Origin of the sequence: Pseudomonas costantinii (assembly GCF_001870435.1) — a bacterium.
GTDB classification, from domain to species: domain Bacteria; phylum Pseudomonadota; class Gammaproteobacteria; order Pseudomonadales; family Pseudomonadaceae; genus Aquipseudomonas; species Aquipseudomonas costantinii.
Genome location: NZ_MDDR01000034.1, coordinates 509,511 through 624,478 on the forward strand (window position 1 = coordinate 509,511; position 114,968 = coordinate 624,478).

The window sequence follows — 114,968 nt, forward strand, 5'->3', positions numbered from 1 at the left end:
TTCCTTGATGCGCACCAAACCGATAGCAGCGTAATCACTGATGCCATCCTGAGCCGTCAGCAAGCGCAAAGCCCGGGAGCCCACGGCAACCGGCGCGCGGTTTTCGAACGGTGCGTTATCGTCGCGCACTTCGCGCACCTGGCTCACATAACGCGCAGCGCCGAGGTCTTCGCCATCGTCAACGGTGTCACGCGCCCCCGCACGCTTGAGCGGCAACGCCAGGTACACCAGGCCGTCGCGCAGGTTGTCGTCGATATTCAGCGGGCTTGGCGCCAGATCGTCCTGGGGGATATTAAATGGCGTGCCATCGGGCAACAGGCCGCGCGCCGAAACGATCGCCAGCTTGCCCTGGGCCAGCAGGCCCTGGTCGATCAGCAACTCGGAAAAGCCCCAGGCACCGGCGGACAACGGGCGGCTGCGGGCGTCGATCAGGTTTTCCAGGTAACGGTCATGCTGCTGAAAGTGCTGCGTTCCGATGAACATGCCTTCCGACCAGACCACGCGATTGTTCCAGGACATGGGAGCTCCGATTGCTTCTTATTGGGCAGGGCTGGATGGGGGAACCACGACGTCGGCGCGCACGGCACGTACATCGAGGCTGATCTGGTATTCGGTGTATTGGCGCGCGGGCACATTGATCACCGTGCGCCATTGCGCGCGGTCGAGTTCGCGATAGCCCACCAACAACCCGATCTGGCGCGTGGACGGGTCGAGGTCGCGTTGGATGCTCAATTGCTGGCCGGGTTGGACCATCACTTCGTCCTGGTCCAGCAGGTCCAGGCCCAGGGTGGATTGCGCGCGGTCAGCCAAGGCAAAGTAATCGGAGCGGCCAAAGGTGGCGGCGTTTTTCAGCTCAAAAATGCGCACCCGTACCGGGGCGGCCTGGCCGTTGGCGCCGGGGTTGAGCCCGGCAATGGCGTGGAAGTGCAACTCGACGGCAGCCGTGTCCGCTTCAGCATCGGCGGGCGCCTCGGGCTTGACGGCATCCTTGGCACACGCCGTCAGCAGCAGCGCGGTGGCAACTGCGAGTAAAAACCTGGGAATCATCCTGCGTCCTCAATGACGTACTTAGCTATCCGTTTTATCCATGGTTGCGTCGCGACTTAGCGTCGCTGTCGTGCGCTGTGTTCTTCGTAGGCTCGACTGAATTCGCGGCCGAACAGGTCCTGGAAATCTTCCTGGGCCTCGCGGGAAATATTGCTGTAGAGCTCGGTGAACTGCTGCCAATACTGGGCCTGACGCGAGCCATTGAAAATGCTCGACAGCCCGCCAGGCTTGCCCATGCGCTCTTCCAACTGCGCCGGTTCAAAGCGTGCCAGCAGGTGTTTGATCGCCGCTTCCACGCCGGCCATCACCGCCAACTGGTGGGCGCGCAGGTCGTCGAAACTGGCGCGCACCGCAACGTCTGGCGCCATAAACGCCTGGTTGCCGTGGCGAAGCAGCAGCAACAAGGCTTCGTCGGCATTCGGGGCGAATTTCAACGGGTTGTTTTCGGCGGGCCGGATCATCGTCTGCTGCATGCGAAATTCACCCTTGAGACTGGCGCGGGCACGCAAGACGTCAATCAGGCCTTCGACCATCAGCCGGTAACTGCGGCCGATACTTTCCATTTGGGCGCAGGCATCGGCCTTGTCCAGGCGCAGTTGATCCAGGCCGGCGCCGCGCAGGAAGGCTTGCAAAAGATCGGGCTGCTGGGTGTCGGCGACCGGTGGTTGGATGGCGGGCGACGCAGGAGGCACTTCAGGCGGCGCGACGGGCGCAGGGGCTGTAACGACCGGCGCTGGCGTGTCGCCAAACAGGTCCCAGTCTTCAGGAATGACCGAGTCCGACACCACCGGTTTTCCGACCGCCGGTACAGCCACCGGGGTTGGCGGACGAAAATCGTGTTGCTCGGACGGCACATGATCCGCCACGGTCGGCGGCGGCACAGCCGTCGGGCTGAGGAAGTCGAACAGGTCCGGCAGGGTGTCCATCGACGAAGCGCCCTGGAACTGCGGCGCGATCACAGGCGTCGGCGCGGGCGTGCTGCCCACCGCCCCCATCAAGGCCTCAAAACTGTTCGGCGAATCACCGGCAAAGGGCTGGTTATCAACGGCTTGCACGTTGAAGTCGATGCGCGCCTGGATTTCGTAATCGCCGATGCGGATCAACTCGCCATCTTGCAGAGGCTCGCTGTTACCCCGGCGCAAACGAATACCGGCGTTAACCAACTCCACGCCGTTTGTGCTGTTATCGGTTAAATAATAACGGCCATCTTTGTATTGAATAACGCAATGTTGTGAGGAGACAAGGCGCTCTGGATCAGGTAATACCCAGTCATTATCCAAACTGCGGCCAATAGCCATCACCCCCTGATTTATGGACTTTTCAGAGCATTGTCCAGGGGTAATTTTGTGATAACTAGTAATAGTCAAACACAGCGACATCTTGCCTCCTTGCTGATAATCGCGCGCGGTCGACTCCCGGGACAATGTTTCCCGAGAGGCCCTCGCAAGGTCGTGCAAACGACCGTAAAAACCTGCTTTTACCAGCGTGATCGCTGATCTTAACCGGCTTCTATGACAAAAATCCTGCCTTGGGGCGCCATTCGACCCGCCAGTCGCACAGGTTGTTAAACACCGCACATCTGTCACAGAGGACGAATAGCTTACCTTGACAAGGCATAACTACTACACCAAAAATGCACAACTTCTTGAACATCAGTGATGGCACAGTAGTGGCATTGCGTATATATGACCAAGAAAACATGCAAAGTTCATCGCGTAACTAATGCATGAATTGCCCGGCATCTAACGGGCTGATAGGGAGATCGAATTTAGTGGATGTGCCGTTGCTGCTCACCGCCGTTTCCGCGACTTCGCCGTGTGGTGAAGACATGGAATATGACGCGGACTTTCTCCACCTGGAGCGTGCCGCCAAGGGCCAACCCGAGCGCAGCATGGGCGACTCGATCCTGCCCGCTGAACCGCCGGAATGGCGCGGCATCCAGCAGCAAAGCCTCGACTTGCTGCAACGCAGCAAAGACCTGCGCATTACCCATTTTCTACTGCAAAGCGCCCTCGCCCTCCAGGGTGTTGCCGGGCTGGCCAACGCCCTCACGCTGATCAACGCGTTGCTGCGCGAGTACTGGGCCGACCTGCACCCACGCCTGGATGCCGACGACGATAACGACCCCACCGTGCGCATCAACGCCCTGTCCGGCCTGACGAGTGACACCACCATTCGTCTGCTGCGTGAAAGCATTCTCACGCGCTCGCGCACCTTCGGGCCCGTGAGCCTGCGCGCTGCGCTCAACGCCAGCGGCCTGCTGAGTTTCCCCGATGAACAACTCGGCGCCCAGCAACTGAACGCCGCCTTCCTCGACAGCGACCCCGAACAACTGCAAGCCACCCGCGACGCCTTGAAAGCAGCGCGTGCGGCGTGCGAAGCCATCGAACAACAGGTCAACGATCAAGTCGGTTCCGCCCAGGGCGTGGACCTCAGCCTCTTGAAACAACCGCTCAAGCAGGCACTGCACATACTCAATCAATCGGTGCCAGGCACCGAAAGCAGCGGCGAACCCGAGGCCGTCAGTGAAGACAATGCCCCCTCGGTCGATTACGCCGCCCCCGCTGCACCTCGTCCCGCTGGCGATATCGCCACCCGCGATGACGTGCTGCGCAGCCTCGACAAGATCCTTGCGTACTACACCCGACACGAGCCTTCGAGCCCGCTGCCGGTGCTGTTGAACCGGGCGAAGAATCTGGTGCACGCCGACTTCGCGGCCATCGTGCGCAATCTGATTCCCGACGGCATGTCCCAATTTGAAAACCTGCGCGGCCCGGACAGCGAGTAAGCCGCCGGATTGTGCAGTAACAACACCGTCGCTCAAGCGACCAGGAGCAGCATCGTGGCGAAGCAAAGTTCTCAGAAATTCATCGCGCGCAACCGCGCGCCTCGAGTGCAGATCGAGTACGACGTCGAGCTCTACGGCGCCGAGAAAAAGGTCCAACTGCCCTTCGTGATGGGTGTGATGGCCGACCTTGCCGGCAAGCCTGCCGAGCCGCTCGCAGCTGTGGCCGACCGCAAGTTCCTTGAAGTGGACGTCGATAATTTCGACTCGCGCCTCAAGGCCATGCAGCCACGCGTAGCCTTCCACGTACCGAATGAGCTGACCGGTGAAGGCAACCTGAGCCTGGACATCACCTTCGAAAGCATGGACGACTTCAGCCCGGCCGCCGTGGCCCGCAAAGTCGACTCGCTGAACCAGTTGCTCGAAGCCCGCACCCAGTTGGCCAACCTGCTGACCTACATGGACGGCAAGACCGGCGCTGAAGAAATCATCATGAAAGCGATCAAGGACCCGGCATTGCTGCAGGCCCTTGCGAGCGCGCCGAAGCCTGCTGGGGATCAATAATCATGACTGACAATACCGCCCGCGAAGGCGCACAAAACCTGGGCGCCACCCAAGAAGCCAGCGAGTTCGCGAACCTGCTGCTGCAAGAATTCAAACCCAAGACCGAACGTGCCCGCGAAGCCGTGGAAACGGCTGTGCGTACCTTGGCCGAACAGGCTTTGGCGCAAACCGACCTGGTGTCCAATGACGCGATCAAGTCGATTGAATCGATCATTGCCGCCATCGACGCCAAGCTCACCGCCCAGGTCAACCAGATCATCCACCATCCGGATTTCCAGCAGTTGGAAAGCGCCTGGCGTGGCCTGCACTACCTGGTCAACAACACCGAGAGCGATGAGCAACTGAAGATCCGCGTGCTCAACATCTCCAAGCCGGACCTGCACAAGACCCTGAAAAAATTCAAGGGCACCGCGTGGGACCAGAGCCCAATCTTCAAGAAGATGTACGAAGAAGAATACGGCCAGTTCGGCGGCGAACCGTACGGCTGCCTGGTGGGCGACTACTACTTCGACCAGTCGCCACCTGACGTGGAACTGCTGGGCGAGCTGTCGAAAGTCTGCGCCGCCATGCACTCACCGTTCATCGCAGCCGCCTCGCCGACCGTGATGGGCATGGGCTCGTGGCAAGAACTGTCGAACCCGCGCGACCTGACCAAAATCTTCACCACCCCGGAATACGCCGGCTGGCGTTCGCTGCGTGAATCGGAAGATTCGCGCTACATCGGCCTGACCATGCCGCGCTTCCTGGCGCGCCTGCCGTACGGCGCCAAGACTGACCCGGTGGAAGCCTTCGCTTTCGAAGAAAACACCGACGGTGCCGACAGCTCCAAGTACACCTGGGCCAACGCCGCCTACGCGATGGCAGTGAACATCAACCGTTCGTTCAAGCACTACGGCTGGTGCTCGCGCATCCGTGGCATTGAGTCCGGCGGCGAAGTGGAAAACCTGCCGGCCCACACGTTCCCTACCGATGACGGTGGCGTGGACATGAAGTGCCCGACCGAAATCGCCATCAGCGACCGCCGTGAAGCGGAACTGGCGAAGAATGGTTTCATGCCACTGCTGCACAAGAAAAACACCGACTTCGCCGCGTTCATTGGCGCGCAGTCGTTGCAGAAACCGGCCGAATACGACGACCCGGATGCCACCGCCAACGCCAACCTGGCCGCGCGCTTGCCGTACCTGTTCGCCACCTGCCGTTTCGCCCATTACTTGAAGTGCATCGTGCGCGACAAGATCGGCTCCTTCAAAGAGAAGGACGAGATGCAGCGCTGGTTGCAGGACTGGATCCTCAACTACGTCGACGGCGACCCAGCCCACTCCACTGAGACCACCAAGGCCCAGCACCCATTGGCGGCTGCCGAAGTGATCGTGGAAGAAGTCGAAGGCAACCCGGGTTACTACAACTCCAAGTTCTACCTGCGCCCGCACTACCAGCTCGAAGGGCTGACCGTGTCGTTGCGTCTGGTATCGAAACTGCCTTCGGCCAAAAGCGCCTAACCCACCAACGCTCGTTCCCACGCTCCGCGTGGGAATGCATGTTGTGACGCTCTGCGTCACTGGGACGCAGAGCGTCCCGGGCGGCATTCCCACGCAGAGCGTGGGAACGATCAACAAATATCGTGGCTGAGTCCACACAGGGAGAAAACATGGCTGTTGATATTTTCATCAAGATCGGCGACATCAAGGGCGAGTCCATGGACAAGGCCCACAAGGACGAAATCGATGTATTGAACTGGAGCTGGGGCATGGCCCAGTCCGGCAACATGCACGTCGGCGGTGGTGGCGGCGCGGGCAAGGTGAATATCCAGGACCTGTCGCTGACCAAGTACGTCGACAAAGCCTCGCCCAACCTGATGATGCACTGCGCCAGCGGCAAGCACATCGACAAGGTCAAGCTGACCGTGCGCAAGGCCGGTGGCGAGAGCCAGGTCGAGTACATGGTGATCAACCTGGAAGAAGTGCTGGTGACCTCGCTGAGCACTGGCGGTTCGGGCAGCGATGACCGCCTGACCGAAAACGTGACCCTGAACTTCGCCCAAGTGATGGTCGACTACCAGCCGCAGAAAGCCGACGGCACCAAAGACGGCGGCGCGATCAAGTTTGGCTGGAATATCCGTTCCAACACCAAGCGCTGATAGCCCTGGCGGCCGTGGCTCTACGCCACGGCCCCAGGCATTTTGTTCCTCTCGCAACCCGTCCGTGGAGCTGCTTTGGTGGTAACTGAAATCGCTTCCCGCGACCGTCTGCAACCGTCCCTGCTGGACCGGTTGACTGACGACGACCCGACCAACCCCAAGGAAAGCGCCGACAAACGCGTGCTGTCCCTGACCCAATTGAAAGCCTCGGTTCTTCGTGACCTGGCGTGGCTGCTCAACACCACGTCGTTGCTGGATGCCGATGCCACGCTGCACACCCCGGCCGGAACCTCGGTGGTCAATTACGGCCTGCCGGCACTCGCAGGCAACAGCGTTTCCAGTGTCGATATCAAGGCTCTGGAAGCCCTGATCTACCAGGCGATCGCCACGTTTGAGCCACGTATTTTGCGCCACACCTTGCGCGTCAAAGCCCGCGTCGACCATGGCGAGATGAACCACAACGCCCTGAGTTTTGAGATCGAAGGCGACCTGTGGGCGCAGCCGGTGCCGTTACGCCTGCTGCTGCAAACCGATTTGGACCTGGAGTCCGGTCATGTGCGCGTGGTCAACGCTGACCAACGGAGACGCCCATGAACCCGCGCCTGCTGGAGTTGTACAACCAGGAACTGCACCACGTGCGCGAAAGCGCCGCGGAGTTCGCCAAGGAATACCCGAAGATCGCCAGTCGGCTGACCCTGTCCGGTATGGACTGCGCCGACCCGTACGTCGAACGTTTGCTCGAAGGTTTTGCCTACCTGACGGCTCGCGTGCAACTCAAGCTCGACGCCGAGTACCCAACCTTCACCCATAACCTGCTGGAAATCGCCTACCCGCATTACCTAGCGCCGACGCCCTCGATGACCGTGGTGCAATTGCAGACCGATCCGGATGAAGGCTCCCTGGCCAGCGGTTTCCCGCTGCCCCGCGACACGGTGTTGCGGGCTGCCTTGGGCCGTGAAACCCAGACCTGCTGTGAGTACCGCACCGCGCACCCGGTGACGTTGTGGCCGCTGCAGGTCAGTGGCGCCGAATATTTCGGCAATCCCGCCGCCGTGCTCGGCCGCCTGGCTGCCAGCGAGCCCAAAGCCAAAGCCGGTTTGCGCCTGACCTTGCGTACCGGCGCCGAGTTGCCGTTCAACAGCCTCGACCTGGACAACCTGCCGCTGTACCTCAGCGGCGCCGATGAGCAGCCGTTTCGCCTTTACGAACAACTGTTGGGCAACGCTTGCGCAGTGTTCGCGCGCAAGCCCGGTGGTGACTGGGTTGAACGCCTGCCGCAAGACGCGCTGCGCTCCCGAGGCTTCGACGACGCCGACGCCGCCATGCCCGTTGTGGCACGCGCCTTCCAGGGCTATCGGCTATTGCAGGAATACTTCGCCCTGCCCCATCGTTTCCTGTTCGTCGAATTCGCCGAGCTGAGCCGTGCGGTCAAACGTTGCGACGGCCAGGAGCTGGAACTGATCGTGCTGTTCGACCGTCATGAACCAAGCCTGGAAGGCAGCGTCGGCGCGGCGCAGTTCATGCCGTTCTGCACGCCAGCCATCAACCTGTTCCCGAAACGCGTGGACCGTATTCACCTGTCCGACCGGGTCAACGAACACCATGTGATCGCCGACCGCACGCGGCCGATGGATTTCGAGATTCACTCGTTAAGCGGTATCACCGGCCATGGCACCGGGCCGGAACAACCGTTCCTGCCGTTCTATGCCGTGCGCGATCCGTCGCGCTACGGTCGTGACCAGGCGTATTACACCCTGCGCCGCGAGCCACGCGTATTGTCCAGCGACCAGCGCCGCAACGGCCCGCGCTCCACCTATGTGGGCAGCGAAACGTTTGTCAGCCTGGTCGACAGCCAACAAGCGCCTTACCGCCACGACCTGCGCCAACTCGGTGTGACCGCGCTGTGCACCAACCGCGATTTGCCCTTGTTCATGAGCGTGGGCAATGGCAAGACCGACTTCACCCTGGCCGATAGTGCCCCGGTGTTGGCCGTGCGGTGCGTCGCGGGGCCAAGCCGCCCGCGCGCCAGCCATGCCCATGACGCCAAAGCGTGGCGCCTGATCAGCCAGTTGTCGCTCAACTACTTGTCGTTGAGCGAGCAAGGCCAGGGCGCGGGCGCCTTGCGTGAACTGCTGCGTCTGTATGGCGACAGCAACGACGCCGCCCTGCAATTGCAGATCGAAGGCCTGCGCGAAGTCAGCAGCAAAGCCGTGACCCGGCGCCTGCCGATGCCTGGCCCGATCGTGTTCGGGCGCGGCTTGGAGATCACCCTGGAATTCGATGAAAACGCGTTTCGCGGCACCGGCGTGTTCCTGCTCGGTGCAGTGCTGGAACGCTTCCTGGCACGCTACGTGTCGATCAACAGTTTTACCGAGACGGTGATCCGTACCACCGAACGCGGCGAGATCATGCGATGGAAAGCCAAGCCCGGACGTCGTCCGACCCTGTGAGTACTCTGGATGCGATGCATCAGGAGCCCTGGGAATACGATTTCTTCCAGGCGCTGCGGCGTATCGAGTGCGAATCGCCGGACCTGCCGCGCCTGGGCCATTCCCTGCGCCTGGCAGATGACCCGCTGCGTCTCGGGCAACAGGCCGATTGCACCTTCGCCCCGGCCACATTGGCCTCGGTCGATCCCGGTGGTGACGGTAAACCCGCACGGCTTGAGCAGTTCTTCTTCGGCCTCGGCGGCCCCAACGGCCCGTTGCCGCTGCATATCACCGAGTACGTGCGCGAGCGCCAGCGCAACAACGCCGACAGCACCAGCAAACAGTTTTTGGATGTGTTCCACCATCGCCTATTGAGCCTGTTTTATCGCGCGTGGGCCGAGGCGCGGCCAACGGTCAGCCACGACCGCCCGGGCGATGATTACTGGTCCGCACGCCTCGCCGCCCTGAGTGGCCGGGGCATGCCGAGCCTGCTGAATCAGGGGCTGATTCCCGACACCGCGAAGCTGCATTACAGCGGCCATCTATCAGCGCAAACCCGCTACCCGGATGGTTTGAAGGCGATCCTTGGCGAGTATTTCGGCCTGCCGGTGGAGATCGAAGAGTATGTCGGCCAATGGCTGGAACTGCCCGAACGCAGCCGCGTGGGTGTCAGCGCCAACAGGTTGGGCGTGGACTTTTGCCTGGGCAGCCATGTGTGGGACCGCCAGCATAAATTCCGCATTCGCTTGGGCCCCCTCAAGCTGGATGACTACATGGGCATGCTCCCCGGCCATCAGCCGTTCAACGAGCTGGTGGCCTGGGTGGCCGAGTACCTGGGCCATGAATTGGACTGGGACTTGAACCTGGTTTTGCAACAACCCGAAGTACCTGCGCTGCAACTCAACGGCCAGTTTCGCCTGGGCTTCAACACCTGGCTCGGTCAACCCGAGCGAGACGCCAACGACCTAATCCTGGCCCGGCACTACGCCGACCACGCCACCACCTCAAGGAATCCAGAGCATGGGTGAAATCAGTCGCGCCGCACTGTTCGGCAAACTCAACAGCGTGGCCTACAAGGCCATCGAAGCCGCCACCGTGTTCTGCAAACTGCGGGGCAACCCCTATGTAGAACTCGCCCACTGGTTTCATCAATTGCTGCAACTGCAGGACTCGGACCTGCACCGCATCATCCGCCAGTTCAATGTGGAACCGGCGCGTCTGGCTCGCGATCTCACCGAAGCCCTGGACCGCCTGCCCCGTGGCTCGACCTCGATCACTGACCTGTCGTCCCATGTGGAAGAAGCCGTGGAGCGCGGTTGGGTCTACGGCAGCCTGATGTTCGGTGAAAGCCAGGTGCGCACCGGCTACCTGGTGCTGGGCATTTTGAAGACGCCGAGCCTGCGCCATGCGCTGCTGGGGTTGTCGTCGGAGTTCGACAAAATCAAGGCCGAAGCCCTGAGTGAGCGTTTTGACGAGTACGTCGGTGACTCGCCGGAAAATGCCCTCAGCGCCAGCGATGGTTTCAACGCCGGTGCCGTTCCGGGCGAAGCCAGTGGCGCCATGGCGCCGAGTGCGATGGGCAAGCAGGAAGCCCTCAAACGCTTCACTGTCGACCTGACCGAACAGGCGCGCAGCGGCAAACTCGACCCGATCGTTGGGCGTGATGAAGAGATCCGCCAACTGGTGGACATCCTGATGCGCCGCCGCCAGAACAACCCGATCCTCACGGGTGAAGCCGGTGTCGGCAAAACCGCCGTGGTCGAAGGTTTCGCCCTGCGCATCGTCGCCGGCGACGTGCCACCCGCACTGAAAGACGTGGAATTGCGCAGCCTCGACGTGGGCCTGCTGCAAGCCGGCGCCAGCATGAAAGGCGAGTTCGAACAGCGCCTGCGCCAGGTCATCGAAGACGTCCAGGCCTCGCCCAAGCCGATCATTTTGTTTATCGACGAGGCCCATACGCTGGTGGGTGCCGGTGGCGCTGCCGGTACCGGCGACGCGGCCAACCTGCTCAAGCCAGCCTTGGCGCGCGGCACCTTGCGTACTGTGGCCGCCACTACGTGGGCCGAGTACAAGAAACACATCGAGAAAGACCCGGCCCTGACCCGCCGCTTCCAAGTGGTACAGGTTGCCGAGCCGTCGGAAGACAAGGCGCTGCTGATGATGCGCGGCGTGGCCTCGACCATGGAAAAACACCATCAGGTGCAGATCCTCGACGAAGCCCTGGAAGCCTCGGTGAAGCTGTCGCACCGCTACATCCCGGCGCGCCAATTGCCGGACAAATCCGTGAGCCTGCTGGACACCGCCTGCGCGCGCGTCGCCATCAGCCTGCACGCGGTACCGGCGGAAGTGGACGACAGCCGTCGTCGCATCGAAGCCCTGGAAACCGAGCTGCAAATCATCGCCCGCGAACATGCCATCGGTATTGCGATTGGCACACGCCAGAGCAACAGCGAAGCCTTGCTGAGTGCCGAGCGCGAACGCCTGGCTACCTTGGAGAGCCGCTGGGCCGAAGAGAAAACGCTGGTAGACGAGTTGCTCGCCACACGTGCGACGTTGCGCGAAAAGGCTGGGGCCGTAGACAGTGGTGACGACGCCTTGCGCGAGCAATTGGTCGACCTGCAACAACGCCTCAGCGCCCTGCAAGGCGAAGCCCCTCTAATCCTGCCGACCGTGGATTATCAGGCCGTCGCTTCGGTGGTCGCCGACTGGACTGGCATCCCGGTAGGCCGCATGGCCCGCAACGAACTGGAAACGGTGCTCAACCTCGACCAGCACCTGAAAAAACGCATCATCGGCCAAGACCACGCGTTGCAGATGATCGCCAAGCGCATCCAGACTTCCCGCGCGGGCCTCGATAACCCGAGCAAGCCGATTGGCGTATTTATGCTGGCCGGCACCTCCGGCGTGGGCAAGACCGAAACCGCCCTGGCCCTGGCCGAAGCCATGTACGGCGGTGAGCAGAATGTCATCACCATCAACATGAGCGAGTTCCAGGAAGCCCACACCGTGTCGACCCTCAAGGGCGCGCCACCGGGCTATATCGGCTACGGCGAAGGCGGTGTGCTGACCGAAGCGGTGCGGCGCAAACCCTACAGCGTGGTGTTGTTGGACGAAGTGGAAAAAGCCCACCCGGACGTGCACGAGATCTTCTTCCAGGTGTTCGACAAGGGCGTGATGGAGGACGGCGAAGGTCGGGTGATCGACTTCAAGAACACCCTGATCCTGCTGACCACCAACGCCGGTACCGAGCTGATTTCCCGCGTCTGCAAAGACCCGGCAAACATCCCCGAACCCGAGGAAATCGCCAAGGCCCTGCGTCAGCCGTTGCTGGAGATTTTCCCGCCGGCCTTGCTCGGCCGCCTGGTGACAATCCCTTACTACCCGCTGAGCGATGAGATGCTCAAGGCGATCACTCGCCTGCAACTCAACCGCATCAAGAAGCGTGTGGAGAATACGCACAAAGTCGCCTTCGACTACGACGACACAGTGGTCGACTTGATCGTCTCGCGCTGCACCGAAACCGAAAGCGGTGGCCGCATGATCGACACCATCCTCACCAACAGCCTGCTGCCGGACATGAGCCGTGAATTCCTCACACGCATGCTCGAAGGCAAGGCGCTGGCGGGCGTGCGGATCAGCAGCCGGGATAACGAATTGCACTACCAGTTCAGCGACGCGGCATAACGACAGATGGAATACGGTCAGTGTGGGAGCTGGCTTGCCTGCTCCCACAGTTGATCCAGTTCCGTCAGTGACGACGACATTTACGGGTTAACCGATGCCATTCAACCAAGCCTCACGCCTGGCCAAAATCACCAGCCCCCTCGGGCCGGATGTGCTGTTGCTCAATGAAATGGACGGCGGCGAAGAGCTGGGCAGGCTGTTCAACTATGAGCTGCAACTGACGTCCCTGGACGCCAACATCGACCTCAACCAATTGCTCGGCAAAGCGATGAGCGTGGGCGTGCAACTGGCGGACGGTGGCGAGCGGCACTTTCACGGCATCGTTGCGCGCTGCAGCCAGAACATCGACCAGGGCCAGTTCGCCAGTTACCAGGTGACACTGCGCCCGTGGTTTTGGCTGCTGAGCCGCACCTCGGACTGCCGGATTTTCCAAAACCTGAGCATCCCGCAGATCATCAAGCAGGTGTTCCGCGACCTGGGTTTTTCCGACTTCGAAGACGCCCTGAGCCGACCGTACCGCGAGTGGGAATACTGCGTTCAGTACCGCGAGACCAGCTTCGATTTCGTCAGCCGCTTGATGGAACAAGAAGGTATCTATTACTTCTTCCGCCATGAGCAGGACCGTCATGTGTTGGTGTTGGCCGACGCCTATGGCGCCCACACCACGGTACCGGGCTACGCGTCGATTCCGTATTACCCCAAGGACGAACAGCAGCGCGAACGCGACCATATGCACAACTGGCACCTGGCGCACGAAGTGCAACCCGGTTCACTTGAGCTCAATGACTATGACTTCCAACGCCCCAGCGCCAGCATCGACGTGCGCTCGGCGATGCCGCGCCCGCACACCGCCGGCGACTATCCGCTGTACGACTACCCCGGCACCTACGTGCAAAGCGCAGACGGCGAACACTACGCACGCACCCGCATCGAAGCCCTGCAAACCCTGCATGAACAGATCGAGTTCAGCGGCAATGCGCGGGGCCTGGGTTCGGGCCATTTGTTCAGCCTCACCGGCTTCAGCCGCCAGGACCAGAACCGCGAATATCTGATCGTCGGCTGCCGCTATTACATCGTCCAGGAAAGCCTGGAAAGTGGCGGTGGCTCAGGCTCGGCGCAGTTCGAAAGCAGCCTCACCTGCATCGACGCCCAGCAAAGCTTTCGCCCTCTGGCCAGCACGCACCGCCCCATCGTCAAAGGCCCGCAAACCGCGTTGGTGGTCGGCCCCAAAGGCGAGGAAATCTGGACCGATCAGTACGGCCGCGTGAAGGTGCATTTCTACTGGGACCGTCACGACCAATCCAACGAAAACAGCTCGTGCTGGATACGTGTGTCGCAATCCTGGGCCGGGAAAAACTGGGGCTCGATGCAGATTCCACGCATCGGCCAGGAAGTGATTGTGAGCTTTCTTGAAGGTGACCCGGACCGACCGATCATCACTGGCCGGGTGTACAACGCCGAGCAGACCGTGCCTTACGATCTGCCGGAGAACGCCACCCAGAGCGGGATGAAAAGCCGTTCGAGCAAGGGCGGCACGCCGGCCAACTTCAATGAAATCCGCATGGAGGACAAGAAGGGGCTGGAGCAGCTGTACATCCATGCCGAGCGCAATCAGGACATCGTGGTGGAAGTGGATGAAAGCCATTCGGTGGGGCATGACCGTAACAAGAGCATCGGCCACAACGAGACGGTGACGATTGGTAATAACCGTGTGCGAGTGGTGCGCAACAACGACACCGTGCTGGTGGGCGGGGCCAAGTCTGATAGCGCTGCCACCACCTATACCGTAGAGGCGGGCGACAGCATTCGCCTGGTGTGCGGCGACAGCGTGATTGAGCTGAAGGCGGGCGGAGACATCAACCTGACCTGTGCTTCGTTCAACCTGTTTTCCTCGGGTAGCAGCAAGATCCAGACAAAAGGCAAACTGGATATCAACCTGGGCAGTGACAAGGGCACCTCGCCCGGTAATCAGGGCAAGCAAGCCACGATCCACAACGCCGTCGAGTCAAAATTCCCCGGCAAGCCCGGCGCCGGTCAATAACGAGATTTCTTCGCCATGAATTACCTGATTAACGAAGCCCAGTTCACCCTGCCCGATGCCGAGGTACAGGACACCTCGATCAACATTCTCAAGTTCGCCAAACTGGGCACCACACTGGTGGTCAGCCGCAGCCCTTTGGCGGACGGCGAGGACCTGCAAAGCAACTTCGAGGGCCAGCTGAAGAAGCTCGAACAGCAGGTCAAAGACCTTCGCTATTCGCCGGCGCAAGCCGTCAAAGTCGGCCCGGCGCAGGATATCGACGCCTTTGAGGTGCAGAACCGGTTCAACAAAGGCAGCGACAACATTTATCAGTATCAATTGGCGATGCAGATACCCGGCACCCGCCGTCTGATCGCCCTGAGTTACGTCAAGACCCAGCCCCTGGGGCCTGCCGAAGCGGCGCACTGGGCAACGCTTAAAAACACCCTCAACTTCCTCGCCGCACCTTGAGCCGAGCCTGAGCCATGAGTGAAGACCTCTGGGCTGCCCGCGAAGGCGACGCGCTGCTGCATACCTCGGTGATGGCCGATATTCTCGGCGGTGTACTGGAAGTGGCGGCCTATGCGGCGATCACGACCGTTGGCTGCCTGGCCGTTGCAGGGGCGGTTTTCCTCGCGACCGGTGCGACCATCGCCACAGGTGGCGTTGCATTGGTTCTGGTCGTTGGGGCAGTCGTCGGCATCACCGCTGGGCTCACAGGGGCTGACCTGAAGATATCCAGTTGGTGCGAGTCCGCCGCCAACTGGGTGTTTCCGCCAGTGATCGATGCCTTTATCACCAGCGGCTCGGACGATGTATTCATCAACGGTAAAAAGGCTGCCCGGGCCGCTGGCAAGATGCTGGCTGTGCCGGTCGCGCCCAGCGAGCCGCCAGAGCCCAGTTTCCTGGACATGGCCGGGGAGTTTTTCTCGCAGATGTGGCGCCCCACCGTCGCCTCGCCCGCAGCCGGTACCGTGCCTTGCCTGCTTGATACCGTTGCATGCACCAAGCACCCGCCCATGCCCCTGCAATTCATTGCCGAGGGTTCCAGCTCGGTGTTCATCAATGGGCAGCCTGCGGCGCGCAGCGGTGATCGCAGTACCTGTGACGCGAAAATCGGGACGGCCAAGGGGCTGATCTCGCCGGATGTGCGCATCGGCGGCGAGACCATTGTGGTGCAGGAGATTCGCAGCGGGAAAACCCCCGGTGTGGGCCTGGCGATTGCCCTGGTGATGGCGTTGCGGGGCAACGTGAAATGTTTTTGGACCAAGCTGCCGTGCTTGATTGGCGGCATGCTGGTGGGTGGCGCCGTCTCTTACGCGACCAGCAAGGTCACCTCTGCGCTCAAGAGCGCCATCAACGGCTCGCCCAATCCGGTACACAGCGCGACCGGAGCCAAAGTCTTGGGCGGGGAAGAGGAGCTGGACTTCGTGCTGCCGGGCTTGCTTCCAATAGATTGGCAACGCTTCTACAGCAGCCTCGACACACGTCAGGATGGCCTGTTTGGCGCGGGCTGGAGCGTTTCGTATGAGGTGTCGGTCGAGCTAGACGCTGACGAAAACCTGTTCTACATCGATGAGCAAGGGCGCCGCCTGGAGATCGGCTACATCCCCTTGTCCGGCGGCGCGTTCGACCCGGGCGAAGGCCTTGCGGTCAGACGCAGTGGCGACGGCGCGGTATTGATCGAGAGCATCGACGGCCTGTACCGGCTGTTCGAACCGGACCCGCTGAACAGCTCGCGGATGCGCTTGCAGCTGCTGGGTGATCGCAATGAAGGGCGGATTTTCCTCGATTACGACACTCAAGGGCGGCTGTCTCGACTGCGCGACACCCATGATTTGATGCATGTAGAACTGAGCTATTCGGCCGAACACCCAAGGCGTGTGAGCCATATCGAACGGCGTTACCTGCGCCAGGAACATTTCGATGCGCGCAGTGATGTGCTCGTCAGTTACCGCTATGACAGCAACGGCAACCTGGCTGAAGTGTTGGACGTGCAAGGGACGACCCTTCGACGCTTTGCCTACGACGCTGGCAGGCGCATGGCCGAGCACCAATTACCGAGTGGTTTGCGCTGTTTCTACCAATGGGCCGAAGTACTTGGGCCAGATGGCCCGGAGTGGCGCGTCAGCCGGCACTGGACAGATGCCGGCGATGAATACACCTTCGACTACGATCTCGACGCCGGCATTACCCGCGTGACCGACGGCCTGATGCGGGCCAGCACGCGGCATTGGAACCCTCAGTACCAGATCACTCGCTACGTCGACAACCTGGGCCATACGTGGCAATTCGACTGGAACGAAGACCGCCAATGGGTGGGCGCAACCGACCCGAAAAACGGCCAGTGGCGCTTCAGTTATGACGAATCCGGCAATTTGAGTAGCGTGACCGACCCACTGGCCAGAAGCAGTGGCACACGGTGGCTCGCCCATTGGGCATTGCCCGAAGTCGAAACCGACCCGGCAGGCCACAGCTGGCATTACCGCTACGACCCGCGTGGCAACTGCATTGAAGAAATCGACCCGCTGGGCAACAGCACACGCTATGTCTACGACGGGTTCGGCCAGCCGGTTCGTATCATCGATGCCACGGAAAAAACCAGAACACTGCACTGGAACGAATGGAGCCAATTGGTCGAGGAAGTGGATTGCTCGGGTTATCCCACGCGTTATCAGTACGATGCGTTTGGCAATCGGGTGGTGCAAACCAATGCCGAGGGCGAGTCAGTGCGCTACCGGTATGGACCTCAGGGTCTGTTGCTTGAATGCCAGCTCCCGGATGGTCGCGTAGAGCAATTTCAACGTAGCGCCGGTGGTTATCTGACTGCCTATGTCGACCCCGCAGGTAGCACCACGCGCTATGCCTATGACGTACGCGGTCAGGTCAGGCAGCGCTGGGATGCGCATAACCGCACAGTCATGTTTGATCACGACGCCTACGGACGACTGCGCAAGCTGACCAATGAGAACGGCGAAAGCTACCGCTTTGAGTGGGATGCGGCCGATCGCATGGTGCAGCAGCAGGACCTTGATCAAAGTCGGCGCTGCTACACCTATGATCCGCTGGGTGACGTGATAGTCGTGGACTATCTGCCAGGGAGTGAAGGCGAACCGGTGCCCGCGCAGAGACACCAGCTTCAACGGGACCCGCTAGGGCGCGTGGTAGCCAAAGTTACAGCAGACGGCACCACCGTTTATGAGCATGATCAAAATGACCAGCTGGTGCGTGTCACCTTTACGGACCTTGACGGTCACCAGCAAACCCTAGCCTTCAGCTATGACGCGTTGGGGCAAGTGATTGAAGAACGCTCTTCGGCGGGGTCTGTACAGCGTCGTTACGACGAACTGGGGAATGTCATCCAAACCGGCTTGCCCGATGGCCGATGGCTGAACAGACTCTATTACGGTAGCGGTCACCTCCATCAGTTAAATCTCGACGGCCAGGTCATCACCGACTTCGAACGTGACCGGGTGCATCGCGAGCTACAGCGTACTCAGGGACAACTCAAGACGCGTACTGCCTATGACCGATGCGGACGTATTCGCTCGAGACAACGCAGTGAGATCGAACAACCGTGGCAGTTCCCCGCTCCGGTCCAAACCGACTACAGCTACGACACCGTTGATAACCTTATCGGGCGTCGTCGTATCACTTCGCACCAGAACAACCTGCACCAATTGGGCTATGACGGTACGGGGCGCGTTGTCGTCAGCCACCAATCGGATCACAGCGAAACTTATGCCTATGATGCCGCCGCCAATTTGCTGGATGGCGCACAGAAAGGCGGCTTGATACGGCATAACAGACTGCTCACCTTTCAAGACAAAAGATATCGATATGACGCATTCGGTCGAATGATCGAAAAACGCAGTACCGCACGCGGCGTACAACGGTTTGCCTACGATGCCGAGCATCGACTGGTAGAAATACGCAGCCAGAAAGGTGAGCGCGAAACACGGGTCAACATGACTTATGACCCACTTGGCAGGCGCATCCGCAAGGCAGAGTACGACAATAACGGGCACTGTCTCACAGATGTTCAGTTTGACTGGGATGGCCTACGGCTGCTCCAGGAGCGTCGCAACCATCAAACCAGCCTCTATGTTTATGAAGCCGGCAGCTATGCCCCCTTGGCTCGCGTCGATGGTATCGGCGAGCATCAGCGCCTTCGCTACTATCACAACGACCTCAACGGCCTGCCCGAGCAAATGACCGAGGCGGATGGAAGCACGGTGTGGCATGCCCGGTATCAAGTCTGGGGCAATACGACGCAAGAGACTCGTGAACCCTACTACATTGAAGAACAGAATTTGCGTTTTCAAGGTCAGTATCTGGACCGGGAAACAGGACTGCACTACAACACGCTCAGGTTTTATGACCCAGATATAGGACGATTCACGACCCAGGACCCAATTGGTCTCGCGGGAGGAATGAACCTATACGCCTACGGTACAAATCCGATTACTTGGATCGACCCGCTGGGACTTGCCGGGTGCCCAATCAGCAAAATCATTGGCAACGCAAAAAACGGAAAAGTCCGGCGTGGCAAGGATTATCACGGGCGATTGGGTAATGATCTGGAGCAACATGTTTTAAGTAGCCCTCAGGGCGTCTACCAGGCCAAAAACGGTAATCTGATCTTCCACAACGAGGGCAACATCGTGGTAACCCATGGCAAAGGCGGAGCCCAGGGAAATGTCATCACCAGCTATGGGCCGGGCGGAGCTCGTGGCGAAAGTGGTGCGGCGATTTACGGCGGAAAGTCGTCCGACCCTGGATTGCCAATAACGTCTGAGATGATTCTCAAAGGGGAAATCCCAAGACCTAATGGTGGGTTCATTCCCCCGGCGACAAAAATGGAAGGATTTTGAACATGTTGATCACCCCTGACATTGAGCTGATAGAAACCTCACAGGCCCATTATGGAGATGCGTCTGTCAGGTGGGTTTTTGACACCAACTCCTCCGTGGTTTGCTTGGATACCACAAGTAAACCTCAAACACGCTCTGAGCATTGGATTTCAGATAATTCAGACCTCTTCACATTCACTGAACACGGCGAGCTTGCAGGTTTGGAGCTTTGCGTACCGGGTGAAAATCATAGGGGCAGTCTCAGAATTGATAAGACGATAGTGGGACGAATCAACCTTCAGAGACAGATCTACAACGTCCCTCCAACCACGCTCAGAATGTTTGAGCCTCACAAACGACAACTTTCTTGCTTCATGCAGGCGCCCACAGAGAAGTTCAGCCTCACTCGGGTCAGCCTTCGGAAGGACTTCGCCATAATCCTGGCAGACAATCAGTACTTTGGTTTCGAACTGTCCAACCCCCTGGATTACCTGGTAAGCCAGCATGACGCTCCCATAGATGCTGTGAATCCCGCTGACACCCATGAGTATTTATTGATCGGCGCACTGCTTGAAATTGTGTCGGATAACACCGTCGCAGCACTGGATAACGACATGGCTTTAGTGGCGAATGAACTAAAAACAAAAATATTGCCGCACATTCAACTCATCAAAAGCCCCTCCAGGAAAAACGCAATGAAGTCGTCGCTGGAAGACTTCATTGACTACTACGCTTGAGTCCGAGCCCCCCTGAGTCCACACACTGATCCAATCGTTACGACGAACTGGGAAACCTGATTCAAACCGGCTTGCCCGACGGTCGATGGCTGAACCGCCTGTACTACGGCAGCGGCCACCTGCATCAGTTGAATCTTGATGGACGCGTCATCAGTGACTTCGAACGCGATCGCCCGCATCGCGAAGTGCAGCGCACTCAAGGTCAACTCAAGACGAGTACCGCCTACGATCGAAGTGGAAGGGTCCGCTCGCGTCAGCGCCGCAGCATCGACCAACCGTGGCAGTTACCACCCTTGGTCGAGACCGATTACAGCTACGACCCCAGCGACAATCTGATCGGGCGTCGTCGTACTGACCGTCAAGAGCACCTGGGCTACGACAGTACGGGCCGTATTCTTGCGAGCCATCAGGTGGGGCACAGCGAAACCTACGCTTACGATGCTGCAGCCAATTTGCTCGACAACCCAGTTCAAGGGGGCTTGGTGCGGCATAACCGGCTGCTCACGTATCAGGACAAACGTTACAAGTACGACGCCTTTGGGCGGGTGATTGAAAAGCGCAGTGCCGTTCGTGGTTTGCAGCGTTTTGTTTACGACGCCGAAAGTCGACTGGTAGAAGTGCGCAATGGAAACGGCAGTGTGGTCAGGATGACCTATGACCCACTGGGCCGACGCATCGAAAAAACCGAGCATGCCGCCGATGACCACCCACTCGGCGTGACGCAATTCACCTGGGATGGCTTACGCCTGTTGCAGGAACATAAACATAGCCAGACCAGCCTCTACATTTACCAAGACTATGGCTACGAACCCCTTGCCCGCGTTGACGGGACTGGGCCGTTGCAGAAAATCCGCTACTACCATAACGACCTCAACGGCTTGCCGGAGCAGCTCACCAAGGCCGATGGCCATGATGTTTGGCACGCGACTTATCAGGTGTGGGGTAATACGCGAGAGGAAGTGCGCGAAGCGTATTTTCTTGAAGAGCAAAACCTGCGCTTTCAGGGGCAGTATCTGGACCGGGAGACGGGGCTGCATTTCAATACGCTGAGGTTTTATGATCCGGAGGTGGGGCGGTTTACGACGCCGGATCCGATTGGCCTAAGCGGGGGGATTAACCTCTATGCCTATGCAAAAAACCCAATCGAGTGGGTAGATCCTCTTGGGCTGACTTGCACCAAGGCCTTTAACAAAAGACAAAATATTTCTAAAAGATGGGTAAGCAAGCTTTCGGGTAAAACGCCTGATCACATTGAAGCGGCGCTGCTGAAAAAAGGCTTTACCAAAAGCATCACAAACTTGAACACCAACAAGACCCAACACACTCAATTTACTAGGGTGACGAAGTCTGGACAGAACAAAGATGTCCTGGATTACCATCCGGGTGGCGGCGTCCACCAAGCCAGCTACTGGAAGGTTTACCGGAATGGGGAGGTCCAAGGACGTATTGCTCCCAAAGACTTTGTGAAGTACGAAAAAATTGTCGACAGTCCAGTGTATGTAGACGGCGCATTGATGAACGCGCCGAAATAGAGGTAGCTATGGAATTGACCCACGTAATAGTGCCAAAAACTTCTATCGGTGGAGTAACCATCGGAGAAAACATTAGTAAGGTACAAGCACGTTTATCAGGCAGATATAAAACCGAAAATGGCGCTCACTCTCTCACGATAGAAAACGGGTTAATCACGGCCTATCACGATGCTGATGGCATTATTTCTGCCCTCTCCTGCAACGCGGATTTCAAGGGTAATTTTGAGAACAGGCTATGGCCGGGAATGACGGTAGCCGATGTCCTAAAGCACTCCAGGCAGCAAGTGGCTTGGTCAGGTTTTGTACAAATAGATCAGATCAGCGGCGTAGGCCTCTCGTTGCCTGAGGAATGCGATGATTTTGATGCCTTGACCGATCATCTCGATCTCGACTTTGTATTCAACGAGCTCTGGGTCTACGTCTTTTAAAATTCTGTTCAACTAATAGCCACAAAAAATGGGCACCCGACCCAGTCGGCGTGCCCATTTCTTTTACCGCCCCGCCTCCCTTCGAGACGGTACCGCTGTTACGGGTTGACGCTGTCTTTGAGCGACTTGCCCGGCTTGAACGCAACGGTGTTGCTCGCTTTGATTTTCACAGGCTCACCCGTTTGCGGGTTTTTGCCGGTGCGGGCGCCGCGGTGGCGTTGCAGGAAGGTGCCGAAGCCAACCAGGGTGACGCTGTCCTTGCGATGCAGGGCGCCGGTGATTTCTTCGAGAACGGCGTTGAGTACGCGGTTGGCCTGTTCTTTGGTGAGATCCGCTTTTTCAGCGATGGCGGCTGCGAGTTCTGGTTTACGCATAAGTGAAGCCTCTTTGACGGTTTTTTGTTGTTATGTCCGTGCTGCTCTCTAACGGAGCAGCGCCCAAGGCGCCGCAGGCTCTACTCTGCGGCAGACGGGAGTGAGGATGGCATGCCCTCGCACGCTCCGCCAGTCTCGCGGCGACCTTTCTAGGGGGAAAAACGGGGTTATTCCGACAGAACGACCGGTATTTACGCCAGCAACGGCGGAAGTTCTTTGTTCAGGGCCAGTTTCTCCATGACGGCGGTACCGGTCAGCGCATAACCCAGCAGCCGGCCGTCGGCGTCGCGGCACAATGCCTTGATGTCGGCGCCTTGGCCTTCGACGCTCCATACACCTTCGGTGCCCCGTGGCGGTGGTGACACCACCAGCGGGCAGATCGGGGTTTTCACGGTGACCGGCATCGGCCCGTAACTGACGGCCGTGGCGTTACCGGCCAGGGTCTGGGCCAGGGCGCGGGCGCAGCTCATCAACGGCATCACGTACAGCAGGTTCAAGCCATCGACCTCGGCGCAGTCACCCAGGGCGTAGATATTGGCGTGGGAGGTCTTGAGGTGGCGGTCCACCGTGATCCCACGATTAGTTTGCAGACCGGCGGCGGCGGCCAGATCAACACGCGGGCGCAGGCCGATGGCCGAGACCACCAGGTCGCAATGGATCACTTCACCGTCCGACAGGTGCGCTTCCAGGCCATCTGCGGTGCGCTGCAGGCGATTGAGTACCGGGCCCAGGTGGAAGCGTGCGCCGAGGCCTTCCAGCCCGGCTTGCACCGCTGCGGCCGCCGCCGGATGCAGCAGGGTCGGCATGACTTGCTCGCACGGCGCCACCAAGTCGATTTCGTAGCCACCGAGGATCAAGTCGTTGGCAAACTCGCAACCGATCAGGCCGGCCCCGAGCAACAGCACGCGGCGTTTGCCCGCCGCTGCGGCGCGAAAGCGTGCGTAGTCTTCAAGGTCGTTGATCGGGAAAATCAGTTCAGCCGCATCGCCTTCAACCGGTACACGCACGGTTTCTGCGCCCCAGGCCAGGATCAGGTCACGGTAGACCACCGCTTCTTCGCCGATCCACAGGCGCTTATGGCCCGGGTCAATGCCGCTGACGCGGGTGTGGGTGCGCACTTGGGCCTTGAGTTGCTCGGCCATGGCGCCGGGTTCAGCCATGCTCAGTCCATCGGCTTCCTTGTTCTTGCCAAAGCCGGTGGAGAGCATGGGCTTGGAGTAAGAGCGCCCGTCATCCGCGGTGATCAGCAGCAATGGGGTCTCGCTGTCGAGCTTGCGAAACTCCCGGGCTACGTTGTAACCGGCCAATCCTGTGCCGATGATCACGACAGGTGCGTTCATTCCTTTCTCCTTGTAGTACGTATCTTAAATTTTCAGATCAGCCGATTTCGATCATTTCGAAATCCATTTTGCCCACGCCGCAGTCCGGGCACAGCCAGTCTTCCGGAACGTCTTGCCACAGAGTACCTGGAGCGATTCCGTCATCCGGCCAGCCATCTTTCTCGTCATAGATCAGGCCGCAGACTACACATTGCCACTTCTTCATTACTTGCTTCCTCAGGGTCCAGGCATCTTGGCCGACGGTCGATAGACCCGCGTTGCCGTGCGGCTCAGGGCGTTTTGTACTGATCGGGGCCGGCAGATGCAAGCGCGATCGACGCATGGGGCCGGTTCAGCCCGGCAAAAGATCAGGACGCCATGGTAAGCTCGCCGCCTCTTTTGCTGCCAATACTGACTCACCGTGCCGCATTCAACCGCCCTTCCCGATGCTTGCCAATGGCTGACCCAGAGCCTTCTGAGCCCATTGCCTGCGCCCTTGGCCCTCAATTGGCTGTTCAACGAAGGCTCGCTGACGCGGCGGCTGACGTGGCTGTCAGACGACGGCTTCAGCGTGACGCCACTGTTCGAAGGCTGGCAGCCGTTGCGCGATGATGAGTGCACGGCACTGGGCATGGCCCCGGCCACTGTCGGTTGGGTGCGCGAGGTGTATTTACGCGGGCATGGCCAGCCGTGGGTGTTCGCCCGCAGCGTAGCCGCGCGCAGTGCCTTGCAAGGCGACGGCTTGCACATGGACGAGTTGGGCAGCCGCTCACTGGGCGAGCTTCTGTTTTGCGATCACGCGTTCACCCGCCAGGCGATCGAAGTGTGTCACTACCCACGGCAATGGTTGCCAACCGTCGATCAACTCGACGGGCTGTGGGCGCGTCGCTCGCGCTTTGATCGCGGCTTGCTGAGCGTGCTGGTAGCGGAAATTTTCTTGCCGAGCTTTTGGCACGCACTCCATGACCATCCGGAGAACTGCTGATGTATCAACGTCTGCTCAAATCCTTGAACCGCCTGAACCCCAGGGCCTGGGATTTCATTCAGTTGACCCGCATGGACAAGCCGATCGGCATCTACCTGTTGCTATGGCCAACGCTCTGGGCGCTGTGGATTGCCGGCAAAGGCTCGCCATCCCTGGCTAACATTGTGATTTTCGTCCTGGGCGTCACGCTGACCCGTGCCGCCGGTTGCGTCATTAATGACTGGGCCGACCGCAAGGTCGACGGCCATGTGAAGCGCACCGCGCAACGCCCTTTGGCCAGCGGCAAGATCAGCTCCAAAGAGGCCTTGGTGTTCTTTGCGGTACTGATGTTGATCAGCTTCCTGTTGGTACTGCTGACCAACTCCATGACGATCTGGCTGTCTTTGGGCGGCCTGGCACTGGCGGTCAGCTACCCGTTCATGAAGCGCTACACCTATTACCCACAAGTGGTATTGGGGGCGGCTTTTTCGTGGGGCATGCCGATGGCGTTCACCGCCGAAACCGGCCACCTGCCTGCCACGGCGTGGCTGCTGTACATCGCGAATCTGCTGTGGACGGTGGCCTACGACACGTATTACGCGATGACCGACCGCGATGACGACTTGAAGATCGGCGTGAAATCCACCGCCATTCTATTTGGCGACGCCGACCGAGCAATCATTCTGACCCTGCAAGGCTTGGCACTGGTTTGCCTGCTGCTGGCGGGCATGCGGTTTGAGCTGGGGGGCTGGTTCCACCTTGGGCTGCTCGCGGCGGCCGGGTGTTTCGCCTGGGAGTTCTGGTACACCCGGGACAGGGATCGGCTGAAATGCTTCAAAGCGTTTTTGCATAACCACTGGGCGGGGTTGGCGATTTTTGTCGGGATTGTGGCGGACTACGGTTTTCGATGAGGGGCCAGGCCCCTCACCATTTACCCGGGTTTAATTAAGGCTTGGCGACCTTCCAGGCCCCGTCCATTTTGCCCTCACCGGTCATGTCACCCGCCTTCTTGTCCATGACGAAGGTGTAGAGCGGCTTACCGTCATAGGCCCATTGGCTCTTTTCGTCGTCGCGAGTGATCACGGTCCACTTACCCATGGGTTTGTCAGTGGAGGCAGCGCTCAGCGGTGGCCAGTTGGTAGCGCACTTGTCGTTGCACATGGACTTGCCACCGGCATCCTTGGCAAAGGTGTAGAGCGTCATGCCATTGTGATCCACCAACATCCCGTCTTTAGTCATCGCAGGGTCCGCCGCAAATGCCAGTGTCGGCAGCGTTAACGCGGCCGTGACCAGCAGGGCTTTCCAGGAAAAAGTACTGTGTGTCATGGGAACCTTCCTTTTGTGGTTGTCAGGATTCGGACCCAAAGCGTAGTCCAGAGAGGCGCCAATTGCCTGAGCGACTAAATTACTGTCACACGACTGCAATAATTCCGTTATCTAATGCGGCGCAAGACAGTTAAATGACAAGAGGATTTAGCATGGTTGGCAGGAGCATTCTGATCGTTGACGACGAAGCGCCCATTCGCGAAATGATCGCCGTTGCGTTGGAAATGGCCGGCTATGACTGCCTGGAGGCGGAGAACTCCCAGCAGGCCCATGCCATTATCGTCGACCGCAAGCCGGACCTGATCCTGCTGGACTGGATGCTGCCCGGCACCTCCGGCATCGAACTGGCTCGGCGCCTCAAGCGTGATGAGCTGACCGGGGATATCCCGATCATCATGCTCACCGCCAAGGGCGAAGAGGACAACAAGATCCAAGGCCTGGAAGTCGGCGCCGATGACTACATCACCAAGCCGTTTTCCCCGCGGGAACTGGTCGCGCGCCTGAAAGCCGTACTGCGCCGCGCCGGCCCTACCGATGGCGAAGCGCCGATCGAAGTCGATGGCCTGATCCTGGACCCGATCAGCCACCGCGTGACCATCGACGGTAAACCGGCCGAAATGGGCCCGACCGAATACCGCCTGCTGCAGTTTTTCATGACCCACCAGGAACGCGCCTATACCCGCGGCCAGTTGCTGGACCAGGTGTGGGGCGGCAACGTGTATGTGGAAGAGCGCACTGTGGACGTGCATATCCGTCGCCTGCGCAAAGCCTTGGGCGATGCCTACGAGAATCTGGTACAAACCGTGCGCGGCACCGGCTACCGGTTTTCCACCAAAGGCTGAGCCAGCCCTTCCCTTTCCTTAACAGCTGACAAGGACGCATGTTTAAGTGAACCAGAACTGGCATGGCACCCTGATCCGTCACATGCTGCTGTTGATCACCGGCTGCCTGCTGGTCGGCCTGATCAGTGGCTATTACGGCTGGAGTCTGGCCGTCGGTATCGGCCTTTACCTGGGCTGGACGCTCAAACAACTGCTGCGCTTGCATGAATGGCTGCGCCAGCACAAACCCGACGAAGCACCACCCGACGGCTACGGCCTGTGGGGCGAGGTGTTCGACAGCATCTACCACCTGCAACGCCGCGACCAACGAGTACGCGGGCGCCTGCAAGCGGTGATCGACCGGGTGCAGGAGTCCACCGCCGCGCTCAAAGACGCGGTGATCATGCTCGACAGTGATGGCAACCTGGAATGGTGGAACCGCGCCGCCGAGACCCTGCTGGGCCTCAAAACGCCTCAGGACAGTGGCCAGCCGGTGACCAACCTGGTGCGCCATCCGCGCTTCAAGGAGTACTTCGAGCAGGAGAACTACGAAGAAGCCCTGGAAATCCCCTCGCCCACCAACGACCGCGTGCGCATCCAGCTGTACCTGACGCGCTACGGCAACAACGAACACTTGATGCTGGTGCGCGACGTGACCCGCATCCACCAGTTGGAACAGATGCGCAAAGACTTCGTGGCCAACGTCTCCCATGAGTTGCGCACGCCGTTGACGGTGATCTGCGGCTACCTGGAGACGCTGTTGGACAACGTCGACGAGATCAACCCGCGCTGGAGCCGCGCCCTGCAACAAATGCAGCAGCAAGGCTCACGCATGCAGACCCTGCTCAACGATCTGCTATTGCTGGCCAAGCTGGAGGCGACCGATTACCCGTCGGACAATCACCCAGTGACCGTACAAAGCCTGTTGCAGACCATCAAGAACGATGCCCAGGCCCTCTCCGGCCAGCGCGGGCAGCAGATCACTCTGGAAGCCGACGCGGCGGTACTGCTCAAAGGCAGTGAGGGCGAATTACGCAGTGCGTTTTCCAACCTGGTGTTCAACGCGGTGAAGTACACCCAGGACAAGGGCAATATCCGCATTCGCTGGTGGGCCGACGAACACGGCGCGCACCTGAGCGTGCAGGACTCCGGCATCGGTATCGACGCCAAGCACCTGCCGCGCCTGACCGAACGCTTCTACCGCGTCGACTCCAGTCGCAACTCCAACACCGGCGGCACCGGGCTCGGCCTGGCCATCGTCAAACACGTGTTGCTGCGCCACCGTGCACGGCTGGAGATCAGCAGCGTGCTGGGCCATGGCAGCACCTTTACCTGCCATTTCCCACCGACGCAGGTGACCCGTTCGCGGGTGGTCGACCAGGACGCCTAGCGCGCCGCCCGGCAACCGACACTAGGCAAGCGACCCGTCAGCCGCTACATTGGCCGACTTGCGCCTGCCTTTCAGGCCCACCTGTCACCCCTTATTGAACACACGGAACCTGCAAAACCCCATCATGGACCCTTCCCCTGGTATTACCCTCGCTACACTCTTCGCCGACTTCGGCATGATTCTTTTTGCACTGATCCTGGTACTGCTCAACGGCTTTTTCGTTGCGGCGGAGTTTGCCATGGTCAAACTGCGCGCCACCCGGGTCGAGTCCATCGCCCACAAGAACGGTTGGCGCGGGCAGATCCTGCGCACCGTGCACAGCCAGCTCGACGCCTACCTGTCTGCCTGCCAGCTGGGTATCACCCTCGCCTCTCTGGGCCTGGGCTGGGTCGGTGAGCCGGCTTTTGCGCATATCCTTGAGCCGATGCTGGGCGCCGTGGGCGTGCAATCGCCGGAAGTGATCAAGGGCGTGTCGTTCTTTGCCGCCTTCTTCGTGATCTCCTATCTGCACATCGTGGTTGGTGAGCTGGCGCCCAAGTCCTGGGCCATCCGTAAACCCGAGTTACTGTCGCTGTGGACGGCGGTGCCGCTGTACCTGTTCTACTGGGCCATGTACCCGGCGATCTACCTGCTCAACGCCAGCGCCAACACGATCCTGCGCATCGCCGGCCAAGGCGAGCCTGGCCCGCACCATGAACACCATTACAGCCGCGAAGAACTCAAGCTGATCCTGCACTCCAGCCGTGGCCAGGACCCAAGTGACCAAGGCATGCGCGTACTGGCTTCCGCCGTGGAAATGGGCGAGCTGGAAGTGGTGGACTGGGCCAACTCCCGGGAAGACCTGGTGACCCTGGACTTCAACGCCCCGCTCAAGGAAATCCTCGCGCTGTTCCGCCGCCACCAATTCAGCCGTTACCCGGTGTATGACGCCGTGCGCAACGAGTTCGTCGGCCTGCTGCACATCAAGGATCTGCTGTTGGAACTGGCGGCCCTGGACCACATCCCCGAATCGTTCAACCTGGCCGAGCTGACCCGTCCGCTGGAGCGCGTGTCGCGGCATATGCCGTTGTCGCAGTTGCTGGAGCAGTTCCGCAAAGGCGGCGCGCACTTCGCCTTGGTGGAAGAAGCCGACGGCAAGATCATCGGCTACCTGACCATGGAAGACGTGCTGGAAGTGCTGGTCGGCGATATCCAGGACGAACACCGCAAGGCCGAGCGCGGCATCCTGGCCTACCAGCCGGGCAAACTGCTGGTACGCGGTGACACACCGCTGTTCAAGGTGGAACGCCTGCTGGGTGTCGACCTGGACCACATCGAAGCCGAAACCCTGGCGGGCCTGATCTACGACACCCTCAAGCGGGTGCCGGCAGAGGAAGAAGTGCTGGAAGTGGAAGGCCTGCGGATCATCATCAAGAAGATGAAAGGGCCGAAGATCGTGTTGGCCAAGGTCCTGCTGCTGGATTAACGCCTCAATTGCCCAACGCAAAGTTGGGCAATGTGCCTACCGGCTGGTTGAACTCATACGGGATCGACACCAGCCCCGCCTCGGTCGCGCGCTGCACCACAAAGTGCAGATGCGGCCCGCTGCTGTTGCCGGTATTGCCCGACAGCGCCAGTGGGCTGCCCACCGCCACACGCTGCCCAACCCTGACACCGACCGACCCTTGCTTGAGGTGCAGGTACACACCCTGTGTGCCGTCATCGTGGCGCACCCGCACAAAATTCCCTGACGCATCGCCGCCACGCCCGGACTGCTCATTTTCGGTTTTCACGACCACACCGCTACGCGCCGCAATAATCGGCGTGCCTTCGGGCATGGCGATATCCATGGCGTAGCGACTCTTGGCGTCGGTGTGGCTGAAGCTGCCATTGGGGCCTTGGGTCAGGCGAAACGGGCCGCCGCGCCAGGGAAAGGGATAGCGATAGGCTTGCTGTGGGTAAAGGGGTTGGGGCCTTTCAAGCACCGGTCGCTTGATCTTGCGCTCCTGGATGACGAACGCTTGGGCACCCGGGGTTTGCCGGTCACTGAAAAACACCACGCCATTGGCATCGGTGGATTTGTAGAGGGTCATGGCCAAGGTTGAAGTAGTAACCGTGGCCAACCCGCAGCACAGCAACAAACGCATGAACATGGCGTGAACCTGCCGGGATGACTGAACGGCAGGCTAGCAGGCGTTGATGACAACTCAGAGTAATACGACCTTGTGGTCGGAGGGCTTGTCGTGGCGAGGGGGCTTGTCCCCTCGCCACAGGTACTGCGTTGAGTCTCAGCGTTACGCGCCCGGCACAAAGTGCTTCTGCGCCGTACCGCGCGCGATCAGGCGGGAGATGTAGTCGAGCTTTTGCGCATCCTGGTCGATAAACCGGAAGGTCAGTTGCAGCCAGTCGCTGTCAGGCTTGGGCTCGTAGGCGACGATCGCGTGCAGGTAGCCATTGAGGCGGGCAACTTCGGCGTTGTCGCCTTGCTCAAGGTCCAGCACCGCGCTTTCCAGTACCTGAGGCAGGACTTCACCGCGACGCACCACCAGCAGCGCTTCCTTGATGCTCAGCGCCTTGATCACACATTGCTGGTTGCCGCTGGACAAGCGCAGCTGGCCTTGGCCACGACCGCCAGCCGGTGCCGCTGCAGGTGCCTGCACCGGCGGGCTGTTGAGCAGGCCTTTGCTTGGCGCGGGGGCAACCGCCGCAGCGGGGGCCGAACGCACCGCTTCAGGCTTGCCACCGGTGAGGGCGCTCAGGGAATCATTGCCGAAGGCCGAATTCATCTTGGTCGGCGCGCTGGCGATCAGCGCGTCGAGGCGACCGATCTTGTGCAGGGCCTGCTTAACCTTGTTCAGCAACTGCTCGTTGGTGAACGGCTTGCTGACGTAGCCGGAAACACCGGCCTGGATCGCCTGAACCACGTTTTCCTTGTCGCCACGGCTGGTCACCATCACGAACGGCATGGCCTTGAGATGGGCTTGCTCACGGCACCAGGTCAGCAGTTCAAGGCCGGACATCTCAGGCATTTCCCAGTCGCACAGCACCAAGTCGAACGTCTCGCGCATCAGGATGGCCTGGGCCTTTTTGCCGTTCACCGCGTCTTCAATCTTGATCCCGGGGAAGTAGTTGCGCAGGCACTTCTTCACCAGGTCGCGGATAAACGAGGCGTCATCCACCACCAACACACTGACTTTACTCATCGACCCTTCATCCTATAAACGGCACGCAAGACGCCTGACTGATGGCATTTTGCCAAAACTTGGTAGTCACAGCGGGACTTTATTGCTCCTGCTGCGCAAAAATTCAGAGGCCACAAACGAAAACGCCCGGCCAAAGGCCGGGCGTTAATTTCTCGGGCAACCTTACTTATCGTCAGATTCGCCCGGAACATTAGGGATTAGGTCGGCTGTGCCTTCAACTTCGGCCTTCATGCGCTTGAGGCCCATGTGCCGCACGTCGGTACCGCGAACCAGGTAGATCACCAGTTCCGAAATATTGCGCGCGTGGTCGCCGATACGCTCCAGGGAGCGCAGCACCCAGATAATGTTCAAGACCCGCGAGATAGAGCGCGGGTCTTCCATCATGTAGGTGGCCAGCTCGCGCAGCGCGGTTTTGTATTCGCGGTCGATGATTTTGTCGTACTGAGCTACCGACAACGCCAGTTCGGCGTCGAAACGGGCAAACGCGTCCAGCGCATCACGGACCATGTTGCGCACCTGGTCACCGATATGACGCACTTCCACGTAGCCACGTGGTGCCTCGCCTTCCTCGCACAACTGGATGGCGCGGCGGGCGATCTTGGTGGCTTCGTCGCCGATGCGCTCCAGGTCGATCACTGACTTGGAGATGCTGATGATCAAACGCAGGTCGGAGGCGGCCGGCTGGCGACGGGCAAGAATGCGCAGGCATTCTTCGTCGATGTTGCGTTCCATCTGGTTGATCTGGTCATCGATCTCACGCACTTGCTGGGCCAGGCCCGAGTCGGCCTCGATCAGCGCGGTGACTGCGTCGTTAACTTGCTTCTCCACCAGCCCACCCATTGCCAGGAGGTGGCTGCGCACCTCCTCAAGCTCGGCGTTGAACTGCGCGGAGATGTGATGGGTAAGGCCTTCTTTGCTAATCATGTGGGTGTCCTTGGAGCGTCCGGTAAGGTGCGCAGAGCGCAGCATTCAGTGCAATCAGAACCACCGCGTACTAGCCGTAACGACCGGTGATGTAGTCTTCGGTCTGCTTCTTGGCCGGGTTGGTGAACAGGGTATCGGTGTCGCCGAATTCCACCAGTTTGCCCATGTACATGAACGCGGTGTAGTCGGAAACCCGTGCCGCCTGTTGCATGTTGTGGGTCACGATGACGATGGTGAACTTGGATTTCAGTTCGTAGATCAGCTCTTCGACTTTCAGCGTCGAGATCGGGTCGAGTGCCGAGCACGGTTCATCGAGCAGAAGCACTTCCGGCTCCACGGCGATGGTACGGGCGATCACCAGACGCTGTTGCTGGCCGCCGGACAGGCCGAGTGCCGATTCGTGCAGGCGGTCTTTCACTTCGTCCCACAGCGCCGCGCCTTTAAGCGCCCACTCAACCGCTTCATCGAGGATGCGTTTCTTGTTGATGCCCTGGATGCGCAGGCCGTAGACCACGTTTTCGTAGATGGTCTTGGGGAACGGGTTCGGCTTCTGGAACACCATGCCCACACGGCGACGCAGCTCGGCCACGTCTTCGCCCTTACGGTAGATGTTGGTGCCGTAGAGGTTGATCGCGCCGTCTACGCGGCAACCATCGACCAGGTCGTTCATGCGGTTGAACGTACGCAGCAGCGTGGACTTACCGCAGCCGGACGGGCCGATAAAGGCGGTCACGCGCTGTTTGGGGATGTTCATGCTGACGTCGAACAGCGCCTGCTTTTCACCGTAGTACAGGCTCAGGCTCGGCACTTCGATGGCCACGGTTTCCTGGGCCAGGCTCAGGCTCTGCTTGTCGCGACCCAGGGCAGACATGTTGATGCCGTGGGTGTGGGTTTCATGTTGCATGGGATGCTCCCTGTGCTACCAATTCGTTTCGTTGAACCGCCGGAGGCGGCTTACTCAAATTCTGTGTCTGGCGCAGGCCCACTTAACTGTCCAGCGCTTTGTATTTCTCACGCAGGTGGTTACGAATCCACACCGCCGACAAGTTAAGCGTGGCGATCACCAGCACCAGCAACAGCGCAGTGGCGTACACCAACGGTCGTGCGGCTTCAACGTTAGGACTCTGGAAGCCGACGTCATAAATATGGAAGCCCAGGTGCATGATCTTCTGGTCCAGGTGCAGGTACGGGTAGTTACCGTCCAGTGGCAGCGACGGCGCCAGTTTCACTACACCTACCAGCATCAGCGGCGCCACTTCACCAGCGGCACGGGCCACGGCGAGAATCATGCCGGTCATCATCGCCGGGCTGGCCATCGGCAGCACAATCTTCCACAGCGTTTCCGCCTTGGTCGCGCCGAGTGCCAGGGAGCCTTCGCGGACGGTGCGAGGGATCCGCGCCAAGCCTTCTTCGGTGGCCACGATCACCACCGGCACTGCCAGCAGCGCCAGGGTCAGCGAGGCCCACAACAGGCCCGGGGTACCGAAGGTCGGTGCCGGCAGGGCTTCGGCGAAGAACAAACGGTCGACCGAACCACCCAGCACATACACGAAGAAGCCCAGGCCAAACACGCCGTAGACAATGGCCGGTACACCCGCCAGGTTGTTTACCGCGATGCGGATCACCCGGGTCAGGGTGTTCTGCTTGGCGTATTCACGCAGGTACACCGCCGCCAGCACGCCGAACGGGGTCACGATCATCGCCATGATCAGGGTCATCATCACGGTGCCGAAGATGGCCGGGAAAATCCCGCCTTCGGTGTTCGCTTCCCGTGGGTCATCGCTGAGGAATTCCCAGACCTTGCTGAAGTAGAAGCCGACCTTGGTCATGTAGCCCATGGCGTTCGGCTGGTAGGCGTGCACCACTTTGCCGATGCCGATTTCCAGTTCTTTGCCGTTGGCGTCGCGAGCGGTCAGGCTGTCACGATTGAACTGCGTGTGCAGGTCAGCCAGGCGCGCTTCGATGTCCTTGTAGCGGTTGTTCAGCGCGACGCGGTCACTTTCCATATCTGCCTGGGCGGTGGCGTCAAGCTTGCCTTCCAGCTCCAGCTTGCGACCGTGCAGGCGGATGCGCTCCAGTCCGGAGTTGATCGCGCCGATATCGGTTTTTTCCAGGCTCTTGAGCTGGGCAGCCAGCTTGTTCACGCGGTCGACACGGGCTTGCAGCTCCGGCCACGCCGCTTCGCCTTCGGCAATGACCTTGCCATCCTGCTTGACGTTGACCAGGGTGCCGTAAAAATTGCCCCACTCGCGACGCTCGATGGCCATCAGCTCCACCGGCTTGGTCTGGTCTTTCAACCACTCGCCGACGATCCAGGTGAAGTCGTTGCCGTTCAAGTCCCGGTTGCCGACCTTGATCAGCTCGCGGGTCATGAATTCCGGGCCTTGGTCCGGCACGGGCAGGCCAGCGCTTTTCAGGCGCTCGCGTGGCACTTCTTCTTTCTGCACCACTTCGCCGATGACGATATGGTTTTCCTGGCCCGGTACGTTGTAGTTGGCCTGGATCAGGTCGGCCGGCCAGAAGTGGCCCAAACCACGCACCGCAATCACAGCCAGCAAACCAATGGTCATGATGACGGCGATGGACACCGCGCCACCGCTGATCCAGACGCCGGGGGCGCCGCTCTTGAACCATCCATTCAGGGAGTTCTGTTTCACAGACTTCTACCTTTCTTAAAGCGACGAGTATTTCTTGCGCAGACGCTGACGAATCAGCTCGGCGAGGGTGTTCATGATGAAGGTGAACAGCAGCAGCACCAGCGCCGAGAGGAACAGCACGCGGTAGTGACTACCGCCCACTTCCGACTCCGGCATCTCCACTGCGACGTTGGCCGCGAGCGTTCGCAGGCCTTCGAACAGGTTCATCTCCATCACCGGGGTGTTACCGGTGGCCATCAACACGATCATGGTCTCGCCGACGGCGCGGCCCATGCCGATCATCAGCGCCGAGAAGATGCCCGGGCTGGCGGTCAGGATCACCACACGTGTCATGGTCTGCCACGGCGTGGCACCCAGGGCCAGGGAGCCCAGGGTCAGGCCTCGCGGCACGCTGAACACGGCGTCTTCGGCGATGGAGTAGATGTTCGGGATCACCGCGAAACCCATAGCCAGGCCAACCACCAGTGCGTTGCGCTGGTCGTAGGTAATCCCCAGGTCGTGGGAGATCCACATGCGCATGTCGCCGCCGAAGAACCAGGTTTCCAGATATGGGCTCATGTACAGCGAGAGCCAGCCCACAAACAGAATGACCGGGATCAGGATCGCGCTTTCCCAACCATCGGGAACACGCAGGCGGATCGACTCAGGCAAGCGGCTGAACACAAAACCGGCGACCAGGATGCCAATCGGTAACAGCATCAACAGGCTGAAAATCCCTGGTAGATGCCCTTCGACATACGGCGCCAGGAACAGGCCGGCGAAGAAGCCGAGGATCACCGTCGGCATTGCTTCCATCAGTTCGATCACCGGCTTGACCTTGCGGCGCAGGCTCGGGGCCATGAAGTAAGCGGTGTAGATCGCGGCGGCAACGGCCAGTGGTGCGGCCAACAGCATGGCGTAGAACGCGGCTTTCAGCGTACCGAAAGTCAGCGGTGCCAGGCTCATTTTAGGTTCGAAGTCGGTGTTGGCCGCGGTCGATTGCCAGACGTACTTAGGTTCGTCGTAGTTTTCGTACCAGACCTTGCTCCACAACGCGCTCCACGAGACTTCCGGGTGCGGGTTATCCAGCAACAGCGGTTGCAGCTTGCCGCCGGCTTCGACGATCACACGGTTGGCCCGTGGTGACATGCCGAACACGCCTTGGCCGTCGACTACCGGGTCTACCAGCAAGGTGCGGTGGGCGGTGCTGTGGAACACGCCAAACTTGCCGGAAGCATCGAGGGCGGTGAAGCCTTTCCGACGTTCTTCAGCGGTAATTTCGACGATCGGCGCGGTGCCCATCTGGAAAGTACGGATCTGTTTCAGACGCTGCTCGCCATCCGGGTCACGGGCCATGAACCACTGGGCCAGGCCACCCTTGGAGTTACCGACGATCAGCGAGATACCGCCCACCAGCTGGGTGCTGGCTGTGATTTCGGCGCTGCCATCTTCCAGCAGTTTGTAGCGACCGTTGAGGCTCTTGTCGCGCAGGCTGAATACATCGGCCAAAGCACGGCCGTTGATCACATACAGCCATTGCTGGCGTGGGTCGATGAAGATCGCCTTCACCGGCTCAGTCATTTGCGGCAGCTCGATACGCTTCTGCTCGCTGGTGACTTCGCCGGTCATCATGTTTTCTTCGCGGCTCAGGGCCAGCACGTTCAAGTACGAGCCAGCGGAACCTGCCACCACCAGCGACGAGTCGGTGGCGTTGAGCGCGACGTGCTCCAGCGGGCGACCCTGCTCGTCGAGGACGATCGGCGTTTCACCGTAAGGGTATTCAATCGCAGGGGTAATGGTTTTCTTGCCGTCCGGGTAGGACACCTTATAAGTGTGGCGGAACACCAGGGACTGGCCATTGGACAAGCCGAGGATCACCAACGGGCTGCCCGGCTGATCTTCACCGATAGATGCAACGCTTGCGCCAGCGGGTAGCGGCAGGTCAACACGCTTGAGCTCAGCACCGGTGTCCACATTAAAGAACAGTGCCTGGCCCTTGTCGGAAACCCGCATGGCGACTTGGTTCTGTTCTTCGAGGGAGATCATCAACGGCTTGCCGGCGTCCTGGATCCACGCAGGCGTCAAAGCCTCTTCCTTGGTCAGCGAAGCACCTTGAAACAAGGGCGCAACGACATAGGCGAGGAAGAAGAAGATCAGGGTGATGGCGCCGAGGACGGCGAGGCCGCCGATCAACACGTACCAACGGGTCAGGCGATCTTTGAGCGCGCGAATGCGGCGCTTGCGTTGCAGCTCAGGCGTATTGAAATCAATACGCTTGGGGGGAGAAGTCGTCGTCATGGTGGAATTGGCCAGATCATTCATGCGCACACCCTAGCGATCCTGTATGACAGAAAGATGACAATGCAGTGACGCAAGAAATCCGCCGCGGAGCAGAGCTGGCAGCGGACTAAAAATTAGGAGGCGAGGTCCAGGTCTTACAGACCCCGCCTGGGCCTTGAACCGTGGCGTAAACCCGGTTCAAGGCAGCTTTACCGAAGGCTTACTTGCCGCCTTCTTTCAAACCCAGGTCAGCCAGGGCCTTGGCGGCAACTTTGGCTGGCAGTGGGATGTAGCCGTCTTTTACGACCACTTCCTGGCCCTGCTTGGACAGAACCAGTTTCACGAACTCAGCTTCCAGCGGGGCCAGAGGCTTGTTCGGAGCTTTGTTGACGTACACGTAGAGGAAACGCGACAGCGGGTATTTGCCGTTCAGGGCGTTTTCTTCGCTGTCTTCGATGAAGTCAGTGCTGCCTTTCTTGGCCAGGGCCACAGTCTTCACGCTTGCAGTCTTGTAGCCGATGCCCGAGTAACCGATGCCGTTCAGCGAGGAGCTGATTGACTGCACGACCGAAGCCGAGCCTGGTTGTTCGTTCACGTTTGGCTTGTAGTCGCCTTTGCACAGGGCTTCTTCTTTGAAGTAGCCGTAGGTGCCGGATACCGAGTTACGACCGAACAGCTGAACTGGCTTGTTGGCCAGGTCGCCGGTCACGCCCAGGTCGCCCCAGGTTTTCACGTCGGCTTTAGCGCCACACAGACGAGTCGAGGAGAAGATCGCGTCGACTTGTTCCATGGTCAGGTGCTGGATCGGGTTGTCCTTGTGTACGAAGACAGCCAAGGCATCCACAGCAACCGGGATAGCGGTTGGCTTGTAGCCGTACTTCTGCTCGAAGGCAGCCAGTTCGGTGTCCTTCATCTTGCGGCTCATCGGGCCCAGGTTGGAGGTGCCTTCAGTCAGCGCAGGTGGCGCGGTGGCGGAGCCAGCGGCTTGAATCTGGATGTTGACGTTCGGGTATTCCTTTTTGTAACCCTCAGCCCACAGGGTCATCAGGTTAGCCAGGGTATCGGAACCGACGCTGGACAGGTTGCCCGACACACCAGTGGTCTTAACGTAAGCCGGGATTGCCGGATCAACACCAGCGGCCACCGCGTTGGCGGTCGCAACGCCAGCAGCGACAAAAGTCATTGCCGCCATCAAACGTTTCAGTTTCATGCCTTGCTCCTAGCAGATAGGGATAGTTGGATCGGGGCCAAGTATCGGTAGGCCGTGTGAACACTCTATGTCTGGAATATGACAATTAGATGAAAGGCCAGTATTTGTGAAAAACCTGACAGGAAGGAGAAAGATCAATAAATCCGGGGCTTGCGAGGAGGTTGAAGCGGTTGAAGCGAAGTTTCAGAAACACTCTGTAATCTATGACCGATCCTACACGCCTGGCCGAGATCGTTCCCACGCTCCTGCGTGGGGTCGGGGCGCGGAGCGCCCCAGGCGGCATTCCCACGCAGAGCGTGGGAACGATCACTTAGCGTCCGCGTTTCCACAGATACCCGCCCACCAGCATCCCCATCACACACAGCACGGCGACATAGTAAGCAGGGCCCATCGGGCTTTCTTTCATCAGCAGCGACACCGCCAGCGGCGTCAAACCACCAAACACCGCATAGGCAACGTTGTAGGAAAACGACAACCCGCTGAAACGCACTACCGGTGGGAAAGCTTTCACCATCACGTAAGGCACCACGCCGATCACACCGACAAACAGGCCGGTCAGGGTGTACAGCGGGAAGAGCCAGTTCGGATGGTCGATGAGGCTGTGGTACAGCGTCCACGACGTCGCCAACAACAACAGACAACCGCTGACCAGCACGCGACCCGCGCCGAAGCGATCGGCCAGGGCACCGGAGGCGATGCAGCCCAGGCTCAGGGTGACGATAGCCAGGCTGTTGGCTTGCAGCGAAACGGTCGGGCTGAAGTGGTAAACGGTCTGCAGCACCGTCGGGGTCATCAGGATAACCACGACAACTCCGGCCGAGAGCAGCCAGGTCAGCAGCATCGACAACACGATGGCGCCACGGTGGTCGCGCAATACCGCGCGCAACGGCAGTTCGGCGGCCAGAGTCTTGCGCTGCTGCATCTCGGCGAAGATCGGCGTTTCATGCAACCAGCGGCGCAGGTACACCGAGAGCAGGCCGAACACGCCGCCGAGCAGGAACGGGATACGCCAAGCGTAATCCGAGACCTGCTCAGGGCTATAAGCGGTGTTGATGGCGGTGGCTACCAATGAACCCAGCAAGATGCCGGCAGTAAGCCCACTGGTCAGGGTGCCGCAGGCGTAGCCAATGTGGCGTGGCGGTACGTGCTCGGAAACGAACACCCAGGCGCCCGGCACTTCACCGCCAATCGCTGCGCCCTGGATGACGCGCATCAGCAGCAACAGGATCGGCGCCCACAGACCGATCTGCGCGTACGTCGGCAGCAGACCCATGATCAGGGTCGGCACGGCCATCATGAAGATGCTCAAGGTGAACATTTTCTTGCGACCCAGCAGGTCGCCGAAGTGCGCCATGATGATGCCGCCCAATGGGCGTGCCAGGTAGCCGGCGGCGAAGATACCGAACGTCTGCATCATGCGCAGCCATTCAGGCATGTCGGCGGGGAAGAACAGTTTTCCGACCACGGTGGCGAAAAACACGAAAATAATGAAATCGTAGAATTCCAGCGCCCCGCCCAAGGCAGACAGCGACAGGGTTTTGTAGTCGTTGCGGGTCAGCGGGCGCGAAGGTTGCGCACTGCTTGCAGGCACGGAGGACATGGCAAGGCTTCTCTTATTAGTCAGAACGGCAAGCCCGTGGTGAAGACGGGTTTGGCAAGATAGCAAATCGCTTGGAAAAGCACAGCGCTGAGCCATTAACAGCACCAACGGGCAAACTAATCCCGGTTCACGCTTATTTGCTGCAATCAGAAGCACAGTTGCCGGAAAAAGCCGCATTACAGCTGCGATTTGCCGACCAAATGAGCGCCGGGAGGTCGTCGCGGCGCCAGGGTCTCGATATACTCGGCCCCTGCAAGCGCCAAACCCGCAGTCTTGAGGGGCTGCTGTGCCAAAACGCCGTTGGGTGCCACCCAGCCGATTTGGCAGAGTTTCCCTTTAGTACGCCTTACGAGAAACGCATTGAGCGGTGTATGTTGGTGCTGAAACGTTTTTCTAAAAGACGGCTATCCACTTGAAATACCCATGAAGCGTCACGGGTCAGAGGCACCCTCGGCATGATCGAACTCGAACAAGAAGATCCTATCCCGCAAGGCGATCTCGCCCTGCAAATCACCGCGCTTCCGCGTGAAACCAACGGTTTCGGCGATATCTTCGGCGGCTGGCTGGTCTCGCAGATGGACCTGGCCGGTACCGCAATGGCCAGCAAGGTCGCAGGCGGGCGTGTTGCCACCGTGGCCATTGATCGCATGGCGTTCCTGGTGCCGGTAGCGGTGGGTGCTCAACTGTCCTTTTATACCCAGGCCCTGGAAATCGGCCGCAGCTCGATCCAGATGATGGTCGAAGTATGGAGCGACGACCCGCTGTCCAGCGAATGGCGCAAGGTTACCGAGGCGGTGTTTGTATTCGTCGCCATCGATGGCAGTGGCCGCACACGTTCAGTGCCATCACGCGCCCGTTAAACCTCACCGGGTTTTGACGGTCAACTGCCCCATTGCCTGCCATTGAGAGTGTTTGTATGCCTACGCCCCACGTTGAAACCGTGAAACTGGACGAGCTGGACTGCTGGCGCATTCGCCATAACGGCGCCGAGCTGATGGTGGCCCAGCAGGGCGCGCATATCTTCAGTTACCAGCGCCAGGGCGAACAGCCGCTGATCTGGCCTAACCCTGAGGCGGTGTTCAAGCAGGGCAAAGGCATTCGTACCGGCGTACCGATCTGCTGGCCGTGGTTTGGTGTATTCGACCGCAACCCGCAAAGCGTGAAGGCGATGCGTCAGAGTGAGCAACCCGCCGGCGCCCATGGTTTTGTGCGCACGGCGCGCTGGGAGCTGGCTGCAAGTGAACTCGAAGGCGAAGCTCTGCGTGTGGACCTGGTGCTACCGGTACCTGCGGGCGGCTTCCCAGGCTGGCCCCATCAGGTCGGCCTGAAACTGAGCCTGCTGCTGGACGAGCAACTGCATATCCGCCTGACCAGCTATAACCGTGGCACCGACACCGTGACCCTCAGCCAAGCGCTGCACACCTACTTTGCCGTGAGCGATGTGCGCAACGTGCAGGTCGAAGGCCTGGACGGGTTAACGTATATCGATACCGCCGACGGTTGGAACCACAAGCAACAAGCCGGACTGTTGCACTTCACCGCCGAGACCGACCGTATCTACCTCGATACGCCCGCGCAGTTGAATATTGTCGATAAAGACTGGCAGCGCCGCATCCAACTCACCAGCCAAGGCTCGAAGTCGACCGTGATCTGGAACCCCTGGACCGAACGCGCCAAAGCCTTCGACGACATGGCCGACGATGGCTGGCAGGGCATGCTGTGCATCGAGACGGCGAACGTGCTGGACGATGTGATTGCGTTGGCACCCGGTGAAAGCCACACCTTAGGCGTGAGCATCATCGGTATCGCCCTGTAAACCCAATAAAAATGTGGGAGCGAGCAAACCCGCTCCCACAGTGGTCATGCGTTGCGCCTTAGAGGTCCGACTCTTTGACCGCCCTCACCTTCCCCGCATCCAGCGCGTAGGCCGCATCGGCCAGGTCGTTGTTGACCTTCTCCACCTTCAGCGTGCCCGTGACCCACAGCGGCGTGTAGATATCATCCAGCTTCAACCCCTTCGGGTAGCGCACCAGCACCAACTGGTTAGGCGGCGGTGGCGGCACGTGGATGCAAGCGCCTGGGTACGGCACCAGGAAGAACAGCGTACTGCGACCCTTCGCGTCGGTTTCCAAGGGCACCGGGTAGCCGCCGATGCGGATGTTCTTGCCGTTCATGGCGGCCACGGTCTTGGTGGAGTACATCACCGCGGGCAAGCCTTTGCTTTGCTTCAAGCCACCTTTGTCGGTGAACGTGCCTTGGGCTTCGGGGGAGTTGTGGTCGATCTCGGGCATGGCTTCGAGGGCTTTCTGGTCCGAAAGCGGCATCAGCTCGAGCCAATCGGTTTCCGGCAGTTCGCCAGCGTGTGCCAGGCCAGAGCCCAGTAAGAGGAGAGTCAACAGAAGACGGCGCATGGAGAGGCTCGACAAATACGGAAGCCGAGCATTCTAGCCCTCTGCGCTTGCGAAGCGCAGAGGGCTCAAAGCTTAAATCACTTCTTTTTCAGCAAGCCGTAGATCACCAGCAGCACAATGGCGCCGATCAGCGCGCCGAAGAAACCTGCGCCTTGACCCGCCTGGTAGATGCCCAGGGCCTGGCCACCGTAGGTGGCGACCAGCGAACCTGCGATACCCAGCAGGATGGTCATGATCCAGCCCATGCTGTCGTCGCCTGGCTTGAGGAAACGCGCAAGCAGACCGACGATCAGGCCGATAAAGATGGTTCCGATAATACCCATGGCATTTCCCTCTGATTGAGTGTGCGTCATGCCAAAGCCTAGTCAGGCTTTGGCATCCTGCAATCAGAGGTGGCAGTCACCGAATGGTTCCCACCGATCCCAGGCTTATTACTCGGCGATCAGCGCTTCAACCTTGAGGATCTGCGCTTCCAGCGTCGCACGGTCCTTGCAGCGCAGATTGGCGTGGCCAACCTTGCGCCCGGCCTTGAAGGCCTTGCCGTAGTGATGCAGGTGGCAGTCATCGATAGCGATGACTTTTTCCACCGGCGGGACCACGCCGATGAAGTTGAGCATGGCGCTCTCGCCGACCTTGGCCGTGGAGCCCAGCGGCAAGCCGGCTACCGCCCGCAGGTGGTTTTCGAACTGGCTGCACTCGGCGCCTTCGGTGGTCCAGTGCCCGGAGTTGTGTACGCGCGGGGCGATTTCGTTGGCCTTGAGGCCACCGTCGACTTCAAAGAACTCGAACGCCATCACGCCGACGTAATCCAGTTGCTTGAGCACCCGGCTGGAATAGTCTTGAGCCAGCGCCTGCAACGGGTGGTCAGTGCTGGCCACGGACAGCTTGAGGATGCCGCTGTCGTGGGTGTTGTGCACCAACGGGTAGAAGCGGGTTTCGCCATCACGGGCGCGCACGGCAATCAGCGAAACTTCGCCGGTGAACGGCACAAAGCCTTCCAGCAAGCAGGCGACGCTGCCCAGCTCGGCGAACGTGCCGACCACATCGGCGGCAGTACGCAGGACTTTCTGGCCCTTACCGTCGTAACCCAGGGTGCGGGTTTTCAGCACGGCCGGCAGGCCGATGCTGGCGACGGCGGCGTCCAGGTCCGCCTGGGACTGGATATCGGCGAAGGCCGGGGTCGGAATGCCCAGGTCCTTGAACATGCTTTTCTCGAACCAGCGGTCGCGAGCGATGCGCAGCGCTTCGGCGCTCGGGTACACCGGCACGAACTGCGAGAGGAAGGCCACGGTTTCGGCCGGGACGCTTTCGAACTCGAAAGTGACCAGGTCGACTTCATCAGCCAGTTGGCGCAGGTGGTCCGGGTCGCTGTAGTCAGCCCGCAGATGTTCACCCAACGCAGCCGCGCAAGCATCCGGCGCCGGGTCCAGGAACGCGAAGTTCATCCCCAGCGGAGTTCCCGCCAGGGCCAGCATGCGGCCCAACTGGCCACCACCGATTACACCGATTTTCATCGTCAACAACCTCAGGCAATGCGTGGGTCTGGATTATCCAGGACGCTGTCTGTCTGCTCAGCACGGAATTTTTTCAGCACCGCGTGGAACTGCGGGTGCTTGGCGCCCAGGATGCTGGCGGACAGCAAGGCTGCGTTGATCGCGCCGGCCTTGCCGATCGCCAGGGTCGCCACCGGAATACCGGCCGGCATCTGCACGATGGACAACAGCGAATCCACGCCCGAGAGCATCGACGACTGCACCGGCACACCGAGCACCGGCAGGTGGGTCTTGGCCGCACACATGCCTGGCAGGTGCGCTGCACCACCGGCACCGGCGATGATCACCTCGATGCCACGGGATTCTGCTTCATCGGCATACTGGAACAGCAAATCCGGGGTGCGGTGGGCAGAGACCACTTTCACTTCATACGGAATGCCGAGTTTTTCCAGCATATCGGCGGTGTGGCTAAGGGTGGACCAATCGGACTTGGAGCCCATGATCACGCCAACCAATGCACTCATCGTCGTGCCTCTTCTCTCTGGGCGCCCACAGGCGCGTCAAAAAACAACAAGCCACGCGGGAAATCCGGCGTGGCTTGTTGTACGAATTAAGGCCGGTTGGACCGGCCGAAGGCCGCGCAGTATACCGTAATAACGCAGATAAACAGCCCCTCGGGTGACCATCTGTCTTATGCGCGCAAGCGGCAGCTTTACTGACTTTCAGGTCAATTCGCTGCCGCCTGCAGGAAAGCCGAAACTTCATGCCTTCGACGTCGAATGCCACTACTGCGTTTGACTATGGCACTGACAGGCAATTCAAGAGGCCAGCCTTACTGTGAGCACATATCCCTAACGACAAGTACTGCCCCCATGAACACATCGGTTGACTATTACAGCAGCCTGCCGGCTCCCCACGACATCCTCAGCCTGACGCCACCCGAAACGGTCGCACTGCTGAAGGCACTGAACAAAAACGTCATCTACACCCTCGGCAATATGCCCACCCGCCCAGTCAGCGCACTGAAGCTGCTGACACAAGTACTCGAACCCTTCCTGCCGGCGCCCGAACTGGACGCGATCTTCTATACCAGCCCGTCATCGGCTTCTACACCGCAACAAACCTTACACGAGCTCCTCAACAACCTCGTCCTGTTCAACACATTGCCCTCCAGCTACGACGCCACCTCGGCGGAGTTCTACACCTTTGCAGCAGGCGCCATGAAGGCACTGCCGCCCGACTGTCAGACGTTGTTGAAGATAACCTTGAAGAACCTCCAGGGCATCGAGTTCTACCTGAGTGATCTCGCCGACTTCTGGCAAACCCGGCACGCCTACAGCGAAATGACCCACCAGGCGTATGTCGCCCGCGCCTTCGCGGCCCAACTCCAATGTGCGGCGTCACTTCGGCTGGCGGACGGCTCGCTGAGCCTTGAGAGCGTGGCGCTGATCACCCTCCTCGCGTCACCCGGCCATATTTCCGGTTGCCACCTCTACCGGATCGCGCTTCAGGACGAGGAGTACCAGGCGCACATCCCCCTGTCCGGCGCCTTCCTGATTACTCGCGCCACCGCGAACCCCGCGCCGGGTAAAAACCCCTGCGTCCTCTACATACCTGGGCTCAAGCTGCAGGAATTTCACTCCCCTGCGCTACTCAAGGCCCATCTGATCGCCGAGTTGAGCCCGGCCACCCTTCACCGACTGCTGCCCTGCATTGATCGCAACCAGCTCCAACGCGTGGAAACACTGACAAAACAGGGGCTACATGATGATCACGTTGACCTGTCCCCCGTCGTGTCCGGCTCGCATTTTTACAGTGATGTGATCCTGGCGTTGATCAACCAGCAACGCCGGAATATCCGCCATGCCTGGGCATGGGCACACCCTCGACATTTCCGGGAAGCCAACTGGGCAAACCATCACATCGACACAGCCTCGGACCTCAGGTCATTGATGACACTTGAAACCACGTTCCGCGACCATGCGACCCCAGCCACAACCGCGTTCGAAAGAAGCCTGCCGCCCAAGCCAACCGCCCTTCCCGCGCCTACTGCGCCCAACCCCATCAACCTGAACGTTTTCATTCATCGTGACTTGCACGGCGACACCCGGCTGCCGTCCCTGCATGACGATTACTTTTCGTGGCTCGAAGCAGAGCTGGAAGAAATATCCGGCCGGAAAGTCCTAACTAGCTTTCACCGGGAAAACGGCCCAGTGTCTTTGATCAACTTCAATTACACAGGAGATCATCAAGACAGAATATTTGCCTGGAAACATAGCATCCTCCAGCACCTGGAAAACCACTCGATCACCCCTACACCGCTCGATCTGTACCTGTTGCTGACCCGAGACAACATCAACAGCACCGTCGCCGGCATAGCCAATTTGCGTGGAAATTTCGGCATCGCCGCGACGACGTCCTACCGAGTCGCGGCCCATGAAGTCGGCCACATGCTGGGCGCGGTACACGAGGACGGCGATAACATTTTCAATGGTTGGTGGCACGAAACCCTGATGAAAGGACGTGGCACTTTCTCGTTCCTGAAGGGCAATGCCTATCGATTCAGCAACAAAAACAGAGACAACATTCGCACCTACCTCAGCCAATTCGAATAGCGGGAGATCAGCTTGCCGGGCTGGCCGCACCACCCTCAAGCTTGCGCCACAACAACCGCACATTCGCCTTGCGCACCAACGCGCAGCGATACAGGCGGATTTCCAGCGGCACATGCCATTGCGGGCCGCCGCACACCACCAGCTCACCTCGGGCCAGTTCGGCACGCACGCTCAACTGTGGCACCCAGGCAATGCCCAAGCCTTCCAGGGCCATGCTCTTGAGGCTATCGGCCATGGCGGTTTCGTACACGGTGGTAAAGCGCAGCGCCCGCTGGCGCAACAGCAGGTGCACCGAACGGCCGAGGAACGCGCCGGCGCTGTAGGCCAGCAACGGCACGCTGCCCTCGCCTTCCAAGTCGAACAACGGCTTGCCATCGGCATCGGCGGCGCACACCGGGAGCATTTCGGTGTTGCCCAGGTGCAATGACGGGAAGATCTCGGAATCCATCTGCATGGCCGCGTCCGGATCGTAGAACGCCAGCATCAGGTCACAGCCGCCTTCGCGCAGGGCGTGCACGGCGTCACCGACGTTGGTGGCGACCAACCGTGTGGCGATGTTCAAACCTTCGTTGCGCAGTTGCGCGATCCAACGTGGGAAGAAGCCCAGCGCCAGGGAGTGAGCCGCCGCCACTTGCATGACTTCGCCCTGCCCGCCTTCCAAGTGATGCAAATGGCGCAGTACTTCACCCAACTGCTCGACCACGGTGCGCGCGGTCACCAGGAACAGCTGCCCCGCCGCCGTCAGTTCAACCGGCGTGCGCGAGCGGTTGACCAACGTCAGGCCCAACGCCGCTTCAAGGCTGCGAATGCGTCGGCTGAACGCCGGCTGGGTGACAAAGCGCCGTTCCGCCGCCTGGGAAAAGCTGCGGGTCGCCGCCAGGGCGCTGAAGTCTTCCAACCATTTGCTCTCAAGGTTCATCGCTTCCTCCCACGGATACGCACCATTTTGGCACACACGCCCGCCATGATAACCGGGTCACACTCACATTATGCCGTTTATGCATAGCCCAGTGCTTAACAGCATTGGCCCAAAAACTTCCACAAGCCTAGCATTCACAGCGTTCCGGCCGAGCCCGGGTCCCTATCGAGATGATTTCCGTCATGTCCTCCGCTGCATCTTTCCGCACAGAAAAAGACCTGCTTGGCGTACTCGAAGTACCCGCCCAAGCGTATTACGGCATCCAGACCCTGCGAGCGGTGAATAACTTCCGCCTCTCGGGCGTTCCGATTTCGCATTACCCGAAATTGGTGGTCGGCCTGGCAATGGTCAAGCAAGCAGCCGCTGACGCCAACCGCGAGTTGGGCCAGCTCAGCGAAGCCAAGCACGCTGCCATCAGCGAAGCCTGCGCCCGCCTGATCCGCGGCGATTTCCACGAAGAGTTCGTGGTGGACATGATTCAAGGCGGCGCCGGCACTTCAACCAACATGAATGCCAACGAAGTCATCGCCAACATCGCGTTGGAGGCCATGGGCCACAACAAGGGCGAATACCAGTACCTGCACCCCAATAACGACGTGAACATGGCGCAGTCGACCAACGACGCCTACCCGACCGCGATCCGCTTGGGTCTGCTGCTGGGCCATGACGCGCTGCTGGCCAGCCTCGACAGCCTGATCCAGGCGTTCGCCGCCAAAGGTGTCGAGTTCAGCCACGTGCTGAAAATGGGCCGCACCCAATTGCAAGACGCCGTGCCGATGACCCTCGGCCAGGAATTCCGCGCCTTCGCCACCACCCTGAGCGAAGACCTGGCCCGCCTGAAAACATTGGCGCCAGAGCTGCTGACCGAAGTAAACCTGGGCGGCACCGCCATCGGTACCGGCATCAACGCCGACCCACGCTACCAGGCCCTGGCCGTACAACGCTTGGCCACCATCAGCGGTCAACCGCTGGTACCGGCAGCCGACCTGATCGAAGCCACCTCCGACATGGGCGCCTTCGTACTGTTCTCCGGCATGCTCAAGCGCACCGCCGTTAAGCTGTCGAAGATCTGCAACGACCTGCGCCTGCTGTCCAGCGGCCCACGCACCGGCATCAACGAAATCAACCTGCCGGCACGCCAGCCAGGCAGCTCGATCATGCCCGGCAAGGTCAACCCGGTCATCCCGGAAGCCGTGAACCAGGTGGCATTCCAAGTCATCGGCAACGACCTGGCCCTGACCATGGCGGCCGAGGGCGGCCAACTGCAACTGAACGTGATGGAGCCGCTGATCGCCTTCAAGATCTTCGACTCGATCCGCCTGCTGCAACGCGCCATGGACATGCTGCGCGAGCACTGCATCGTCGGCATCACCGCCAACGAAGCCCGCTGCCGCGAGTTGGTGGAGCACTCCATCGGCCTGGTCACCGCGCTGAACCCGTACATCGGCTATGAAAACGCCACCCGCATCGCGCGTATCGCCCTTGAAAGCGGCCGCGGCGTGCTGGAGCTGGTGCGCGAAGAAGGCTTGCTCGACGACGCCATGCTCGACGACATCCTGCGCCCTGAAAACATGATTGCCCCACGTTTGGTCCCGTTGAAGGCCTAAGCGTTTGTTGCACCGCTCACCAGGTTGAGGGACTAGACACCTCTCACCTTTTGAGGGCCTGAAGGCTCGATCTTCAGGCCCTTTTTTTTGCCTGCCATTTCTCTTCTTATATAGGCACGCGCAACTTTCTGTTGCGACGTTTTATATATAAAACACATTCGCCATTTCTCGCCTTTGCGGCGTTACCTGAAAAAGCACCGACTTCTCGCAACTTCCCAGTGCATGCTCGGGCAGTGTGCAATTTCGTGTCATATAAGAACCAACGTTTCATATATGAAACGTTTCATTTTCAATTAATTGACCATAACCCGTTCATATACAAAGATATTTTGTAATTAATATCCGCAAACAAAGCACTGGCATTGTTCGTGCAATAAACGGCGTATCACCTATAAAACAGACCAGAGTACCTTCCCAATGGCTGTGAAAGAGCTGTACGCCGTAACCCCCGAATGGAATAAGCCCGCTCTCAAGGAAGAACTGGAGCCGACCGAAATTGAATTTCGTAACGTCGGTAAATGTTTCCCGGCCAAGGGTAAATCGGAAGCCCCCTTTGCCATTCGCGAGGTGAATTTCAAGATTCGCCGGGGTGAGGTGGTGTCGATCATCGGCCCTTCCGGTTGTGGCAAAAGCACCATCCTCAATATGGGCTCGGGCTTGTACCGTCCCAGCGAAGGCGAAGTTTTTGTAGGCGGCGAACCGGTCACCGGCCCCGTGCCGCAAGTGGCTTTCATGTTGCAGAAAGACCTGCTGATGCCTTGGCGCAGCATTCGCCGCAACGTTGAACTGGGGCTGGAGATCCAGGGCGTGCCCGCCGCCACCCGCCAGGCCGTAGCCCTCGACCTGCTCAATCGCTGCCACCTCAATGGGTTTGCCGATCACTACCCGTTCCAGCTGTCCGGCGGGATGCGCCAGCGCGCTGCACTGGCCCGCACCCTGGCCATCGACCCGCAGGTGCTGTTCCTTGATGAGCCGTTCTCCGCCCTCGATGCCCAGACCAAGATGATCCTGCAACAGGACATGGCGCGGATGTTGTTCGACGAAAAGAAGACCGCGCTGTTTATCACCCACGACCTGATCGAGGGCATCGCCATGTCCGACCGATTGCTGGTCATGAGCGCCCGGCCCGGCACCATCATTGAAGAAATCAGCATCGACCTGCCGTTTCGCGATAACCCGCTGGAGCGCCGCAAGCTGCCGGAAATCGGCCCGCTGGTTGGCCGCCTAATGGAGTTGCTGCAAGTCGGCGCCGACACCGAGCTGCATTGATCACCGCCCTGCGCCCCCCTAACTGATTCAGGAGTTTCCATGCTCAAGTCTCTGTTTCAACGTCTGAGCGTGCTCAGCCTCGGCCTCGGCCTGGCCTGCGCTGTCCAGGCACAACCGACCAATGTCACCTACCTGCTGCCGGCGCCGCCTAACTCGCCCGCGTTTGCTCCGTGGATTATCGCCCAGCAAAAGGGTTACTACACCGACCAGGGCCTGAACCTGACCTTCATCGCCGCCAAAGGCGGTGTGGATGTAGCCAAGCAGATCGGGGCCGGTAACGCCCTGCTCGGTGGCGCTATCGGTGACACGCCGATTGTGGTCCGGGCCAATGGTATTCCGGTGCGCGCCGTAGCGGTGCTGGGGTCCGGCGGGGTGACCATGATCGCCACCAACGCCAAGGAAAACATCAACTCGGTCAGCGACCTCAAGGGCAAGACCATGACGGTGATGTCATATTCCGACACCACCTACTACGCCCTGCTCGCCTCCTTGCGCAAAGCTGGCCTGAGCAAGACCGACGTAAATATCCAGGCCGCCGGCCCCGCCGGGGTCTGGCAACTGTTCTCAGCCGATAAGGCCCAGGCCATGGCCGGGGTACCGGACTGGGTGGTCAATGCCGAAGAGGCCGGGGCGCAGATCAAGCTGATCCCCCAGGAGCAGATTTTCGAAAGCATGGCCCAGGCGATTCTCGCCTCCGACGACGCCATCAAGAACCAACCCAATATCGTTCGCGGCGTGGTGCAGGGCACCTTGCAAGGCATGCGCGACATTATCCAGGACCCGCACGCCGCTGCCGTGACCTTCGCCCAGGCAGTGCCGGCCTACGCCGGCAAGGAAGACTCGCTGGAGAAGGTCTTCAAGCTCTACGTCAAACACGTCTACGCCAACCAAAGCGTGCTCGGCCACATCGACCCGGAGCGCCTGGACAAGGTCCGCAAGTTCTACGTCAGCGAAGGCATCGTCACCCAGGAGACCCCGCTTGCGGATCTCTTCACCAACCAATTCGTTGACAGCCCGGTCGCCGCGCAATGAACCACCGATACATTGAGGTACGCACACGATGAAAAGCTTGAATAATTCCGTGCTCGGCAGCGTCGCACTGCTGGCGTTGTTCCTGGTGCTCTGGCAATGGGGCCCGGGGCTGCTCGGGATGCCCGAGTTCGTCATGCCCAAACTGAGCCGCGTGGCCCAGGAGAGCCTGGTGATGTGGCACACCGGCGGCTTGCTGCAACACACCCTGATCACCGCGCTGGAGATCGTCGTCGGCTTCGCGCTCGGGGCACTGCTGGGTGTGATGATTGGCGTCTCGCTGGGCCTGTCCCCGGCCGCCGAAGCGATGTTGTCGCCTTACATTCTGGCCTTGCAAATCGCGCCGAAAGTCGCCTTTGCGCCGCTGTTCGTAATGTGGCTGGGCTACACCATTTACCCGAAGATTCTGATCGCGGTCCTGATCGTATTTTTCCCGGTAATGATCAACGTGCTGTCAGCCATCCGCACCGTCGATCCGGACATGATCAACCTGGTGCGCACCATGAATGCCAGCCGCTGGCAGATCTTCCGCCTCGTGGAGTTTCCGTCGGCCATGGCCGCACTGTTTTCCGGCCTGCGCATCGCTTCAACCCTCGCGGTGATTGGCGTCACCGTCGGTGAGTTGGTAGGCGGTAACCAAGGCCTGGGCTTCCTGTTGGTGGACGCCGAGGGCCAGGGCAACACGGCCGGCGTATTCGTCGCCATCGTCATGCTCACCTTGATTGGGGTGATCGCGTACGGCGCAGTAGTTTGGGCGGAAAAACGCGTCCTGCACTACATGCCCAAAGCCATGTTGAGCACGCAATGATGAACAGCCAGAACCTTTTGCTTGAGGGCCGCCGTGTGCTGGTCACCGGTGGCGCCCGTGGCTTGGGCTACGCCTTTGCCCAGGCCATCAGCCGAGCCGGTGCGCGGGTGGTCATTGCCGACGTGCTACATGAGCGTGTGCAGCAGGCCGCCTGTGATTTGCGGGCCCTGGGCCTGGACGTGCAGGCGGTCACCGTCGACCTCGCCCAACCGGCGTCCATCCTGGCGTGTATCGACTCGACCCTGGGCCTGCTTGGCGGTCTCGACGGCCTGGTGAACAACGCCTCGATCACCAACTCCGGCGGCAAAGGTTGCGAAGAACTGAGCATCGACACCTGGGACCAGGTGATGCAAGTCAACGTGCGCGGCACCTGGCTGATGACCACCGCTTGCCTGCCTGCGTTGCGCGCCAGCGGCCAGGGCGCCATCGTCAACCTGGCCTCGGATACCCCGCTATGGGGTGCACCGAACCTGCTGGCCTACGTCGCCAGCAAGGGCGCGATCATCGCCATGACCCGCAGCCTTGCCCGTGAACTGGGGGCCGACAACATCACGGTCAACGCCATCGCTCCCGGCCTGGTGCTGGTGGAAGCCACCGCCTACGTGCCCGAGGCGCGTCACCGTCTGTACAACGACCAACGGGCCATCCAACGCCCGCAATTACCCGAAGACGTCAGCGGCGCCGTGCTGTTCGCGCTGTCCGACCTTGCCCGCTTCATCACTGGACAAACCCTGCCGGTCAACGGCGGGTTCGTCATGCCTTGATCTGGAGACTGTCATGACCGATTTATCTGCCCAAAACGATACCCCGAAAAGCTGGGACCGCCCTGCCGGTGCCAGTCTGGAAAGTTGGATGAGCACCCGCATCGCCCGATACGAGACGCGCAAGTACGACTGGGATGCGCTGAAATTCCAAGCCGACTACGACCCCAAATTCCGCCGTGCGCAAATGCGTTACATCGGCACCGGCGGCACCGGCATCAGCACCGACATGAACACTATCCCGTCGGAGCACTTCACCTTTTCCACCATGGTGATCCCGGCCGGCCACGAAGGCCCGCCGCACCTGCACATTGACGTCGAGGAAGTGTTCTTCGTGCTGCGCGGCAAACTCAAGGTGGTGCTGGAAAAGGATGGTGAACGTTTCGAAACCATCCTCACCGACCGCGATGTGATTTCCGTGCCGCCCGGCGTGTACCGCGAAGAGATCAACATCGGCGACGAAGACGCGCTGATGTGCGTGATGCTCGGCGCGAAAAAGCCGATCACCCCGACCTATCCGCCAGAGCACCCTCTGGCCTCGATCAAGCGCGGATAAGCCCATGTTGCCAGGACTCACTCAAGCCGAGCCGACGGCCCACCTGCAAGCCCAATTGGAGCGGGACTTTCCCCAGCGTCTGGTGCCCGCAGCCGGTGGCCAACAGGCTTTGCGCGAATGCGGCGCGGGGCCAGCGGTGGTGTTGTTACACGGTATAGGCTCCGGGGCCGCGTCCTGGCTGCAGGTGGCACAACAGCTGGCGCCCCAGGCCCGTGTCATCGCCTGGGATGCCCCTGGCTACGGCAAGTCCAGCCCCCTGGAGTCGGACGTGCCCAAGGCTGAGCAATACGCCGCCCGCCTGGCGCAGATGCTCGATGCACTGGGTGTTGATGAGTGTGTGCTGGTGGGCCACTCCCTGGGCGCACTGACCGCCCTGGCATTCGCCCGCAGTTCACAGGCCCGGCGGGTGAGTTGCCTGGTGCTGATCAGCCCTGCGCGCGGTTATGGCGCACCGGAACGTGCCTCGCAGCGCCAGCAAGTACGCCAGCAACGCCTGGACAATCTGCAACGCCTGGGGATCGCCGGCCTGGCCGAACAACGTAGCGCCCACATGCTGTCGCCTCGCGCCACGCCCGAAGCGATAGCCTGGGTGCGCTGGAACATGGCACGCCTGAACACGGCCGGTTATCGCCAGGCCATCGAGCTGTTGTGCGGCGACGATCTACTGCGCCACGGCCAGCCTGCCATGCCCTGCGAAGTGCATTGCGGCGAAGCCGACAGCATCACCACAGCCGACACCTGCCTGAGCGTGGCCAAGGCATTGGGCGCCCGCTTCAACCTGATCGCCGACGCAGGCCATGCCAGCCCCATCGAACAACCGCAGGTGGTTGCGGGCCGCCTGGCCTCTGCCATCCAAGAATCCCTGACAGGTACCTCGCTATGAACGATTCCGATCTGCTGAAGGACACCTCGGACAAATACATCGTGCCAGGCCTGGAGCGCGGGCTGTTGCTGCTCTGCGAGTTCAGCCGGCGCAACCGCACCTTGACCGCGCCGGAGTTGGCGCGTCGCCTGGCGCTACCGCGCTCGACCATTTTCCGCCTGCTCACCACCCTGGAAACCATGGGCTTCGTCACCCGTAGCGGTAACGAATATCGCTTGGGTATGTCCGTGCTGCGCCTGGGCTTTGAATACCTCGCGTCGCTGGAACTGACCGAGCTCGGCCAACCGTTGCTGGCGCGCTTGTGCGACCGTGTTAACTACCCGAGCAATCTGGTGGTACGCGACGGGCGCTCGATCGTGTACGTGGCCAAGGTCTCGCCGCCCTCGGTGTTCTCCAACGCGGTTAACGTCGGCACCCGTTTGCCGGCCCATGCCACGGTACTGGGACGCATCCTGCTGGAAGACCTGTCGCTGACCGAACTGCGTGAGCTGTACCCCGAAGACCACCTGGAACAGCACTCGCCCTGCACCCCCAAAACCGTGATGGAACTGTTCGATCTGGTCCAGGCCGATCGCCAGCGCGGCTTTGTCAGCGGCGAAGGGTTTTTCGAGTCGGCAATCTCCACGGTGGCCGCCCCGGTGCGCGATCAGAGCGGCGACATCGTCGCCGCCCTGGGCGTGACCATCCCGACCACGCAGATCGGCCATGTGAATTTTGAAGAGCTGTTGACCCAAGTGCGCCGCAGCGCCGACGAACTGTCGCGCCTGCTCAACTACAACGGCGGCGCCCACAGCGGGCAGCCCCGAGTCACCGCCTTGATGAGAGATTGAGATGAGCCTTTATCAATTGCAGGGCCGAACCGCAATCGTCACCGGTGGCTCATCGGGCATCGGCCTGGCGTGCGTCGAACTGCTGCTGGAAGCCGGCGCTGCAGTGGCGTTCTGTGGTCGCGATGCCGATCGCCTGCACCGCGCCGAAGCCGGACTGCGCCAACGTTTCCCCCAGGCCCGGCTGCTGGCCCAGGTGTGCAATGTGCTTGATGCCGAATCGGTCAACGCGTTTGCCGGCGCCAGCCAGGCTGCACTGGGCGCCGCCAACGTGTTGATCAACAACGCCGGGCAAGGCCGGGTCTCGACCTTCGCCGACACCACCGACAGCGCCTGGACCGAGGAGCTGAACCTGAAGTTCTTCTCAGTGATCAACCCGGTCCGCGCCTTCAAACAGCAACTGGAAAGCCAGGCCGACGCCGCCATTGTGTGCGTCAACTCGCTACTGGCCAGCCAGCCGGAAGCGCACATGGTCGCGACCTCCGCCGCACGCGCCGGGATCAAGAACCTGGTGCGCTCGATGGCCACTGAGTTCGCCCCGCAGGGCATCCGCGTCAACGGCATTCTGATCGGCCTGGTGGAGTCCGGGCAATGGCGCCGTCGCTTCGAAGCGCGTGAAGAGCGCGACCTCGACTGGGCGCAATGGACCGCCCGGCTGGCACAACAAAAACATATTCCCTTGGGGCGCCTGGGCCTGCCGATTGAAGCGGCCCGCGCGATCCTGTTCCTGGCCTCGCCTCTGTCGGCTTACACCACAGGCAGCCATATCGATGTATCCGGAGGCCTGTCCCGCCATGCGTAATGAAAACACTGTCACCGTGGGCGCTGCCATCACCGCCTTTCTCGAACAATGTGACGTCAAGGCCGCGTTTGGCGTGATCTCGATTCACAACATGCCGATCCTCGATGCCTTCGCCGTGCGCGGTAATATCCGCTTCGTCATGGCCCGGGGCGAAGCTGGCGCCGCCAACATGGCCGACGCTTATGCCCGCGCCACCGGCGGCCTGGGCGTGTGCCTGACGTCCACTGGCACTGCAGCCGGCAATGCCGCCGGCGCCATGGTTGAAGCCCAGACCGCCGGCACCCCGCTGCTGCATATCACCGGGCAGATCGAGACGCCGTACCTGGATCAGGAACTGGCGTACATCCACGAAGCCCGCGACCAACTGAACATGCTCAAGGCCGTCTCCAAGGCCGCCTTTCGCGTACGCAGCGTCGAAACTGCCATCAGCACCCTGAAGCTGGCGGTCCAAACAGCCCTGACTGCGCCGACCGGCCCGGTGAGTGTCGAGATCCCGATCGACATCCAGTCGACCTTCATCCCGATGCCTACCGACCTCTCGCCGCTGCCGATCCCGGTGGCCGTCCCTGCGCCGGAAACCCTCGATCTGGTGGCCGAGCGCTTGGCCAGCGCCAAGCGCCCGATGCTCTGGCTCGGCGGCGGTGCCCGACATGCCGGGGCGCAGGTCAAGCGCCTGCTGGCGATGGGCGTGGGGGTTATCACCTCGACGCAGGGCCGCGGCGTGGTCAACGAAGACGATGAGCGCTGCCTCGGTGCCTTTTCGCAGAACAAACGGGTCGAGCAGTTCCTGCAAACCTGCGATGCACTGTTGATCGCCGGTTCCCGCCTGCGCAGCAACGAGACCTTCAAGTACGCCCTGAAGCTGCCGCAGAACACCCTGCGCATTGACGCCAATCCGGCCACCGAAGGCCGCAGCTATGCCAGCGAACTGTTTATCTGCGGTGATGCGGCGCTGGCCCTCGAAGGCCTGGCCGACCGCCTCGAAGGCCGCTTGCACACCGACCCGAGCTTCCTTGGTGAACTCAAGGCCGTGCGTGAGCAATCGCGCAGCCAACTGGTAGCAGACCTGGGGCCGTACTCGGCGATGGTCGAGCAGTTGCAAGCTGTCACCGGCCGCGATTTCACCTGGGTACGCGACGTAACCCTGTCCAACAGCATCTGGGGCAACCGCTTGCTCAACCTTTACCACCCACGCGCCGGGGTTCACGCCTTGGGCGGCGGTATCGGTCAAGGCCTGGCGATGGGCATCGGGGCCGCCGTGGCCGCCGCCGAAACGGCACCCGGGCGCAAGGTATTCGCCCTGGCTGGCGACGGCGGTTTCATCCTCAACCTCGGTGAGCTGGCGACGCTGGTTCAGGAGCGCGCCAATCTGGTGATCCTGTTGATGAACGATCAACGCTACGGGGTGATCCGCAACATTCAGGACGCGGTCTACGGCAGTCGCCATTGCTACGTCGACCTGCACACACCTGACTACACCAAGCTCGCCGAATCCATGGGCTTGCGCCACGGTCTGGTCACCGACCTCAAGGACTTCGCCCGCGTGGTCGATAGCGCCCTGAGCCAGCCCGGTCCCTTCCTGCTGGAAGTCGACATGCTCAGTGTCGGCAACTTCGCCACCCAGTTCGCCGGCCCGCCCAATAGCGAAACCAAAGCCCAGAAGGCCACCGCCTGAGGATCGCCCCATGTTGCATATCACCATGATCGGCTGCGGCGCCATTGGCGTCGGCGTGCTTGAGCTGCTGGAGAACGACCCGCAGCTGTGCGTGGACTACGTCATTGCATCCGCGGGCTCCGAAGCGCTGGTACGTCAACGCCTGGCCAGTTTCAAGCAACCGCCGCAGGTGCTCACGGCGTTGCCGGCCGATGCCCGCCCGGATCTGCTGGTGGAGTGCGCCGGCCACCGCGCCATTGAGGAGCATGTGTTGCCTGCCCTGGAGCGCGGCATCGCCTGCCTGATTGTCTCGGTCGGTGCATTGTCCGAAGTCGGCCTGGTGGAGCGCCTTGAGGCGGCCGCCGAACGCGGCCAGACACGCATCGAGCTGCTGCCCGGAGCCATCGGCGGCATCGATGCGCTGTCGGCGGCCAAGGTCGGCGGGCTCGATTCGGTCAGCTACACCGGCCGCAAGCCGGCCTGCGCGTGGAAGAACACTCCCGGCGAACAAGCTTGCGACCTGGACACCATCAATGAAGCCACGGTGATCTTCCAGGGCAGCGCTCGCGAAGCCGCACGGCTGTATCCGAAAAACGCCAACGTCGCGGCCACCCTGTCGCTGGCCGGGCTCGGCCTGGACCGCACGCAGGTGACGCTGATTGCCGACCCCCACAGCGACGAAAACGTCCATCACTTCGAAGCCCGTGGGGCCTTTGGTCGTTTCGAGTTGAGCCTGCGTGGCAAGCCACTGCTGGCCAACCCAAAGACCTCTGCGCTGACGGTGTACAGCGTGGTCCGCGCCTTGGGCAACCACGCCCATGCGATTTCCATTTAGGAGCCCGTCGATGACCCTCGACCAGACTTTACCGATCTGCATCGCCGGCCACTGGCGCCTGGGCCGTGGCGAACGCTACGCCAGCCGCTACCCGGCCACCAGCGAAGCCGTGGCCTGGCTTAACGCCGCTGACCTGCAGGATGTCGAAGACGCCATCCAGGGCGCGCATCAGGCCTTCCTGCACAGCGGCTGGGCCCAGCGCAAACCCCACGAACGGGCCAGCGTGCTGTATCGCATTGCCGAACTGATCCGCCTGAACAGCGAAGAGTTGGCGCAACTGCAACGCCAGGACAACGGCAAACCGATCAATGAAACCCGCGCGCTGGTAGCCAGTGCCGCCGGTACGTTCCAGTTTTTTGCCGCCGCCTGTGAAACCCTGGAAGAAACCATCACCCCCTCGCGCGGCGATTTCGTCAGCATGAGTGTCTACGAGCCGATGGGCGTGGTTGCCGCCATCACCCCGTGGAACTCACCGATTGCCAGCGAGGCTCAGAAAGTCGCGCCAGCCCTGGCGGCGGGTAATGCGGTGGTGATCAAACCGGCGGAAATCACCCCGTTGCTGGCCCTGCGCCTGGCACGCCTGTGTGAAGAAGCAGGCCTCCCCAAGGGCATGATCAGTGTGCTGCCGGGCAAGGGCTCGCTGCTCGGTGATGCGCTGACCCGTCATCCGCTGGTCAAGCGGGTGTCGTTCACCGGTGGCACCCGCACCGGCAAGCACATCGCGCATATCGCCGCCGACAAAATGATGCCGGTGTCCCTGGAGCTGGGCGGCAAGTCGCCGACCATCGTCCTGGATGACGCCGACCTCGATCACGCGGTGGCCGGGGTGCTGTACGGCATCTTCAGTTCATCGGGCGAAGCCTGTATTGCCGGCTCGCGGCTGTTCGTCGCCCGTGCGCTGTACGAGCCGTTCATGCAGCGCCTGGTGGCCGCTGCGGCCAACCTGCGGGTGGGCGACCCAGCCGACGAAAGCACGCAGATGGGGCCCCTGATCAGCGCCGACCACCGTGAATCCGTGGAGCGCTATGTGGCGCTTGGCCTGGCCGAAGGTGGGCGTCTGCGCCTCGGCGGGCAGCGTCCGAGCGGTGGCCTGTACGACCAGGGCTATTACTACCCGCCGACTATCCTCGAAGGCCTGCACAACCAACAACAGGTGTGCCAGGAAGAAATCTTCGGCCCGGTGCTGGTGGCGATGCCGTTCGACGACGAAGCGCAACTGCTGGAACAGGCCAACGACAGCCTGTATGCCCTCGCTGCCGGGATCTGGAGCCGCGATTACAAACGCGCCTGGGCCCTGGGTCGACGTTTACAGGCCGGTACCGTGTGGATCAACACCTACAAACAATTCTCGATTTCCACACCCTTCGGTGGCTGGCGCGACAGCGGCCTGGGCCGCGAAAAGGGTCGTTTGGGAATCCTGCAATACATGGAACAGAAGAGCCTCTACTGGGGCATGAACGAGCAGCCACTGGCCTGGGCCGGTGTGCCACATGAGGTAGCGTTATGAGTGTTTTAGGGATTGATGAAGTCACCTACGGCGTCGAGGACCTCGATACCTGCGTGCGTTTTTTCAGCGACTGGGGCCTCAAGCAGGTCAGCGCCCAAGCGGATGAAGTGGTCTTCGAGACCCTCAACGGCTGCCGTGTGGTCCTCGCCGACCTGAACAAACCGGGCCTGCCGCCCGCCATCGAGGCCGGTTCCACCGTGCGCGAAGTGGTGTGGGGCGTGGCCAGCGCGGCTGACCTGGCGCTGTACAGCGAACGCATCGCCCGCGATCCGGGTTTTGTCGAGAGTAACGGGCGCATCGGCTGCACCGACCCCAACGGCTTGGCGATCCGCCTGCAAGTGACGCGCAAGCGCGAGATCGAGCTTGAGTGCAGCGGCCATAACACCTGGCAGACCAAGGGCCGGATCAACAAGGCCGCACCGATCTACGAACGCGCTACGCCGATTGAAGTCGGTCACGTGGTGTTTTTCGTCAAGGATGTGAACGCATGCGAGGCCTTCTACCACGAGCGTTTCGGCTTCCAGGCCTCGGACCGTTACCCGGATCGCGGCGCCTTCTTGCGCACCGCTGAGGAAGGCGGCCACCACGACCTGTTCATGCTGCAACTGCCGGCGCCACGGGCAGGCCTGAACCATGTGGCCTTCACCGTGCGCGACGTGCATGAGGTGTTTGGCGGCGGTATGCATGTGTCCCGCAGCGGCTGGCCGACCGAGATCGGTCCTGGGCGGCATCCAGTGTCTTCGGCGTTCTTCTGGTACTTCAAAAACCCGGCCGGAGCCTTGGTGGAGTACTACGCCGACGAAGACCAACTGACCGGCGAATGGCAGCCGCGCACCTTTGAACCGGGACCCACAGTATTCGCCGAATGGGCGATTGCCGGCGGCATCGACGGCAACACCCGTCGCCAGCAGCACGTCGAGGCGCCACAAGGCAAATTCCTCACTGACAAACCGAAACCCTGAACAGGAAGTTGCCTATGTCTTCCCTGAACATTGCTATCGTCGGTGCCGGTATCGGTGGCCTGACCGCCGCCATTGCCCTGCACCGCGCCGGTCACCACGTCACCGTGTTCGAGCAGTCCAAAGCCTTTTTGCGGGTCGGTGCCGACATCAACCTCACCCCCAACGCCGTACGTGCGCTGGATGGCCTGGGTATCGGCGCTGCGGTGCGTATTCCCGCCGCCCGGCCGACCCACCGCATCAGCCGGATGTGGGACAGCGGCGAAGAAACCTCGCGCTTGGAAATGTCCGATGCCGCCGAACAAAAATACGGCGCCCCGCAATTGACCATCCACCGCGCCGACCTGCTGGCGGCCCTGGCCAACGTGTTCCCGCTTGCGCAGGTGCAGTTCGCCAAGCGCACCGAACGGGTCGAGCACAGTGACGACGGCATCCGCCTGCATTTCAAGGATGGCAGCCAGCACCGCTGCGATGTGCTGATCGGCGCCGACGGTATTCATTCGGTGGTACGCAACACGCTGTTTGGCGAAGAACATCCGCGCTTTACCGGGGTGGTGGCTTACCGCGCCGTGGTACCGGCCGAGCAAGTGGCGCATGTGCCGAACATCCAGGCGTTCACCAAATGGTGGGGCCCCAACCCGCAAAGCCAGATCGTCACGTTCCCGCTGAACCAGGGCAAAGACATCTTTATCTTCGCCACCACCGCTCAGGACAGTTGGCACGAAGAGTCCTGGACCAGCGCCGGCGATGCCGACGAGTTGCGCAGCCACTATCAGGCGTTCCACCCGGACGCCCGCGCCTTGCTCGACGCTTGCAGCGAGGTGCTCAAGACCGCGCTGTATGAACGTGATCCGCTGCCGTTCTGGTCCAAGGGCGCAATCACCCTGCTGGGTGATGCCTGCCACCCGATGATGCCGTTCATGGCCCAGGGTGCTGGCCAAGCCATTGAGGACGCGGTGGTACTCGCCCGCTATCTGCAAAATCTCGACAGCCAGACCCAGGTGGCTGACGCCTTGCAGGCTTACCAGCAAGCACGCCTGGAACGTACCAGCCAGATCCAGATTGGTTCGCGCGGCAACCAATGGCTCAAGGACGGTGGCAACGCCGACTGGGTCTACGGCTACGACGCCTGGGCCGTACCAACCGACGACGCGGCCTGACCATGAACGACACATTACTGGTGACCGTGCTGCTCAAGCACGACCAATCGAAAAACCTCGAAGACATTCAGCGCCACATGAAGCAGCAGGACTGGTGGGAACGCTTTCCACCGCAAGGGATCGAGCTGGTGTCGTGGACCGTGGCCATGGGCCTGGGTCAAATCGTCACCCTGCGCTTGGCGCCGAGCCTGCTGCCTACCCTCAACGTCGAGCTCGAGCGCTCGGCCTGGGGGGTGTTCAGCACTGAGGTCTTCCCGACATACGACTTTATCCCGGTGCGCGAAACAATCCGCGAACGGGTACGCAACGGAGGTCAATGAGATGAGCACTACCGAACGATTCCTCGAGCCCCATCAGGCCCGTAAACGACCCAATACCCAGTTTGAAGAGCTGCTGGGCGATTCCATCGAGCGTGCATTCGGCAACGGCGTGACCGAGCTGCCCGCCCTGCTCGCCCACCTGAACCTGGCTGGCCCGCCTTGCCCGCTGACCAGCGGCGAGTGGACAGCAGATGCCTATCAAACCCTGATGGCCCGGCTGGGCGAATGACCCGGCAGAAGGAATAAGAAAATGACTATGCAACTGACCGTCGACCCTGTTGAACAGCATTTGGCCAATGGCCTCAAAGACCTCTGGTTCCCGGTATTGCCGTCGGACCTGCTCAAAGAAAAACCGGTGTCGGTGCGCCGCCTCGGCTACAAAATCGCCCTGTGGCGCGACAACGATGGCCGCGTGCACGCCCTCGAAGACCATTGCCCGCATCGTGGTGCGCCACTGTCCCAAGGCCCGGTGCTGGGTGATCGCTTACAGTGCCCTTATCACGGCATCGAAGTGCGCTGCGACGGTACCGTGACCAAAGTGCCGGGCAGCCCGGGTTGCAAACTCGAAGGCAGCCGCCCGACCCGCATGTTCCACACCCGCGAAGCCGCCGGCGCGATCTTTTTGTTCAACGCCGCCGACCCGCACCTGCCAACCCCTCCGGAACTGGTGCTGCCCGAGCAACTGACCTCTCCCGAATGGAGCAGCTTCGTCTGCTACACCGAGTGGAAAGGCGACTACCGCTACGTGATCGACAATGTCATGGACCCGATGCACGGCACCTACCTGCACAAGATGTCGCACTCGATGAGTGAAGGCGAAGCCACCGCCAAGTTCGTGACCCGCGATACCGACAACGGGTTCTTCTTCGAGAAGGAAGGCCAGCGCGGGGTTAACTTCGACTGGACCGAGTTCATGGACAATGGTTGCCATTGGCTGCGCCTGGAAATCCCCTACCCGAAAACCGGCGGCCCGGGCGGTAACTTCACCATTATCGGCAGCTACACGCCGAGCAGCCGCGCGTTGTCAGCGGTATTCCATTGGCGCTGCCGACCGCTGACCGGCTGGCAGCGTGATACCTGGCGCTTCCTCTACAAAAACCGCCTGGAAGCGCGGCATTGGGCAGTGCTGGAGCAAGACCGGGTGCTGCTGGAATTCATGGAGCCGGACGCCAACCAGCGTGAAAATCTCTACCAGCACGATTTGGGTGTGGTGCGGCTTCGACGCTACCTGAAGAACGCCGCCAAGGCCCAGCTTGAACTGATCGAGGCGAAGCAACTGCCATGAACCCCATTGTGCAGCTGGTGCATAGCCCTGCAGTGCCGCAGCCCCCTGGGACCAGCTGGTCCAATGCCGTGTTGATCGGCCGTGACGTGGTGATGTCGGGCATGACCGCGCACCCCGCCGCGCGCGACGCAGCACTGGACTGCTACGCCCAGACCCTGGTGGTACTGGGCAAGATCCAGGCATTGGTGGAGGCCGCCGGCGGCCATGTCGGCAATATCTACCGGCTGACGGTGTACCTCACCGACATTGCCGACAAGGAGGACGTGGGCCGCGCCCGGCGTGATTTTTTCGCCGGGCAGGCGCTGTTTCCGACCTCCACCCTGGTGGCCGTCAGCGCACTGGTGTTTCCCGAACTACGGGTCGAGATTGAGGCCAGCGCCCGGCTCGATGTCGACCTGCGTACTGTCATAGAGGTGAACGATGTCTAAACCCTCCCTCCTCAATGCCCGCGTGCACACCCTGCGCTATGAAGCCGAAGGCATCATCAGCGTCGAACTGCGACCGTTGGGCGATACCGTGTTTCCACCGTTCGAGGCCGGCTCGCACATCGACCTGCACCTGGCCAACGGCCTGGTGCGCAGTTACTCGCTGCTCAACTCTCCCAGCGACCAGGGGCGTTATACCGTCGGCATTCTGCGCGACCGCAATAGCCGCGGTGGCTCGGAGTACGTCCACAGCCAACTGCGAGTCGGCATGCCACTGTCCATCTCGGCGCCTCGTAACAACTTTGCCCTGGACCTGAGTGCGAGCCACAGCGTGCTGGTGGCCGGCGGCATTGGCATCACACCGATCTACTGCATGTTCCGCCAGTTGCTGGCGCAGGGAAAATCCGCCGAGCTGATCTACTGCGCCCGCTCACGCCAGGAAGCGGCGCTGGTGGAGACATTAAGCGGGCTCAATGCCCGGGTGGTTTACCACTTCAACGATGAGAAAGGCGTGCCGCCGGACCTTGCCGCCTACCTCGCCGGCCAGCCGGCGGATACACACTTCTACTGCTGCGGCCCGACGCCGATGCTGGATGCCTTCGAAGGCACGTGTGAGCGCCTGGGTTATCCCCATGCCCATATCGAACGCTTTGCGGCCGCCGAGCTGCCGCCCAGCGAAGATGCCCGAAACAGCTACAGCGTGGAGCTGAAAAAAACCGGCAAAACCCTGTCGATAGAACCCGGCTTGAGCCTGCTGGATGTGTTGCTGGAAGCCGGTTGCGACATCGAACACAGCTGCCGCGAGGGCGTTTGCGGCTCCTGTGAAACCCGGGTGCTGGAAGGTGAGATCGACCACCGTGACGGCGTGCTGACCAAGGCTGAGCGGGCAGCGAATAAATCGATGATGGTGTGCGTCTCCGGCTGCAAGAGCCAGCGCTTGGTACTCGACCTCTGATCCACAGCCTCCTACTTACAGGAGCGAGTTTGCTCGCTCCTGTACAGCCCTGTTTTATTCCCACCACATGAACTTTCGACTGAATAAGTAGGCAACTTATTATTCATCGGTAAAACACAGCCATGCCCGTTCCGCTGGCAGCGTGCAATAAAGACGCACCGCTCACGAGCAACATTGTTACTGGCTTCCCCGGTTGTTTCATGGGTTACACAAACCGCTTTGTTTCCCATATAAACAATTGTTTTTGTGTGTGTTTTTTTAAACTCCCAACAAACACAGCCTCTGGCACAGTTCCTGCTCTACTCCTGCGTACCCACTGAGCAAACGGCGTTTCGCCGATAAAACAATAATAACCAACACTTAAACCCGGAAAGATCTGCTCCCTCCTTAGTTGCCTGCTCAGGCAAGCGGACGAGTGTTGCCGATCACCCGGTATAACCGAGTATTAGCACGTGAGGCCAACATGATGCGTCATATCGTATGTGCAGGATTGATGTTTGCCAGTTTCACCAGTTTTGCCGTCGAACCGATCCCCTCCGAACCGGTGCGGACCAATGCCGCCAACAAACCTTTCCCCCACATTGCCTGGAGCAGTGATGACGGCAGCAGCAGCCTGGACATCGGCGGGGCGTTGCGTACCAACTATCGCGACGAACACTGGGACACCACCGAGAACAATGGCCGATTCCTTTTCGATACCTTCCGCCTGGATGTGCAGGCCACATACAAGAGCCTCTACAGCGATGTCGGCTACTGGTTCCAGGATGACGGCAAGCGCTCCATCGACCGGGGGTTTGTCGGCTATCGGCTCAATGCCAATTCAAACCTGCAACTGGGGGCACCGTTCAAGCCATTTGGCCTGGAGCCGTATCCTCAATTCGGCTGGAGTTACCACCTGCCGTTTTTCATGGGCTATGGGGTCAGCGCAGGCACGGGCCTCAAATACAGCTACAAGGATCAGAACTGGGACGTGCAACTCGGCTTCTTCCCACGCATGCTCCCCAGCGACCTTCGCTATTCGCCTGAAGTCGGGCGTTACGCTGACCTGAAGGACAATGCGATTGCCTTCACCCAATCGAGGCAGGACAACGAAAAGCGAAACCAACTCAACGCCCGCGTGGCGCGAACCTTCAACAGCGATGGCTGGCAGACCGAGATTGGCGCGTCGCTGGCCACAGCCCAGCTGTACAACGCCACCACCAAAGACAACGGTGACTACTGGGCCGCGGGCGTACATGCCGTCATCAGCAAAGGCCTGTGGACCGTGACCACGCAGGCCATCCGCTATGAATACGACCCCGAAAACCCGGCCGGCGTCAGCAAGGATTCAGTACTGATGGGCGGCAATGGCCTGACCCCTGCGTACCTGATCGCCTCCAAGGCCAGCCTCGCCTCGCTCAACGTCGGTTACGACATCTACACACCGACGCTGGGGCAATTGAAGAAGGTCAAGCTGTACAGCGATTACAGTCGGATGATGAAAGACAAGAGCGGCTGGGATGACTCGCAGATGTACACAGTGGGCGCGCAGTTCCTGGCGATGCCGATCATGGCGTGGGTCGACCTGACCTGGGCGAGGAACGCCAACCCCTATGGTGGGGCGGAGAACGGCAGCGGCTTTACCAACACCAGTTCGGTAGGCAGCAACGAGTGGTATTACCGCACCAACATCAACATTGGGTATTACTTCTAAGCCTGATGCACCACGATCGCCGGCAAACTGCCGGCGATGTTCGTGAGCGCCGACCTGGGGCTCTGGATCAGCGCAAACCCACCGTCTCGCGAATCGATTCATCCTCTCGGCCCACCTACCGCTCCTCGCCCCGTTGCGTTGTTTGCAGACGGCTGGCGCGCACCTAGGTATAGTGCCGCCCCTCTTCGCGTCTGCGGCCGTCGGTAACGAGGCCCGGATACAACGCGAAAGCGCATGAATAACAACACCCGCAAAAGGATCGGGGTCGAACCGTCGCGCACTGCCTGGTGCTATGCGAGGGATCGAACCGTCCTGCGTTTGCCATTAAAAAAATCAGCGAGGAACACTCCATGCTCGAAGTCATCAACGACTTCCTCTCAGGGAAAGTACTGATCGTGCTCATTGTCGGGCTCGGCGGTTATTTCACGATCCGCTCGCGTTTCGTTCAATTGCGTCACTTTTTCCACATGTTTTCGGTGTTTCGCGACAGCCTGAAAAACAGCTCCGACCAACTCAGCTCGTTCCAGGCGCTGATGCTCAGCCTGGCCGGCCGTGTCGGTGCCGGTAACATCGCCGGTGTCGGCATTGCCGTGACCCTGGGTGGCCCAGGCGCCGTGTTCTGGATGTGGGTCACCGCGTTGGTGGGCATGTCGTCGAGCTTTATCGAGTGCTCCCTCGGCCAGCTGTACAAGCGCACCGATGCGGAAGGCACCTTCCGTGGCGGCCCGGCCTACTACATCCAGCACGGCTTGCAGAAGCGCTGGCTGGGTATGGTCATGGCGTTCCTGCTGCTGGTGACCTTCGGCTTTGCCTTCAACGGCCTGCAAGCCCACGCCGTGACCCACTCGCTGAACAACGCCTTCGGCCTCGACACCACCTACACGGGTCTGGCCCTGGCAGTACTGCTGGGCCTGGTGTTTATCGGCGGGATCAAGCGTATCGCCTCGATCGCCGACCTGCTGGTACCGGTCAAGACCCTAGTCTACATCGCCGTGACTCTCTACGTGATCGTGCTGCAATTCGACCACGTGCCGGCCATGCTCGCGACCATCGTCAAGAGCGCCTTCGGTCTCGACCAAGCCTTCGGTGGCCTGGTAGGCAGCGCAATCATCATGGGTGTGAAACGCGGCGTGTTCGCCAACGAAGCCGGTTTGGGCAGTGCGCCTAACGTGGCGGCGGTGGCATCGGTAGAACACCCGGTTGCCCAAGGCGTGGTGCAGGCGTTCAGCGTGTTCCTCGACACCTTCGTGATCTGCACCTGTACCGCGTTGTTGATCCTGCTGTCGGGCTTCTACACCCCAGGCTTCGAAGGCGACGGCATTGCCCTGACCCAGAACTCCCTGGCGGCGGTCGTTGGCGACTGGGGCCGGATGTTCATCTCGGTGGCCCTGGCGTTGTTCGTGTTCACCTCGATCATGTACAACTACTACCTCGGCGAGAGCAACCTGCGCTTCCTGGTCGGTAATAACCGCAAGGTGCTGATCGGCTACCGCGCGCTGGTACTGCTGCTGATTTTCTGGGGTTCCATCGAGAACCTGAGCACCGTGTTCGCCTTCGCTGACATCACCATGACCCTGCTGGCGTTCGTCAACCTGTTCGCCCTGGCGTTCCTGTTCAAGATCGCCATGCGCATCCTGAACGACTACGACAACCAGCGCGCGGCGGGCATCAAGACCCCGGTGTTCGATTCCAGCCAGTTCCCTGACCTGGACCTGGACCGCAAGGCCTGGCCGGCTAACCCGGTGAAGCCGGATGCTGCTGCACAAGCCTCTGCTGAATCGATCGCTCAAGCGCAACGCTAAGCGTAGGTAGATGACACGCCGCCCGGCCTTGGGCATGCTCTGGGCCCGGCGGCGTTTTTCGTTCAGGAGAATCTCAATGTCACCCTCTAACAACGTCATGGTGCTCTACACCGGTGGCACCATTGGCATGCAGGCCAGTGCCAACGGCCTGGCACCCGCATCTGGTTTCGAAGCCCGTATGCGCGAGCAGCTTGCGAACCAACAAGTACCTGCCTGGCGCTTCCAGGAAATGGCCCCGCTGATCGACAGCGCCAACATGACCCCCGCCTACTGGCAGCGCCTGCACACAGCCGTGATCGACGCCGTAGACCAAGGTTGCGATAGCGTGCTGATCCTGCACGGTACCGACACCCTGGCCTACAGCGCGGCAGCCATGAGCTTCCTATTGCTGGGTTTGCCGGCGCCGGTGGTGTTTACCGGTTCGATGTTGCCGGCCGGCGTGCCGGACAGCGATGCCTGGGAAAATGTCAGCGGTGCATTGGTGGCGCTCGGCGAAGGCCTGGAAGCCGGTGTGCAGTTGTACTTCCACGGCGCGCTGATGGCGCCAACCCGTTGCGCAAAAATTCGCAGCTTCGGCCGCAATCCCTTTGCCGCACTGCAGCGCAACGGCGGTGTAGCCCAGGCCGAAGCGGTCCCCGCAGCCCTGCATTTCCGTCAGCCCAAGGCCCTGGCCAATGTCGGCGTATTGCCGTTGGTACCCGGGATTGCTGCCGGGCAACTGGATGCATTGGTCGATAGCGGTATTCAAGCGCTCATCCTCGAATGCTTCGGCAGCGGCACTGGGCCGAGCGACAACCCTGCATTCCTGGCCAGCCTGCAACGCGCGCAGGAAAAAGGGATTGTCGTCGTGGCAATCACCCAATGCCATGAAGGCGGTGTGGAGTTGGATGTCTACGAAGCCGGCAGCCGTTTGCGCGGCGTGGGCGTGTTGTCCGGCGGTGGCATGACCCGCGAAGCGGCGTTCGGCAAGCTCAACGCGCTGATCGGCGCCGGGCTCGACACCCAGGAAATCCGCCGCCTGGTGGAATTGGACCTGTGCGGCGAACTGCGCTGAGCGGCATGTAACTTGCTCCTCTTCCAGCCATCCCTTGGCTGGAAGATCCCATGCTGCACTCCCACCTCACCACTCTCAACGCGGTCTCCCTGGTGCTCAGCGCCTTCAAGGCTGAAGGCTTGGCGGCTGAAGACTTGCTGGAGGGCAGCGGCATTTGTGCCGCGGACTTGAGCCGTGCCGACACGTGCATCACCACCAATCAAGAAATGCGCGTGTGTGCCAACGCCGTGGCACGCCGGCGGGATATTGGCCTTGAATTGGGCCAGCGGATGCATGTGTCGTCCTACGGCATGCTCGGTTATGCCCTGCTCACCTGTGCCACCTTAGGTGACGCTTTACGCTTGGCCCTGCATTATCCGGCGCTGTTGGGAACACTTTTCGAACTCAGCCTGGAAGCAGACGGCGAGCGTATCTGGCTTACCGCCGCTGATTACCGGGAAAATTGCGCGCTGGAAATGTTCAACGTCGAATTCTGCCTGGTCTCGATGAAGATCATCTGCGACGACCTGCTGGGCCAACCGCTGCCGCTACTCGGCGCGCGCTTTGAACACAGCGCGCCGGACTATCACGCGCGCTACAACGAGTGCTTCGCCTGCTCGCTGCGCTTCGAAGCCAGCACCAACGCCTTCGCGTTTGATAAGCGCTGGCTGGATCAGCCGTTACCTTTGGCCGACGCGGTTACCCACCAAGCGGTGGCAGAGCGCTGCCGCAAGCAGAACCTGGAGTTCACCGGACGCCAGGCCTGGCTGGGCCGCATCCGCCAGTTGCTCGCCGCCCAACTCCATGCAGCCCCCGGCATTGATGGCCTGGCCGAGCAGATGAACTGTTCTGCGCGCACGCTGCGTCGCCACCTGCATGACCTGGGTTGCAGCTATCAGGAATTGCTCGACGAGCTACGCTTCGAGCGCGCCAAGCAGTTGCTGGGGCAGGATGAGCTGCCGATCTACAGGATTGCCGAGCACTTGGGCTTCAGTGAAACCGCGAGTTTTCGTCACGCGTTCGTGCGCTGGAGTGGCGTGGCGCCGAGCCAGTTTCGCCCCTGACGTCTCGCGTTGGTGCGCGGCCGCTCCCTATCGGGGCGAATTACGGACAAACAATTTGGCCGTATTTATCCCCTTTTGGCCGCTCTTGCCGTTCTCTTAACACCTGCCTGCCGCAAGACTGCATCCACCGATACAGCCTGCGGAGAACAATAAATGCTGACGATCTACTCGGACGATCACCACTTGCACCACGGCCGTTGCGAATTGATGGACGGGCAACTGATGCCCTGCTTCGAAATGCCCTCCCGCGCCGACCATGTACTGCAACGGGTCAAGGATCGCGAGTTGGGCCCGGTGCAGGTGCCGCAGGACTTTGGCCTGGCGCCGCTGCAACGCATCCACAGCCGCGACTACCTCGATTTCTTCAAAGGTGCCTGGGCCCGCTGGGCCGAATTCGGCACCGACGGTGATCTGTTGCCCTACACCTGGCCCGCCCGCACCCTGCGCCGCGTATTGCCCACCAGCCTGCATGGCCAGCTGGGTTATTACAGCTTTGACGGTGGCGCGCCGATCACCGCCGGCACTTGGCAAGCGGCCTACAGCGCGGCGCAAGTGGCGTTGACTGCACAACAGGCGATCCAGCAAGGCGCCCACAGTGCATTCGCCTTATGTCGACCACCGGGGCATCACGCCGCCAGCGACTTGATGGGCGGTTATTGCTACCTCAACAATGCCGCGATTGCCGCCCAGGCCTTCCTCGACCAGGGCCACAAAAGGGTCGCGATCCTCGACGTGGATTACCACCACGGCAACGGCACACAGTCGATTTTCTATGCGCGCAACGACGTGCTGTTCACCTCGATTCATGGCCACCCGGAAGCGGAATTTCCGTTCTTTCTGGGCTACGCCGATGAGTTGGGCGAAGGCGCCGGAGAAGGCTTCAACTTCAACTACCCACTGCCGGCTGGTTCCGGCTGGGACCAATGGAGTGCAGCCCTCGAAGAAGCCTGTCGGGAGATCGAACGCTACGGCGCCGACATCATTGTGGTGTCCCTGGGCGTAGACACCTTCAAGGACGACCCCATCTCGCAATTCAAGCTCGACAGCCCGGATTACCTGGCCATGGGCCGACGCATCGCACGCCTGGGCAAGCCCACTCTGTTCGTGATGGAAGGCGGCTATGCGGTGGAAGAAATCGGCATCAACGCCGTCAACGTTCTCGAAGGTTTCGAACAAGAAGGAGCTACCCGATGAAGATGCTCACCTCCCTCGCCTTGTGCGCTGCTGTATTGAGCGGCGCGGTGCAGGCTGAAGAAAAAACCCTGAAGGTCTACAACTGGTTCGACTACATCACCCCCAAGGCGCTTGAAGACTTCAAGGCGCAGAACCCCAAGATCAAGCTGGTCTACGACATCTTCGACACCAACGAGGCCCTCGAAGCCAAGCTGCTCACCGGTAACTCCGGGTATGACGTGGTGGTGCCGTCCAACGTGTTCCTGGCCAAGCAGATCGAAGCCGGTGTGTTCCAGCCCCTGGACCGCAGTCAAATACCCAACTGGAACCACCTCGACCCCAAGCTGATGAAGCTGATCGAAGCCAACGACCCCGGTAACAAATTCGCCGTGCCTTACATGTACGGCACCATCCTGATTGGCTTCAACCCGGACAAGGTCAAGGCCGTCCTGGGACCCAACGCACCGGTGGACAGCTGGGACCTGATCTTCAAGGAAGAGAACATCAGCAAGCTCAAGCAATGCGGCGTGGCCCTCCTCGACTCTCCTTCGGAAATCCTGCCGTTGGCCTTGCAGCACCTGGGCCTGGACCCCAACAGCAGCAACCCCAAGGATTACGTCAAGGCTGAGGCGCTGTTGATGAAGATCCGGCCGTACATCACCTACTTCCATTCCTCCAAGTACATGGCAGATATCGCCAACGGCGACATCTGCGTGGCCGTCGGTTATTCGGGCAGCTTTTCCCAGGCCGCCAATCGCGCCAAGGAAGCCAAGAACGGTGTGACGGTGGACATGCGCCTGCCTAAAGAAGGCGCACCGATCTGGTTCGACATGCTCGCCATTCCCAAAGGCGCGCAGAACCCACAAGACGCCTACACCTTTATCAACTACCTGCTGCAGCCTCAGGTGATTGCGCCGATCAGCGATTTTGTCGGCTACCCCAACCCGAACAAAGACGCGACAGAACTGGTCGACCCGGCGATTCGCAACAACCCCAACCTGTACCCGACCGAGGCGGCGATGGCCACGTTGTACACCTTGAAACCCCTGGGACGTGATGCGGAACGTGCCAGGACGCGTGCCTGGACCAAGATCAAGTCGGGTACCTGATTCGGTCTATTTATTTATCGTCCCTGCCGTTGTGCGGGAGTGAGAAAACTCGCTCCCGCACGCGTTACACCACTTCCTGGAAAATCCGGCGTCCGACGGGCGTACCGATCGGACCACGGTAGACCCGGGTGCTGCGCCCGGCGTCCTTTTCAGCCTGCTCGAAAACGCGGCCCATTCGGCGCTGGGCGGCAAGCTTCAAGTGCGCTTTGGAAGGCTGGTCTTCAGCGGTTTGCAGAGTGGGGTAATGAAAGTGGGCGTACCACAGGGGGCGATTGCCCTCTATCAAGTCCAACACCTCAAACTCCTGCAGGTAGTCGACGGCACCGTCGATGCTTTCCAGCACACGCCCATTGAGCCGACGAATGCGGATCGCATGCTCTCCAAGCAGATACTCAACGTCGCCCACAGTGGGGGTCTGGCTGCTCCGAACCAAGTCGATCCGCCTGCGGCGACCCTCACTGCGTAATTGCTCAGCTCGCGCCTGCAAGTGCGTGATCAATGCAGCACTGGCCGGGGTGTTGCGGCGTTGGGTGAAGTGTAAAAGGTGAATTGCCGCATCGTTCAGCGCCCGAGCATGACGTTCAAATTGCTCTTCAACCTCAACAGGCGGCGTGGTGGGTTGAGCAGGCTGCTCGCTCGCGCTGTTCACACGGGCCAACAGGGCCTGTGCCGCGCCGAATGATTTGTGCCCTCGCACACTTAAACCCTCTACATCGCGCTTGAACCGGGGCGCCCGCTGAATCTCCCAGACATCTTCAGGGTTTGCGGCAATGTATGGGCCAACGTTAACGGGACGCTCAGGGTTGTCGACTAAACGGTGTACCGGTTGGTTGATACTGATGACCGTGTTTATGTGATTGTTCGACAACACGTTAAAGTGGTTTTCGTCCTTGTTTAAAATCAGCACCCTATTGAGGATATGCAAACCCCGATGGGCACCTTCGCGGATCAGAGTGCCCACCCGCAAAGGGCGCTTTAGTGCCCCCAATCGATGTTGCTGCACGACCGACAATGCCTTGCCTGCGCCGGCCCATTCGGCGTCCAACCGCTTGAACCGCAAGTGTTCCGTCGCAGGCTCCAGCACTGGCGGCGTGTCGGGAGATACCAATAGCAAGGCCACCGTGCGCCGTTGGCCTATGTCTGTGCGCCAATCGGGCTCCAGGTCCGGAGCAATCTGCGCGTTGAAATGACTATCGGCCAGCGCCTGCCGATCCCGGAACAGTTCGGCAAAGGGCTCGACCAGCACGGGACCCGACGCAGGTGGCGTCACCACCTGCTGGAAAACCTGCGCCGACCACGGTCTAAAAGCCAACCAAGGGCCCGCCTCGTCGTTCTGCGCCCCGATCAGGTAACCCGACTCATCCATCAAACGCCTGAACCCCATCGGCTCGCCCTGCACATGGCGGTGGGTGGCGTAGGTCTTCACCGCCGCGCGAAGACGGTAGTACCCGTCGAGCGTTACACCCGCCAAGCCCTGAAGACTGTACTCCAACGCCACCCGGCGTAGTTGCAGGGCCAGATCCCGGGCAAAGCAGGCTTGATGCGCGATATCGTCTTCCGGCTGGTCGTCGAGCAGGCTCTTGGCACAATATTTCCGGTGCCCCCCGGCCATCGCCACCAGCAGTTTGCTGTAGGCCAGTCGACCCGCAGGAGAGCCTTCCTTCAGCCACAGCGGCAGCTGTTGTCGCAATGTTTCCTGTTCCGGGCCCTGTTGGAAAAAATCGTTGCATCGGGTAGCCCAGGCCAATTGCCGATCCAAATCCTCAAGACGCAGAGCATCACTGAAGTCAATCGCGTCGATACGCTGCAACACAGCCTCCAACGCACACAATGCCCAGCCCTCGAAAACGTCATGCTCCAGGCGCTCAGCGTTTTCCAACACTTGGGCCTGCGTTGTGGAATCAACAGTCTCAAGGCCATGGCCCACGGTGTAGACCAAGGCTTTTTCGGCACCCACGATTGCCAGCGCGAGGACGTTGTGTCGCCGTATGCCGTAAGCCTCAAGCGCAGGTGTGCGCTCACCACTGTCGGGATAGGTCAGCAGCGTCTGGAGCATGCTTCGGGTGATGGGGTCGACCTGCTTTTGCAGGACTTTGCGCAGCCGTTGCGCAAGCATCTGCGATAACTGCCGCCAGCGGTTGCCCGACTCAGTATCAGGGCCGCAGAAAAAATCGATCAACTGCTCGGCGTAGTACTCCAGCACAGACTCCGTGTCTTCATTGAGCTGAGCTTGAGTGATACCCAACGCGCCGAGAGTCGGGCGCAAGGCGAACAATTGGCTGATCCGCAGTTGCAGCGAATCGGGAAAAAATGATGAGGGAAGCGGGTCTGGCATGATCGTCTACCTGGGCAATACACATGAATCCCTCACGGTATTGATCCCTTCATCTGGCGAGACGGTAGTTAATTACTCAACGTTGCCACGCCATGCGCAAGCGCTCTAGCGCCTGCGCAATCTGTACCTCAGGCACAGCGGCAAAGCCCATGACCAGGCCCGCGCGCTGATCGACTGGCGTGCTGGATTGCGCCAACCAGTAACTGCTCAAGCCGTTGACCTCGACCCCGGCTTCAGCAGCCTGGGCAAGCAACTCCTGCTCCCGGGCCAAGCTATCGACGCGCACCGTCATATGCAGCCCCGCGGCGACGCTGGGCAGTTCGCCCACACCGGGCAACCCGTTGGGCCAGCCCGCCAGCAACGCATTACGCCGGCTCAACGCTGCACGCCGCATACGGCGGATATGTCGCTGGAAATGCCCGGCCGCCATGAACTCCGCCATCACCGCTTGGGTGCTGACTTCGGAGTGGCGCATGTCGACGGCACGGCGCCGAGAGAAAGCGTCCACCAACCCCGGCGGCAGCACCAGATAGCCCAGGCGCAAGGCCGGAAACGCTACCTTGCCAAAGGTGCCCACATACAACACCCGCCCGTTGCGGTCCAGCGCAGCCAACGGCGACAGCGGCGCGCCGCTGTAACGATACTCGCCGTCGTAGTCATCCTCGATAATCCAGCCGCCAGTACGCTCGGCCCAGGCCAGCAGTTCCAGGCGCCGCGCCAGGCTCATCACCACACCCAGCGGGTATTGATGGGAAGGCGTGACATACGCCACGCGGCAATCGCCAAGGGTGTTCAGGACCTGACAGTCGATGCCATCAGCGTCCACCGGCACGCCATGCAAACGCCCCCCTGCCAAAGCAAACGCGTGACCCGCTGCGCGATAGCCGGGATTCTCCACCGCCACGCCGTCGCCCGGCTCCACCAGCAACTGTGCACAAAGGCTGATCGCCTGTTGCGCACCACTGGTGATCACAATTTGCTCAGCGGTGCACTGCATGCCCCGCGAGCTGCGCAGGTATGCGGCGATCAAACCGCGCAGGCGACCGTCGCCTGCCGGGTCGCCGTAGCAGAGTTGCTCCAGGTCCGGTTTACGCCAGAAAGCCCCATTCAGCTTGGCCCATATCTCAAAAGGGAATAGATCAAAGGCCGGCACGCCCACGCGAAATGCCCGCGGCGGCCCTGACGGTGGTTGAGGCAGATGGTTGTTTTCTACTCGCCCCAGCGCCGCCCTGTGGATAACTTCACTGGATGAATTGACCGGTAAATCCAGCCAATTTGTGGATAAGGCTGGGGATAAGCCTGTTGGTAACCCTGTGGATACTTTTGTGGATAGTTTTTTTGGCCTGGCCAATTGAGCCACGTAAGTACCGTCACCCACCCGGCTTTCGATAAACCCCTCCGCGTACAACTGATCGTAGGCACGCACCACGCTATTGCGGGAGATCGACAACGCCGCCGCCAGGTCACGGGTGGCGGGCAATCGCGTGCCGCTGACCAGCCGCCCATCCAGCACCCGTTGGCGGAGGGCTTCGTAAAGCTGTCGCGTCAGACCCTGGCGGCGGTCCAGTTCAATACCGGCGGGGTTGAACGACAGCGGCGGTGAGATGGGCGACATATTGGACCTATGAAATTGGCGCTAGATGGCTCTTACAACGAACCATTAGCCTGCCTAGGATGCAGGCATTCGCCAAGGAAAATTTCCATGTACACACCACGCGCCTTTGCCCTCGACGATTTGCCTGAACTGCACCAATTGATCCAGCACACCCGCCTGGCGCAGTTGGTGACCTTTGGTGAGCAAGGCCTGCAAGCCAGCCACTTGCCGCTGCTGCTCAACCCCGATGAAGGTCCAAACGGCACGCTTTACGGGCACCTGGCCAAGGCCAATCCCCAGTGGCAGGACCTGCGCAATGGCAGCGAAGCCCTGGTGCTCTTTGCCGGTGCCGAGGCCTACATCAGCCCTTCGTTTTACCCGGCCAAGGCCGAGCACGGCAAAGTGGTGCCGACCTGGAATTACATTGCCGTGCATGCCTACGGCAAGGCCGAGGTGTTTACCGATGCCGAACGCCTGCTGAGCGTGGTCAGCGCCCTGACTGAGCGCCATGAAGCTGGCCGCGTTCAGCCCTGGAAAGTCAGCGACGCCCCCGCCGACTACATTGACGGCATGCTCAAGGCCATCGTCGGCTTTGCCCTGCCGATCGAGCGCCTGATCGGCAAACGCAAACTCAGCCAGAACCGCAGCGCCGCCGATATCGCCGGCGTGCGCGAAGGCTTGGCCGCCAGCACAGACGTGCGCGACCAGACCCTCGCGCGCTTTATTCCCCAAGGAGTTTCAGAATGAGTCAGATCGACATCCGCCAGGTCACCGCCGCCGACCATGCTGCCTGGCTGCCGCTGTGGCAGGCGTACTTGAAGTTCTACAACACCGAACTGCCGGACGCCGTCAGCCAAAGCACCTGGCAACGCCTGATCGACGCCCATGAGCCAACCCATTCGGCGCTGGCCTGGCAGGACGGTAAAGCGGTGGGCATGGTCAACTTCATCTACCACCGTTCCAACTGGAGCATCGAAAACGCCTGCTACCTGCAAGACCTGCTGGTAGACCCGGCCCAGCGCGGCACTGGCGTCGGCCGCAAGCTGATCGAATTCGTCTACGCCACCGCCAAGGCCGATGGTTGCGCCAAGGTCCACTGGCTGACCCACGAAACCAACGCCACCGCGATCCAGCTCTACGAGCGCATCGCCGAACGCCCTGGCTTCATCCAATTTCGCAAAGGCCTTTAAGGAGCGCAGCATGTCCACTTCCCTCGCCGACTGGAAAGGCGTTCCGGCGCCCACCGTGCAACTGCTCGAAGGACGCTTTATCCGCCTGGAAAAACTCGACCCGGCGCGCCATGGCGACGACTTGTTCCAAGCCCTCCAGGGCCCTGGCGCTGACCCGAAACTGTGGGACTACCTGCCTTACGGTCCATTTCCCGAGCGCAGCGCGTTCAATGACTGGCTGAACAACCACGCTCAGCACAGCGATCCGTACTTTTTCAGCGTCATCGACCGTAACACCGGCCAGGTGCAAGGCATCCTCAGCCTGATGTCCATCGTCCCGGCCCAGGGCCGTATCGAAATTGGCCATGTCACCTTCGGCGCGCCGATGCAGCGCTCGCCGAAAAGCACCGAGGCGGTGTACCTGCTGGCCAAGCACGCGTTCGAGCAGGGCTACCGTCGATTGGAATGGAAGTGCAACAACGGTAACGCCCGCTCCAAATACGCGGCAGAGCGCTTGGGCTTCAGTTTTGAAGGCGTGTTCCGCCAGCATATGGTGGTGAAGGGTCAGAACCGGGATACCGCGTGGTATTCGATTTTGGATTCGGAATGGCCCACGGTTGGGGCAGGATTTGAGGCGTGGTTGTCAGAGGGCAATCAGGCAGGTTCGGGTCAGTTGCGAAGCCTGGCGGAGTGCCGCCGCCAGGCTCTTTAGGCGTTAACCCAGCTTTTGGGCCAACACCGCAATGTGCTCCGGCCCAATCCCGCAGCAACCGCCCAAATGGCTGGCGCCGCGCGCTTGCCAATCCACGGCCCAATGCAGATAGCCGGGCGGGTCGAGGTCGTCGCGCAAGGGGTCCAGGCCATCGTTGGCCGTGGCTTCCTTGGGTTGCGGCGGGAAGGCGTTGGCGTAGGCGCCAATCTGAATCGTCACCCCCAGGCGCTCGAAGGTTTGGCGCGCTGCGTCGATGGCCGCGCCAATCACCTCGGGCTGGCTGCAATTGAACAGCAACACTTGCGCCCCCAGTTGCGCCGCCGCTTCGGCCGCGTCCGCCACCGGCTCGCCGGAGCGCAGACGGGGAACATCGTCGGTGTCTTCATCCTTCAAGGTAAACGACAGCCAGAACGGCTTGCCGTCCTTTGGCAGCCCGGCGTGAATGGCGCGCGCTTCAGCAATCGAACTCTGGGTTTCCGCCAGCCACAGGTCTACATGAGGCGCCAGGCCTTGCACCAGTGGGGTCAGCAACTCAGTCACCCGACCAGCCTCAAACAGGTCCGGACGATAAGAACCGAACAACGGTGGCAGTGAACCGGCCACACGCACCGCCTTGCCTGAAGCCTGCACCGCCCGACGCGCCAACTCACCGGCCAACGCCGCCAGGGCCTTGCCCTCGGCGGCAAACCGCGCCTCGCCAATATGGAACGGCACTACGGCATAGCTGTTGCTGGTGATGACGTTGGCACCGCTCTCAATGTAGGCGGCATGCACCGCTTCCACAGCCTGAGGGGCTTCGCTCAATGCCAACGCTGACCACTCGGGCTGGCGGAATGGCGCGCCACGGCGCTGCAGTTCACGGCCCATGCCACCATCGAGAATTACTGTAGTTACTGCGCCCATATGCTATTTACTCATAAGCTTATGAAAATAACTCACTACCAGAGTAGTTCTTATAACTATTTAATACGTACCGTCCGGTTAATAACAACCTCTTTTTTCAGGTATGCACTGTGAAACTTAAACCGCTGCTGGCCTTGGGCCTGACGATATTGGCCGCCTCAACTCAAGCCTTCGGTGGTGCCACACTGGACCGCATCGAGAAAAAGAAAGAACTGGTGGGGGTGCTGATGGAAAGCTACCCGCCGTTCTCGTTCCTCAATGAACAAAACCAGCTCGATGGCTTCGACGTCGATGTCGCCAAAGCCGTAGCGCAAAAACTCGGCGTCAAGCTGCGCCTGGAAACCCCCTCCTGGGACGTGATCGCCGCCGGCCGTTGGAGCGGGCGCTACGACATTTGCATCTGCTCTATGACCCCGAGCAAGGCCCGCGCCGAAGTGTTCGATTTCCCGGTGGAGTACTACGCATCGCCAGCGGTCATCGTGGTCAACGCCAAGGATGATCGCATCCACGCCGCCAAGGATTTGAGCGATAAAAAAGTCGGGCTCACCAGCGCGTCCAGCTATGAAAGCTACCTGAACAAGAACCTGGTGATCGAAGGCGCCGAGGACACAAAGCTGCAGTATCCATTCGAGAACGTGCAGATCGCCCCGTATGACACCGACAACGTGGCCTTCCAGGATCTTGGTCTGGGGGCCGGCGTACGCCTGGACGCGATCCTCACCAACCTGGTCACCGCCCAGCCGCGCCTGACCCAGGACAAGCGTTTCAAACTCGCCGGCGAGCCGCTGTATTCCGAGCCCAACTCGGTCGCCATCGAAAAAGGCGACCCGCAGTGGGACAGCAAGGTGCGTGAAGTCTTTGCACAGCTGAAACAGGACGGCACCTTGAGCAAGCTGTCGCAAAAATGGATCGGCGCCGACATCAGCCAATGACCGCGTTCCCCACACCTCCCAAACCACCGGTGAGCGAGTCGCGGTTGCTGCGCCTCTTTGGCTTTCGTACGCGGCTCTACCTCACATGGGCTGCACTGTTTTGCCTGTTCGCCAGTTTCTTCCTGAGCTTTGACCTGAAGTTCTCGATCATTCTCGACAAGCTGCCCAATCTGGTGGGCCTGCACCTGGCGCCCAATGGCTTTGTGCAAGGTGCAACGCTGACGGTGTTCCTGTGCGTGTGCTCGATTGTGGTTTCGTCGGTGCTGGGGTTTATCACCGCGCTGGGGCGTTTGTCGAAAAGCGCAGTGGCCTTCGGCATTGCCAGCTTTTATGCCTCGTTCTTTCGCGGCACGCCGCTGCTGATCCAGATTCTGCTGATCTACCTGGGCCTGCCCCAACTGGGTCTCGTGCCGGGGGCCATCGTCGCCGGGATCATTGCGCTGTCACTGAACTACGGCGCCTACCTGAGCGAGATTTTCCGCGCCGGGATCCTCGGTGTGCCCCATGGTCAGCGGGAAGCGGCCCTGGCCCTGGGCATGCGCGACAGTGCGATTTTCTGGCACGTCACCCTGCCCCAGGCGATGCGCACCATCATCCCGCCCGCCACCAACCAGTTCATCTCGATGCTCAAGGACTCGTCCCTGATCTCGGTGATGGGTGTGTGGGAAGTGATGTTCCTGGCGCAATCCTATGGGCGCTCGAGCTATCGCTACATCGAGATGCTCACCACGGCAGCGATTATTTACTGGGTCATGTCGCTCGGCCTGGAGTTGATTCAGGCGCGGATGGAACGGCATTACGGCAAAGGGTATGTGCGGCGGGGGTGATAAATTTTTAATCGCGCCGCACTAAGGACAACTCCCGCAAACCAGGGGGCGATGACCTGACAGTTATCGCCCCGCCACCTCGCTAAATTCCCGACCTCATCCATAAGAGGTTGGGAATTCATGCCCTTTACTCCCCAGAAACTCGCACTTGTCATCACGTTCATTGTTGGTGTAACCGCCACTCAACTCGTGCAAGCGCAGATCGGCAAGCCTCATCAGTTCGAACTGGACTTTCCCGCCAATGATCCTTGGTTTCAAATACCGGTCGTGGAAGCAGCCTCCATCGATGGCTACCTGACCCGACAGGCCACGACGCACAATGGCTTGCAAGTGGCCAACGTGCTGGAACCTGCACTGATTTCCTTGCTGCAATCCGGCGCGCTGACCTCCGAGGAGATCATGGCACTGGAGAGATTCGGCGACCAACTGGCCCAAGCACCCGGCGGCATCGGCGCGGCCCTCGAACAGTTGGCCGGCAGTCAAAACGCCAATCTGGCCGCTGCTACCCAAAACACCACGCAGCACCTCAGCCAACAATTGCTCTCCACCCTGCGCGAGCTGCCCGCCGACGATGACGGCCACTTCTGGGTCAAAGGCATGGGTAACGACGCCACCCTCGACAGCCAGCACGGCAGCGCCGGTCTGAAATCCGCTACCCAAGGCCTGCTATTAGGCGCGGATTGGACACTGGACCACGCCTGGCGTGTGGGCGTACTAGGGGCAAAGTCCAGCAGCAACCTGGATGCCCAACACTTTTCTGCTGACCTGGACAGCTGGCACCTGGGCGGTTACGCCGTGCGTCAGGACGGCCCGTTGGCCCTGCGCCTGGGTGCGATCTATAGCAGCCATGCCGGGAAAACCCAGCGCAACCTCGGCATCCTGAATTACGCGAAACAACTCAAGGGCAGTTACGACGCCCAAAGCCAAACCGCCTTCGCCGAGGCGGGTTATCAATTGGGCCGCGAGGACTTTAGCCTTGAGCCATTTGCAGGTATTGGTTACCAGCGCTACCACCGCGAAAGCTTCAAGGAGCAAGGCGGACTGACAGCGTTGAACGTCGGCGCGCAAACCCAGCAAAACCTGAGCAGTACCTTTGGCTTGCGTTTGGCCAAGCAGTATCGGCTCGATAACAAAATGAGCCTCACACCCCACTTCAGCACCGGCTGGAAGCACCTCTATGGCAACGTCGGCAGCCAGGTCCGTCAATCCTATCGCGGGCTGGATGCCGTAGGGCTCAACGGTGATTTCACCATCGACGGTACCTCCCTGGACCGCAACAGCCTCAACCTGCAGGCCGGGCTGGATTTGGCGCTTTCACAACAGCACACAATCGGTCTCACCTACAGCGGTGAAGCCGGTACCCACAGCAGCAACCACGGCCTGATGGGGCAGTGGCGGATGAGCTTTTAACCCCAAAAACAGTAAATCGCGGACAAAAAAAGGGGGGCACCTGCCCCCCCGAGGATTAAGCGGTAATGTCGAAGGCTAGGGATCAGCCTTCGATTTCAATCAGGATTTCGCCAGGGTTGACCCGGTCGCCCTTGGCCACATGAACGGCGGCTACCTTGCCGGCAATCGCTGCCTGCACTTCGGTTTCCATCTTCATGGCTTCGGTAATCAGCACGGCCTGGCCGGCCTTGACCACGTCACCTACCTTGACCAAAACGTCGACGATATTGCCCGGCATCGCCGTGCTGACATGCCCCGGCGCGGTGGCATGCTTGCGCTTGCTGCCGCCACTGCTGACAAACTCGTTGAGCGGTTCAAACACCACTTCTTCCGGCATGCCGTCGATGGACAGGTAGAAGTGACGCTTGCCTTCGGCCTTCACACCGACACCGGTGATGTCGACGCGGTAGCTTTCGCCGTGCACGTCGATGACGAACTCGGTCGGCACGCCTTCGCCACCGGCACGCGCGACGCCACCGGCTTCAGGGATCGGCAGCAGCACTTCAGGCGATAGGGTCCCGGCGTCGCGCTCTTCAAGGAACTTGCGGCCGATATCCGGGAACATGGCGTAGGTCAGCACGTCTTCTTCGGATTTGGCCAACGCGCCGATTTCGCCGCGTAGCTTGGTCATTTCCGGCTTGAGCAGGTCGGCTGGACGAACGTCGATCACTTCTTCGCTGCCGATTGCCTGACGACGCAGTTTCTCGTTCACGGTCCCCGGCGCCTTGCCGTAACCGCCTTGCAGGTAGAGCTTCACTTCGTTGGTGATGGTCTTGTAGCGCTCGCCGGCCAGCACGTTGAAGAAGGCCTGGGTGCCGACGATCTGCGAGGTCGGCGTGACCAGCGGCGGGAAGCCAAGGTCTTCACGCACACGCGGGATTTCGGCCAGCACTTCGCTCATGCGGTTGAGTGCGCCCTGCTCTTTCAACTGGTTAGCCAGGTTGGAGATCATCCCGCCCGGTACCTGGTTGACTTGCACACGGGTGTCGACCGCGGTGAATTCGCTTTCGAATTGGTGGTACTTCTTACGCACGGCGTAGAAATACAGGCCAATTTCCTGCAGCAGTTCCAGGTCGAGACCCGTGTCGAATTCACTGCCTTTGAGGGCCGCGACCATCGATTCGGTACCCGGGTGGCTGGTGCCCCAGGCGAAGCTGGAGATCGCGGTGTCGATATGGTCGGCACCGTTTTCAATGGCCTTGAGTTGGCACATCGCAGCCAAACCAGCCGTGTCATGCGAGTGGATAAAGATCGGCAGGCTCTGCTCGGCTTTCAGTGCTTTGACCAGTTCGCCAGTGGCGTACGGCGTCAGTAGGCCGGCCATGTCCTTGATCGCGATCGAGTCGCAACCCATGGACTCCAACTGCTTGGCCTGCGCCACGAACGCCTCGATGGTATGCACCGGGCTGGTGGTGTAGGCGATGGTGCCCTGGGCATGTTTGCCGGCAGCTTTCACCGCTTCGATGGCCACACGCAGGTTACGCACGTCGTTCATTGCGTCGAAAATGCGGAACACGTCGATGCCGTTGACGGCAGCCTTGGCGACGAAGGCTTTGACCACGTCGTCGCTGTAGTGGCGGTAGCCCAGCAGGTTCTGGCCGCGCAGGAGCATTTGCAGGCGGGTGTTAGGCAACGCGGCGCGCAGTTGGCGCAGGCGCTCCCACGGGTCTTCCTTGAGAAAACGCACGCAGGCGTCGAAGGTTGCGCCGCCCCAGACTTCCAGGGACCAGTAGCCGACTTTGTCGAGCTTGTCGCAGATCGGCAGCATGTCGTCGGTGCGCATGCGGGTCGCCAGCAACGATTGGTGAGCGTCGCGCAGGATGGTGTCGGTGACAAAGATTTTCTTGGACATTGTTGTATTCCTCACAGGCCTGCGTGGGCGGCGATGGCGGCGGCGATGGCCAGGGCCAGCTCTTCGGGTTTGCGCTTGATCGAGTAATTGGTCAGTTCAGGATGGGCTTCAACGAAGCTGGTATTGAACTGGCCGCTACGGAATTCCGGGTTGCGCAGGATTTCCTGGTAGTAGGCGGCGGTGGTCTTCACGCCTTGCAGGCGCATGTCATCCAGGGCACGCAGGCCACGGTCCATGGCTTCTTCCCAGGTCAACGCCCACACCACCAGTTTCAGGCACATGGAGTCGTAGAACGGCGGGATGGTGTAGCCGGTGTAGATCGCCGTGTCGGTACGCACGCCGGGGCCGCCGGGGGCGTAGTAACGGGTGATCTTGCCGAAGCTCGGCAGGAAGTTGTTCTTCGGGTCTTCGGCGTTGATCCGGAACTGCAACGCGAAGCCACGGTGCTGAATGTCTTCCTGTTTCACCGACAGCGGCAGGCCCGAGGCGATGCGGATCTGCTCACGAACGATGTCGATCCCGGTGATTTCTTCGGTGATGGTGTGTTCCACCTGCACCCGGGTGTTCATCTCCATGAAGTACACCTCGCCCTCGGCGAGCAGAAACTCCACGGTACCGGCGTTCTCGTAGCCCACGGCCTTGGCCGCGCGCACCGACAGGTCGCCAATGTAGGCGCGCTGTTCAGGGGTCAGCTGGGGGCTGGGAGCAATTTCGATGAGCTTCTGGTTACGACGCTGGATCGAGCAATCGCGCTCGAACAAGTGCACCACGTTGCCAAAGCTGTCACCCAGGATCTGCGCCTCGATGTGCTTGGGATTGACGATGCATTTTTCCAGGAACACTTCCGCCGAACCGAAGGCCTTGGTGGCTTCGGAGATAACGCGGGGGAAGGCTTGTTCAAGTTCTTCGCGGCTGTTGCAACGACGGATACCGCGGCCGCCACCACCGGAGGTGGCCTTGAGCATCACCGGGTAACCAATGCGGTCGCCTTCGGTGAGGGCCTCGGCGATGTCGGCGACGTTGCCTTCGGTGCCGGGGGTGACCGGTACGCCGGCCTTGATCATGCTGCGGCGCGCTTCGGTCTTGTCGCCCATGCGGCGAATCACTTCCGCCGACGGGCCGATGAATTTGATACCACGCTCGGCGCAAATATCCGCCAGCTCGGCGTTTTCCGAGAGGAAGCCGTAGCCGGGGTGCAGCGCATCACAACCGGTTTCCACAGCCAGGTTCACCAGCTTGCGCGGGTTCAGGTAGCCGGCCAGGGGCTCGGCACCAATGCTGTGGGCTTCGTCGGCACGTTTGACGTGCAACGCATGGCGGTCGGCGTCGGAATAGACCGCGACCGAGCGAATGCCCATCTCGGCGCAGGCACGCACGATTCGTACGGCAATCTCACCACGGTTGGCGATCAGGATCTTTTTTATCACTTGGAAATTCCCTTGAGCCGATTGCTGCGTTCTTCGACCGCTTTGGAGCGGGTCGACGCGTGACCAAATGTTTCATGACAGTCGCGAGACACACACTATGCGCACCGGAGGATTAACAAAAATCAATAATTATTGGGCTGTGTATAAGTAAAGACTTATAGTTGGCCGGACGGCCTAGGGCGAGAGGATTAAAATAATGCGTAAGTCATTGATGCGTATGACATTACGTCAGCTTCAGATTTTCAATGAAGTCTGTGATTTGCGTTCCTACAGCCGCGCAGCCGAGGAAATGTCCCTCACTCAACCGGCTGTTAGCCTACAAATTCGCCAGCTGGAAGAGCTGATCGGCCAGCCGCTGTTCGATTACGTCGGCAAGAAGCTCTACATGACGGAGGCCGCCGAAGCCCTGCAACGGGCCAGCCGGGATATTTTCGGACGCCTGGAAAACCTCGATATGCAGCTCTCGGACATGCAAGGTTCGCTGCAGGGTCAGTTGAAGCTGGCAGTGGAGTCCAGCGCCAAGTATTTCGTGCCGCACCTGTTTGCCGCCTTCAAACGCCAGCACCCGGAGGTGCAGTTGCACCTGACGGTGGTCAACCGCGCCCAAGTGATTCGGCGGCTTTCGGATAACCGAGATGATCTGGTGATCATGTCCATGGTGCCCCAGGACATGGGGCTCGAATTCCTGCCGTTTCTCAACAACCCGATTGTCGCCGTGGCGCCGCTCGATCATCCCTTGAGCCTCCAAGGGCCGCTGCGCCTGCAAGACCTGGAACCTTACACGCTACTGTTGCGCGAGCCGGGTTCCGGCACGCGGCTGGCCTGTGAGGAGTACTTCAAGGAGAAACGTGTGCACTTCACCCAGACGGTGGAAGTGGCCTCGGCCGAGGCGCAGCGTGAATGTGTGAGCGCAGGATTGGGCGTGGCCTTGCTGACGCGCCACGCCGTCAACCTGGAGCTGGCCACCGGCGGGCTCAAGGAGCTGCCGGTGGAAGAACTGCCGCTGTACCGCAGTTGGTGCCTGGTGCAGGCCAAGGCCAAGCGCTTGTCACCGGTGGCCCATGCGTTCCTGGGTTTTATCCGCAGCGAGCGGGTGCAGATCAGCGCGTTGGCTGAACGCTTCGCTGGGCAGCCACGGGTGCCTGCCAGTGGAGTTCCGGGTAGTCACTGATGCTTTGGAGCAATTGGCGCTCTTCACAACGGTCTTCGATTGCGCGACGGAACGCCATGCGGCGCTGGTCTTCCTGCTGACGACGGGTCTTTACGGTGCTGTTGCTGTCTTCGTAGGGCCGGGCCATTTGGAGTCTCCCAATGCGAGTACGGGGAGTACAGGATGGGCGCGAGCGATGACGGTTTGGCGGCGCGGGGGTTACAGGACGATGAATCTTCTGGAATTGATCGTTCCCACGCCCCGCGTGGGAATGCAGCCCAGGACGCTCTGCGTCCCGCGACGCGGAGCGTGGGAGCGACCCACAGTGCCGGGCTTTTAGTCGTCGAGGGCTTTGACGGACTTGGGCGACAGCCGCAGGCTACGCAAGCTGCGCTTCACGCTCTTGAGGTGGTTCACCAGGCTCGGCCCGCGCGCCATGGCCACGCCCATCGCCAGCACGTCGATCACCACTAGGTGGGCGATACGCGAGGTCAGTGGTGTGTAGATCTCGGTGTCTTCGTGCACATCAATCGCCAGGTTGACCGTGGACAGTTCCGCCAACGGCGTCTGGCTTGGGCACAAGGTAATCAGCGTCGCGCCGCTTTCACGCACCAGGTTGGCAGTGATCAGCAGATCTTTGGAGCGGCCGGACTGGGAGATGCAAATCGCCACGTCGGTCGGCTTCAAGGTCACAGCCGACATCGCCTGCATATGCGGGTCGCTGTAGGCCGCCGCCGTCAGCAGCAGACGGAAGAACTTGTGCTGGGCATCGGCAGCCACCGCGCCCGAAGCGCCGAAGCCATAGAACTCAACGCGCTGGGCCTGGGACATCGCAGTCACGGCCTTTTGCAACTCAATCGGGTCGAGCTTCTCACGCACTTCCATGAGGGTGTGCAAGGTGGTGTCGAAGATTTTCAGGCTGTAGTCGGCGACGGAATCATCTTCATGAATCGCGAATTGCCCGAAGCTTGCTCCAGCGGCGAGGCTCTGAGCCAACTTGAGTTTCAAGTCCTGGAACCCGGAGCAACCAATGGCGCGGCAGAAGCGCACGATGGTCGGCTCACTGATGCCCACGCTGTGGGCCAGGTCGGCCATGGAACTGTGCATCACGGCCGCAGGGTCAAGCAGCACGTGATCGGCAACCTTGAGTTCCGATTTGCGTAACAGGTGGCGCGACTGGGCGATATGTTGCAACAGGTTCAAAGGGCAGGACTCTTGTTATTGGCAGGTGCCAGGGATGTAGCGAGCTTGTAGTTATACTACAAGAATTATCGTTTTGCCCGCCCGATGCATCACTAAATCGCCCTGCCCCCCTCTGAATCAAAGGGCAGGCACTTTGTAGCCAGTGGGGCGGCCCAGGCTGCATTAGGGAAATTCTGCATTTTTCCGTAACAAATCTGCCAACCCTTCCGCCTGCATCGGCCGGCTGATCAAATAGCCCTGCACCTCGTCGCAGCGTTCCCCCCTCAAGAATTCAAGCTGCTGTTGATCTTCCACGCCCTCGGCCACCACTTTGAGTGCCAGCCCGTGGGCCATGGCGATGATTGCTCGGGTAATGGCGGCGTCCTCACGGCCCTGGCCAAGGCCGCGAATAAACGTCTGATCGATCTTCACGTAGTCCACGGGGATGCGCTTGAGGTAGCTGAGGGACGAATAGCCGGTGCCAAAGTCGTCGATGGCCAGCTTAACGCCCAGGTCGCGCAGTTGCTGGAAGGTGGCGATGATGTGTTCGACGCTGTCGAGCAGTTGGCTTTCAGTCAGCTCCAGCTCAAGGTATTGCGGGTCCAGACCAGTTTCTTCCAGCACCTGGCGCACCAGGCTGACCAGCTTGCCCTGACGCAACTGGTGCACCGACAGGTTCACCGACACACGAATCGGCGCCAGCCCCTGGCGCTGCCACTCACAGGCTTGCCAGCAGGCCTGGCGCAGCACAAATTCGCCCAGCGGGACGATCAAACCCGTCTCTTCAGCCAAGCCGATAAAGTCTCCCGGCGGCACCATGCCCCACTGCGGATGCTCCCAGCGAATCAGCGCCTCGGCGGCGTTCAGTTTGCCGGTGGCCAGGCACAGTTTCGGCTGGTAGAACACCGTGAGCTGGCGTTCGTCGATGGCCTTGCGCAAATGGTTTTCCAGCTGCAAACGCTCTAGGGTGCTGGCTTGCAGGCTATCGGTGTAGAACTGAAAATTATTGCCGCCCAGATGCTTGGCGTGCTGCATGGCCATGTTCGACTGGCTGACCAAGGCGGAAATTTCCCGCGCATTATCCGGCAACAGACTCACCCCCATCGAGGCGCTGACCACTAACTCGTGCCCTTCCACCGTCACCGGCACGCGCAGTTTGGCGAGCAGCCGCGTGGCCACCCGCGCAAGACTGGAAAGGCTGCCGTAGGCATCGAACAACACCGCGAACTCATCGCCAGACAGCCGCGCGATGGTGTCGGCTTCCGGCAAGGCGTTAATCAACCGGCGCGCCATTTTCTGTAATAGCTGGTCAGCCACTTCGTGGCCCAGGCTGTCATTGAGCAGCTTGAAACGATCCAGGTTGATGTGCAGCAGCGCCAGGCTACGCCCGCCCTGGCGTACACGGGCATGCGCCTCGCGCAGGCGTTCACGAAACAACGAACGGTTGGCCAGGCCGGTCAGCTCATCATAGTGGGTGAGGTAGCGCATGCGCTCTTCGGACTCACGCCGCGCCGACAGATCAGCAAAGAAGCCCACGATATGGCTGACGTTTCCGCGAGCATCGCGCACGACATTCAACTGCAGCCACTGTGGATATAACTCTCCGTTTTTGCGCGTTTCCACCAGCTCACCCTGCCAGGTGCCATGGTTGAGCAGTGCTTGGCGGATCACTGGAAAATGGCGACGGGCGTCACGGCTACTGGGTAGCTCCACGACGTTGCGGCCAAGCATATCGTCGATTTCAAAGCCCGTGACGCGGCTGAAGGCTTGGTTGACGGCAATCAGCGCGTAGTCCGGGTCGAGAATTACGATACCTTCGCTGGCAGCCTCGAACACCGTCGACGCCAGGCGCTGCTGCTCTTCCACGGCCTTACCGGCGCTGATGTCACGGCGAGTACCGAGCATGCGCGTAACCCGTCCGCCAGGCGTACGCTCCACGGCGCGGCCACGGTCTTCGATCCACACCCAATGGCCGTCGCCATGGCGCACGCGGTATTCAACCTGATAGTCCTCGCTGCGGCCTTTTAGATGTTCCACCAGGGCACGCTTGAGCAACGGTAAATCTTCAGGGTGCAGGCGTGGCTTGAGGTGGCTGAGCATTGCCGTGACGTACTCGGGCTCCAGGCCGAACAGCTCCTTGAGCTGGGTGTGATGGACTTCGTCGGTTTGCAGGTTCCAGTCCCACAACCCCAATTCACTGGCTTGCAGGGCCATGGCCAGGCGCGCCTCGCTTTTATTCAGGGCCAAACTGGCGGCATCCAGTTCTTGGCTGCGTTGCGCAACACGGTCTTGCAGGCCGATTTGCGCGTCACGCAATTCCTGTTCGACCTGGCGGCGCTGCTCGACTTCGCGCACCAGCTCCTGATTCAACTGTTCGCTGCGCTGCTGCGCCTGCTGTAAATGCTCAATCAACGCCTGGTTCTGGAAACGTCGTAATAGCCCGCGTTGGATCAGACGGTTGACCTGCCACGCGACCACGCTCAAAGAAGCCAACAGAATCAGGCCGAGCACGCCCCAACCTTGCTGCTGCGGAGCACCACTCCAGAACAGATAGACGATAGCCGGCATCAGGCACGGCAAAGCGAATGACAGAAACGCGGGTAGGCTTACGGCATAGGCGACACTGGCCGACAGTGTCGCCGCACCGAGCAGACCAAACACCCAGGCCTGTTGCACAAAGCTGTCCGCCGGCACCAAGGCAATGGCAGCGGTGGCCAGGGTCAGGCCGCTGACCGCAGAGCCGAGCATGAACATACGACGCCAGACCGGTTGGGCCTGGCGGCTGGGCATGGCCGAATCAAAGGCCGCGACCTGGATCACACGCATGGCTACCAGCGCGAGCAGCCAGACCAACCAGATACTGTCCAACACATATTGCTTGGGATTCCACAGCAACCAGGCGCAGACCAGGCCGTTGACCAACATTAATAAAGTGGGCAGCAGCGAGCCCTGATACAGCAGGCGAGTGCGTTCGACCGCCATCTCGGTTGCGTAGTGCTTACGAATGACCTGCGCGGGCGCCGTCGAGGGGCCGAACAGGTCGGTGCTGAGGGTCATAGGCAATGTTCTTATAATGGTGAGCCCGAAACGTCGACGGAGCATACACAAGCAAACGCTCGGGCCAAACTGCTCCAAGTCATAAAAACTGTACGACTTTTCGCCGCAAACCTCGGGGCCAGACAGCTTGAGCGAGGCGCTGCGCGGGCTGTGGCCTATGACCGACCGGTCATCACTCCCAGCAGAATGTTTACCCGACAAGGATCGCGCCTGATGTTTTCCGGCGACCACCCGGCATTGGGATTTGCCCCACTCCACCGGGGGCCATAGAATGCGCCGATGCGCGATGATCTCTCCCTTTTGCTGAATTCCCTCAACGATGCCCAACGCCAGGCCGTAGCAGCCCCCGTTGGCCGTCAGTTGGTCCTGGCCGGTGCTGGCTCCGGTAAAACCCGAGTGCTGGTGCACCGTATCGCCTGGTTGATCCAGGTTGAAAACGCGTCCCCGCATTCCATCCTGTCGGTGACCTTCACCAACAAGGCCGCTGCCGAGATGCGTCACCGCATCGAGCAGTTGATGGGCATCAGCCCGGCCGGCATGTGGGTGGGTACCTTCCACGGCCTGGCGCACCGCCTGTTGCGGGCGCATTGGCAGGAAGCTGGCCTGAGCCAGACCTTCCAGATCCTCGACAGCGACGACCAGCAACGCCTGGTCAAGCGGGTGATCCGTGAGCTGGGCCTCGACGAACAACGCTGGCCCGCCCGCCAGGCGCAATGGTTTATCAACGGCCAAAAAGACGAAGGTCTGCGCCCGCAACATATCCAGGCCAGCGGCGATTTGTTCCTGGCCACCATGCGCAGCATTTATGAAGCATACGAAGCTGCCTGCGTGCGCGCCGGGGTGATCGACTTCTCCGAGCTGCTGCTGCGCGCCCTCGACCTGTGGCGCGATAACCCAGGCTTGCTGGCCCATTACCAGAAGCGCTTCCGGCACATTTTGGTGGACGAGTTCCAGGACACCAACGCCGTGCAATACGCCTGGCTGCGCTTGCTGGCCAAAGGTGGCGACAGCCTGATGGTAGTGGGCGACGACGACCAGTCGATCTACGGCTGGCGTGGCGCGAAAATCGAGAACATTTACCAGTACTCCGAAGACTTCCCGGACGCGGTCACCATCCGCCTGGAGCAGAACTATCGCTCCACCGCCGGGATCCTCAAGGCCGCCAACGCCTTGATCGCCAACAACACCGGGCGTCTGGGCAAAGAGCTGTGGACCGACGGCGGCGAAGGCGAAGCGATCAACCTATACGCCGCGTTCAACGAGCACGATGAAGCGCGCTACGTGGTGGAAACCATCGAAAGCGCCCTGAAAACCGGCCTGGCGCGCAGCGATATCGCGATTCTCTACCGTTCCAACGCCCAGTCGCGGGTCTTGGAAGAAGCTTTGCTGCGTGAACGCATCCCGTACCGCATCTATGGCGGCCAGCGCTTCTTCGAGCGTGCGGAAATCAAGAACGCCATGGCCTACCTGCGTTTGCTGGAAGGTCGTGGCAACGATGCGGCGCTGGAGCGGGTGATCAATATCCCGGCCCGTGGCATCGGCGAGAAAACCGTCGAAGCGATTCGCGACCACGCGCGTCATGCCGATGTGTCGATGTGGGAAGCCATGCGCTTGCTGATCGTCAATAAAGGCCTGACCGGCCGCGCCGCCGGGGCGTTGGGTGGGTTTGTCGAGCTGATCGAAAACCTGGCCGCCAAGTGCATGGAAATGCCTCTGCACTTGATGACTCAGACGGTGATCGAACAGTCCGGTTTGATTGCCTACCACGAAGCGGAAAAAGGCGAGAAAGGCCAGGCTCGGGTAGAAAACCTTGAGGAATTGGTCAGCGCCGCCCGCGCGTTCGAAAACACCGAAGAAGATGAAGAGCTGACCCCGCTCGCCGCCTTCCTCGGCCATGCGTCGCTTGAAGCCGGCGATACCCAAGCCGATGAGCATGAGGACAGCATCCAACTGATGACCTTGCACAGCGCCAAGGGCCTGGAGTTTCCGTATGTGTTCCTGGTGGGCATGGAAGAAGGCCTGTTCCCGCACAAGATGAGCCTGGAAGAGCCCGGCCGCCTTGAAGAGGAACGTCGCCTTGCCTATGTGGGCATCACCCGGGCCATGCAAAACCTGGTGATGACCTACGCCGAAACCCGACGCCTGTACGGCAGCGAGACCTACAACAAGGTGTCGCGCTTCGTACGTGAAGTGCCGAAGGGGCTGATCCAGGAAGTGCGCCTGTCCAACAGCGTCAGCCGCCCATTCGGCGGTGGCCAGCAGCAGAACTCCAGCAGCATGTTTGCCGGTTCCGAGATTCCGGAAACACCGTTCAGCCTGGGCCAGCAGGTCAAGCACGCAATCTTCGGCGAAGGGGTTATCCTTAACTTCGAAGGCGCGGGTGCCCAGGCGCGGGTACAGGTGAACTTTGCCGAAGGCAGCAAGTGGCTGATGATGGGTTACGCGAAGCTGGAAGCAATCTGATAGATCTTGATCATTCCCACGCTCTGCGTGGGAATGATCGGTGGGCCAGCCCTTGTATTTCAGCAGCGCGGGCCAATATCTGTAATTAGTCCTACAGGCCATTCTGAATCGGTCTTACGCAAAAGCCCGAAACACTCTGCCGCTAGCCACTGTCACGACACCTGTGCAACATGGCGCGCGTGCAATCCACAAATGGGAATTCCCTTTATGAAACGTTTTCTTAGCATCGCCATGGCGTTGTGCATCGGCCTGACGATGAGCATCGACGCCAACGCCAAACGCTTTGGTGGCGGTAAAAGCATGGGCGCGGCACCGACTCACCAGACCAGCCAAATGGCCCCATCTGCCGGTGGCATGGGCGGTGCAGCGGCTACTGCAGGCGCAGCCGGTGCTGCTGGCGCTGCGGCCAAGGCCGGTGGTGCTTCGCGCTGGTTGGGCCCTCTGGCCGGTATCGCCGCCGGTGGCCTGCTCGCTTCCATGTTCATGGGCGGCGGCTTCCAGGGTATGCAGATCTTCGACATCCTGATCATGGCGGTCATCGCCTTTGTGATCTTCCGCTTTATCGCCGCCCGTCGACGCAAGCAGCAGGAGCACCTGGCTCCAGCTGGCGCGCCGATGCAGCGTGAAGTGTTCGAACAAAAGCCTGCCATGGGCTCGATCTTCGGTGGTTCGGCAGCGCCTGCCGCCGCCCGTCCGGTGATCAACGCACCGGCCTGGTTCAACGAAGAGCGTTTCGTCGAAGCGGCCCGCAGCCACTTCCAGTCCCTGCAACAACACTGGGACGCCAACGAAATGGACAAGATCGCCGAGTTCGTGACCCCGCAACTGCTGGAGTTCCTCAAGCGCGAACGCGCCGACCTGGGCGACGCGTTCCAGTCGACCTACATCGACGACCTGCGCGTGCAACTGGAAGGTGTGGATGATCGCGCCGACAAGACCATCGCCACCCTGACCTTCAGTGGCGTGTCGAAGACCTCGCGTTTCGACCAGGGCGAAGTGTTCAGCGAAAGCTGGAACATGGAACGTCCGCAAGGCGAGAACCAGCCTTGGCTGGTCGCCGGTATCCGCCAGAACGGCTGATAGCTGCGCGTTTGAGCCCGTAGTAATAAAAACCCCGGACATGTTCCGGGGTTTTCTATTTCACGGTTGCACTTATAGCGAGCTACTGTATAAAACGCCCCTATAAACCGCGCCATCAGCAAGAGGATCCCGGCCGTGGAAGAAATTATCGAACAATTGCGTGAAGCCAACGAACCGGTCCCGGTTCCTCTGGAACTGCCTGATGAAGATCAGATTGTGGAAATCGAGGAACAACTGTTCATCGACATCCCCTTTGTCTTCCGTGAATTCCTGCTGACCGTCAGCGACGTGGTGTATGGCAGCCTGGAGCCGGTGACCGTCACCGACCCACAATCCCACACGTATCTGCCGGACGTTGCCGCCAATGCCTGGGATGCCGGCGTTGATCGCAGCATGATTCCAATCTGCCAGGACGGTGACGACTACTATTGCGTCGAAGAAGACGGCACTGTGGTGCTGTGGTCCGGCGAAGAGGAACTGGTTACCGAAGAAACCTGGGAATCGGTGTGGCACTGGGCACGGGACGTCTGGCTGGAAAGCTAAGCCCCGTACCAAAATCTCTAGTGCTCTGGCGTGTCCTTATGGTTATCCAGCGTCTCCAGCAAGGCGACCTGCATCCGCGTATGCACGCGGATGAACCACCGCCAGAGCACAGCCGCCACGGCTGCCGTCACTACGGCGATCAGCACCAGCAACTTGTTGGTCGGCAGAATACTGGCCGACAAGGCTGCCAATAGCAGAAAGATCACCAGCAACGACAGGATGGGGATCAGTTCGGAGATCACTCGTCGTACACGCTGGGTATGCCGCCCGGCCATTTCCGGCTTCACACTCATCTCCGCCAACAACATCGACAGCGCCTTGAGCTTGCGATACGCCGCAATCAAAAACGGCAGTGACAGCAGCAACGCTGCGCCCCAAATCAGCGCCTTCTGCCAGCTTGGATCGCTGATCCAACCCTCCAAATACCCACCGATGCGCGCCGCGAAAAAGCTACCTGCAAAGAAGATCGCCACCACCAATGCCAGGTTCACCCCCACTTGCAGGATGATCTTGCGGATCATCGACGCCAGCATCGCACCCTCACCTTGCGGTTGAATGCTGCGCAGCCATTCGCCGTACATACCGAACACCCGGCTCATGCGCTTGGGCATGACCGCCGCAATCTTCAACGATAGCGGGTCAGCACCGCGAATCAGGTAGGGCGTCAGCAACGTGGTGATCGCCGACACGGCCACCGCCACCGGATAGAGGAAGTCGCTGGTCACCTGCAAGGTCATGCCCAGCGCCGCGATAATGAAGGAAAACTCGCCAATCTGTGACAGCCCCATACCCACGCGCAGCGAGGTTCGTCCATCGTTACCGGCAATAAACGCACCCAGGCCGCAGGACACCATCTTGCCCAGCACCACGGCCACGGTAATCACCGCGATCGGCCAAGCGTATTGCAGCAGGATTTGTGGGTCGATCATCAGGCCGATGGCGACAAAGAAGATCGCACTGAACATGTCGCGAACCGGCTCGATCAAACGCTCGATCTTAACCAACTGCCGGGATTCGGCCATGATTGCGCCGATCAGGAATGCGCCCAGCACCATGCTGTATTCCAGCTTGACCACCAGCAGGCAGAAGCCGAAACACAGGCCTAATACGGTGATCAGCAGCATCTCGTTGCTTTCAAACTTGGCCACGTAGGCCAATAGGCGCGGCACCAGCAAAATGCCGATGACCAGCGCGACAATCATGAACAGCGAGAGCTTACCGACCGTGGAGAACACCTCACCGGAGCTGACCGTGCCGCTGACGGCAATGCTCGACAGCAAAGCGATAATGCCGATGCCGAGGATGTCTTCGACGATCAGCACGCCGAAGATCAGTTGGGCGAAACGCTGGTTTTTCATCTTCAGGTCGTTGAGGGCCTTGACGATGATGGTGGTCGAGGAAATCGCCAGGATCGCGCCGAGGAACAGCGAGTCCATCGTGTTCCAGTCGAACCAGCGGCCGATTTCGTAGCCGATCCAGATCATCAGGATGATTTCCAGGAAGGCCGCGATAAACGCCGTAGCGCCAACCTTGAACAGCTTGCGCAGGCTGAACTCCAGGCCCAGGCAGAACATCAGGAAGATCACCCCCAGCTCGGCGAGGGTCTTGATGGTGTCTTCGTCGTGAATCAGGCCGAACGGTGGGGTGTGGGGGCCGATGATGAACCCGGCGACGATGTAACCCAGCACCACTGGCTGTTTGAGGCGGTGAAACAGGATGGTGACAACCCCTGCCACCAACATGATCACGGCCAGGTCCTGGATAAAGCTGATGGCGTGCATGGCGAGGGGCTCCTTGAGGGTACCGGCGCTTTTCCCACTTCCACACGCACTGTTGAACGGTCGCAAAGAGCGGAAGGAAAAGTCGGCCTTAATCGTAAGAAATGCCCTGAGATGGGCTTTTGAAGGGTAACACCGCGACTTCCGGCAGAAAGCCGGTGCAATATATGGAAACAGATCGGTGCAGGCGTGACGGCAAGCCGCCCACCGGCGTCCCGTTAGGGATAGCGCTGCAAAGATTCCAGCACCCGCAGAGGTGCCTCCCCAACCGATGCCTACAACCGTGAGTGTGCTATGGAACCCGGAAACGCCCAGCTGTCGATGACGGTATTGATGACCCCTGACATGGCTAACTTCTCAGGCAATGTCCACGGCGGCACCCTGCTCAAGTACCTCGACGAAGTGGCCTACGCCTGCGCGAGCCGTTACGCCGGCCGATATGTAGTGACTTTGTCGGTAGACCAGGTGATTTTTCGCGAGCCGATCCATGTCGGCGAGCTGGTGACCTTTCTTGCGTCGGTCAACTACACCGGCAACACATCGATGGAAGTGGGCATCAAGGTGGTGACCGAGAACATTCGTGAGCGCTCGGTGCGTCATACCAACAGCTGCTTCTTCACCATGGTGGCCGTGGACGACCAGCGCAAACCTGCCGCCGTACCGCCGCTACAGCCTCAAAACAGTGAAGACAAGCGCCGCTTCGTGCAGGCCCAGCAACGCCGGCAAATTCGCCAGGAATTGGAGAAGCGCTACCGGGAAATCAAAGACGACGCGCCGTAAGGATCAAGAAATGTGTGCTTACAGGCCGATCGGCGTGGCTTCGAAGCGCACGCGAGGATGGGCGATACGGTCCTGAGCGCGCACCAACTCCAACTCGTAACTGGCGCAGGCCTGGGTTTCCAGCAGCACTTCGTGCACCGCTGCCGCCGTGAATTCGAAGGCCGCCAACAGACTGTCGCCCAGCAACACCCGCGCCAGGAACAGCCCCGAGGTCAGGTCGCCCACGCCCACCGGCTGTCGCGGGAACGCCAGCAGCGGCCGGCGTAAGTGCCAGCTGCCATTAGCGGTGACCAGCAGCATCTCGAAGCCATCCGGCAACTTGCCAGGGTAATCCAGGTGCTTGACCAGCACCGCTTTCGGCCCACGCGCCAACAATGCCTTGGCCATGCCCAGGCAATCGAACAGCGACTGCGGCTTACGCCCGGCAAAGCTGTCCAGTTCCAGTTGGTTAGGGCACAGGAAGTCAGCCATGGCAGCCGCCTCGTCCAGCAGGAAATCGCTGACTTCCTGCGGCACGATGCAACCCTTTTCCGGGTGCCCCATCACCGGGTCGCACAGGTACAGGGCCTTGGGGTTGATCGCCTTGATGCGCGCCACACCGGTCAGAATTGCACGGCCTTGGTCCGCACTGCCGAGGTAACCGGACAGCACCGCGTCGCAGTTGCCCAGCTCACCGATCGCCGCAATGCCTTCCACCAGTGCCGGAATTTGCTGCGGCGCCAACACTTCGCCCGCCCACTGTCCATACTGAGTGTGGTTGGAGAACTGCACAGTGTTCAGCGGCCAGACGTTCACCCCGACCCGCTGCATGGGGAACACGGCGGCGCTGTTTCCGGCGTGGCCAAAGACCACATGAGATTGGATCGCAAGCAGATGAGGTGTGCGTTTCATGCAGGGGATTTCCGTAGAGCCATTTAAATTCTGGCCGCGCAGTATGCGACTAAACACAGCCTGTACGACAGACCGGCGACACAGTTAAGCTGCTCTCACTTTGTTGGAGTTCATCGCATGCTGACCCTGGGAAACATCTTCGTGTTGATGCTGCTGGCGACTGGCGCCGCCTGGGTGTGGCACAACCATGGCCTGCGCGAGCGGGCGTTGGAGCGGGTCAAGCAGCATTGCGCCAAGCTCGATATCGAACTGCTCGACGGTGCGGTGGCGTTGAAACGCATCGGCTTCGTAAAAGATGCCAATGGTCGGCGCCGCCTGGCACGCATCTATAACTTTGAGTTCACCGTGACCGGTGAAACCCGCCATCCTGGGACTATCACCCAATTCGGTGCCCACAGCGCGCAGATCGAACTGGCACCCTACCCGTTCGAGATCAAGACGCCGCTGCCCAGCGCTGAGGTGATTGAGCTAAGCCAATGGCGCCAGGACCACGCCACCAAGAATCGTCACTGACGGCAGGCTGCCAGCGCGCTCTGTAAAGCGGCCACGTCCTGTGGCTCGCTGAAGATCAATTCGATACGTGAATCGCGGCGCCATTCACTGGGTTGCCAGGGGAGTGGACTGTTATCCACAGCGTTGGCGCTGACCCAACCTTTTGCGCTGTGGATAACCAGTTTGGCACGGCGCCAATCAAGGTCTTTTAACCAGTCATGCAGGCGCTGAGTATCGAATTGCTGGCTCGGGTGCCAGCGCCAACCAATACTCCAGCCCCCCTCCTGGGCCTGGCTGAGGCAGATGGGCAGCGCGGGATCGCTCCAGATCGCCGGTATCTGCGCCAACCCTTTGGGCACTTCGAAGTTATCCACAGCGGCGCCCGCTTTTGCATTTAGACCTGGCAACTGTGCCAGCGGCAATTGCGCCTGGCGTGTCCAATAGAGCGGGCAATCGGGAAGCTGCCGTTCGACAGCCTGGCGCTGCACGGCATCCAGCGACTCATCTTTATTCAATACCAGCAGCCCGGCACTGGCCAACGTCTCGCGCTGCGCGTCAGGCAAGGGTTTGCCCGCCGCCAGCGCCTGGGCATCCAACACCAGCACACAGGGCTGAACCGCCAGCACGTTCTGCCACGGCGCCTCGCGTAGTTGCTTGAGCAACTGCGCCGGGTGGCCCAAACCCGATGGTTCGATAAACAACCTATCCGGCTTGGCCTTACGCAGCAGGCGGCCCAGGCCTACCTGGAACGGTGCACCATTCACACAGCACAAGCAGCCGCCCGCCACCTCGCCCAGGGCAATGCCGTCGTCGGCCTGGGTGAGCAAGGCTGCGTCCAGGCCGATCTGCCCGAACTCGTTGATCAACACAGCCCAGCGCTCATTGGCCGGGCGTTGGGCGAACAGGTGCTTGATCAGGCTGGTCTTGCCGGCGCCCAAGGGTCCGGCAATGACGTGGGTGGGAATGTTCTGCAGCATGAGGGGCATCATTCAGACCGTATAGAGAGCTTGATCCTACGCGGTTACGCCAGCCAATCCAGCGTCAGGATCAATCGGCGTTCGTCCGCCTTCAGCGCGGGCGAGCGATGAATCAGGCCGTGGCCTTCGTTGCCGTGCCATTTCGTGCCCTTGAGCAGAGCTACTTCGCCGCAGTGGATCTGCTCGATGCGGTCGGTGGGTTCCCCATCCGGCTGGCTGAGTTTACGGCGATCCATCACGCCTTCACGCAGCCATTGGCTGCCGATGCCGGCATAAGTAGTAATCAGCCGCACAGGCACGTGGTCGACATGAAAGCGTGGGCACATGGCCTTATCCAACAGCCGCAAACGCACACCAATACGCTTGGCGCCGAGCAGGCAGCCAAAGGCGCTGATCAACCACGACACGTCGGCGATAAAACCTTCATAGCCTTCAAGATCACGACAGCTTGACGCCAAACCCTGCAAGTTCGGCACAGCGTCCTCGCTGTTAAGCTCAATCACCAAGGATTCAGCCAACGGCTCATTGAGCGCCACCAGCAAAGCGCCGAATTCGGCGATATGCAGGGGCAGCTGGCGCTGCCACAGCGCCAGGTTGACGCCATCTTCGAGGATGTCGGACAGCGCCAGCGGGGTTTCACCGCGAGTCTGCCGGATCACCGGGCGCAAAGGGATTACCTGGGCCAGCATCAGGCGGCTGCCTCCTCATACCAAGGGCCAAAAGGATCGGCCAGCAGGCGCCAACCTTCAACGCCCAGGGCCATTTCTTCATCGTTGAGCAAGCACGCATCCAACCCGGCACGCATCTGGGTGAAGTCGATGTTTTGTCCGATAAACACCAGTTCCTGGCGGCAATCGCCGGTGCTCAATTGCCAATTACCCATGATCGCCGCCACGTTTTCTTCGTCCTGGGGCCACTGGCTTTTCGGCACAAAACGCCACCAGCGCCCGGCGAAACCATGACGCATCAAACCGCCAGCCTGGGACCAACTGCCCGCATCCTGATGCTTGCTGGCCAGCCAGAAAAAGCCCTTGGAGCGCAGCAGTTTGCCGTTTACCCACGGGCGGTCGATAAAGTCGAAGAAACGCTGTGGATGGAACGGACGACGCGCACGGTAAGCCGTGGAAGCGATGCCGTACTCTTCGGTTTCCGGCACATGCTCACCGCGCAGCTCCTGCAACCAGCCCGGGGCCTGGGCGGCGCGCTCGAAATCGAAACGACCGGTGTTGAGGATCTTGTTCAGCGGCACTTCGCCCATGACCATCGGGATAATTTCCGCTTGGGCATTCAGGCGCTCGAGGATGGCCACCAGCTCCTCGCGCTCGCGGCTGCTGATCAGGTCGATTTTGCTGATCAGGATCACGTCGGCAAATTCGATCTGCTCGATCAGCAGATCGGTGATGGAACGCTCGTCCTCTTCACCGAGGGTTTCGCCCCGTGAGGCCAGGCTTTCAGCGGCCTGATAGTCGAGCAGGAAGTTCATGCCATCAACCACGGTGACCATGGTGTCCAGGCGTGCGATATCGGCCAGGCTTTGCTCGTTTTCATCGCGAAAGGTGAAGGTTTCCGCCACAGGCAGCGGTTCGGAAATGCCAGTGGATTCGATCAACAGGTAATCGAACCGACCTTCCTTGGCGAGCTTTCCGACTTCTTCCAGCAAGTCTTCACGCAAGGTGCAGCAGATGCAGCCGTTGCTCATCTCCACCAGTTTTTCTTCGGCGCGATTGAGGGTGACGTCGCGCTGGACCTCGCTGCCGTCGATATTGATTTCGCTCATGTCGTTGACGATCACCGCCACCCGCAAGTTTTCGCGGTTACGCAGGACGTAGTTGAGCAGTGTGCTTTTACCGGCGCCGAGGAAGCCGGACAGCACGGTAACGGGGAGACGATTGGTCATCAGGTAATCCTCATCAGGGTTGGCCGGTCAAATCGCCCGTCGGTGGCGTTCGCGCAGCTCTTCACGTTCTTTGGCTTCGATACACAGGGTCGCGGTGGGACGTAGCAGCAGGCGTTGCAGGCCAATGGGCTCGCCGGTTTCACGGCACCAGCCGTATTCACCGCGGGCCAGCAGTTCCAGGGCGTCGTCGATCTTGTCCAACAGCTTCTTTTCCCGTTCCAGCAGGCGCATTTGCCATTGGCGCTGTTCTTCGGCGCTGCCCACATCCGCCGGGTCGCTGCTGGTTTCCTGCTCACGCAGCCCCAGGAACTCGGCGTCGATGCGCGCTTGCAGCTCGTCGCGTTGGCTCAGCAACAATTCGCGGAAAAAGCCTTGCTGGGCTTCATTCATGTAGTTGGCAGGCGGTTGGGTCAGGAGGTCTTGTTCAGTCATGGGAAGCGGTTCACGGGTCAGGCTGTTTTTTAATGTTATAGTATAACAACACAAATAAGCCAATCCCCCTTGCTCGCCACGACGAAGGGCGCAATGCTTGAACACTTCCTTGCCCCGAGAAGCCCTATGAAATACCTGGTGTGCGCCCTGCTTTTGGCAGCGGCAGGACAGGCCTGCGCCCAAACGCCAAGCCTGTTGGCCAACTGCACGCGCAGCGCCAACCTGCTGGCCTGTGTGGACCCTTTGGGGAATGCCTACAGCGTGGCGACTGTCGGCAGCACCACGTACTTGCGGGGTTTTGAGGTGATCGGCAAACGCTATTGGGCACAGACCAACAGCCGCTATGGGCAGCTGACGTTCTTTACCGGGTTGGCGTCCGATGGTGAGGCGTGGGTCGGCTACACGCGCCGCGTAGGCTGGACCACCATCAACCGGTTTTCCAGTTCCGGTGGGGCCAGCGCCAAGTTCACGTGCAGCCGTATTACTGGTTGTTAGACCTGGCCGTTCTTTTGTTCCTGAACCCAGGCCATGTAGCTGTTCATCGGCGGATTCTTCTGGAAGTACTTTTTCAGGCCTTCAAACAGGCCATCAGCCACTGCCTGTTGATGACGCGCCGTCACCAGTCGCTGGGCGTCTTGGGTATTGGAAATGAACCCAGTCTCCACCAGGATCGACGGTACGTCCGGTGATTTAAGCACCGCGAAACCTGCCTGTTCCACGCGCTTCTGATGCAGCGTGGTGATGTTTTGCAGGCTGCCCAGCACCGAGCTGCCCAGTTGCAGGCTGGAGGCGATGGTGGCGTTCATCGACATGTCGAGAATCACCCCGGCCAACATCGGGTCCTTGTCCTTGAGATTCAGTAACGTGGTAGCACCCAGCAGGTCGGCGCCATTCTCGCGCTGTGCCATGAAGCGCGCCGTGGCGGACGTCGCGCCGCCTTCCGACAATGCGTACACCGAGGCCCCGGAGGCCGTGAGCCGTGGCGCGGCATCGGCATGCACCGAGATGAACATATCGGCCTTGTGCTGACGGGCAATGTCTACGCGCTTGCGCAGTGGTACGAAGAAGTCGTCGTTGCGTACCAGCTTCACGTCAAAGCCCTTCTCGCGCTTCAAGCGTTTGGCCAGCAACTGGGCGATCGACAGCACCACGTCTTTTTCACGCTGGCCCTTGGAACCGATGGCGCCCGGGTCCTTACCGCCATGACCAGGATCGACCACCACGATGATGTCGCGCTTGGGATGCGCTTTATCCACCGGCGCCGCTGACGCAACCAGCGGCGCAACTTCAGCGGCAATTTGACGAGGTGCATGGGTGGCGCTGGTCAGGTCCAGTACCAGGCGATGACCTTGGCCATCCTGCGGCGGCAATAAGAAGCTGTTGAGCTGCATCGGCGCGGCCAGGTCCAGAACAATTCGCGTATCGCCTTTGCCGAAATGTCCGGAGCGAATCGAGGTGATCCCGCTGTTCTTCAGTACAAGCTGAGAGAAATCGCCACTGAGCCCGGCGCCGCTCAGGTCGATGATCAAGCGTTCCGGTGAGGTCAGGGAAAAAGTCTTGTATTGCACCGGGCCACTGAGGTCGAGCACCAGCCGCAGTTTATCGTCCGAGCGCCACAGGCGCGCATTGCGAATCTGCGTGGCATAGGCCCCCAAAGGCAAGGCGAGCAAGGGGCTGACCAGTAGCAGGTTGAGAAGCTGACGTCTGTGCATGACATATACCGCAAATAAAGGAGCGTCCCTGCTCGACATGACTGAAGAAAGGCTGGAGCAGAAAAATCATCGTCGACTCAATAGTTATAATATAACATGTCTTTTTATTTCCAACGATGGACCTGCTCATGAATGCGCTGACTCTGCCGGATATCGCCGCGCAGGCTTCACGCCAAGCCTTACCACTGGACTGGGTGGGCATGTGCGGTATCGCCTTGCCGATCCTCATCGACGGCCAGCGCCTGACCGCCACCGCCGATGCGGGCGTAAGCCTGGACGACGGCGAAGCCCGTGGCATTCATATGTCACGCCTGTACCTGGCCTTGGAAATGCTCGACCAACAGCCGCTGACGCCTGCGCTTCTGCGTACTCTACTTGAGCGCTTTCTAGAGAGTCATGAAGGTTTATCTAAGAACGCCTACCTGCGCATCCACACCAATTTGTTGCTCAAACGGCAGGCGTTGATAAGCCCATTAGCCGGTTGGAAAGGCTACCCGGTGTGCATCGAAGCGCGTCTGGAAAACCAGATGTTCCACGTGGAACTAAAAATTGACGTTACCTATTCCTCAACCTGCCCTTGCTCCGCTGCCCTCGCCAGGCAGTTGATTCAGCAACAATTTCTCGCAGATTTCGCCAACACGCCGTTGCAGCATGAAGACGTGCTGACCTGGCTCGGCAGCGCCAACGGCATCGTCGCCACGCCCCACAGTCAACGCAGCAGCGCGCAGTTATCCATCCAACTGGAAAACAACCAAGTCAGCCTGCCACTCACCGACCTGATCGACAACGTCGAAGCGGCCCTTGGTACCGCCGTGCAAACCGCTGTGAAACGCGCGGACGAACAAGCCTTCGCCCTGGCCAACGGGCAGAACCTGATGTTCTGCGAAGACGCCGCCCGCCGCCTGAACCTCGCCTTGAAACGCTCGGATGCCGTCAAAGCCTTCCACCTGAAAGTGATCCACGCCGAAAGCCTGCACGCGCACGATGCCGTGGCTGAAAGCCGCTGGACGAGACACTCTGCATGATCACCTGTAACGCTTTGCGCTGGGGCGCCCCCGGCCAACCGCTGACGCCCGCCATCGACCTCACGCTTGAAAAAGGCAGTCTCACCGGCATCATCGGCGCCAACGGCACCGGTAAAAGTAGCCTGCTCAAAGTCATCGCAGGCCTGCAAAAGCCGCTGGCGGGCAAAGTCACTGTGGATGTTCCGCGCCGTGGCGGCCTGTCATTTCTGCCCCAGCAGCAACACCTGGATCGCCAGTTCCCCATCAGCCTGCAAGAGCTGGTCGCCGCCGGTTTCTGGGGCACCAAGCTCACCCCGCAACAACGCAGCCAACGCCTGCAAGCCGTGCTGGAAGACTGGTGCCTCCGCGGCCTGGAACATCGCCCGTTGATGGCGTTGTCCGGCGGCGAACTGCAACGCGCCCTGCTCGCCCGCATGAGCCTGGCCGAAGCGCCGGTGTTGCTGCTCGATGAGCCACACGCCGCCCTCGACGAAGAAGGCCAAGCCCTGTGCTGGAAACACATTCACGCCTGGCACGACGCGGGCCGCACGGTGGTAATCGTCTGTCATGACTTGGCGTCCGTGCGCCACCACACCCAGCAGGTGGTGCAAATCAAAAGCACCGGCTGCGTGTTCGGCCCCAGCAAAGAGCTGATCCGCCCGCAACCGCACATGCAGGTGGCCTGATGCACTTCGCCGCCCACCTGTGGATGCCCTTCTCCGACTTCGTCTTTATGCGCCGCGCCCTCATCGGCGGGTTGGTGCTCGCGTGCAGCACCGCGCCACTGGGTGTGTTCCTGATCCTGCGGCGCATGAGCCTAATCGGTGACGCCGTGGCCCACGGCATTCTGCCCGGCGCCGCCCTCGGCTTCTGGTTCGCCGGGCTCAGCCTACCTGCCCTGACCATCGGCGGCCTCGGCGCCGGCCTGAGCATGGCCGGGTTGTCCGCGTGGATCACCCGTCGTACCGGCCTGCGCGAAGACGCCAGCCTCGCAGCTATCTACCCCATCTCCCTCGCTGCGGGCGTGCTGATCCTCGGCCTTGCCGGCAAGCGCCTGGACCTGCTGCACCTGCTGTTCGGCTCGGCCCTGGCCGTCGATGAAACCACGCTGACCGGCATGCTCTGGGTCTCCGGCTTCAGCCTGATCGCCATGGCGCTGATCTACAAACCGCTGCTGCTGGACACCCTCGACCCGCTGTTCCTGCAAACCGTCAGCCGCCTCGGCCCTCTCGCCCACGGGTTGTTCCTAACGTTGGTGGTGCTGAACCTGGTGATCGGTTTCCAAGCCATCGGCGCGTTGATGGTGGTGGGTTTGATGATGTTGCCGGCCATTGCTTCACGTTTCTGGAGCCGGCGCCTGCCGGTGTTGATCGCGGTATCGGCGGTGCTGGGATGCCTGTCGGTGTGGTTTGGTTTGTTGCTGTCGTTCTACTACTCGCTGCCCAGCGGCCCGGCCATCGTGCTGGTGGCTGGCGGTGGGTATTTGCTGTCCGTGGTCTTCGGTCCGGTGCACGGCTTGCTGCGCCGCCCGCCCTCTCTTACATCCCAATGAGGTGTTTCCCGATGCGCGCTTTACTCGTGCTGTTCAGTATCCTGCTGCCCCTGTCGATGGCGCAGGCCGCAGACAAACTCCAGGTGGTCACCAGCTTCAGTATTCTCGGTGACATCACCCACCAGATCGGTGGCGATCACATCCAGATCAGCAACATGGTTGGCCCGGATGCCGACGCCCATACCTATGAGCCCACGCCGGATGACGCCAAGGCGCTGCTCAAGGCCAAGGTCATCATCAAGAACGGCCTCGGCTTCGAGCCATGGCTGGACCGTCTGGTCACCAGCACCGAAACCAAAGCCACAGTGGTTACCGCCAGTAAGGGCGTGATCTCCCACACCATGGAAGAAGACGGCGAAACCATCCCCGACCCACACGCCTGGCACAACCTGGCCAACGCCGAAATCTACGTGAACAACATCACCAAGGCGCTGGTGGCTGCAGACCCGGCCAACAAGACCGACTACCTGCGCAACAGCCAGGCCTACCTGAAAGAAATCTACCGCCTGCTGGCCGAAGCCAAGACCAAGTTCGGTGCGCTGCCGGCGGGCAACCGTCGCATCGTCACCTCCCATGACGCGTTCGGTTACCTGGGCCAGGCCTATGGCATCCAATTCCTCGCGCCTCAAGGCCTGTCGACAGAGCGTGAACCGTCGGCCGCCGAAGTCGCTGCGCTGATCACCCAGATCCGCAAAGACAAGGTCAAAGCCGTGTTCATGGAAAACATCAAGGACTCGCGCCTGCTCAAGCAAATCGCCGACGAAAGCGGCGCGCAGATCGGCGGCACGCTGTATTCCGACGCCCTCGCCGCCGAAGGCCCGGCCAGCACCTTCACCGGGCTGTTCGAATACAACCTCAACACCCTGTGCGCGGCTTTGAGCAAGCCATGACCTTGAGCATGCTCGAACTGGAAGGGGCTGCCATTGGCAGCCGTTTTCCACTCGAACAAGTCCTAAGCGCCCTGCCGTGGAACAGCGATGGTCTGATTGCCGCAATCGCCCAGCAGCATGGCAGTGGAGAGGTGTTGATGCTGGCCTGGATGAACCGCCAGGCCCTCGACGAAACCCTGGCCACTGGGCAGGTCTGCTACTGGTCGCGCTCGCGCCAGCAGCTGTGGCGCAAAGGCGAAAGCTCCGGCCACTGGCAACAGTTGATCGAAGCACGCCTGGATTGCGACGGCGACGCGGTGTTGCTGCTCGTCAATCAGCAGGGCCCGGCCTGCCACACCGGCCGCCCCACTTGCTTCTACAACGCCATCGACGGCGACCATGTCCACATCATTACGGAGCCAGCAGCATGATCCGCAAGAACCCTTCCGGCGACCTGCCGGTGATTGCCGAATCGGCCTACGTCGACAAGACCGCGATCATTTGCGGCAAGGTCATCATCGGCGAGAACGTATTCGTCGGCCCCTACGCCGTGATCCGCGCCGACGAAGTCGACGCCACCGGCGACATGGACCCGATCACCATCGGTGCCAACTCCAACATCCAGGACGGCGTGGTCATCCATTCCAAATCCGGCGCGGCAGTAACCATCGGCGAATTCACCTCTATCGCCCACCGTTCCATCGTCCACGGCCCCTGCACCGTCGGCGATCGCGTGTTCATCGGCTTCAACAGCGTGCTGTTCAACTGCGCCGTCGGCGATGGCTGCGTGGTGCGTCACAACTCGGTAGTCGACGGCCGCGACTTGCCGGCCGCCTTCTACGTGCCCTCCACCACCCGCATCGGGCCCAACACCGACCTGTCGCAATTTCCACCGGTGAGCGTCAGCGCCTCGGAGTTTTCCGAAGACGTGGCGCGCACCAACGTCGACTTGGTGCGCGGTTACAAAGCCCTGCAAAACGAGTTCTGAACCATGAGCCGCCTGCTGATTCGCAATGCCCGCCTGGTGAATGAAGGCCAGGAATTCGACGCCGATGTACTGGTCGCCAATGGCCGTATCGAGAAGATTGCCGGCAGCCTCGAAGGCTACAACGAGCCGGTGGAAATCGATGCCAACGGTCAGTGGCTACTGCCGGGAATGATCGACGACCAAGTGCACTTTCGCGAACCCGGCGCGCCGGACAAAGGCAGCTTCTACAGCGAATCCCGCGCGGCGGTGGCCGGAGGCATCACCAGCTTCATGGACATGCCCAACACCAACCCCGCCACACTGAACCTGGAAGCGCTGGCCGACAAAAAGCGCCGCGCCGCGCTGCACTCGGTGGCCAACTACGGTTTTCACTTTGGCGTGAGCAACGACAACCTCGACACCGTCGCCGCCCTCGACCCGCGCGAAGTGGCCGGGGTCAAAGTGTTCATGGGCGCGTCCACCGGCAATATGCTGGTGGACGATCCACGGATTCTGGAACGGCTGTTCGCCGAAGTACCGACCATCCTGCTGGCCCACTGCGAACACACGCCGAGCATCCTGGCCAACGAGCAGCGCCTGCGCGAACGCTTCGGCGACCACATCCCCGCGGTCGCCCATCCGTTGATCCGCGATGCCGAAGCCTGCTATCGCTCATCGTCTTTTGCCGTGGAGTTGGCCAAGCGTCACGGCACGCGCCTGCACGTGCTGCACCTGACCAGCGCCCGCGAGTTGGCGCTGTTTGAAGACAAACCCCTGGCCGAAAAGCGCATCACCGCCGAAGTCTGCCTGCACCACCTGCTGTTTGATGACCGCGACTATCATCGCCTCGGCCACCAGATCAAATGCAACCCGGCGATCAAAACCCGCGCCGACCGTGACGCCCTGCGCCTGGCCTTGCTGAGCGATCGTCTGGATGTGATTGGCAGTGACCATGCGCCGCATACCTGGGCGCAAAAACAGTTGGGCTATCGCGAAGCGCCGTCAGGGCTGCCGCTGGTGCAACACGCGCTGCCGGCGTTGCTGGAGTTGGTGGCCGACGGGCATCTGCCGCTGACCACGTTGGTGGCGAAGACCAGCCACCGGGTGGCTGACCTGTTTGCGATTCCCGATCGCGGTTATTTACGCGAAGGCTATTGGGCCGACCTGGTGCTGATCAAACCCGAGCCCGACGGCAAGCCGGTCAGCAGCCAACCGATCCTGGCGCGCTGCGGCTGGACACCCTTCGCCGAACGCAGCTTTCGCCACAGCGTCAGCACCACGCTGGTGTCAGGCCACCTGGCGTGGCACAACGGCCAAGTGGTCGACAGTTGTCAGGGCTTGCCCCTGCATTTTTTGCGTTAAGCGCGGGGTTTGACGGTGCCGCAGTCGTTGCCCAGCCACTGGGCATGGCTGTCCAGACTGCCCTTCTGCTGGATGCCGGTGGCATTGAAAGTACCGTTGACGGTGGTGGTGAACTCTTTCTGGCTCTGGAAGGTCGCCACGCCGGTGCCTTGGGCTTTCGGACAGCTGAAGCGGAATTTCCACTGGTTGCCGGTCTTGTCGGTGACCTCCTGTTTGCAGCCCGATTGAGGGTCGGTCAGGGGGATCGAGTCAGAGGCGACCTGGGCCGGGGTGAGGCATACCTGCACGCCTTTTCCGCCCATGGTGATGCCCTGTTTTTCCAGCATCGCACGCTGCTCAGGGGTCATCTGTTGCTTGAGCTGGCCGAGGATCAGCGAAAGGTCCGGCAGGTCTTGGTTATCGACTTTCATATTGCTGGTGGTCAATTCCCACAAGCCCGGCGCCAGCATCTGCGCCTGAGCCGCCACGGGCAGCGACAATCCAACAACCATGGCCAAACCTAGCAGACGAGCATTCATCGGGTAACTCCTGGGTAATTGTGGGCGTTAGACGCCGCAAAGCCGCCAGTGTTGCACGGCAAATAAAATAGCGACATTCGCAGCCGTTCATGGTCTGTTAGGCATTGGATTGTTTGGAGTTACGTCGTTCATGGATTTTTTTGGCCCACACCTGCTCGTCTACTTCATTGCCACGCTGCACTTGCTCGGAACCCTCGCCGCGATCCACGCGGTGCTGACCGTCCGGACTGCCCAGGGCTCAATCGCTTGGGCCTTGTCGCTGATGTTCATGCCTTACCTGACGCTGATTCCCTACCTGATCTTCGGCCGTAGCACCTTCGACGCCTACATCCAGGCCCGACGCCAGGCCAACCAGGAAATGCACACCGCCATCACTGAGCTCAACTGGCGCCCGTGGGTCGAAGAAGCCCTCGCCGCGCGCAACTCCAGCGCCTACGCCTCCCTGCGCGCCATGCCCAGACTGGGCCGCATGCCGTGCCTGGCAAACAATGAAGTGCGCTTGTTGATCAACGGCGATGCCACGTTCAGCGCGATCTTCGACGCCATTCGCAACGCCAAAACCGCCGTGCTGTTCCAGTTTTTCATCATTCATGACGATGAACTCGGCCGCCAGTTGCATGCGCTGCTCAAGGAAAAAGCCGCCGAAGGCGTAGATATTTACGTGCTGTATGACCGTATCGGCAGCCACGCTCTGCCCCATCGCTACGCGCAATCACTGCGTGACGCCGGGGTGCAAGTCAAAGCATTCGCCACCCGTAGCGGCTGGCTCAATCGCTTCCAGGTCAACTTCCGTAATCACCGCAAGATCGTGGTGGTGGACGGCATTACCGGGTTTGTCGGCGGGCACAACGTCGGTGATGAATACCTGGGTAAAAAGCCGCCATTGGCGCCGTGGCGCGATACCCACGTGCAAGTCACCGGCCCGGTTGTGGCCTGCCTGCAGGAGTCGTTTGCCGAAGACTGGTTCTGGGCCGCGCGCGAGTTGCCACCCCTGATCCTGCCGGACGCCTACCCCGAGGATGGCGTGCTTTGCCAATTGCTCGCCAGCGGCCCGGCCGACCCGTATGAAACCTGCTCGCTGTTTTTCGTCGAAGCCATCCACGCAGCGACCGAGCGAGTGTGGATCACCAGCCCGTATTTCATCCCCGATGAAGCGGTGTTCTCCGCCCTGCGCCTGGCGGTGCTGCGCGGTGTCGACGTGCGCCTGCTGCTGCCCTCGCGCCCCGACCACCGCATCGTCTACGCCGCCTCCAGCCTTTACGCGATCGAAGCCGTGCGCGCCGGTGTTCGGGTGTTCCGCTATAAGCCAGGTTTCCTGCATCAGAAGGTCGTACTGGTGGACAGCGAAATCAGCGCCATTGGCAGTGCAAACATGGACAACCGTTCGTTCCGGCTGAATTTCGAGGTGATGTTACTGACGGTGGATCAGGCCTTCGCCAGTGAAGTGGAGCAGATGCTGCTGGATGACTTCGCCCTGGCCCATGAAGTCAGCCAGGAAGAAAGCCGCGAGACCCGCCGCCTGCAACAACTGGGCATGCGGGTCGCGCGCTTGATCTCACCGATTCTCTAACAGCCAGCTCCCACAGTTTTAGATCTTCGGTGCTCCTGAATCAGCGATAGATATCCTCCCGCGTCCACGGCAGTTCATGGCTGCCATCAGCGTGGGGTTTTACCGCCAGGATCTGGTGCAGGTTGATCCAGCCCCGCGCAAACGCATAGGCGCAACCGGCCAGGTACAGCCGCCAAATGCGTAACGCTTGCTCCGGTACCATCTTCGCTGCCGCTTCCAGGTTGTCTTCCAGCCGCTCGCTCCAATGATCCAGGGTGCGCGCGTAGTGCAGGCGCAGGCTTTCGACGTCGACCACTTCCAGCCCGACTTCACTGAGCTCGGCAGTCATCATCGCCAGGTGCGGCAGTTCGCCGTTGGGAAACACGTAACGTTCAATGAACTCACCCGCGCCGCGGCCGACGGGGCGGCCATCAGTGTGCTTGGCAGTAATCCCGTGGTTCATCACCAGGCCGCCTTCGCGCACCGCCCCAAACAGGGTCTTGCTGTACTCCGCCAGGTTGGCGTGGCCGACGTGTTCAAACATACCCACGCTCACCACTTTGTCGAAACGGCCGTCCTGAGGAAGGTCGCGATAGTCGAGCAACTGCAAATCCACCAGGTCTTCCAGGCCCTCGGCTTTCACCCGTTCCCGGGCCAGCGCCAATTGCTCCTTGCTCAGGGTGATGCCAAACACCTTGACCCCAAACTCCCGCGCCGCAAAACGCGCCAGCCCGCCCCAACCACAGCCTACATCGAGCAAATACTCCCCCGACTGCAACCGCAATTTGCGGCACAGGTGGCGGAATTTGTCTTGTTGGGCCTGGTCGATGGATTCGCTGCCGGTTTCGAAATAACCGCAGGAATACGCCATGTCCTGATCCAGCCATAGCTGGTAGAACTCGTTGGACAGGTCGTAATGGTAAGAAATGGCCGCTGCGTCAGTCGCCTTGTCGTGGATCGAACGCACGGGATGCGTGTCCTCGTCGTCGACCAGGGCGTTACTCAACTCATCACACACTCGGATCACTTCAGCGATGGAGCCTTCCAGCTCCAATTTGCCCTCGATAAAGGCTTCGCCTAGCGAATTAAGCGTGGGATGGGTCAGTTGGCTGACAATCGTGGGGTCCTTCACCACGATGGTCACACTGGGCTCGGGGCCCAAGTTGAATTCATGGCCGTCCCAGAGTCGAAGACGCAGCGGTAGCTGAAGATTCTGTAAGGCCGGTGGAAGTTGCGCGAGCATGAGTAGTCCCCCCTTGTTTCAGACGTCTGGAATGAGGGTAGACCATCTGAAGACAAAGTAGGGGGCTATCGATTTGATAGCGGCCTTCTATGGGACTCGGCGCTCGAGCAAACCGTCCTGGATCCACTGTTTGAGCCACGTAACCGCTTGCAGGGGGGCACCCTCTCCATAAGTGACTGCCAGTTGCGCGCACAGTTCTGAAAAACTCCAGCCGGTGGTCACCATGCCTGCCAAGGCGCAGGCTTGCGCAGGTTCCAGACTACGGTAATGGCACACGTTCTGGTGTCGCCACACCAAGCAAATCTGCGCCAACTCCAAGGCGTGGCTGTCGGGGAAGTCCGACTCATCCTTGCTGGCACGCCAAATCGCGACCGTATTGAAGTGGCAAAGCATCTGCTGCACCGAGGGTGCCAGGGTGACCTGCAACCCCGGCCAGTCTTCGGGGGGCAGTTGCGCCATATCATTCAGGGTCAGTGGTTCACCCTGCAGCGCATCGAATGCCAAGGTAAAAGCCCACTCCAAACGCGCCAGCTCAGCCAACGGCGCGCTCTGTTCAGCCACCAGATGCTCAACGATAAACGCCGCAAACCGCTCGCCCAACCAGCGCAGGCTGTAATGGGTCGACGGGTAGCGCCGAACGTAAGCCTCGGTCAGCAACGCAAATTCATCATCCCCCAGCCAATACCAGATAGCGCCGAAGTCATGGCGCAACACTTCCTGCAATCGCGACACGTAGGCGTTGTGGTAAATCGCCAGGCCCGTGTCCACATCCAGCGTCGGACCGCCCAATAAGGTGGCGGCGAAGCCACTCTCAGCCACAGAGGTTTCGGATAACAGATGCTGCTCAAAGGCCAACTGCCAATCGGTCAGGCGCATAGCGATCTCCTGGCCAACGCGGCAGCACCCAGTTCACGGGCCTTGCTCAACTCGGTGAGCAGTTCTTCGAACGGCGGGAAATGGTCATCGCGCTCCAACAGCGTCGACACCGGGCCCAAGTGCTCAAGCGTCTGTTGATACAGCGCCCACACGGGGTCGCACACCGGATGGTCATGGGTGTCGACCACGTAGTCGCCG

General features: G+C 60.6%; 106 protein-coding genes and 1 pseudogene (2 of these 107 cut by a window edge). 68 read left to right on the forward strand and 39 right to left on the reverse strand.

The annotated features are described in order from the left end of the window. The 3 genes in view from tssK to tagH are tightly spaced (at most 56 nt apart) and all read right to left on the reverse strand, a layout consistent with a single transcriptional unit that may run on beyond the window. On the reverse strand, positions 1-519 hold the start of the coding sequence (tssK, locus tag BFL40_RS17825; protein WP_071485213.1) for a type VI secretion system baseplate subunit TssK. It extends 816 nt beyond the left edge of the window; the window shows 519 of its 1,335 coding nt (coding positions 1-519); its start codon is at positions 517-519; its stop codon lies beyond the left edge, outside the window. A gap of 18 nt (positions 520-537) precedes the next feature. Beyond that, entirely contained in the window at positions 538-1,047 is a 510-nt protein-coding gene (tssJ, locus tag BFL40_RS17830) for a type VI secretion system lipoprotein TssJ (RefSeq protein WP_071485214.1), read from the reverse strand. Between the two features lie 56 nt (positions 1,048-1,103). Next, entirely contained in the window at positions 1,104-2,426 is a 1,323-nt protein-coding gene (tagH, locus tag BFL40_RS17835) for a type VI secretion system-associated FHA domain protein TagH (RefSeq protein ID WP_071485215.1), read from the reverse strand. 392 nt (positions 2,427-2,818) lie between these two features. Between tagH and tssA the strand changes: the two genes are divergently transcribed. The 14 genes and pseudogenes from tssA to BFL40_RS17905 all read left to right on the forward strand — a co-directional run bounded on the left by tssA (position 2,819) and on the right by BFL40_RS17905 (position 22,216). Then, entirely contained in the window at positions 2,819-3,835 is a 1,017-nt protein-coding gene (gene tssA, locus BFL40_RS17840) for a type VI secretion system protein TssA (RefSeq protein WP_071485216.1), read from the forward strand. Between the two features lie 54 nt (positions 3,836-3,889). Then, the gene (gene tssB, locus BFL40_RS17845; RefSeq protein ID WP_003231688.1) at positions 3,890-4,396 is read left to right on the forward strand and encodes a type VI secretion system contractile sheath small subunit; all 507 of its coding nucleotides are present in this window, start codon (positions 3,890-3,892) and stop codon (positions 4,394-4,396) included. Positions 4,397-4,398: 2 nt separating this feature from the next. Continuing rightward, the gene (gene tssC, locus BFL40_RS17850; RefSeq protein WP_071485217.1) at positions 4,399-5,895 is read left to right on the forward strand and encodes a type VI secretion system contractile sheath large subunit; all 1,497 of its coding nucleotides are present in this window, start codon (positions 4,399-4,401) and stop codon (positions 5,893-5,895) included. Positions 5,896-6,044: 149 nt separating this feature from the next. Beyond that, complete coding sequence (locus BFL40_RS17855; protein WP_017735732.1) at positions 6,045-6,533, forward strand: Hcp family type VI secretion system effector; 489 nt, start codon at positions 6,045-6,047, stop codon at positions 6,531-6,533. 78 nt (positions 6,534-6,611) lie between these two features. Continuing rightward, positions 6,612-7,127, forward strand: coding sequence for a type VI secretion system baseplate subunit TssE (gene tssE, locus BFL40_RS17860; RefSeq protein ID WP_071485354.1), 516 nt, complete (start codon positions 6,612-6,614; stop codon positions 7,125-7,127). Next, on the forward strand, positions 7,124-8,983 hold the full coding sequence (gene tssF, locus BFL40_RS17865; protein WP_071485218.1) for a type VI secretion system baseplate subunit TssF: 1,860 nt from the start codon (positions 7,124-7,126) through the stop codon (positions 8,981-8,983). Before tssE ends, tssF begins: the two co-directional genes overlap by 4 nt. Beyond that, entirely contained in the window at positions 8,947-9,990 is a 1,044-nt protein-coding gene (tssG, locus tag BFL40_RS17870) for a type VI secretion system baseplate subunit TssG (RefSeq protein WP_071485219.1), read from the forward strand. Before tssF ends, tssG begins: the two co-directional genes overlap by 37 nt. Beyond that, a complete protein-coding gene (tssH, locus tag BFL40_RS17875) occupies positions 9,983-12,646 on the forward strand; it encodes a type VI secretion system ATPase TssH (RefSeq protein WP_071485220.1) in 2,664 nt (887 codons plus the stop codon). Before tssG ends, tssH begins: the two co-directional genes overlap by 8 nt. A 94-nt stretch (positions 12,647-12,740) precedes the next feature. Continuing rightward, entirely contained in the window at positions 12,741-14,687 is a 1,947-nt protein-coding gene (locus BFL40_RS17880; RefSeq protein ID WP_071485221.1) for a type VI secretion system Vgr family protein, read from the forward strand. Positions 14,688-14,702: 15 nt separating this feature from the next. Next, positions 14,703-15,137, forward strand: a complete 435-nt coding sequence (locus tag BFL40_RS17885) for a DcrB-related protein (RefSeq protein ID WP_071485222.1) — start codon at positions 14,703-14,705, stop codon at positions 15,135-15,137. Between the two features lie 14 nt (positions 15,138-15,151). After that, positions 15,152-19,540 carry an RHS repeat-associated core domain-containing protein gene (locus BFL40_RS17890; RefSeq protein ID WP_235864701.1) on the forward strand — a complete coding sequence of 1,463 codons (4,389 nt, stop codon included), beginning with the start codon at positions 15,152-15,154 and terminating at the stop codon, positions 19,538-19,540. Positions 19,541-19,542: 2 nt separating this feature from the next. Further along, positions 19,543-20,256 (forward strand): hypothetical protein, encoded by a 714-nt coding sequence (locus BFL40_RS17895; protein ID WP_071485223.1) that lies wholly within the window; start codon positions 19,543-19,545, stop codon positions 20,254-20,256. Between the two features lie 32 nt (positions 20,257-20,288). After that, a pseudogene (locus BFL40_RS17900) lies at positions 20,289-21,788 on the forward strand (RHS repeat-associated core domain-containing protein); the annotation flags it as partial. A gap of 8 nt (positions 21,789-21,796) precedes the next feature. Further along, positions 21,797-22,216: a hypothetical protein gene (locus BFL40_RS17905; protein ID WP_071485225.1), complete on the forward strand. Its 420-nt coding sequence runs from the start codon at positions 21,797-21,799 to the stop codon at positions 22,214-22,216. 98 nt (positions 22,217-22,314) lie between these two features. On the opposite strand, the gene BFL40_RS17910 is transcribed toward BFL40_RS17905, so the two are convergent. The 3 genes from BFL40_RS17910 to BFL40_RS17920 form a co-directional block, all read right to left on the reverse strand. Further along, the gene (locus tag BFL40_RS17910; RefSeq protein WP_003213368.1) at positions 22,315-22,590 is read right to left on the reverse strand and encodes an HU family DNA-binding protein; all 276 of its coding nucleotides are present in this window, start codon (positions 22,588-22,590) and stop codon (positions 22,315-22,317) included. 191 nt (positions 22,591-22,781) lie between these two features. After that, positions 22,782-23,930, reverse strand: coding sequence for an NAD(P)/FAD-dependent oxidoreductase (locus BFL40_RS17915; protein WP_071485226.1), 1,149 nt, complete (start codon positions 23,928-23,930; stop codon positions 22,782-22,784). Between the two features lie 37 nt (positions 23,931-23,967). Beyond that, on the reverse strand, positions 23,968-24,135 hold the full coding sequence (locus BFL40_RS17920) for a rubredoxin (RefSeq protein ID WP_003213373.1): 168 nt from the start codon (positions 24,133-24,135) through the stop codon (positions 23,968-23,970). A 195-nt stretch (positions 24,136-24,330) separates the two neighbouring features. Between BFL40_RS17920 and BFL40_RS17925 the strand changes: the two genes are divergently transcribed. Both BFL40_RS17925 and ubiA read left to right on the forward strand, forming a co-directional pair. Next, positions 24,331-24,894: a chorismate--pyruvate lyase family protein gene (locus tag BFL40_RS17925; RefSeq protein ID WP_071485227.1), complete on the forward strand. Its 564-nt coding sequence runs from the start codon at positions 24,331-24,333 to the stop codon at positions 24,892-24,894. Further along, on the forward strand, positions 24,894-25,784 hold the full coding sequence (ubiA, locus tag BFL40_RS17930; RefSeq protein ID WP_071485228.1) for a 4-hydroxybenzoate octaprenyltransferase: 891 nt from the start codon (positions 24,894-24,896) through the stop codon (positions 25,782-25,784). The genes BFL40_RS17925 and ubiA overlap by 1 nt, the downstream gene beginning before the upstream one ends. Positions 25,785-25,818: 34 nt before the next feature. On the opposite strand, the gene BFL40_RS17935 is transcribed toward ubiA, so the two are convergent. Further along, a complete protein-coding gene (locus BFL40_RS17935; RefSeq protein WP_071485229.1) occupies positions 25,819-26,199 on the reverse strand; it encodes a COG4315 family predicted lipoprotein in 381 nt (126 codons plus the stop codon). 152 nt (positions 26,200-26,351) lie between these two features. On the opposite strand from BFL40_RS17935, the gene phoB reads away from it, so the two are divergent. The 3 genes from phoB to BFL40_RS17950 all read left to right on the forward strand — a co-directional run bounded on the left by phoB (position 26,352) and on the right by BFL40_RS17950 (position 29,875). Next, a complete protein-coding gene (gene phoB, locus BFL40_RS17940) occupies positions 26,352-27,041 on the forward strand; it encodes a phosphate regulon transcriptional regulator PhoB (protein WP_003195617.1) in 690 nt (229 codons plus the stop codon). Positions 27,042-27,123: 82 nt separating this feature from the next. Next, positions 27,124-28,410 (forward strand): phosphate regulon sensor histidine kinase PhoR, encoded by a 1,287-nt coding sequence (phoR, locus tag BFL40_RS17945; RefSeq protein ID WP_218176563.1) that lies wholly within the window; start codon positions 27,124-27,126, stop codon positions 28,408-28,410. Positions 28,411-28,534: 124 nt separating this feature from the next. Next, positions 28,535-29,875, forward strand: coding sequence for a hemolysin family protein (locus BFL40_RS17950; protein WP_071485231.1), 1,341 nt, complete (start codon positions 28,535-28,537; stop codon positions 29,873-29,875). Positions 29,876-29,879: 4 nt separating this feature from the next. Here the strand turns inward: BFL40_RS17950 and BFL40_RS17955 are convergent, their stop codons facing one another. From BFL40_RS17955 to BFL40_RS17990, 8 genes are all read right to left on the reverse strand, one after another. Continuing rightward, positions 29,880-30,542, reverse strand: a complete 663-nt coding sequence (locus tag BFL40_RS17955; RefSeq protein WP_071485232.1) for a peptidoglycan DD-metalloendopeptidase family protein — start codon at positions 30,540-30,542, stop codon at positions 29,880-29,882. Between the two features lie 141 nt (positions 30,543-30,683). Continuing rightward, positions 30,684-31,592 (reverse strand): response regulator, encoded by a 909-nt coding sequence (locus BFL40_RS17960; protein ID WP_071485233.1) that lies wholly within the window; start codon positions 31,590-31,592, stop codon positions 30,684-30,686. Between the two features lie 162 nt (positions 31,593-31,754). Further along, positions 31,755-32,516, reverse strand: coding sequence for a phosphate signaling complex protein PhoU (gene phoU, locus BFL40_RS17965; protein WP_071485234.1), 762 nt, complete (start codon positions 32,514-32,516; stop codon positions 31,755-31,757). A gap of 70 nt (positions 32,517-32,586) precedes the next feature. Then, entirely contained in the window at positions 32,587-33,420 is an 834-nt protein-coding gene (gene pstB, locus BFL40_RS17970) for a phosphate ABC transporter ATP-binding protein PstB (RefSeq protein ID WP_071485235.1), read from the reverse strand. A gap of 82 nt (positions 33,421-33,502) precedes the next feature. After that, positions 33,503-35,173, reverse strand: coding sequence for a phosphate ABC transporter permease PstA (gene pstA, locus BFL40_RS17975; protein ID WP_071485236.1), 1,671 nt, complete (start codon positions 35,171-35,173; stop codon positions 33,503-33,505). Between the two features lie 15 nt (positions 35,174-35,188). Next, positions 35,189-37,222, reverse strand: coding sequence for an ABC transporter permease subunit (locus BFL40_RS17980; RefSeq protein ID WP_174555602.1), 2,034 nt, complete (start codon positions 37,220-37,222; stop codon positions 35,189-35,191). A 430-nt stretch (positions 37,223-37,652) separates the two neighbouring features. Further along, a complete protein-coding gene (locus tag BFL40_RS17985; RefSeq protein WP_003213401.1) occupies positions 37,653-38,642 on the reverse strand; it encodes a phosphate ABC transporter substrate-binding protein PstS in 990 nt (329 codons plus the stop codon). A gap of 310 nt (positions 38,643-38,952) precedes the next feature. Beyond that, positions 38,953-40,242, reverse strand: coding sequence for an MFS transporter (locus BFL40_RS17990; RefSeq protein ID WP_071485238.1), 1,290 nt, complete (start codon positions 40,240-40,242; stop codon positions 38,953-38,955). Between the two features lie 455 nt (positions 40,243-40,697). Here BFL40_RS17990 and BFL40_RS17995 point away from each other — a divergent pair, with 455 nt between their 5' ends. After that, a complete protein-coding gene (locus tag BFL40_RS17995) occupies positions 40,698-41,102 on the forward strand; it encodes an acyl-CoA thioesterase (protein ID WP_010566936.1) in 405 nt (134 codons plus the stop codon). A 56-nt stretch (positions 41,103-41,158) separates the two neighbouring features. After that, complete coding sequence (locus BFL40_RS18000; protein WP_071485239.1) at positions 41,159-42,058, forward strand: D-hexose-6-phosphate mutarotase; 900 nt, start codon at positions 41,159-41,161, stop codon at positions 42,056-42,058. Between the two features lie 58 nt (positions 42,059-42,116). Here BFL40_RS18000 and BFL40_RS18005 read toward each other — a convergent pair whose 3' ends face one another. From BFL40_RS18005 to purE, 4 genes are all read right to left on the reverse strand, one after another. Continuing rightward, positions 42,117-42,653, reverse strand: coding sequence for a DUF3299 domain-containing protein (locus BFL40_RS18005; RefSeq protein ID WP_071485240.1), 537 nt, complete (start codon positions 42,651-42,653; stop codon positions 42,117-42,119). Between the two features lie 77 nt (positions 42,654-42,730). After that, a complete protein-coding gene (locus BFL40_RS18010; RefSeq protein ID WP_071485241.1) occupies positions 42,731-42,976 on the reverse strand; it encodes a GlsB/YeaQ/YmgE family stress response membrane protein in 246 nt (81 codons plus the stop codon). 108 nt (positions 42,977-43,084) lie between these two features. After that, a complete protein-coding gene (locus tag BFL40_RS18015) occupies positions 43,085-44,167 on the reverse strand; it encodes a 5-(carboxyamino)imidazole ribonucleotide synthase (protein ID WP_071485242.1) in 1,083 nt (360 codons plus the stop codon). 11 nt (positions 44,168-44,178) lie between these two features. Beyond that, positions 44,179-44,670, reverse strand: coding sequence for a 5-(carboxyamino)imidazole ribonucleotide mutase (gene purE / locus BFL40_RS18020; protein ID WP_003195648.1), 492 nt, complete (start codon positions 44,668-44,670; stop codon positions 44,179-44,181). Between the two features lie 348 nt (positions 44,671-45,018). Between purE and BFL40_RS33125 the strand changes: the two genes are divergently transcribed. Further along, positions 45,019-46,761, forward strand: a complete 1,743-nt coding sequence (locus BFL40_RS33125; protein ID WP_083374573.1) for a zinc metalloprotease — start codon at positions 45,019-45,021, stop codon at positions 46,759-46,761. A gap of 7 nt (positions 46,762-46,768) precedes the next feature. Here the strand turns inward: BFL40_RS33125 and BFL40_RS18030 are convergent, their stop codons facing one another. Beyond that, positions 46,769-47,680, reverse strand: coding sequence for a LysR substrate-binding domain-containing protein (locus tag BFL40_RS18030; RefSeq protein ID WP_071485243.1), 912 nt, complete (start codon positions 47,678-47,680; stop codon positions 46,769-46,771). Between the two features lie 182 nt (positions 47,681-47,862). On the opposite strand from BFL40_RS18030, the gene aspA reads away from it, so the two are divergent. From aspA to BFL40_RS18155, 25 genes are all read left to right on the forward strand, one after another. Next, positions 47,863-49,287, forward strand: coding sequence for an aspartate ammonia-lyase (gene aspA / locus BFL40_RS18035; RefSeq protein ID WP_071485244.1), 1,425 nt, complete (start codon positions 47,863-47,865; stop codon positions 49,285-49,287). A gap of 417 nt (positions 49,288-49,704) precedes the next feature. Then, entirely contained in the window at positions 49,705-50,556 is an 852-nt protein-coding gene (locus tag BFL40_RS18040) for an ABC transporter ATP-binding protein (protein ID WP_071485245.1), read from the forward strand. Between the two features lie 39 nt (positions 50,557-50,595). Beyond that, on the forward strand, positions 50,596-51,588 hold the full coding sequence (locus BFL40_RS18045) for an ABC transporter substrate-binding protein (protein WP_071485246.1): 993 nt from the start codon (positions 50,596-50,598) through the stop codon (positions 51,586-51,588). A 28-nt stretch (positions 51,589-51,616) separates the two neighbouring features. Further along, positions 51,617-52,393, forward strand: coding sequence for an ABC transporter permease (locus BFL40_RS18050; protein WP_071485247.1), 777 nt, complete (start codon positions 51,617-51,619; stop codon positions 52,391-52,393). Continuing rightward, positions 52,390-53,157, forward strand: a complete 768-nt coding sequence (locus tag BFL40_RS18055; protein WP_408003959.1) for an SDR family oxidoreductase — start codon at positions 52,390-52,392, stop codon at positions 53,155-53,157. The genes BFL40_RS18050 and BFL40_RS18055 overlap by 4 nt, the downstream gene beginning before the upstream one ends. Before the next feature lie 13 nt (positions 53,158-53,170). Next, complete coding sequence (locus BFL40_RS18060; RefSeq protein WP_029289969.1) at positions 53,171-53,710, forward strand: cupin domain-containing protein; 540 nt, start codon at positions 53,171-53,173, stop codon at positions 53,708-53,710. 4 nt (positions 53,711-53,714) lie between these two features. Further along, positions 53,715-54,593 (forward strand): alpha/beta fold hydrolase, encoded by an 879-nt coding sequence (locus BFL40_RS18065; protein WP_071485248.1) that lies wholly within the window; start codon positions 53,715-53,717, stop codon positions 54,591-54,593. Beyond that, positions 54,590-55,423: an IclR family transcriptional regulator gene (locus BFL40_RS18070; protein WP_071485249.1), complete on the forward strand. Its 834-nt coding sequence runs from the start codon at positions 54,590-54,592 to the stop codon at positions 55,421-55,423. The genes BFL40_RS18065 and BFL40_RS18070 overlap by 4 nt, the downstream gene beginning before the upstream one ends. A 1-nt stretch (position 55,424) precedes the next feature. Then, positions 55,425-56,222, forward strand: coding sequence for an SDR family oxidoreductase (locus BFL40_RS18075; RefSeq protein ID WP_071485250.1), 798 nt, complete (start codon positions 55,425-55,427; stop codon positions 56,220-56,222). Beyond that, positions 56,215-57,897, forward strand: coding sequence for a thiamine pyrophosphate-binding protein (locus BFL40_RS18080; protein ID WP_071485251.1), 1,683 nt, complete (start codon positions 56,215-56,217; stop codon positions 57,895-57,897). Before BFL40_RS18075 ends, BFL40_RS18080 begins: the two co-directional genes overlap by 8 nt. Positions 57,898-57,907: 10 nt before the next feature. Further along, positions 57,908-58,711 carry an aspartate dehydrogenase gene (locus tag BFL40_RS18085; RefSeq protein WP_071485252.1) on the forward strand — a complete coding sequence of 268 codons (804 nt, stop codon included), beginning with the start codon at positions 57,908-57,910 and terminating at the stop codon, positions 58,709-58,711. Between the two features lie 10 nt (positions 58,712-58,721). Beyond that, positions 58,722-60,218: an aldehyde dehydrogenase gene (locus BFL40_RS18090; protein ID WP_071485253.1), complete on the forward strand. Its 1,497-nt coding sequence runs from the start codon at positions 58,722-58,724 to the stop codon at positions 60,216-60,218. Then, positions 60,215-61,180, forward strand: coding sequence for a VOC family protein (locus BFL40_RS18095; RefSeq protein WP_071485254.1), 966 nt, complete (start codon positions 60,215-60,217; stop codon positions 61,178-61,180). The genes BFL40_RS18090 and BFL40_RS18095 overlap by 4 nt, the downstream gene beginning before the upstream one ends. Positions 61,181-61,194: 14 nt before the next feature. Next, positions 61,195-62,337, forward strand: coding sequence for an FAD-dependent monooxygenase (locus BFL40_RS18100; RefSeq protein WP_071485255.1), 1,143 nt, complete (start codon positions 61,195-61,197; stop codon positions 62,335-62,337). 2 nt (positions 62,338-62,339) lie between these two features. Next, on the forward strand, positions 62,340-62,657 hold the full coding sequence (locus BFL40_RS18105; protein WP_071485256.1) for a hypothetical protein: 318 nt from the start codon (positions 62,340-62,342) through the stop codon (positions 62,655-62,657). A 1-nt stretch (position 62,658) separates the two neighbouring features. Beyond that, positions 62,659-62,886 (forward strand): recombinase-like helix-turn-helix domain-containing protein, encoded by a 228-nt coding sequence (locus BFL40_RS18110; RefSeq protein WP_034116488.1) that lies wholly within the window; start codon positions 62,659-62,661, stop codon positions 62,884-62,886. Between the two features lie 21 nt (positions 62,887-62,907). Then, complete coding sequence (locus tag BFL40_RS18115; RefSeq protein ID WP_071485257.1) at positions 62,908-63,942, forward strand: Rieske 2Fe-2S domain-containing protein; 1,035 nt, start codon at positions 62,908-62,910, stop codon at positions 63,940-63,942. Continuing rightward, a complete protein-coding gene (locus tag BFL40_RS18120) occupies positions 63,939-64,370 on the forward strand; it encodes a Rid family hydrolase (RefSeq protein ID WP_071485258.1) in 432 nt (143 codons plus the stop codon). Before BFL40_RS18115 ends, BFL40_RS18120 begins: the two co-directional genes overlap by 4 nt. Next, positions 64,363-65,322: a PDR/VanB family oxidoreductase gene (locus BFL40_RS18125; RefSeq protein WP_071485259.1), complete on the forward strand. Its 960-nt coding sequence runs from the start codon at positions 64,363-64,365 to the stop codon at positions 65,320-65,322. Before BFL40_RS18120 ends, BFL40_RS18125 begins: the two co-directional genes overlap by 8 nt. A 463-nt stretch (positions 65,323-65,785) precedes the next feature. Next, positions 65,786-67,015 (forward strand): hypothetical protein, encoded by a 1,230-nt coding sequence (locus tag BFL40_RS18130; RefSeq protein ID WP_071485260.1) that lies wholly within the window; start codon positions 65,786-65,788, stop codon positions 67,013-67,015. A gap of 350 nt (positions 67,016-67,365) precedes the next feature. After that, positions 67,366-68,817 carry an alanine/glycine:cation symporter family protein gene (locus BFL40_RS18135; protein WP_071485261.1) on the forward strand — a complete coding sequence of 484 codons (1,452 nt, stop codon included), beginning with the start codon at positions 67,366-67,368 and terminating at the stop codon, positions 68,815-68,817. 76 nt (positions 68,818-68,893) lie between these two features. After that, entirely contained in the window at positions 68,894-69,871 is a 978-nt protein-coding gene (locus BFL40_RS18140; protein WP_071485262.1) for an asparaginase, read from the forward strand. 50 nt (positions 69,872-69,921) lie between these two features. After that, on the forward strand, positions 69,922-70,914 hold the full coding sequence (locus BFL40_RS18145) for an AraC family transcriptional regulator (protein WP_071485263.1): 993 nt from the start codon (positions 69,922-69,924) through the stop codon (positions 70,912-70,914). A gap of 153 nt (positions 70,915-71,067) precedes the next feature. Beyond that, positions 71,068-72,108 (forward strand): histone deacetylase family protein, encoded by a 1,041-nt coding sequence (locus BFL40_RS18150; RefSeq protein WP_071485264.1) that lies wholly within the window; start codon positions 71,068-71,070, stop codon positions 72,106-72,108. Beyond that, complete coding sequence (locus BFL40_RS18155; RefSeq protein ID WP_071485265.1) at positions 72,105-73,196, forward strand: polyamine ABC transporter substrate-binding protein; 1,092 nt, start codon at positions 72,105-72,107, stop codon at positions 73,194-73,196. The genes BFL40_RS18150 and BFL40_RS18155 overlap by 4 nt, the downstream gene beginning before the upstream one ends. A 64-nt stretch (positions 73,197-73,260) precedes the next feature. Here BFL40_RS18155 and BFL40_RS18160 read toward each other — a convergent pair whose 3' ends face one another. Next, the gene (locus BFL40_RS18160) at positions 73,261-75,531 is read right to left on the reverse strand and encodes a hypothetical protein (RefSeq protein WP_071485266.1); all 2,271 of its coding nucleotides are present in this window, start codon (positions 75,529-75,531) and stop codon (positions 73,261-73,263) included. A gap of 76 nt (positions 75,532-75,607) precedes the next feature. Then, positions 75,608-77,146, reverse strand: a complete 1,539-nt coding sequence (pdxR, locus tag BFL40_RS18165; protein WP_071485267.1) for a MocR-like pyridoxine biosynthesis transcription factor PdxR — start codon at positions 77,144-77,146, stop codon at positions 75,608-75,610. Positions 77,147-77,233: 87 nt separating this feature from the next. Here pdxR and BFL40_RS18170 point away from each other — a divergent pair, with 87 nt between their 5' ends. From BFL40_RS18170 to BFL40_RS18180, 3 genes are read left to right on the forward strand one after another with little or no spacing between them, the layout of a single operon-like run. Then, positions 77,234-77,872, forward strand: a complete 639-nt coding sequence (locus tag BFL40_RS18170) for an FMN-binding negative transcriptional regulator (protein ID WP_071485268.1) — start codon at positions 77,234-77,236, stop codon at positions 77,870-77,872. Further along, positions 77,869-78,315, forward strand: coding sequence for a GNAT family N-acetyltransferase (locus BFL40_RS18175; RefSeq protein ID WP_071485269.1), 447 nt, complete (start codon positions 77,869-77,871; stop codon positions 78,313-78,315). Before BFL40_RS18170 ends, BFL40_RS18175 begins: the two co-directional genes overlap by 4 nt. A 10-nt stretch (positions 78,316-78,325) precedes the next feature. Further along, complete coding sequence (locus BFL40_RS18180; RefSeq protein WP_071485270.1) at positions 78,326-79,006, forward strand: GNAT family N-acetyltransferase; 681 nt, start codon at positions 78,326-78,328, stop codon at positions 79,004-79,006. 3 nt (positions 79,007-79,009) lie between these two features. Here BFL40_RS18180 and BFL40_RS18185 read toward each other — a convergent pair whose 3' ends face one another. Further along, entirely contained in the window at positions 79,010-79,909 is a 900-nt protein-coding gene (locus BFL40_RS18185; RefSeq protein ID WP_071485271.1) for a homocysteine S-methyltransferase family protein, read from the reverse strand. Positions 79,910-80,019: 110 nt separating this feature from the next. Between BFL40_RS18185 and BFL40_RS18190 the strand changes: the two genes are divergently transcribed. The 3 genes from BFL40_RS18190 (at position 80,020) to BFL40_RS18200 (ending at position 83,078) form a co-directional block, all read left to right on the forward strand. Continuing rightward, positions 80,020-80,841, forward strand: a complete 822-nt coding sequence (locus BFL40_RS18190; protein ID WP_071485272.1) for an ABC transporter substrate-binding protein — start codon at positions 80,020-80,022, stop codon at positions 80,839-80,841. Next, the gene (locus BFL40_RS18195) at positions 80,838-81,668 is read left to right on the forward strand and encodes an amino acid ABC transporter permease (protein ID WP_071485273.1); all 831 of its coding nucleotides are present in this window, start codon (positions 80,838-80,840) and stop codon (positions 81,666-81,668) included. Before BFL40_RS18190 ends, BFL40_RS18195 begins: the two co-directional genes overlap by 4 nt. 120 nt (positions 81,669-81,788) lie before the next feature. Continuing rightward, positions 81,789-83,078 (forward strand): autotransporter outer membrane beta-barrel domain-containing protein, encoded by a 1,290-nt coding sequence (locus BFL40_RS18200; protein WP_071485274.1) that lies wholly within the window; start codon positions 81,789-81,791, stop codon positions 83,076-83,078. Positions 83,079-83,160: 82 nt separating this feature from the next. Here BFL40_RS18200 and oadA read toward each other — a convergent pair whose 3' ends face one another. After that, positions 83,161-84,969: a sodium-extruding oxaloacetate decarboxylase subunit alpha gene (gene oadA / locus BFL40_RS18205; protein WP_071485275.1), complete on the reverse strand. Its 1,809-nt coding sequence runs from the start codon at positions 84,967-84,969 to the stop codon at positions 83,161-83,163. A gap of 11 nt (positions 84,970-84,980) precedes the next feature. Continuing rightward, positions 84,981-86,396, reverse strand: coding sequence for an acetyl-CoA carboxylase biotin carboxylase subunit (locus BFL40_RS18210; RefSeq protein ID WP_049710865.1), 1,416 nt, complete (start codon positions 86,394-86,396; stop codon positions 84,981-84,983). Between the two features lie 196 nt (positions 86,397-86,592). On the opposite strand from BFL40_RS18210, the gene BFL40_RS18215 reads away from it, so the two are divergent. Next, positions 86,593-87,567: a LysR family transcriptional regulator gene (locus BFL40_RS18215; protein WP_071485276.1), complete on the forward strand. Its 975-nt coding sequence runs from the start codon at positions 86,593-86,595 to the stop codon at positions 87,565-87,567. Here BFL40_RS18215 and BFL40_RS34350 read toward each other — a convergent pair. The 3 genes from BFL40_RS34350 to BFL40_RS18225 form a co-directional block, all read right to left on the reverse strand. Further along, positions 87,497-87,694: a PA3496 family putative envelope integrity protein gene (locus BFL40_RS34350; protein WP_074851647.1), complete on the reverse strand. Its 198-nt coding sequence runs from the start codon at positions 87,692-87,694 to the stop codon at positions 87,497-87,499. The genes BFL40_RS18215 and BFL40_RS34350 overlap by 71 nt on opposite strands. A 188-nt stretch (positions 87,695-87,882) precedes the next feature. After that, positions 87,883-88,749, reverse strand: coding sequence for a transcriptional regulator HexR (gene hexR / locus BFL40_RS18220; protein ID WP_017739023.1), 867 nt, complete (start codon positions 88,747-88,749; stop codon positions 87,883-87,885). A gap of 162 nt (positions 88,750-88,911) precedes the next feature. Continuing rightward, positions 88,912-91,785, reverse strand: a complete 2,874-nt coding sequence (locus tag BFL40_RS18225; RefSeq protein WP_071485277.1) for an EAL domain-containing protein — start codon at positions 91,783-91,785, stop codon at positions 88,912-88,914. A gap of 279 nt (positions 91,786-92,064) precedes the next feature. On the opposite strand from BFL40_RS18225, the gene uvrD reads away from it, so the two are divergent. The 3 genes from uvrD to BFL40_RS18240 all read left to right on the forward strand — a co-directional run bounded on the left by uvrD (position 92,065) and on the right by BFL40_RS18240 (position 95,871). Continuing rightward, the gene (gene uvrD / locus BFL40_RS18230) at positions 92,065-94,248 is read left to right on the forward strand and encodes a DNA helicase II (RefSeq protein WP_071485278.1); all 2,184 of its coding nucleotides are present in this window, start codon (positions 92,065-92,067) and stop codon (positions 94,246-94,248) included. A 207-nt stretch (positions 94,249-94,455) separates the two neighbouring features. Continuing rightward, positions 94,456-95,328: a Tim44 domain-containing protein gene (locus BFL40_RS18235; RefSeq protein WP_071485279.1), complete on the forward strand. Its 873-nt coding sequence runs from the start codon at positions 94,456-94,458 to the stop codon at positions 95,326-95,328. Positions 95,329-95,463: 135 nt separating this feature from the next. After that, entirely contained in the window at positions 95,464-95,871 is a 408-nt protein-coding gene (locus BFL40_RS18240; protein WP_017135771.1) for an SMI1/KNR4 family protein, read from the forward strand. Positions 95,872-95,888: 17 nt separating this feature from the next. Here BFL40_RS18240 and BFL40_RS18245 read toward each other — a convergent pair whose 3' ends face one another. After that, complete coding sequence (locus tag BFL40_RS18245) at positions 95,889-97,652, reverse strand: cation:proton antiporter (RefSeq protein WP_071485280.1); 1,764 nt, start codon at positions 97,650-97,652, stop codon at positions 95,889-95,891. Positions 97,653-97,943: 291 nt separating this feature from the next. Between BFL40_RS18245 and BFL40_RS18250 the strand changes: the two genes are divergently transcribed. Continuing rightward, positions 97,944-98,429 (forward strand): acyl-CoA thioesterase, encoded by a 486-nt coding sequence (locus BFL40_RS18250; protein ID WP_071485281.1) that lies wholly within the window; start codon positions 97,944-97,946, stop codon positions 98,427-98,429. A gap of 18 nt (positions 98,430-98,447) precedes the next feature. On the opposite strand, the gene pdxY is transcribed toward BFL40_RS18250, so the two are convergent. Next, positions 98,448-99,320: a pyridoxal kinase PdxY gene (pdxY, locus tag BFL40_RS18255; RefSeq protein WP_071485282.1), complete on the reverse strand. Its 873-nt coding sequence runs from the start codon at positions 99,318-99,320 to the stop codon at positions 98,448-98,450. Between the two features lie 117 nt (positions 99,321-99,437). On the opposite strand from pdxY, the gene BFL40_RS18260 reads away from it, so the two are divergent. Continuing rightward, positions 99,438-99,833: a DUF3301 domain-containing protein gene (locus BFL40_RS18260; RefSeq protein ID WP_071485283.1), complete on the forward strand. Its 396-nt coding sequence runs from the start codon at positions 99,438-99,440 to the stop codon at positions 99,831-99,833. Here the strand turns inward: BFL40_RS18260 and BFL40_RS18265 are convergent. From BFL40_RS18265 to dksA, 4 genes are read right to left on the reverse strand one after another with little or no spacing between them, the layout of a single operon-like run. Continuing rightward, a complete protein-coding gene (locus BFL40_RS18265) occupies positions 99,827-100,789 on the reverse strand; it encodes a CobW family GTP-binding protein (protein ID WP_071485284.1) in 963 nt (320 codons plus the stop codon). The two genes, BFL40_RS18260 and BFL40_RS18265, sit on opposite strands and share 7 nt — an antisense overlap. Positions 100,790-100,833: 44 nt before the next feature. Further along, positions 100,834-101,478: a DUF1826 domain-containing protein gene (locus BFL40_RS18270; protein ID WP_071485285.1), complete on the reverse strand. Its 645-nt coding sequence runs from the start codon at positions 101,476-101,478 to the stop codon at positions 100,834-100,836. Further along, entirely contained in the window at positions 101,478-102,686 is a 1,209-nt protein-coding gene (gene zigA, locus BFL40_RS18275; protein WP_071485286.1) for a zinc metallochaperone GTPase ZigA, read from the reverse strand. The genes BFL40_RS18270 and zigA overlap by 1 nt, the downstream gene beginning before the upstream one ends. Positions 102,687-102,713: 27 nt before the next feature. Beyond that, positions 102,714-103,118 carry an RNA polymerase-binding protein DksA gene (dksA, locus tag BFL40_RS18280; RefSeq protein ID WP_071485287.1) on the reverse strand — a complete coding sequence of 135 codons (405 nt, stop codon included), beginning with the start codon at positions 103,116-103,118 and terminating at the stop codon, positions 102,714-102,716. A gap of 126 nt (positions 103,119-103,244) precedes the next feature. Here dksA and BFL40_RS18285 point away from each other — a divergent pair, with 126 nt between their 5' ends. Then, a complete protein-coding gene (locus BFL40_RS18285; RefSeq protein ID WP_071485288.1) occupies positions 103,245-103,613 on the forward strand; it encodes a glutamine synthetase in 369 nt (122 codons plus the stop codon). Here the strand turns inward: BFL40_RS18285 and BFL40_RS18290 are convergent. Next, positions 103,610-104,830 (reverse strand): N-acetylmuramoyl-L-alanine amidase, encoded by a 1,221-nt coding sequence (locus tag BFL40_RS18290; RefSeq protein ID WP_071485289.1) that lies wholly within the window; start codon positions 104,828-104,830, stop codon positions 103,610-103,612. The two genes, BFL40_RS18285 and BFL40_RS18290, sit on opposite strands and share 4 nt — an antisense overlap. A 128-nt stretch (positions 104,831-104,958) precedes the next feature. Between BFL40_RS18290 and folE2 the strand changes: the two genes are divergently transcribed. The 7 genes from folE2 to BFL40_RS18325 are packed head-to-tail and all read left to right on the forward strand — an operon-like array spanning position 104,959 to position 110,584. Next, a complete protein-coding gene (folE2, locus tag BFL40_RS18295) occupies positions 104,959-105,855 on the forward strand; it encodes a GTP cyclohydrolase FolE2 (RefSeq protein WP_071485290.1) in 897 nt (298 codons plus the stop codon). Next, on the forward strand, positions 105,852-106,520 hold the full coding sequence (locus BFL40_RS18300) for a metal ABC transporter ATP-binding protein (RefSeq protein ID WP_071485291.1): 669 nt from the start codon (positions 105,852-105,854) through the stop codon (positions 106,518-106,520). Before folE2 ends, BFL40_RS18300 begins: the two co-directional genes overlap by 4 nt. Further along, positions 106,520-107,386 (forward strand): metal ABC transporter permease, encoded by an 867-nt coding sequence (locus tag BFL40_RS18305; protein ID WP_071485292.1) that lies wholly within the window; start codon positions 106,520-106,522, stop codon positions 107,384-107,386. Before BFL40_RS18300 ends, BFL40_RS18305 begins: the two co-directional genes overlap by 1 nt. 11 nt (positions 107,387-107,397) lie before the next feature. Then, positions 107,398-108,276, forward strand: coding sequence for a metal ABC transporter substrate-binding protein (locus BFL40_RS18310; RefSeq protein ID WP_071485293.1), 879 nt, complete (start codon positions 107,398-107,400; stop codon positions 108,274-108,276). After that, a complete protein-coding gene (gene hisI / locus BFL40_RS18315) occupies positions 108,273-108,686 on the forward strand; it encodes a phosphoribosyl-AMP cyclohydrolase (protein ID WP_071485294.1) in 414 nt (137 codons plus the stop codon). The genes BFL40_RS18310 and hisI overlap by 4 nt, the downstream gene beginning before the upstream one ends. After that, a complete protein-coding gene (locus BFL40_RS18320; protein WP_017135756.1) occupies positions 108,683-109,243 on the forward strand; it encodes a gamma carbonic anhydrase family protein in 561 nt (186 codons plus the stop codon). The genes hisI and BFL40_RS18320 overlap by 4 nt, the downstream gene beginning before the upstream one ends. A 3-nt stretch (positions 109,244-109,246) precedes the next feature. Next, positions 109,247-110,584 carry a dihydroorotase gene (locus BFL40_RS18325; protein ID WP_071485295.1) on the forward strand — a complete coding sequence of 446 codons (1,338 nt, stop codon included), beginning with the start codon at positions 109,247-109,249 and terminating at the stop codon, positions 110,582-110,584. Here BFL40_RS18325 and BFL40_RS18330 read toward each other — a convergent pair. Then, positions 110,581-111,102: a DUF3617 domain-containing protein gene (locus tag BFL40_RS18330; protein ID WP_071485296.1), complete on the reverse strand. Its 522-nt coding sequence runs from the start codon at positions 111,100-111,102 to the stop codon at positions 110,581-110,583. The two genes, BFL40_RS18325 and BFL40_RS18330, sit on opposite strands and share 4 nt — an antisense overlap. Positions 111,103-111,232: 130 nt before the next feature. On the opposite strand from BFL40_RS18330, the gene cls reads away from it, so the two are divergent. Continuing rightward, the gene (gene cls / locus BFL40_RS18335) at positions 111,233-112,672 is read left to right on the forward strand and encodes a cardiolipin synthase (RefSeq protein WP_071485297.1); all 1,440 of its coding nucleotides are present in this window, start codon (positions 111,233-111,235) and stop codon (positions 112,670-112,672) included. Positions 112,673-112,712: 40 nt separating this feature from the next. On the opposite strand, the gene cfaB is transcribed toward cls, so the two are convergent. The 3 genes from cfaB to bufB form a co-directional block, all read right to left on the reverse strand. Beyond that, entirely contained in the window at positions 112,713-113,894 is a 1,182-nt protein-coding gene (cfaB, locus tag BFL40_RS18340) for a C17 cyclopropane fatty acid synthase CfaB (protein WP_071485298.1), read from the reverse strand. Between the two features lie 87 nt (positions 113,895-113,981). Then, on the reverse strand, positions 113,982-114,770 hold the full coding sequence (locus tag BFL40_RS18345; protein WP_071485299.1) for an HvfC/BufC N-terminal domain-containing protein: 789 nt from the start codon (positions 114,768-114,770) through the stop codon (positions 113,982-113,984). Next, a protein-coding gene (bufB, locus tag BFL40_RS18350; protein ID WP_071485300.1) for an MNIO family bufferin maturase crosses the window boundary here: on the reverse strand, positions 114,761-114,968 show its end. It continues 638 nt past the right edge of the window; the window shows 208 of its 846 coding nt (coding positions 639-846); its start codon lies beyond the right edge, outside the window; the stop codon is at positions 114,761-114,763. The genes BFL40_RS18345 and bufB overlap by 10 nt, the downstream gene beginning before the upstream one ends.

Coding starts and splice junctions, on each gene's coding strand:
- tssJ (WP_071485214.1), bottom strand. CDS start 1,047: ATGATTCCCAGGTTTTTACTCGCAGTTGCCACCGCGCTGCTGCTGACG.
- tagH (WP_071485215.1), bottom strand. CDS start 2,426: ATGTCGCTGTGTTTGACTATTACTAGTTATCACAAAATTACCCCTGGA.
- tssC (WP_071485217.1), top strand. CDS start 4,399: ATGACTGACAATACCGCCCGCGAAGGCGCACAAAACCTGGGCGCCACC.
- BFL40_RS17855 (WP_017735732.1), top strand. CDS start 6,045: ATGGCTGTTGATATTTTCATCAAGATCGGCGACATCAAGGGCGAGTCC.
- tssF (WP_071485218.1), top strand. CDS start 7,124: ATGAACCCGCGCCTGCTGGAGTTGTACAACCAGGAACTGCACCACGTG.
- tssG (WP_071485219.1), top strand. CDS start 8,947: ATGGAAAGCCAAGCCCGGACGTCGTCCGACCCTGTGAGTACTCTGGAT.
- tssH (WP_071485220.1), top strand. CDS start 9,983: ATGGGTGAAATCAGTCGCGCCGCACTGTTCGGCAAACTCAACAGCGTG.
- BFL40_RS17880 (WP_071485221.1), top strand. CDS start 12,741: ATGCCATTCAACCAAGCCTCACGCCTGGCCAAAATCACCAGCCCCCTC.
- BFL40_RS17885 (WP_071485222.1), top strand. CDS start 14,703: ATGAATTACCTGATTAACGAAGCCCAGTTCACCCTGCCCGATGCCGAG.
- BFL40_RS17890 (WP_235864701.1), top strand. CDS start 15,152: ATGAGTGAAGACCTCTGGGCTGCCCGCGAAGGCGACGCGCTGCTGCAT.
- BFL40_RS17895 (WP_071485223.1), top strand. CDS start 19,543: ATGTTGATCACCCCTGACATTGAGCTGATAGAAACCTCACAGGCCCAT.
- BFL40_RS17905 (WP_071485225.1), top strand. CDS start 21,797: ATGGAATTGACCCACGTAATAGTGCCAAAAACTTCTATCGGTGGAGTA.
- BFL40_RS17910 (WP_003213368.1), bottom strand. CDS start 22,590: ATGCGTAAACCAGAACTCGCAGCCGCCATCGCTGAAAAAGCGGATCTC.
- BFL40_RS17915 (WP_071485226.1), bottom strand. CDS start 23,930: ATGAACGCACCTGTCGTGATCATCGGCACAGGATTGGCCGGTTACAAC.
- BFL40_RS17920 (WP_003213373.1), bottom strand. CDS start 24,135: ATGAAGAAGTGGCAATGTGTAGTCTGCGGCCTGATCTATGACGAGAAA.
- ubiA (WP_071485228.1), top strand. CDS start 24,894: ATGTATCAACGTCTGCTCAAATCCTTGAACCGCCTGAACCCCAGGGCC.
- BFL40_RS17935 (WP_071485229.1), bottom strand. CDS start 26,199: ATGACACACAGTACTTTTTCCTGGAAAGCCCTGCTGGTCACGGCCGCG.
- phoB (WP_003195617.1), top strand. CDS start 26,352: ATGGTTGGCAGGAGCATTCTGATCGTTGACGACGAAGCGCCCATTCGC.
- phoR (WP_218176563.1), top strand. CDS start 27,124: ATGCTGCTGTTGATCACCGGCTGCCTGCTGGTCGGCCTGATCAGTGGC.
- BFL40_RS17950 (WP_071485231.1), top strand. CDS start 28,535: ATGGACCCTTCCCCTGGTATTACCCTCGCTACACTCTTCGCCGACTTC.
- BFL40_RS17955 (WP_071485232.1), bottom strand. CDS start 30,542: ATGTTCATGCGTTTGTTGCTGTGCTGCGGGTTGGCCACGGTTACTACT.
- BFL40_RS17960 (WP_071485233.1), bottom strand. CDS start 31,592: ATGAGTAAAGTCAGTGTGTTGGTGGTGGATGACGCCTCGTTTATCCGC.
- phoU (WP_071485234.1), bottom strand. CDS start 32,516: ATGATTAGCAAAGAAGGCCTTACCCATCACATCTCCGCGCAGTTCAAC.
- pstB (WP_071485235.1), bottom strand. CDS start 33,420: ATGCAACATGAAACCCACACCCACGGCATCAACATGTCTGCCCTGGGT.
- BFL40_RS17985 (WP_003213401.1), bottom strand. CDS start 38,642: ATGAAACTGAAACGTTTGATGGCGGCAATGACTTTTGTCGCTGCTGGC.
- BFL40_RS17990 (WP_071485238.1), bottom strand. CDS start 40,242: ATGTCCTCCGTGCCTGCAAGCAGTGCGCAACCTTCGCGCCCGCTGACC.
- BFL40_RS17995 (WP_010566936.1), top strand. CDS start 40,698: ATGATCGAACTCGAACAAGAAGATCCTATCCCGCAAGGCGATCTCGCC.
- BFL40_RS18000 (WP_071485239.1), top strand. CDS start 41,159: ATGCCTACGCCCCACGTTGAAACCGTGAAACTGGACGAGCTGGACTGC.
- BFL40_RS18005 (WP_071485240.1), bottom strand. CDS start 42,653: ATGCGCCGTCTTCTGTTGACTCTCCTCTTACTGGGCTCTGGCCTGGCA.
- BFL40_RS18010 (WP_071485241.1), bottom strand. CDS start 42,976: ATGGGTATTATCGGAACCATCTTTATCGGCCTGATCGTCGGTCTGCTT.
- BFL40_RS18015 (WP_071485242.1), bottom strand. CDS start 44,167: ATGAAAATCGGTGTAATCGGTGGTGGCCAGTTGGGCCGCATGCTGGCC.
- purE (WP_003195648.1), bottom strand. CDS start 44,670: ATGAGTGCATTGGTTGGCGTGATCATGGGCTCCAAGTCCGATTGGTCC.
- BFL40_RS33125 (WP_083374573.1), top strand. CDS start 45,019: ATGAACACATCGGTTGACTATTACAGCAGCCTGCCGGCTCCCCACGAC.
- BFL40_RS18030 (WP_071485243.1), bottom strand. CDS start 47,680: ATGAACCTTGAGAGCAAATGGTTGGAAGACTTCAGCGCCCTGGCGGCG.
- aspA (WP_071485244.1), top strand. CDS start 47,863: ATGTCCTCCGCTGCATCTTTCCGCACAGAAAAAGACCTGCTTGGCGTA.
- BFL40_RS18040 (WP_071485245.1), top strand. CDS start 49,705: ATGGCTGTGAAAGAGCTGTACGCCGTAACCCCCGAATGGAATAAGCCC.
- BFL40_RS18045 (WP_071485246.1), top strand. CDS start 50,596: ATGCTCAAGTCTCTGTTTCAACGTCTGAGCGTGCTCAGCCTCGGCCTC.
- BFL40_RS18050 (WP_071485247.1), top strand. CDS start 51,617: ATGAAAAGCTTGAATAATTCCGTGCTCGGCAGCGTCGCACTGCTGGCG.
- BFL40_RS18055 (WP_408003959.1), top strand. CDS start 52,390: ATGATGAACAGCCAGAACCTTTTGCTTGAGGGCCGCCGTGTGCTGGTC.
- BFL40_RS18060 (WP_029289969.1), top strand. CDS start 53,171: ATGACCGATTTATCTGCCCAAAACGATACCCCGAAAAGCTGGGACCGC.
- BFL40_RS18065 (WP_071485248.1), top strand. CDS start 53,715: ATGTTGCCAGGACTCACTCAAGCCGAGCCGACGGCCCACCTGCAAGCC.
- BFL40_RS18070 (WP_071485249.1), top strand. CDS start 54,590: ATGAACGATTCCGATCTGCTGAAGGACACCTCGGACAAATACATCGTG.
- BFL40_RS18075 (WP_071485250.1), top strand. CDS start 55,425: ATGAGCCTTTATCAATTGCAGGGCCGAACCGCAATCGTCACCGGTGGC.
- BFL40_RS18080 (WP_071485251.1), top strand. CDS start 56,215: ATGCGTAATGAAAACACTGTCACCGTGGGCGCTGCCATCACCGCCTTT.
- BFL40_RS18085 (WP_071485252.1), top strand. CDS start 57,908: ATGTTGCATATCACCATGATCGGCTGCGGCGCCATTGGCGTCGGCGTG.
- BFL40_RS18090 (WP_071485253.1), top strand. CDS start 58,722: ATGACCCTCGACCAGACTTTACCGATCTGCATCGCCGGCCACTGGCGC.
- BFL40_RS18095 (WP_071485254.1), top strand. CDS start 60,215: ATGAGTGTTTTAGGGATTGATGAAGTCACCTACGGCGTCGAGGACCTC.
- BFL40_RS18100 (WP_071485255.1), top strand. CDS start 61,195: ATGTCTTCCCTGAACATTGCTATCGTCGGTGCCGGTATCGGTGGCCTG.
- BFL40_RS18105 (WP_071485256.1), top strand. CDS start 62,340: ATGAACGACACATTACTGGTGACCGTGCTGCTCAAGCACGACCAATCG.
- BFL40_RS18110 (WP_034116488.1), top strand. CDS start 62,659: ATGAGCACTACCGAACGATTCCTCGAGCCCCATCAGGCCCGTAAACGA.
- BFL40_RS18115 (WP_071485257.1), top strand. CDS start 62,908: ATGACTATGCAACTGACCGTCGACCCTGTTGAACAGCATTTGGCCAAT.
- BFL40_RS18120 (WP_071485258.1), top strand. CDS start 63,939: ATGAACCCCATTGTGCAGCTGGTGCATAGCCCTGCAGTGCCGCAGCCC.
- BFL40_RS18125 (WP_071485259.1), top strand. CDS start 64,363: ATGTCTAAACCCTCCCTCCTCAATGCCCGCGTGCACACCCTGCGCTAT.
- BFL40_RS18130 (WP_071485260.1), top strand. CDS start 65,786: ATGATGCGTCATATCGTATGTGCAGGATTGATGTTTGCCAGTTTCACC.
- BFL40_RS18135 (WP_071485261.1), top strand. CDS start 67,366: ATGCTCGAAGTCATCAACGACTTCCTCTCAGGGAAAGTACTGATCGTG.
- BFL40_RS18140 (WP_071485262.1), top strand. CDS start 68,894: ATGTCACCCTCTAACAACGTCATGGTGCTCTACACCGGTGGCACCATT.
- BFL40_RS18145 (WP_071485263.1), top strand. CDS start 69,922: ATGCTGCACTCCCACCTCACCACTCTCAACGCGGTCTCCCTGGTGCTC.
- BFL40_RS18150 (WP_071485264.1), top strand. CDS start 71,068: ATGCTGACGATCTACTCGGACGATCACCACTTGCACCACGGCCGTTGC.
- BFL40_RS18155 (WP_071485265.1), top strand. CDS start 72,105: ATGAAGATGCTCACCTCCCTCGCCTTGTGCGCTGCTGTATTGAGCGGC.
- BFL40_RS18160 (WP_071485266.1), bottom strand. CDS start 75,531: ATGCCAGACCCGCTTCCCTCATCATTTTTTCCCGATTCGCTGCAACTG.
- pdxR (WP_071485267.1), bottom strand. CDS start 77,146: ATGTCGCCCATCTCACCGCCGCTGTCGTTCAACCCCGCCGGTATTGAA.
- BFL40_RS18170 (WP_071485268.1), top strand. CDS start 77,234: ATGTACACACCACGCGCCTTTGCCCTCGACGATTTGCCTGAACTGCAC.
- BFL40_RS18175 (WP_071485269.1), top strand. CDS start 77,869: ATGAGTCAGATCGACATCCGCCAGGTCACCGCCGCCGACCATGCTGCC.
- BFL40_RS18180 (WP_071485270.1), top strand. CDS start 78,326: ATGTCCACTTCCCTCGCCGACTGGAAAGGCGTTCCGGCGCCCACCGTG.
- BFL40_RS18185 (WP_071485271.1), bottom strand. CDS start 79,909: ATGGGCGCAGTAACTACAGTAATTCTCGATGGTGGCATGGGCCGTGAA.
- BFL40_RS18195 (WP_071485273.1), top strand. CDS start 80,838: ATGACCGCGTTCCCCACACCTCCCAAACCACCGGTGAGCGAGTCGCGG.
- BFL40_RS18200 (WP_071485274.1), top strand. CDS start 81,789: ATGCCCTTTACTCCCCAGAAACTCGCACTTGTCATCACGTTCATTGTT.
- oadA (WP_071485275.1), bottom strand. CDS start 84,969: ATGTCCAAGAAAATCTTTGTCACCGACACCATCCTGCGCGACGCTCAC.
- BFL40_RS18215 (WP_071485276.1), top strand. CDS start 86,593: ATGCGTAAGTCATTGATGCGTATGACATTACGTCAGCTTCAGATTTTC.
- BFL40_RS34350 (WP_074851647.1), bottom strand. CDS start 87,694: ATGGCCCGGCCCTACGAAGACAGCAACAGCACCGTAAAGACCCGTCGT.
- BFL40_RS18225 (WP_071485277.1), bottom strand. CDS start 91,785: ATGACCCTCAGCACCGACCTGTTCGGCCCCTCGACGGCGCCCGCGCAG.
- uvrD (WP_071485278.1), top strand. CDS start 92,065: ATGCGCGATGATCTCTCCCTTTTGCTGAATTCCCTCAACGATGCCCAA.
- BFL40_RS18235 (WP_071485279.1), top strand. CDS start 94,456: ATGAAACGTTTTCTTAGCATCGCCATGGCGTTGTGCATCGGCCTGACG.
- BFL40_RS18245 (WP_071485280.1), bottom strand. CDS start 97,652: ATGCACGCCATCAGCTTTATCCAGGACCTGGCCGTGATCATGTTGGTG.
- BFL40_RS18250 (WP_071485281.1), top strand. CDS start 97,944: ATGGAACCCGGAAACGCCCAGCTGTCGATGACGGTATTGATGACCCCT.
- pdxY (WP_071485282.1), bottom strand. CDS start 99,320: ATGAAACGCACACCTCATCTGCTTGCGATCCAATCTCATGTGGTCTTT.
- BFL40_RS18260 (WP_071485283.1), top strand. CDS start 99,438: ATGCTGACCCTGGGAAACATCTTCGTGTTGATGCTGCTGGCGACTGGC.
- BFL40_RS18265 (WP_071485284.1), bottom strand. CDS start 100,789: ATGCTGCAGAACATTCCCACCCACGTCATTGCCGGACCCTTGGGCGCC.
- BFL40_RS18270 (WP_071485285.1), bottom strand. CDS start 101,478: ATGCTGGCCCAGGTAATCCCTTTGCGCCCGGTGATCCGGCAGACTCGC.
- zigA (WP_071485286.1), bottom strand. CDS start 102,686: ATGACCAATCGTCTCCCCGTTACCGTGCTGTCCGGCTTCCTCGGCGCC.
- dksA (WP_071485287.1), bottom strand. CDS start 103,118: ATGACTGAACAAGACCTCCTGACCCAACCGCCTGCCAACTACATGAAT.
- BFL40_RS18285 (WP_071485288.1), top strand. CDS start 103,245: ATGAAATACCTGGTGTGCGCCCTGCTTTTGGCAGCGGCAGGACAGGCC.
- BFL40_RS18290 (WP_071485289.1), bottom strand. CDS start 104,830: ATGCACAGACGTCAGCTTCTCAACCTGCTACTGGTCAGCCCCTTGCTC.
- folE2 (WP_071485290.1), top strand. CDS start 104,959: ATGAATGCGCTGACTCTGCCGGATATCGCCGCGCAGGCTTCACGCCAA.
- BFL40_RS18300 (WP_071485291.1), top strand. CDS start 105,852: ATGATCACCTGTAACGCTTTGCGCTGGGGCGCCCCCGGCCAACCGCTG.
- BFL40_RS18305 (WP_071485292.1), top strand. CDS start 106,520: ATGCACTTCGCCGCCCACCTGTGGATGCCCTTCTCCGACTTCGTCTTT.
- BFL40_RS18310 (WP_071485293.1), top strand. CDS start 107,398: ATGCGCGCTTTACTCGTGCTGTTCAGTATCCTGCTGCCCCTGTCGATG.
- hisI (WP_071485294.1), top strand. CDS start 108,273: ATGACCTTGAGCATGCTCGAACTGGAAGGGGCTGCCATTGGCAGCCGT.
- BFL40_RS18320 (WP_017135756.1), top strand. CDS start 108,683: ATGATCCGCAAGAACCCTTCCGGCGACCTGCCGGTGATTGCCGAATCG.
- BFL40_RS18325 (WP_071485295.1), top strand. CDS start 109,247: ATGAGCCGCCTGCTGATTCGCAATGCCCGCCTGGTGAATGAAGGCCAG.
- BFL40_RS18330 (WP_071485296.1), bottom strand. CDS start 111,102: ATGAATGCTCGTCTGCTAGGTTTGGCCATGGTTGTTGGATTGTCGCTG.
- cls (WP_071485297.1), top strand. CDS start 111,233: ATGGATTTTTTTGGCCCACACCTGCTCGTCTACTTCATTGCCACGCTG.
- cfaB (WP_071485298.1), bottom strand. CDS start 113,894: ATGCTCGCGCAACTTCCACCGGCCTTACAGAATCTTCAGCTACCGCTG.
- BFL40_RS18345 (WP_071485299.1), bottom strand. CDS start 114,770: ATGCGCCTGACCGATTGGCAGTTGGCCTTTGAGCAGCATCTGTTATCC.